At 73.4% G+C, this 110,989-nt stretch carries 107 protein-coding genes, 3 pseudogenes and 1 other annotated feature (1 of these 111 cut by a window edge); of the genes and pseudogenes, 65 read left to right on the top strand and 45 right to left on the bottom strand.

The genetic code is table 11. The features are described 5' to 3' along the window. The 3 genes from NJC10_RS08695 to NJC10_RS08685 form a co-directional block, all read right to left on the bottom strand. Window positions 1-414 carry the 5' portion of a response regulator transcription factor gene (locus NJC10_RS08695; protein WP_319075973.1) on the bottom strand. The gene continues 297 nt to the left of window position 1, outside the view, so the window shows 414 of its 711 coding nt (coding positions 1-414); its start codon is at window positions 412-414; the stop codon falls past the left edge of the window. Between the two features lie 165 nt (window positions 415-579). Then, window positions 580-1,941, bottom strand: coding sequence for a sensor histidine kinase (locus NJC10_RS08690; protein ID WP_319075971.1), 1,362 nt, complete (start codon window positions 1,939-1,941; stop codon window positions 580-582). Between the two features lie 94 nt (window positions 1,942-2,035). Beyond that, complete coding sequence (locus NJC10_RS08685) at window positions 2,036-3,187, bottom strand: nitronate monooxygenase (protein WP_319075970.1); 1,152 nt, start codon at window positions 3,185-3,187, stop codon at window positions 2,036-2,038. Window positions 3,188-3,244: 57 nt separating this feature from the next. Between NJC10_RS08685 and NJC10_RS08680 the strand changes: the two genes are divergently transcribed. The 3 genes from NJC10_RS08680 to NJC10_RS08670 all read left to right on the top strand — a co-directional run bounded on the left by NJC10_RS08680 (window position 3,245) and on the right by NJC10_RS08670 (window position 6,800). Continuing rightward, window positions 3,245-4,705: an L-lactate permease gene (locus NJC10_RS08680; protein ID WP_319075969.1), complete on the top strand. Its 1,461-nt coding sequence runs from the start codon at window positions 3,245-3,247 to the stop codon at window positions 4,703-4,705. A gap of 71 nt (window positions 4,706-4,776) precedes the next feature. Next, window positions 4,777-5,442, top strand: a complete 666-nt coding sequence (locus NJC10_RS08675) for a response regulator (RefSeq protein WP_248115751.1) — start codon at window positions 4,777-4,779, stop codon at window positions 5,440-5,442. Further along, a complete protein-coding gene (locus NJC10_RS08670; protein ID WP_319075965.1) occupies window positions 5,439-6,800 on the top strand; it encodes a sensor histidine kinase in 1,362 nt (453 codons plus the stop codon). Before NJC10_RS08675 ends, NJC10_RS08670 begins: the two co-directional genes overlap by 4 nt. A gap of 141 nt (window positions 6,801-6,941) precedes the next feature. Here NJC10_RS08670 and NJC10_RS08665 read toward each other — a convergent pair whose 3' ends face one another. From NJC10_RS08665 to NJC10_RS08655, 3 genes are all read right to left on the bottom strand, one after another. Next, window positions 6,942-10,322, bottom strand: coding sequence for an HAD-IA family hydrolase (locus NJC10_RS08665; RefSeq protein WP_319075963.1), 3,381 nt, complete (start codon window positions 10,320-10,322; stop codon window positions 6,942-6,944). 141 nt (window positions 10,323-10,463) lie between these two features. Continuing rightward, window positions 10,464-11,717: a methyltransferase domain-containing protein gene (locus tag NJC10_RS08660; protein ID WP_319075961.1), complete on the bottom strand. Its 1,254-nt coding sequence runs from the start codon at window positions 11,715-11,717 to the stop codon at window positions 10,464-10,466. A gap of 8 nt (window positions 11,718-11,725) precedes the next feature. Then, window positions 11,726-12,334, bottom strand: coding sequence for a hypothetical protein (locus NJC10_RS08655; RefSeq protein WP_319075959.1), 609 nt, complete (start codon window positions 12,332-12,334; stop codon window positions 11,726-11,728). A 44-nt stretch (window positions 12,335-12,378) separates the two neighbouring features. On the opposite strand from NJC10_RS08655, the gene NJC10_RS08650 reads away from it, so the two are divergent. The 7 genes from NJC10_RS08650 to NJC10_RS08620 all read left to right on the top strand — a co-directional run bounded on the left by NJC10_RS08650 (window position 12,379) and on the right by NJC10_RS08620 (window position 18,564). Then, window positions 12,379-13,338 (top strand): acyl-CoA thioesterase, encoded by a 960-nt coding sequence (locus tag NJC10_RS08650; RefSeq protein WP_319075957.1) that lies wholly within the window; start codon window positions 12,379-12,381, stop codon window positions 13,336-13,338. 9 nt (window positions 13,339-13,347) lie between these two features. Then, a complete protein-coding gene (locus NJC10_RS08645) occupies window positions 13,348-14,610 on the top strand; it encodes a phospholipase D-like domain-containing protein (RefSeq protein ID WP_319075955.1) in 1,263 nt (420 codons plus the stop codon). Window positions 14,611-14,905: 295 nt separating this feature from the next. After that, the gene (locus NJC10_RS08640; protein ID WP_319075954.1) at window positions 14,906-16,381 is read left to right on the top strand and encodes an MBL fold metallo-hydrolase; all 1,476 of its coding nucleotides are present in this window, start codon (window positions 14,906-14,908) and stop codon (window positions 16,379-16,381) included. Between the two features lie 52 nt (window positions 16,382-16,433). Then, the gene (locus NJC10_RS08635) at window positions 16,434-17,087 is read left to right on the top strand and encodes a rhodanese-like domain-containing protein (protein WP_319075952.1); all 654 of its coding nucleotides are present in this window, start codon (window positions 16,434-16,436) and stop codon (window positions 17,085-17,087) included. Window positions 17,088-17,090: 3 nt separating this feature from the next. Continuing rightward, window positions 17,091-17,849 (top strand): sulfite exporter TauE/SafE family protein, encoded by a 759-nt coding sequence (locus NJC10_RS08630; protein ID WP_319075950.1) that lies wholly within the window; start codon window positions 17,091-17,093, stop codon window positions 17,847-17,849. A 111-nt stretch (window positions 17,850-17,960) separates the two neighbouring features. Continuing rightward, window positions 17,961-18,239, top strand: a complete 279-nt coding sequence (locus NJC10_RS08625; RefSeq protein WP_319075949.1) for a metal-sensitive transcriptional regulator — start codon at window positions 17,961-17,963, stop codon at window positions 18,237-18,239. Between the two features lie 133 nt (window positions 18,240-18,372). Further along, window positions 18,373-18,564 carry a hypothetical protein gene (locus tag NJC10_RS08620; protein ID WP_319075947.1) on the top strand — a complete coding sequence of 64 codons (192 nt, stop codon included), beginning with the start codon at window positions 18,373-18,375 and terminating at the stop codon, window positions 18,562-18,564. 131 nt (window positions 18,565-18,695) lie between these two features. On the opposite strand, the gene NJC10_RS08615 is transcribed toward NJC10_RS08620, so the two are convergent. Further along, window positions 18,696-19,691 (bottom strand): acyl-CoA thioesterase, encoded by a 996-nt coding sequence (locus NJC10_RS08615; RefSeq protein WP_319075945.1) that lies wholly within the window; start codon window positions 19,689-19,691, stop codon window positions 18,696-18,698. A 439-nt stretch (window positions 19,692-20,130) separates the two neighbouring features. Between NJC10_RS08615 and NJC10_RS08610 the strand changes: the two genes are divergently transcribed. The 9 genes and pseudogenes from NJC10_RS08610 (at window position 20,131) to NJC10_RS08570 (ending at window position 31,326) form a co-directional block, all read left to right on the top strand. After that, the gene (locus NJC10_RS08610; RefSeq protein WP_319075943.1) at window positions 20,131-21,897 is read left to right on the top strand and encodes an ABC transporter ATP-binding protein; all 1,767 of its coding nucleotides are present in this window, start codon (window positions 20,131-20,133) and stop codon (window positions 21,895-21,897) included. Further along, complete coding sequence (locus tag NJC10_RS08605) at window positions 21,894-23,882, top strand: ABC transporter ATP-binding protein (protein ID WP_319075941.1); 1,989 nt, start codon at window positions 21,894-21,896, stop codon at window positions 23,880-23,882. The genes NJC10_RS08610 and NJC10_RS08605 overlap by 4 nt, the downstream gene beginning before the upstream one ends. A gap of 487 nt (window positions 23,883-24,369) precedes the next feature. Next, window positions 24,370-25,589, top strand: a pseudogene (locus tag NJC10_RS08600) (IS3 family transposase). Beyond that, window positions 24,642-24,773: a sequence feature (AL1L pseudoknot), on the top strand. It overlaps the preceding pseudogene by 132 nt. A 292-nt stretch (window positions 25,590-25,881) precedes the next feature. Further along, complete coding sequence (locus NJC10_RS08595; RefSeq protein ID WP_319075940.1) at window positions 25,882-26,208, top strand: hypothetical protein; 327 nt, start codon at window positions 25,882-25,884, stop codon at window positions 26,206-26,208. A 13-nt stretch (window positions 26,209-26,221) separates the two neighbouring features. Next, complete coding sequence (locus tag NJC10_RS08590) at window positions 26,222-26,950, top strand: hypothetical protein (RefSeq protein WP_135030879.1); 729 nt, start codon at window positions 26,222-26,224, stop codon at window positions 26,948-26,950. After that, the gene (locus NJC10_RS08585; RefSeq protein ID WP_135030878.1) at window positions 26,947-28,002 is read left to right on the top strand and encodes a hypothetical protein; all 1,056 of its coding nucleotides are present in this window, start codon (window positions 26,947-26,949) and stop codon (window positions 28,000-28,002) included. Before NJC10_RS08590 ends, NJC10_RS08585 begins: the two co-directional genes overlap by 4 nt. Continuing rightward, window positions 27,999-28,643 carry an ABC transporter ATP-binding protein gene (locus NJC10_RS08580; RefSeq protein ID WP_158493872.1) on the top strand — a complete coding sequence of 215 codons (645 nt, stop codon included), beginning with the start codon at window positions 27,999-28,001 and terminating at the stop codon, window positions 28,641-28,643. The genes NJC10_RS08585 and NJC10_RS08580 overlap by 4 nt, the downstream gene beginning before the upstream one ends. 16 nt (window positions 28,644-28,659) lie before the next feature. Next, window positions 28,660-29,754, top strand: a complete 1,095-nt coding sequence (locus NJC10_RS08575; protein WP_319075937.1) for a permease — start codon at window positions 28,660-28,662, stop codon at window positions 29,752-29,754. Between the two features lie 54 nt (window positions 29,755-29,808). Then, a complete protein-coding gene (locus tag NJC10_RS08570) occupies window positions 29,809-31,326 on the top strand; it encodes a SulP family inorganic anion transporter (protein ID WP_319075935.1) in 1,518 nt (505 codons plus the stop codon). Window positions 31,327-31,594: 268 nt separating this feature from the next. Here NJC10_RS08570 and NJC10_RS08565 read toward each other — a convergent pair whose 3' ends face one another. After that, window positions 31,595-32,692, bottom strand: coding sequence for a hypothetical protein (locus tag NJC10_RS08565; protein ID WP_319075934.1), 1,098 nt, complete (start codon window positions 32,690-32,692; stop codon window positions 31,595-31,597). 314 nt (window positions 32,693-33,006) lie between these two features. Continuing rightward, entirely contained in the window at window positions 33,007-33,420 is a 414-nt protein-coding gene (locus tag NJC10_RS08560; RefSeq protein WP_319075933.1) for a VOC family protein, read from the bottom strand. A 137-nt stretch (window positions 33,421-33,557) separates the two neighbouring features. Here NJC10_RS08560 and NJC10_RS08555 point away from each other — a divergent pair, with 137 nt between their 5' ends. The 4 genes from NJC10_RS08555 to NJC10_RS08540 all read left to right on the top strand — a co-directional run bounded on the left by NJC10_RS08555 (window position 33,558) and on the right by NJC10_RS08540 (window position 36,947). After that, window positions 33,558-34,415, top strand: coding sequence for a type II CAAX endopeptidase family protein (locus NJC10_RS08555; protein WP_319075931.1), 858 nt, complete (start codon window positions 33,558-33,560; stop codon window positions 34,413-34,415). Beyond that, window positions 34,412-35,752, top strand: coding sequence for an MATE family efflux transporter (locus NJC10_RS08550; RefSeq protein WP_319075930.1), 1,341 nt, complete (start codon window positions 34,412-34,414; stop codon window positions 35,750-35,752). Before NJC10_RS08555 ends, NJC10_RS08550 begins: the two co-directional genes overlap by 4 nt. A gap of 84 nt (window positions 35,753-35,836) precedes the next feature. Next, window positions 35,837-36,418, top strand: a complete 582-nt coding sequence (locus NJC10_RS08545; RefSeq protein WP_319075929.1) for a hypothetical protein — start codon at window positions 35,837-35,839, stop codon at window positions 36,416-36,418. 133 nt (window positions 36,419-36,551) lie between these two features. Then, entirely contained in the window at window positions 36,552-36,947 is a 396-nt protein-coding gene (locus tag NJC10_RS08540; protein WP_248115729.1) for a hypothetical protein, read from the top strand. A gap of 50 nt (window positions 36,948-36,997) precedes the next feature. On the opposite strand, the gene NJC10_RS08535 is transcribed toward NJC10_RS08540, so the two are convergent. Both NJC10_RS08535 and NJC10_RS08530 read right to left on the bottom strand, forming a co-directional pair. Beyond that, a complete protein-coding gene (locus NJC10_RS08535) occupies window positions 36,998-38,011 on the bottom strand; it encodes an L-lactate dehydrogenase (RefSeq protein ID WP_248115728.1) in 1,014 nt (337 codons plus the stop codon). A gap of 75 nt (window positions 38,012-38,086) precedes the next feature. Beyond that, window positions 38,087-38,920 carry a CGNR zinc finger domain-containing protein gene (locus NJC10_RS08530; RefSeq protein WP_319075927.1) on the bottom strand — a complete coding sequence of 278 codons (834 nt, stop codon included), beginning with the start codon at window positions 38,918-38,920 and terminating at the stop codon, window positions 38,087-38,089. 159 nt (window positions 38,921-39,079) lie between these two features. Between NJC10_RS08530 and NJC10_RS08525 the strand changes: the two genes are divergently transcribed. Then, a complete protein-coding gene (locus NJC10_RS08525) occupies window positions 39,080-40,735 on the top strand; it encodes a thiamine pyrophosphate-dependent enzyme (protein WP_319075925.1) in 1,656 nt (551 codons plus the stop codon). Here the strand turns inward: NJC10_RS08525 and NJC10_RS08520 are convergent. Next, entirely contained in the window at window positions 40,695-41,333 is a 639-nt protein-coding gene (locus tag NJC10_RS08520; protein WP_319075924.1) for a GNAT family N-acetyltransferase, read from the bottom strand. The two genes, NJC10_RS08525 and NJC10_RS08520, sit on opposite strands and share 41 nt — an antisense overlap. Window positions 41,334-41,646: 313 nt before the next feature. Here NJC10_RS08520 and NJC10_RS08515 point away from each other — a divergent pair, with 313 nt between their 5' ends. The 4 genes and pseudogenes from NJC10_RS08515 to adhP all read left to right on the top strand — a co-directional run. Further along, a complete protein-coding gene (locus NJC10_RS08515) occupies window positions 41,647-42,084 on the top strand; it encodes a DUF779 domain-containing protein (protein WP_319075923.1) in 438 nt (145 codons plus the stop codon). Continuing rightward, window positions 42,081-43,550 carry a helix-turn-helix domain-containing protein gene (locus NJC10_RS08510; protein WP_319075921.1) on the top strand — a complete coding sequence of 490 codons (1,470 nt, stop codon included), beginning with the start codon at window positions 42,081-42,083 and terminating at the stop codon, window positions 43,548-43,550. Before NJC10_RS08515 ends, NJC10_RS08510 begins: the two co-directional genes overlap by 4 nt. Before the next feature lie 122 nt (window positions 43,551-43,672). After that, window positions 43,673-45,196 (top strand): aldehyde dehydrogenase family protein, encoded by a 1,524-nt coding sequence (locus tag NJC10_RS08505; RefSeq protein ID WP_319075919.1) that lies wholly within the window; start codon window positions 43,673-43,675, stop codon window positions 45,194-45,196. Between the two features lie 53 nt (window positions 45,197-45,249). Continuing rightward, window positions 45,250-46,260: pseudogene (adhP, locus tag NJC10_RS08500) on the top strand (alcohol dehydrogenase AdhP); the annotation flags it as partial. Window positions 46,261-46,304: 44 nt separating this feature from the next. On the opposite strand, the gene NJC10_RS08495 reads toward adhP, so the two are convergent. Continuing rightward, entirely contained in the window at window positions 46,305-47,210 is a 906-nt protein-coding gene (locus NJC10_RS08495) for an alpha/beta fold hydrolase (protein ID WP_319075918.1), read from the bottom strand. Window positions 47,211-47,259: 49 nt separating this feature from the next. Between NJC10_RS08495 and NJC10_RS08490 the strand changes: the two genes are divergently transcribed. Beyond that, window positions 47,260-47,700 (top strand): hotdog fold thioesterase, encoded by a 441-nt coding sequence (locus tag NJC10_RS08490; RefSeq protein WP_319075917.1) that lies wholly within the window; start codon window positions 47,260-47,262, stop codon window positions 47,698-47,700. Continuing rightward, entirely contained in the window at window positions 47,697-48,026 is a 330-nt protein-coding gene (locus NJC10_RS08485; RefSeq protein ID WP_319075915.1) for a putative quinol monooxygenase, read from the top strand. The genes NJC10_RS08490 and NJC10_RS08485 overlap by 4 nt, the downstream gene beginning before the upstream one ends. Window positions 48,027-48,058: 32 nt before the next feature. Here NJC10_RS08485 and NJC10_RS08480 read toward each other — a convergent pair whose 3' ends face one another. After that, complete coding sequence (locus NJC10_RS08480; RefSeq protein ID WP_319075913.1) at window positions 48,059-48,640, bottom strand: SRPBCC family protein; 582 nt, start codon at window positions 48,638-48,640, stop codon at window positions 48,059-48,061. A gap of 74 nt (window positions 48,641-48,714) precedes the next feature. Between NJC10_RS08480 and NJC10_RS08475 the strand changes: the two genes are divergently transcribed. Then, entirely contained in the window at window positions 48,715-49,134 is a 420-nt protein-coding gene (locus tag NJC10_RS08475) for a DUF4259 domain-containing protein (protein WP_248115720.1), read from the top strand. 8 nt (window positions 49,135-49,142) lie between these two features. Here the strand turns inward: NJC10_RS08475 and NJC10_RS08470 are convergent, their stop codons facing one another. The 4 genes from NJC10_RS08470 to NJC10_RS08455 all read right to left on the bottom strand — a co-directional run bounded on the left by NJC10_RS08470 (window position 49,143) and on the right by NJC10_RS08455 (window position 53,262). Beyond that, window positions 49,143-51,674, bottom strand: a complete 2,532-nt coding sequence (locus tag NJC10_RS08470) for a heavy metal translocating P-type ATPase (RefSeq protein WP_413466421.1) — start codon at window positions 51,672-51,674, stop codon at window positions 49,143-49,145. 3 nt (window positions 51,675-51,677) lie between these two features. Continuing rightward, complete coding sequence (locus tag NJC10_RS08465) at window positions 51,678-51,896, bottom strand: heavy-metal-associated domain-containing protein (protein WP_248115719.1); 219 nt, start codon at window positions 51,894-51,896, stop codon at window positions 51,678-51,680. A gap of 83 nt (window positions 51,897-51,979) precedes the next feature. Beyond that, complete coding sequence (locus NJC10_RS08460) at window positions 51,980-52,339, bottom strand: metal-sensitive transcriptional regulator (RefSeq protein ID WP_248115718.1); 360 nt, start codon at window positions 52,337-52,339, stop codon at window positions 51,980-51,982. Window positions 52,340-52,536: 197 nt separating this feature from the next. After that, entirely contained in the window at window positions 52,537-53,262 is a 726-nt protein-coding gene (locus NJC10_RS08455; protein ID WP_319075909.1) for a low molecular weight phosphatase family protein, read from the bottom strand. A gap of 146 nt (window positions 53,263-53,408) precedes the next feature. On the opposite strand from NJC10_RS08455, the gene NJC10_RS08450 reads away from it, so the two are divergent. Further along, window positions 53,409-54,662: an isochorismate synthase MenF gene (locus NJC10_RS08450; RefSeq protein WP_319075907.1), complete on the top strand. Its 1,254-nt coding sequence runs from the start codon at window positions 53,409-53,411 to the stop codon at window positions 54,660-54,662. Window positions 54,663-54,683: 21 nt separating this feature from the next. Here NJC10_RS08450 and NJC10_RS08445 read toward each other — a convergent pair whose 3' ends face one another. After that, window positions 54,684-54,959 (bottom strand): three-helix bundle dimerization domain-containing protein, encoded by a 276-nt coding sequence (locus NJC10_RS08445; RefSeq protein ID WP_319075905.1) that lies wholly within the window; start codon window positions 54,957-54,959, stop codon window positions 54,684-54,686. Between the two features lie 411 nt (window positions 54,960-55,370). On the opposite strand from NJC10_RS08445, the gene rlmN reads away from it, so the two are divergent. Further along, entirely contained in the window at window positions 55,371-56,768 is a 1,398-nt protein-coding gene (gene rlmN, locus NJC10_RS08440; RefSeq protein WP_319075904.1) for a 23S rRNA (adenine(2503)-C(2))-methyltransferase RlmN, read from the top strand. A gap of 160 nt (window positions 56,769-56,928) precedes the next feature. Here rlmN and NJC10_RS08435 read toward each other — a convergent pair whose 3' ends face one another. Further along, a complete protein-coding gene (locus NJC10_RS08435; RefSeq protein WP_319075903.1) occupies window positions 56,929-57,411 on the bottom strand; it encodes a pyridoxamine 5'-phosphate oxidase family protein in 483 nt (160 codons plus the stop codon). A 123-nt stretch (window positions 57,412-57,534) separates the two neighbouring features. After that, window positions 57,535-57,990 (bottom strand): type II 3-dehydroquinate dehydratase, encoded by a 456-nt coding sequence (gene aroQ / locus NJC10_RS08430; protein ID WP_319075901.1) that lies wholly within the window; start codon window positions 57,988-57,990, stop codon window positions 57,535-57,537. Window positions 57,991-58,162: 172 nt separating this feature from the next. Here aroQ and NJC10_RS08425 point away from each other — a divergent pair, with 172 nt between their 5' ends. Next, complete coding sequence (locus NJC10_RS08425; RefSeq protein ID WP_319075899.1) at window positions 58,163-59,089, top strand: aldo/keto reductase; 927 nt, start codon at window positions 58,163-58,165, stop codon at window positions 59,087-59,089. A gap of 155 nt (window positions 59,090-59,244) precedes the next feature. Continuing rightward, complete coding sequence (trxA, locus tag NJC10_RS08420; RefSeq protein WP_248115710.1) at window positions 59,245-59,673, top strand: thioredoxin; 429 nt, start codon at window positions 59,245-59,247, stop codon at window positions 59,671-59,673. Between the two features lie 15 nt (window positions 59,674-59,688). Here trxA and idi read toward each other — a convergent pair whose 3' ends face one another. Continuing rightward, on the bottom strand, window positions 59,689-60,264 hold the full coding sequence (idi, locus tag NJC10_RS08415; protein WP_248115709.1) for an isopentenyl-diphosphate Delta-isomerase: 576 nt from the start codon (window positions 60,262-60,264) through the stop codon (window positions 59,689-59,691). Window positions 60,265-60,416: 152 nt separating this feature from the next. Between idi and NJC10_RS08410 the strand changes: the two genes are divergently transcribed. From NJC10_RS08410 to NJC10_RS08370, 9 genes are all read left to right on the top strand, one after another. Continuing rightward, window positions 60,417-60,980: a hypothetical protein gene (locus NJC10_RS08410; RefSeq protein ID WP_319075898.1), complete on the top strand. Its 564-nt coding sequence runs from the start codon at window positions 60,417-60,419 to the stop codon at window positions 60,978-60,980. 172 nt (window positions 60,981-61,152) lie between these two features. After that, window positions 61,153-62,214: a polyprenyl synthetase family protein gene (locus NJC10_RS08405; protein ID WP_319075896.1), complete on the top strand. Its 1,062-nt coding sequence runs from the start codon at window positions 61,153-61,155 to the stop codon at window positions 62,212-62,214. A gap of 2 nt (window positions 62,215-62,216) precedes the next feature. After that, window positions 62,217-63,146, top strand: a complete 930-nt coding sequence (locus tag NJC10_RS08400; RefSeq protein ID WP_319075894.1) for a phytoene/squalene synthase family protein — start codon at window positions 62,217-62,219, stop codon at window positions 63,144-63,146. After that, entirely contained in the window at window positions 63,143-64,834 is a 1,692-nt protein-coding gene (gene crtI, locus NJC10_RS08395; RefSeq protein ID WP_319075892.1) for a phytoene desaturase family protein, read from the top strand. Before NJC10_RS08400 ends, crtI begins: the two co-directional genes overlap by 4 nt. Continuing rightward, window positions 64,831-65,715 carry a prenyltransferase gene (locus tag NJC10_RS08390; RefSeq protein WP_319075890.1) on the top strand — a complete coding sequence of 295 codons (885 nt, stop codon included), beginning with the start codon at window positions 64,831-64,833 and terminating at the stop codon, window positions 65,713-65,715. The genes crtI and NJC10_RS08390 overlap by 4 nt, the downstream gene beginning before the upstream one ends. Beyond that, complete coding sequence (locus NJC10_RS08385; RefSeq protein WP_282442579.1) at window positions 65,712-66,035, top strand: lycopene cyclase domain-containing protein; 324 nt, start codon at window positions 65,712-65,714, stop codon at window positions 66,033-66,035. Before NJC10_RS08390 ends, NJC10_RS08385 begins: the two co-directional genes overlap by 4 nt. Then, window positions 66,032-66,373, top strand: a complete 342-nt coding sequence (locus tag NJC10_RS08380) for a lycopene cyclase domain-containing protein (RefSeq protein ID WP_248115703.1) — start codon at window positions 66,032-66,034, stop codon at window positions 66,371-66,373. Before NJC10_RS08385 ends, NJC10_RS08380 begins: the two co-directional genes overlap by 4 nt. Beyond that, a complete protein-coding gene (locus tag NJC10_RS08375; RefSeq protein WP_319075885.1) occupies window positions 66,357-66,962 on the top strand; it encodes a hypothetical protein in 606 nt (201 codons plus the stop codon). The genes NJC10_RS08380 and NJC10_RS08375 overlap by 17 nt, the downstream gene beginning before the upstream one ends. After that, on the top strand, window positions 66,959-67,768 hold the full coding sequence (locus NJC10_RS08370) for a glycosyltransferase family 2 protein (RefSeq protein ID WP_319075883.1): 810 nt from the start codon (window positions 66,959-66,961) through the stop codon (window positions 67,766-67,768). Before NJC10_RS08375 ends, NJC10_RS08370 begins: the two co-directional genes overlap by 4 nt. Here NJC10_RS08370 and NJC10_RS08365 read toward each other — a convergent pair. Further along, complete coding sequence (locus tag NJC10_RS08365) at window positions 67,701-69,362, bottom strand: SDR family oxidoreductase (RefSeq protein WP_319075881.1); 1,662 nt, start codon at window positions 69,360-69,362, stop codon at window positions 67,701-67,703. The genes NJC10_RS08370 and NJC10_RS08365 overlap by 68 nt on opposite strands. 105 nt (window positions 69,363-69,467) lie before the next feature. On the opposite strand from NJC10_RS08365, the gene NJC10_RS08360 reads away from it, so the two are divergent. From NJC10_RS08360 to NJC10_RS08345, 4 genes are all read left to right on the top strand, one after another. Then, on the top strand, window positions 69,468-72,869 hold the full coding sequence (locus NJC10_RS08360; RefSeq protein ID WP_319075879.1) for an SNF2-related protein: 3,402 nt from the start codon (window positions 69,468-69,470) through the stop codon (window positions 72,867-72,869). A 247-nt stretch (window positions 72,870-73,116) separates the two neighbouring features. Further along, complete coding sequence (locus NJC10_RS08355) at window positions 73,117-73,593, top strand: DUF2975 domain-containing protein (RefSeq protein WP_319075877.1); 477 nt, start codon at window positions 73,117-73,119, stop codon at window positions 73,591-73,593. 2 nt (window positions 73,594-73,595) lie between these two features. Then, window positions 73,596-73,835, top strand: coding sequence for a helix-turn-helix domain-containing protein (locus NJC10_RS08350; RefSeq protein WP_248115697.1), 240 nt, complete (start codon window positions 73,596-73,598; stop codon window positions 73,833-73,835). Window positions 73,836-73,960: 125 nt separating this feature from the next. After that, entirely contained in the window at window positions 73,961-74,584 is a 624-nt protein-coding gene (locus NJC10_RS08345; protein WP_319075875.1) for a hypothetical protein, read from the top strand. Window positions 74,585-74,594: 10 nt separating this feature from the next. On the opposite strand, the gene NJC10_RS08340 is transcribed toward NJC10_RS08345, so the two are convergent. After that, the gene (locus tag NJC10_RS08340) at window positions 74,595-75,209 is read right to left on the bottom strand and encodes a DUF421 domain-containing protein (protein WP_248115695.1); all 615 of its coding nucleotides are present in this window, start codon (window positions 75,207-75,209) and stop codon (window positions 74,595-74,597) included. Window positions 75,210-75,319: 110 nt separating this feature from the next. On the opposite strand from NJC10_RS08340, the gene NJC10_RS08335 reads away from it, so the two are divergent. Further along, entirely contained in the window at window positions 75,320-76,750 is a 1,431-nt protein-coding gene (locus NJC10_RS08335; RefSeq protein ID WP_319075873.1) for a PQQ-binding-like beta-propeller repeat protein, read from the top strand. A gap of 164 nt (window positions 76,751-76,914) precedes the next feature. On the opposite strand, the gene NJC10_RS08330 is transcribed toward NJC10_RS08335, so the two are convergent. From NJC10_RS08330 to NJC10_RS08315, 4 genes are all read right to left on the bottom strand, one after another. Beyond that, on the bottom strand, window positions 76,915-77,253 hold the full coding sequence (locus NJC10_RS08330; RefSeq protein ID WP_319075872.1) for a transcriptional regulator: 339 nt from the start codon (window positions 77,251-77,253) through the stop codon (window positions 76,915-76,917). Continuing rightward, complete coding sequence (locus NJC10_RS08325; protein ID WP_319075871.1) at window positions 77,250-77,774, bottom strand: hypothetical protein; 525 nt, start codon at window positions 77,772-77,774, stop codon at window positions 77,250-77,252. Before NJC10_RS08325 ends, NJC10_RS08330 begins: the two co-directional genes overlap by 4 nt. A gap of 85 nt (window positions 77,775-77,859) precedes the next feature. Continuing rightward, the gene (locus tag NJC10_RS08320; RefSeq protein WP_319075870.1) at window positions 77,860-78,885 is read right to left on the bottom strand and encodes a TIGR00730 family Rossman fold protein; all 1,026 of its coding nucleotides are present in this window, start codon (window positions 78,883-78,885) and stop codon (window positions 77,860-77,862) included. Between the two features lie 57 nt (window positions 78,886-78,942). Continuing rightward, window positions 78,943-79,623 (bottom strand): SGNH/GDSL hydrolase family protein, encoded by a 681-nt coding sequence (locus NJC10_RS08315; protein WP_319075869.1) that lies wholly within the window; start codon window positions 79,621-79,623, stop codon window positions 78,943-78,945. 83 nt (window positions 79,624-79,706) lie between these two features. Here NJC10_RS08315 and NJC10_RS08310 point away from each other — a divergent pair, with 83 nt between their 5' ends. Continuing rightward, on the top strand, window positions 79,707-80,168 hold the full coding sequence (locus NJC10_RS08310; protein WP_319075867.1) for a DUF805 domain-containing protein: 462 nt from the start codon (window positions 79,707-79,709) through the stop codon (window positions 80,166-80,168). Window positions 80,169-80,249: 81 nt separating this feature from the next. Here NJC10_RS08310 and NJC10_RS08305 read toward each other — a convergent pair whose 3' ends face one another. From NJC10_RS08305 to NJC10_RS08295, 3 genes are read right to left on the bottom strand one after another with little or no spacing between them, the layout of a single operon-like run. After that, entirely contained in the window at window positions 80,250-81,071 is an 822-nt protein-coding gene (locus NJC10_RS08305) for a cytochrome c oxidase assembly protein (protein WP_319075865.1), read from the bottom strand. Next, window positions 81,064-81,606, bottom strand: a complete 543-nt coding sequence (locus NJC10_RS08300) for a DUF2243 domain-containing protein (protein WP_319075863.1) — start codon at window positions 81,604-81,606, stop codon at window positions 81,064-81,066. Before NJC10_RS08300 ends, NJC10_RS08305 begins: the two co-directional genes overlap by 8 nt. Window positions 81,607-81,644: 38 nt before the next feature. Next, the gene (locus NJC10_RS08295; RefSeq protein ID WP_319075862.1) at window positions 81,645-82,556 is read right to left on the bottom strand and encodes a dihydrodipicolinate synthase family protein; all 912 of its coding nucleotides are present in this window, start codon (window positions 82,554-82,556) and stop codon (window positions 81,645-81,647) included. A 95-nt stretch (window positions 82,557-82,651) separates the two neighbouring features. Here NJC10_RS08295 and NJC10_RS08290 point away from each other — a divergent pair, with 95 nt between their 5' ends. The 3 genes from NJC10_RS08290 to NJC10_RS08280 are packed head-to-tail and all read left to right on the top strand — an operon-like array spanning window position 82,652 to window position 85,192. Further along, window positions 82,652-83,080, top strand: a complete 429-nt coding sequence (locus tag NJC10_RS08290) for a nuclear transport factor 2 family protein (protein ID WP_319075860.1) — start codon at window positions 82,652-82,654, stop codon at window positions 83,078-83,080. Beyond that, window positions 83,077-84,513: a purine-cytosine permease family protein gene (locus NJC10_RS08285; protein ID WP_319075858.1), complete on the top strand. Its 1,437-nt coding sequence runs from the start codon at window positions 83,077-83,079 to the stop codon at window positions 84,511-84,513. Before NJC10_RS08290 ends, NJC10_RS08285 begins: the two co-directional genes overlap by 4 nt. Before the next feature lie 4 nt (window positions 84,514-84,517). Next, complete coding sequence (locus tag NJC10_RS08280) at window positions 84,518-85,192, top strand: cyclase family protein (RefSeq protein ID WP_319075857.1); 675 nt, start codon at window positions 84,518-84,520, stop codon at window positions 85,190-85,192. A gap of 12 nt (window positions 85,193-85,204) precedes the next feature. Here the strand turns inward: NJC10_RS08280 and NJC10_RS08275 are convergent, their stop codons facing one another. From NJC10_RS08275 to NJC10_RS08240, 8 genes and pseudogenes are all read right to left on the bottom strand, one after another. Next, the gene (locus tag NJC10_RS08275) at window positions 85,205-86,110 is read right to left on the bottom strand and encodes a hypothetical protein (RefSeq protein ID WP_319075856.1); all 906 of its coding nucleotides are present in this window, start codon (window positions 86,108-86,110) and stop codon (window positions 85,205-85,207) included. Window positions 86,111-86,113: 3 nt separating this feature from the next. Next, window positions 86,114-86,506, bottom strand: coding sequence for a hypothetical protein (locus NJC10_RS08270; RefSeq protein WP_319075855.1), 393 nt, complete (start codon window positions 86,504-86,506; stop codon window positions 86,114-86,116). A 182-nt stretch (window positions 86,507-86,688) separates the two neighbouring features. Further along, entirely contained in the window at window positions 86,689-87,327 is a 639-nt protein-coding gene (locus NJC10_RS08265) for a hypothetical protein (RefSeq protein ID WP_319075852.1), read from the bottom strand. Window positions 87,328-87,526: 199 nt separating this feature from the next. Beyond that, window positions 87,527-88,873, bottom strand: coding sequence for a branched-chain amino acid transport system II carrier protein (gene brnQ, locus NJC10_RS08260; RefSeq protein ID WP_319075850.1), 1,347 nt, complete (start codon window positions 88,871-88,873; stop codon window positions 87,527-87,529). Between the two features lie 179 nt (window positions 88,874-89,052). Further along, window positions 89,053-90,129, bottom strand: coding sequence for a GNAT family N-acetyltransferase (locus tag NJC10_RS08255; protein WP_319075847.1), 1,077 nt, complete (start codon window positions 90,127-90,129; stop codon window positions 89,053-89,055). A gap of 240 nt (window positions 90,130-90,369) precedes the next feature. Continuing rightward, window positions 90,370-90,984, bottom strand: a complete 615-nt coding sequence (locus tag NJC10_RS08250) for a formylglycine-generating enzyme family protein (RefSeq protein ID WP_319076039.1) — start codon at window positions 90,982-90,984, stop codon at window positions 90,370-90,372. Next, window positions 90,981-92,162 (bottom strand): annotated as a pseudogene (locus NJC10_RS08245) (IS3 family transposase). Before NJC10_RS08245 ends, NJC10_RS08250 begins: the two are co-directional and overlap by 4 nt. Before the next feature lie 135 nt (window positions 92,163-92,297). Beyond that, window positions 92,298-93,299: an alpha/beta fold hydrolase gene (locus NJC10_RS08240; RefSeq protein ID WP_319075846.1), complete on the bottom strand. Its 1,002-nt coding sequence runs from the start codon at window positions 93,297-93,299 to the stop codon at window positions 92,298-92,300. Window positions 93,300-93,337: 38 nt separating this feature from the next. On the opposite strand from NJC10_RS08240, the gene NJC10_RS08235 reads away from it, so the two are divergent. Then, the gene (locus NJC10_RS08235) at window positions 93,338-93,889 is read left to right on the top strand and encodes a TetR/AcrR family transcriptional regulator (RefSeq protein ID WP_319075844.1); all 552 of its coding nucleotides are present in this window, start codon (window positions 93,338-93,340) and stop codon (window positions 93,887-93,889) included. A 273-nt stretch (window positions 93,890-94,162) separates the two neighbouring features. Here NJC10_RS08235 and NJC10_RS08230 read toward each other — a convergent pair whose 3' ends face one another. Both NJC10_RS08230 and NJC10_RS08225 read right to left on the bottom strand, forming a co-directional pair. After that, entirely contained in the window at window positions 94,163-94,879 is a 717-nt protein-coding gene (locus NJC10_RS08230; protein WP_319075843.1) for a chromosome condensation regulator, read from the bottom strand. A 122-nt stretch (window positions 94,880-95,001) separates the two neighbouring features. Continuing rightward, window positions 95,002-95,730, bottom strand: a complete 729-nt coding sequence (locus NJC10_RS08225; protein ID WP_413466418.1) for a formylglycine-generating enzyme family protein — start codon at window positions 95,728-95,730, stop codon at window positions 95,002-95,004. A 293-nt stretch (window positions 95,731-96,023) separates the two neighbouring features. Here NJC10_RS08225 and NJC10_RS08220 point away from each other — a divergent pair, with 293 nt between their 5' ends. Beyond that, window positions 96,024-96,665 carry a biotin transporter BioY gene (locus NJC10_RS08220; protein ID WP_319075841.1) on the top strand — a complete coding sequence of 214 codons (642 nt, stop codon included), beginning with the start codon at window positions 96,024-96,026 and terminating at the stop codon, window positions 96,663-96,665. 44 nt (window positions 96,666-96,709) lie between these two features. Here NJC10_RS08220 and NJC10_RS08215 read toward each other — a convergent pair whose 3' ends face one another. Next, entirely contained in the window at window positions 96,710-97,168 is a 459-nt protein-coding gene (locus NJC10_RS08215) for an acyl-CoA thioesterase (protein WP_248117279.1), read from the bottom strand. 39 nt (window positions 97,169-97,207) lie between these two features. On the opposite strand from NJC10_RS08215, the gene NJC10_RS08210 reads away from it, so the two are divergent. The 4 genes from NJC10_RS08210 to NJC10_RS08195 all read left to right on the top strand — a co-directional run bounded on the left by NJC10_RS08210 (window position 97,208) and on the right by NJC10_RS08195 (window position 99,832). Next, on the top strand, window positions 97,208-97,984 hold the full coding sequence (locus tag NJC10_RS08210) for an ABC transporter ATP-binding protein (protein WP_319075839.1): 777 nt from the start codon (window positions 97,208-97,210) through the stop codon (window positions 97,982-97,984). Further along, window positions 97,981-98,616, top strand: coding sequence for an energy-coupling factor transporter transmembrane component T (locus tag NJC10_RS08205; protein ID WP_319075838.1), 636 nt, complete (start codon window positions 97,981-97,983; stop codon window positions 98,614-98,616). The genes NJC10_RS08210 and NJC10_RS08205 overlap by 4 nt, the downstream gene beginning before the upstream one ends. A gap of 201 nt (window positions 98,617-98,817) precedes the next feature. Continuing rightward, the gene (locus NJC10_RS08200) at window positions 98,818-99,201 is read left to right on the top strand and encodes a hypothetical protein (RefSeq protein WP_248117282.1); all 384 of its coding nucleotides are present in this window, start codon (window positions 98,818-98,820) and stop codon (window positions 99,199-99,201) included. Then, on the top strand, window positions 99,185-99,832 hold the full coding sequence (locus tag NJC10_RS08195; protein ID WP_319075837.1) for a helix-turn-helix domain-containing protein: 648 nt from the start codon (window positions 99,185-99,187) through the stop codon (window positions 99,830-99,832). The genes NJC10_RS08200 and NJC10_RS08195 overlap by 17 nt, the downstream gene beginning before the upstream one ends. A 79-nt stretch (window positions 99,833-99,911) precedes the next feature. Here the strand turns inward: NJC10_RS08195 and NJC10_RS08190 are convergent, their stop codons facing one another. After that, window positions 99,912-100,367 carry a luciferase family protein gene (locus NJC10_RS08190; RefSeq protein ID WP_319075834.1) on the bottom strand — a complete coding sequence of 152 codons (456 nt, stop codon included), beginning with the start codon at window positions 100,365-100,367 and terminating at the stop codon, window positions 99,912-99,914. 76 nt (window positions 100,368-100,443) lie between these two features. After that, window positions 100,444-101,067, bottom strand: a complete 624-nt coding sequence (locus tag NJC10_RS08185) for a TetR/AcrR family transcriptional regulator (protein ID WP_319075833.1) — start codon at window positions 101,065-101,067, stop codon at window positions 100,444-100,446. A 111-nt stretch (window positions 101,068-101,178) separates the two neighbouring features. On the opposite strand from NJC10_RS08185, the gene NJC10_RS08180 reads away from it, so the two are divergent. The 6 genes from NJC10_RS08180 (at window position 101,179) to NJC10_RS08155 (ending at window position 110,249) form a co-directional block, all read left to right on the top strand. Further along, entirely contained in the window at window positions 101,179-102,882 is a 1,704-nt protein-coding gene (locus NJC10_RS08180) for a long-chain-fatty-acid--CoA ligase (RefSeq protein WP_319075832.1), read from the top strand. 93 nt (window positions 102,883-102,975) lie between these two features. Then, window positions 102,976-104,190, top strand: a complete 1,215-nt coding sequence (locus NJC10_RS08175; protein WP_248117288.1) for an acetyl-CoA C-acetyltransferase — start codon at window positions 102,976-102,978, stop codon at window positions 104,188-104,190. 49 nt (window positions 104,191-104,239) lie between these two features. After that, window positions 104,240-106,468, top strand: a complete 2,229-nt coding sequence (locus NJC10_RS08170) for a 3-hydroxyacyl-CoA dehydrogenase NAD-binding domain-containing protein (RefSeq protein ID WP_319075830.1) — start codon at window positions 104,240-104,242, stop codon at window positions 106,466-106,468. Continuing rightward, window positions 106,465-107,364 (top strand): CoA transferase, encoded by a 900-nt coding sequence (locus NJC10_RS08165; RefSeq protein WP_319075828.1) that lies wholly within the window; start codon window positions 106,465-106,467, stop codon window positions 107,362-107,364. Before NJC10_RS08170 ends, NJC10_RS08165 begins: the two co-directional genes overlap by 4 nt. A gap of 80 nt (window positions 107,365-107,444) precedes the next feature. Beyond that, window positions 107,445-108,626 (top strand): acyl-CoA dehydrogenase family protein, encoded by a 1,182-nt coding sequence (locus NJC10_RS08160; protein WP_319075825.1) that lies wholly within the window; start codon window positions 107,445-107,447, stop codon window positions 108,624-108,626. A gap of 39 nt (window positions 108,627-108,665) precedes the next feature. Next, the gene (locus tag NJC10_RS08155; protein WP_319075823.1) at window positions 108,666-110,249 is read left to right on the top strand and encodes a long-chain fatty acid--CoA ligase; all 1,584 of its coding nucleotides are present in this window, start codon (window positions 108,666-108,668) and stop codon (window positions 110,247-110,249) included. 40 nt (window positions 110,250-110,289) lie between these two features. Here the strand turns inward: NJC10_RS08155 and NJC10_RS08150 are convergent, their stop codons facing one another. Then, window positions 110,290-110,853, bottom strand: coding sequence for a DinB family protein (locus tag NJC10_RS08150; protein WP_319075821.1), 564 nt, complete (start codon window positions 110,851-110,853; stop codon window positions 110,290-110,292). Window positions 110,854-110,989: the final 136 nt, after the last annotated feature.

Here is a 110,989-nt window from a genome sequence, read left to right as displayed (position 1 = left end):
GATCACGGCGTCGCCGCGGTGCACGGTGCGGATCGCGGAGAGCAGCTGCTCGGGCGGGGCGTCCTTGAGGAGGAAGCCGCTCGCCCCGGCCTCGATCGCTTCGAGCGCGTACTCGTCGAGGTCGAAGGTGGTCAGCACGACGACGCGCGGCGCGTGGGGGAGGCGCAGGAGGGCGCGCGTGGCCTCGATCCCGTCCATCTCCGGCATGCGCACGTCCATGAGCACGACGTCGGCGCTCGCCACGGCGACCGAGCCAGCGGCCTCGCGCCCGCTGCCGGCCTCGGCCACGACCGTGAGGTCCGGCTGGGAGTCCACGAGCATGGCCAGCCCTCCGCGGATCAGGGCCTGATCGTCCACGAGGGCCACGCGGATCGGGGCGTCGGACGGGTCGGTGCGCTCGGGGGCAGTGCTCATGCTCGGATCCTCTCAGACGGACGGCTCTCCATGCCGCCGGGCGCAGTACTGCCACCTGACCCCCGTGGTTGCTTGGCAGTACTGCGCCCGGCAGAGACGCGGGCGGGTGTTCGACGGCGGGTGTCCGGGGGTGGGAGTTCGGCGGCGGGAGTTCGGCGGCGGGCTCTAGACCGCGGAGTAGGGCAGGTGCGCGCTCACGCGGAAGCCGGCCCCGACGCGCGGGCCGGTCTCCACGGTGCCCCCGAACAGGGTCACGCGCTCGGCGAGTCCGCGCAGCCCCTGGCCCGAGCCTGCCGTGGCGGGGTCGGCGCCGGCGCCCCGCCCGTCGTCGTCGGCCTGGATGTCCAGCCCGCGGGCGGTCCACGCGAGGGTCACGAAGGCGCGCGCCCGCGGGCCGCCGTGGCGCAGCGTGTTGGTGAGCGCCTCCTGCACGATCCGGTACGCCGTGAGCTCACCGCCCGCCGGGAGCGCACGGCGTGGGGTGCCCGTCTCCAGGAGCGAGATCTCGAGGCCGGAGAGGCGCATGGTGTCGACGAGCGAGGGCACGTCCGCCAGTCGGGGCTGCGGGCGGTGCTCCACGGGACGGGAGCCGAGGCCGCCGGGCGAGGCGGCGGGGCCGGGGGCGCGGGGCGTCGACGGCGCGGAGGGCTCCACGGCCCCCGCGCCCGTCCCGGACTCCGCGATGCCGGGCACCCCGGCCACGGTCTGGCCGGTCTCCCGGAGCACGCCGAGCAGCTGGCGCATGTCCGCCAGCGCCGCGCGGCCCGTCTGCCCGATGGTGCCGAGCGCCTGCACGGCGATCTCGGGCCTGGCGGCCGCGGCGTACCGGGCGCCGTCGGACTGGGAGATGATCACCTGCAGCGAGTGGGCCACAATGTCGTGCATCTCCCGGGCGATGTGGTTGCGCTCGTCCGCGGCGGCCAGCTGGCGCTCCTGGCGCGCCTGCGTCTCGAGCCGGCGGGCGCGGTCCTCGAGAGCGCGCAGGGCCAGCCGCCGGTGGCGCACGGTGTCCCCGAACGCCCACGCCGTCAGCACCACGGAGCCGCAGCCGATCGTCATGATGACGAACGCCTCGAGCGTGGGCGGGGACTGCACGCCCTCGGCGCCGGTGAACGCCGCGGGGAACAGCCATACGCGCAGGCCGTTGAGCAGGCCGCCCGCGAGCGCGGTCAGCAGGCCCGCGAACGAGACCCACCGCGGGGCGTTGGCCGCGAGGTTGTAGACCGTCATCGGCACGAGCACGAGCACCGCGCTGAACTCCGGGCCGACCAGCAGGTGGAGCACGGCGAACACCACGACGACGACGGCCGAGGCGACCGGCCGCGTGCGGCGGGCCGCCCACGGGAGGACCATCCCTGCGGAGAGCACGATGGCGATCGCGGCCTCGACCGGAGCCGGGCCCGCGAGCGTGCCCAGCATGACCCACGGCCCCGCGCCGAACACCAGGAGCAGCAGGACCGTGGTGATCACGTCGGTGCGCACCGGGTGGGCGCGCATCCACTGGTCGATCCGGTGCAGGGGGTTCACGCGGGCCAGCCTAGGGGCGTGGCCGCTCGCCGCGCGTCAGACCGGGGGATGACGCCCCCGGCACGACGGGTCTCGGAGCGGGCCCCGGGGGCGCTCAGCGGGGGTCGAGGGAGGCCAGCACGGCGGCGGCGTCCGCCTCCCGCACGCGGCCGGCGCCGGTGCCGGCCCACAGGTGCACGCGGCCCAGGTCCCCGCGCTGGGCGGCCGCGGCGCGCAGCCCCGTCGTGAGCACGTTGACCTCCGGGTACGCAGCCGGCGCGTCCGGGAACGCCGCCATGAAGGGGGTCCGCAGGGACCGTGCCCAGCGCCCCGTGTAGGCGCGGGTCACGGCGGTGTCGGCCGCGCCGTCGTCGCCGGTGAAGGCCACGCCCGCCGCGGCCTGCCGCAGGCCCTCGCGGTGCGCCGCCGAGGTGCCCGCCTCGGGCGTGAGCAGGAACGCGGTGCCCGCGGCCACGGCGGTGGCGCCCGTGCCGAGGAGGGTGCGGACCGGCGCCGCGGAGGCGACGCCGCCCGCCGCCACGAGCGGCATGCCCGGCCCGACGGCGGCGGACACCTCCGCCACAAGGGCGACGGCTCCCGTGGTCCCCGGGTCCGCGGCCGGGTCCAGCGTGCCGCGGTGGCCTCCCGCCTCCGGGCCCTGCACCACGAGGAACGCCGCCCCGTTCCGCACGGCCGCGCGCGCCTCGGCCGTGCTCGTCACGGTGACCCCGGCCACGATGCCCGCGGCGGCGAGCCGGCCGAAGACCTCTGCGGCGGGCAGTCCGAACGTGAAGGTCACCATCGGCCAGGCCTGCTCCTCGGCCGCGGCCAGCATCGCCTCGAAGGCGTCCCGCTCGGCGTCCGGGTCCGGGGTGGCGTCCTCGATCGTGGGCAGGGCCGCGCCGAGCTCCTCCGCCACCGGCGCGAGGCGCTCGCGGTAGGCGGCGACGTCGTCGCGCCGACGGGCGCGCGCGGCGGCGGTGCGCGCCCCCGCCGGGACGGCGGTGTTGACCGCGTCCGGGACGAAGAGGTTCACGCCCCAGTGCTCCTCCCCCCGGGATCCGGCGGTCAGGAGACGCCGCAGCTCGTCCACCTGCGCGCGGACCTCCTCCGGGGCTCGCATCCCGCCGGCCAGGACGCCGCCCCCGCCCGCGCGCAGCACGGCGGCGACGAGCGCGGGCGTCGAGGGCCCGCCGGCCATCGGGGCGGCGAACACGGGCACCGCGGGGGAGAGGACGTCATGCGGGGAGACGGGGGTCATGGCCATGCCGCCAGCCTAGGAGGAGGGGCCTACAGTGGGTGGGTCCGAGGCCCGGGAGAGGGGGTGCGTGTGCAGGTCCTGTGGTCGCTGGCCCCCATCCTCCTCACCCTCGCCCTGCTGCTGACGAAGCTGCCCGCGTGGGTGGCCCCGGCCGCCGGCGCGCTGCTGGCCGCCGTCCTGGCTCCCACCGTGTTCGGCGTGGACCCGGGGGCGCTCGGCGTCGCGCTCGCCGGCGGCGTGCCCACGGTCCTGGAGATCCTCGCGATCATCGCCGGTGGCATCACGCTCTCCCGCATCATGGAGCACACCGGTGCGCACCAGCGCCTCGGGCAGTGGCTCTCCGCGGGGGCGGGTCCCTCGATCGCCACGGGCCTGCTCATGGTGCACGGCGTGATCCCGTTCCTGGAGACGGTCACGGGCTTCGGGGTCTCGCTGATCGTCGGCGTGCCGCTGCTGATCGGCCTGGGGTACACGGCGTTCCGGTCCGCGGTGATGGCCGTGCTCGCCCTCACCATCGGGCCGTGGGGGTCCATGGCGCCGGGAACCCTGCTGGGCGCCCGGCTGGGGCACCTGGACTTCCAGCAGCTCGGCGTCACCACGGCGGTGTTCAACCTCCCCGCCTCGCTGCTCGCGGGCGTGGTCACGGTGCTGCTGCTCCGGGGGTCACGCGGCACGCGGTTCGATGCCGGCCCGGCCCGTCTCGCCCCGTGGATCGGGGTCGCCCTGCTCTCGGGCGTGGCCCAGTGGGCGCTCATCCTGGGGGCGAACCTGCTGGTCGGCACGGCGCCGGCGGGCGCCCTCGGCACGTTCGTGCTCACCGTGACCTGGCTGCTCGTGGTCCGTCGGGGCCGGCTCACGCCCGGACCGGGGCGCGACGTCGTCCCGTACCTCACGCTCATGGTGGGCACCGTCATCGGCACCACGGCGGAGTCCGCGCTCGCGCTGAGCGGGCCGCTGTCCGTCGTCGGGACCCCGGCGCTGTGGGCGTTCGTGGCGGTCGGCGTGGGGGTGCGCCTGCTGCACCTGGACGCCGCGGGGCGGCGCGCCGTGCCCGGGGAGGCCGCGCGCCTGTGGGTGGGCACCGCCATTCCCAACGCGCTGTACGTGGCGTTCGGCCTGACGCTCTCGGCGGGCGGGGTCTCCGGCGCGCTGGCGGGCGCGCTCAGCGGCATGGGGGAGTCCTATCTGGTGGCCGTCCCCGTCATCGCGGCCCTGGGCGGGTTCATCACGGCGTCCAACACGGGCGCGATGGCGCTCTTCGGCCCGCTGCAGATGGACACGGGGGCCGCGTTGGGCGTGCCGCCCGTATGGACCAACGGCCTCCACAACGCCGCCGCAGGCTGGGGCATCATCCCGGGCCCGGCACGCATCCAGGTGGCCCACGGCATGGCCGCCGGCTCCCAGACCTCGGAGATGCCCGGCTGGGCCGTGAGCCGCGGCGCCCTGTTCGCGGTGCTGTTCCCCACCATGCTGGCCGGCATCGTTCTCATGTCCGTGATGGGCTGGTTCCTGCTGCCGCGGTGAGCGGCAGGCGGGCCCACGTCCCGACCTTCGGCGGAGGCGCCCGCCCCGCTCGCGCGCCTAGGCTGAACGGCATGATCCGTGTAGTCGTGGCCGACGACCAGACCCTCATGCGCACCGCCCTGGAGCACTTCGTGGCGCAGGCCGACGACATGGAGGTGGTCGGCTCCGCCGAGGACGGCCTCCAGGCCCTGGCCCTGGCCCGCGCCCGGACCCCCGACGTCGTGCTGATGGACATGCAGATGCCCCGCATGGACGGGGTGGAGGCCACGGCGCACATCACCGCGGAGCTGCCGGACACCCGCGTCCTGGCGATCACCACGTTCTCGTCCGAGCAGTACCTCGTCCCCGCCCTGCGCGCCGGTGCCGCGGGCTACCTCGTGAAGGACGCCCCGCCCGCCGACGTCGTGGACGCGATCCGCCGCATCCACGCGGGCGACACGGTCTTCTCCGCGCGTGTGGCCCAGGACCTGGTGGCCGCCGTGGCGGCCGCGCCCCAGGAGGTCTCCGTCGGCCCCGCCGAGCCGCTCGCCGCGCACGAGCGGCTCACCGAGCGCGAACTCGACGTGGTCAGGGAGCTCGCCAAGGGCTCCTCCAACGCCGAGATCGCGCGGGCGCTGTTCCTCGCGGAGGCCACCGTGAAGTCCCACATCGGCAAGGTCCTGGAGAAGTGGCAGGTCCGCGACCGCGTGCAGGTCCTCATCCGTGCCGCCCGCGCCGGACTCGTGGAGCTCGGATGAGCACCGCCGCCCCGGAGCCCGCGGGGCTCGCGTCGGCGGCCACGTCCGCGCCGCCCCGCGCCGACGCTTCGGCGCCGCCCCGCGCCAACGCGTCGGCGGCGGACTCCCGCATGCCCCGCGTGCTGCAGGCCGAGGCGGTCTCCCGGCACACGCGGCTCATCCTCTATGCGCTGGCCGGGCTGCTGGTCGTGCTGGAGGTGACGTCCTCCCTCGTCGGGCCCCTCCTGGAAACATGGCTGTACGCGGACGGCGGCGCGCCGACGTCCGCCGGGGACGAGCCCAGCACCGCCGTGATCCTCGCGCTCGCCACGATCTCCGTGGTGCTGACCCTGCTGTTCGCGTGGCAGCCCAGCCTCGCGGCCGCGCTCGTCCTCGCGGGGACGGCCGTGAGCCTCCTGGGGCTGGTGGGCCCAGACCAGGCCCACCTCAACCCCTTGGCCTTCGTGGGCGGGATCATCCTGGGCGCCCCGCTGGTGGCCCGCTACTCCCGGGCGGGATTCGCGTGGGGCGCGCTCGCGGCGGTCGCGGTGCTCACGGTCGCCGGCGAGGTGCTCGCCGACCCCCCGTCCGCCGACGCAGAGGGCCTGCGCGGCACGATGATCTTCACGGTCGTCCTCGCAGCCCTGCCCACGATCCCCGCGATCTTCGTCCGCCGCACCCGGCACCGCGCCCGGGCGCGTGAGGCGGAGGCCGAGGCCCGGGAGCAGCAGGTCCTGCGCGCCGCGGAGCAGGAGCGCCAGCGGATCGCCGCGGAGCTGCACGACGTCGTCGCGCACGGCCTCACCGTGATCACCATGCAGGCGGCCATGCTGCCCACCCAGACCGACCCCGCGGCGCGCTCCGCCTCGGAGACGGCGATCGAGGAGGCCGCTCGCCAGTCCCTCGTGGACCTGCGGCGCATGCTCACGGCCCTGCGCGGCTCGGACCGCAACGCGCAGACCGCCGAGGGCGACATCGCCGTGGACCTGCCGGCCCGCTTCGACGAGTTCGAGTCGCGCCTGCACGCGGCCGGCTTCGCCGTGGAGCGCACCCTCGCGGACCTCGACCGCCTGCCCCGCTCCATGGAGCTCACGGTGCTGCGCGTGGTGCAGGAGTCCGTGACCAACATCCTCAAGCACACTCCGCGCCGCGGCACGGTGCACCTGTGCTCCCGGTTCGACGACGACGGCCACCTCGTCCTCGAGGTGACCAGCCCGCTCACCACGGGCGAGCCGCGGGCCAGCCGGGTGGTCTCGGCCATCCCCTCCGGCTTCGGCCTGGCGGGCATGCGCGAGCGCGTGGCCGTGTTCGGCGGCGCGCTCACCGCCGGCCCGATGGGCGACGGCTGGACCGTGCGGGCCGTCCTGCCGACCCGCTGACCTGCACCCCGCCCCGCCCCGCCCCGCCCGGCTCCCGCGCCCCTGCGTTTTCGCTAGGGAAATCGTCGTCTCCCTCCCAGCGGATCAGGATGGAGACGACGATTTCCCTAGCGAAAGTCCTGGCGCCCGGGGGAGGAGGACTCAGCCCAGCGGGACCGTGATCTCCTGGCCCGGGCAGAGCGTGTGCTCCTGGCCCGCGATGACCATGGGGACCTCATGCCACATGCCGTCGCCGGCCCGCACGGTCACCTCCGTCTGCGCCATGTGGATCTCCACCGGCTGCTGGTGCCACCGGATCGTGAAGCGCGCGCCGGGCAGCTGGGAGGGCAGGCGCGGGGAGAGGCGCACGACGCCGTCGCGCGTCTCCAGGCCCGCGTAGCAGCGGATGACAGTGTCCACGGTGCCGGCCATGAGGCCGAGGTGGATGCCCTCCTTCGTGGTGCCGCCCTGGGTGTCGGAGAGGTCTGACTCGAGCGCCTCCGTGAAGAGGTCCCACGAGCGGTCCGGGTCCGTGCGGGCCGCCACCCACGCGTGCACCAGACGGGAGAGCGTGGAGCCGTGCGTGGAGCGGGCCTCGTAGTAGGCCACCATCCGCTGGTAGGCCTCCTCCGGGAGCTCGTAGCCCATGCGGCGCAGGATCTCGTCCAGCTCCTCGGCGGAGAACAGGTAGCCGAGCATGAGGGTGTCGGCCTGCTTGGAGAGCTTGTACCGGTTGGTGGCGTCGCCCTCCGCCTGCAGGATCAGGTCCATGCGGCCGATGTTGCCGTACGTGGCGCGGTAGGCGTCCCAGTCGAACTCCTCCAGGTCCTGGTAGCCCTCGAACTGCGCCAGGATGCCGGCCTCCTCGCCCTCGGTGAAGAACGGGACCGTGAGCCTCGCGCTGATCTCCTCCCAGCGCTCGATCTCCTCCTCGGTGACCTCCATGACCTCGGTGAGGCCGTCGTCGAGGGTGTCCAGCCAGCGGACCAGGCGTGCGGTCTCGGCCAGGACCCATGAGGTCAGCACGTTGGTGTACGCGTTGTTGCGCAGGCCCGAGCCGGGGGTCTCCGGGTAGCCGTCGTGGAACTCGTCCGGGCCCATGACGCCGTGGATCTCGTAGCGGTCCGTCTCCGCGTTGTGCAGGGTCATGGACACGAAGAAGCGGGAGATCTCCACGAGCATCTCGGCGGCGTAGTCCGAGATGAACGCGGCGTCCTTGGTGATCTCGATGTACCGCAGCACCGAGTACGCGATGTCCAGGGAGACGTGGCGCTGGTTGTGGGAGTTGTCCGGCATCCACATGCGCGAGCGCGGGTTCCACAGCTCGGTGGGGGTCTCCTCGCCGCCGTCCGCGCCGGACTGCCACGGGAACATGGCGCCGGCCCAGCCCTCGGCCTGCGCGTTGGCGCGGGCCTCGCCGAGGCGGCGGAACCGGTACATCAGCAGGCCGCGGGTGATCTCCGGGCGGCGCAGCGTGAGCATCGGGTAGACGTAGATCTCGTCCCAGAAGATGTGCCCGCGGTAGCCCTCGCCGTGCAGGCCGCGGGCGCCCAGGGAGGCGTCCAGGTCCCGACGCCGGCCATAGGCCGTCTGCAGCACGTGGAAGGTGTGCAGGTTCAGGGCCAGCTGCTGGCGCAGGGAGGCACCGTCCTTGCCCACGGTGACGGCCGAGCCCACGGAGGCGGAACGGCCGGCCTCGAACACCGGGGTCTCGTACTCGGCGCCCTCGGCGAGCTGCGCCGTGGAGCGGCGCTGGTTGCGGTGCGCGTCCGCGAGGTCGATCCGCACGGCGAAGCGGTCCCAGTTCATCCCCCAGCGCTGCTCGTGCAGGGTCAGCAGGTTGCGGAAGTTCTGCGCGCGCTGCACGGTCTTGACCGCCGACTCCCACACGGAGGCGTTGGCGTGGTCGTGCGTGGTGGCCACGGCCGCGGTCTTCTCCAGCACGAGCGGCACGCCCTCCTCCACGTGGAGGCGGATGTCCTGGCCCGCGACGAGGGGCGAGTCGTCCACGGGGCGGCGGATCGGCTGGTGGTGGCCCACGGGGGCCACCTGCCGGGTGCGGGCGGCCACGGCCACGTGGATGCGGGACTGGCTCGTGACGGTCTCCAGCAGGACGGTCTCGCCGTCGATCTCGCGGGCCTGGGAGGGCTCGAGGTGGTGGTTGGCCAGCGTGCGGTCGTCCGAGACGTTGAGGTTGGCCACGCGGCCCTCGATCAGCGAGCGCACGGTGAGGTCGCCGGACCAGTTCTCGGCCACCACGGTGAGCTCGATGGCCGCGATGTGGCGGTTGGCGAGCGACTGGAACTGGCGGGTGTGCAGGGTGGTGCGGCGGCCCTGCCCGTCCTCGAACGTCATGGTGCGGGAGAGGACGCCGCGGCGCAGGTCCATCTCCTGGATGAACTCCACGAGGTTCTCGTCGCTCGGCAGCAGGGGGCGGCCGCCGCGGGGGATGACCACCAGCGGCGTCCAGTCCTGGATGTTCACCATGTGCTCGGTGACGACCTCGCGGCCCTGGACCATGGAGGTCAGGCGGTTGAACACGCCGGCCATGTAGGTGCCGGGGTAGTGCACGTCCGTGATGACGGTGCCGGGGATGGCGCCGCGCGTGCCCCAGTACCCGTTGGCCATCGTGCAGAGCACCTCGCGCGTGCCCTCGACGGCGGCGTCGAAGTCGGTCCAGCGCAGCACCCAGGCGGCGTCGAAGGGGGCGGCGGTGCGCTCGTCCAGCGCGAGCGTGCCGTAGTCCTCCACCACCAGGTGGGCGCCGGCGTCCTTGAGGCGGCCGCGGCCGAGGTCCGGCTCGCGGTCCACGCCGATCACCAGGCCGAAGCGGCCGTCCGCGGCGGCCTTGACGCCGGAGACGGCGTCCTCCAGCACCATCGCGTCCGCCACGTCCACGCCGAGCTCGCGCGCGGCCTCCCAGAACATGGCCGGGTCCGGCTTGCCGGGCAGGCCGCGCTCCACGGCGGTGTTGCCGTCCACGATCACGGGGAAGAAGTCCAGCACCCCGCCGGCACCGAGCACCGCGCGCGAGTTCTTGGAGCTGGTCACGAGGGCCACCGGAACGCCGCGGCGGCGCAGCTTCTCCAGCAGGTCGAGCGCCTCGGGGAAGACGCGCACGCCGTCGCGCTCGAGGACCGCCTCGAAGTAGCCCTGCTTGCGCTCGGCCAGGCCGAGGACGGTCAGCTCCGGGGCGGACTCGGCCTCGGGGGCGTCGGCCTCCGGCACGCGCAGGCCGCGGGAGGCGAAGAAGGCCCGCACGCCGTCCTCGCGGGGGCGCCCGTCCACGTGGTGCAGGTAGTCGCCCGCGGCGTCGAAGGGGCGCAGGCGCTCCGGGTCCGCGGCGACGGCGGCCTCGTTGGCCTCCAGGGCGCCGACGGCGGGCAGCGCCTCGTCGAAGAGCTCCTTCCACGCCGCGGCGTGCACGCCGGCCGTGTCGGTGATGACGCCGTCCATGTCGAAGATCACCGCGCGGTAGCGGCGCAGCCGGTGGCGGCGGGCGTTCAGGTCCTGCGAGGCAGCGGGCGTGAGGGTCTGCGTCATGAGCGGGAGGGGCCTTTGCGCTGGTCGGGGAGAGGCCGCGGGAGGCCTCGGGCACTGGGAGACAGCCTAGGGGGAGCGGTCGGCGCGCGTCCCGCCCTCGCGGGGCGAACTTCCGGTGAACCCGCTCACGGGGCGGAGCCGTCAGCGGCGCACGAGGTGCACGAGGGTCTCGGCGTGCCCGGTCTGCGGGAACATGTCGAACACCCGGGCGCGCTCCACGCGGTAGGCCGGCAGGGCCGCGAGGTCCTTCGCGAGGGAGGCCGCGTTGCAGCTGGAGTAGAGGACGTGCGGCACGCCCGAGGCCTGCAGCCCCGCCGCCAGCTCGGGGCCGATGCCCCGGCGCGGCGGGTTCACGACGACGGCGTCCGGCACCGGCGCACCGGCGACCCGGCTGGGGTCGGCGGCGGCGTGCGGGCCCTCGCCCCGTCCCGCCGAGGACAGCGCCTGGGTGGCGTCGCCGGCGTCGAGGTGCACGCGGTCGGCCAGGCCCAGCTCCACGGCGGTGAGCCGTGCCGCGGCGATCGCGTCCTCGCTCGTCTCCATCCCCCAGACCTCGGCCACGCCGGCGCCGCCGTCGGCCACGGGACGGGCCAGGTGGAACGCGAAGCCGCCCACGCCGCAGTACAGGTCCCACGCGCTCGCGGGGCGGGCCTCGGCGAGCCATGCCGCCGCCGTCGCGTAGAGGGCGCGGGTCACGGCGGTGTTGGTCTGGAAGAAGCCCTGCGGACGCAGGCGCAGCCCGATCCCGTTGAGCTCCATGCGCAGGGTGGCGTCCCCGGCGAGGTGGACCTCCTCGCGGCCCTCGGGCAGGGCCACGTGCTCGGGCAGCAGGTTCGCCGTCACCACCCTCGCCGGCGTGCCGGCCTCCTCGAGCGCCGTCCGCAGCGCGGGGACCGCGGCCCGCAGCGCGTCGAGTCGGTCACGGGAGCGCAGCACGAAGCGCACCATCGCCTCGCGGTCCGGGGAGAGCGTCACGATCACGTTCTTCAGCTCGCCGGTGCGCGCGGCCACGTCGTAGGGGGTCAGGTCCGCGGCGCGCACCGTGTCCGCCACGGCGGCGGCGATCCGTTCCATCCCGGGCTCGTACAGGGGGCAGTCGCGCAGGTCCCAGCCGGTGCCGTCGTGGTGCCTGGGGTGCTGGTTCGGGTCCAGGATGCCCAGGCGCGGGTCCTGGGCCGTGCCGGTCACCACGAGCTTGGCCTTGTTGCGGAATCCGGCCGCGGGGGAGGGCGCGGGGTCCAGCCACCGGGTCCCGGCGTCCGACACGTCCGCGAGGCGCTCGCGCACCGCCGCGGCCTTGTCCGCCAGCTGCACGGCGTAGGGCACGCCCAGGAGGGTGCAGGAGCGGCAGCGGCCGGCGTCGTAGTGGTGGCAGAGAAGGACGGGCGAGTCCACGGCGCGGCTCAGAAGTCCGTGCTCGCGCGCAGCTCGGGGCGGTCCAGGCGCTCGGCGAGGTGGTCCAGGGCGAGCTCCGCCGCGGCAGCGATGTCCGCATCCACGTCCATCACCAGGGCGGAGAGCACGGGCACGGCGGCCTCGAGGTCGTTCGGGCCGGCCAGGGCGCCCAGGGCAGAGGCCGCCGACGCGCGGACCTCAGGGTCCGGGTCGCAGCACCCTGCGCCGACGCGGTCCACGAGCGCGTGGTCCACCGCGGCATCGGCGCGCAGGGCGTCGGCCCGTGCGGCCAGCACGAGGTGCACCGCGGAGCGCACCTCGGGCTCGGGGGCGTCGAGGGCGGCCACCAGGGCGGGCAGGGCCCGGCGGTGCCAGGCGCGCGTGAGCGCCAGGGCGCCGGCCGCGGGGGGGGTGAGGGCGTCGTCGTCGCCCAGGATGGCCTGGGCCGCCCCCGAGGTGACGTCCTCCGGGGTGCTGGAACCGGCCAGCAGGCGCGTGGCCACACCCACGACGGCGGCCTCGCCGCGCTCCTCCACGGCGCGCGCCACGCGGCGGGAGAGGCGGTTCAGGGGAGTCTGCGGTTCCGCGGGCAGCGGCAGGGGTTCGCGGGGGGTCATGCGCCCATTCTCCCGCTGTCCGGGGCGGTGATACGTTCGGTGACATGAAGCACATCGGAGCCCTGTCCCTCGACTTCCGGGCGGACAGCTTCGACCATCCCTCCGGGATCGTGGACGCCGGCACCGCGATCTCCTGGATCGACAAGGTCTGCTATGCCGTCGCCGCGAGCTGGTCCGGCTCCTTCGTGCGCGCCCGCTACATGGGGAACATGCAGTTCCGCCACGCCGTGCCCGTGGACACGCAGGCCACGGTGCAGGCGCGCGTCGTGCACACGGACGGCTCCGACGTGCACGTGCAGACGCGCCTGATGCTGCCGGAGATCCCCGACGCCGCCGGCGACCCCACGGTCTGCACCTCCTCCATCGCGGTGTACTCGGCCGAGGAGGGCGGCGCCCGCCTCACCGTCCCCCAGTGGGTCCCCGCCACCCCGAACCAGGTCGAGCGCGACGAGCAGGCCCGGCGCTCCACCGTGGCCCGGCGCGAGGTGGAGCGGGGGATGGCCGAGCTGCCCTTCCCCGCCTCCGCCGCGGACCTCGAGGAGATGACCACTCTCTCCTTCCTCGCCCCCACGTCCGAGGCCACCGTGGGCGGCACCGTGAACGCCGGCGCGGTCATGCGCTGGGTGGACGAGGCCGCGGGCGTGTGTGCGGCACGCTGGACGGGCCACGAGAACGTGGTGGCCGTGTTCGCCGGCGGCGTGCGGTTCGTGCGCAACGTGCGGGTCGGCGACCTCGTGCGGGTGGACGCCCTCCTGGTGCACACCACGGACCGCTCCATGCACGTGGCTCTGCGCGTGTACGCCGGGCGTCGCACGAGCCGGCGCCCCCGGCTCGTGGCCCACTCGATCTCGGTGATGGTGGACGTCTCGGACGAGGGCCGCGCCGGCGTCGTGCGGCGCTACGTGCCCGTGAGCGAGGCCGCCCGGCGGCTCGAGGAGTCCGCGGTCGAGCTCGTGCGCCTGCGCTCCGAGATGGGGGCGGCCTGGACGTACGCCCGTCCGTAGAATGCGCGGATGAACGAGATCCCCGTCCCCGGACGCCCCGCCCTCCGCCGGCTCGTGGTCCGCGGCCTCACCGCCGGGGCCGCCGCCCTCGTCGTCCTCCCCGCCGTGACCGCGGTCGCGCTCACCGGGATCGACCTCGTCAAGCGCCGCGGACGAAAGCAGCGTCCCGCCCAGCGGCCGGGCACGTTCCACGTCGAGGCCGGGGAGTCCTCCGTGAGCATCTTCACCTCCGGCGAGGAGCTCTTCGAGGCGATGATCGCCGCGATCGACGACGCCCGCGAGTCCGTCAAGCTCGAGACGTACATCTGGAAGGGCGACGAGACCGGCCAGCGGTTCATGGACGCGGTCAACCGGGCGGCCGAGCGCGGCGTGCGGGTGTGGATCTCCTACGACGGCTTCGCCAACCTCGTGGTGAGCCCCCGGTTCTACCGGCAGTTCCATCCCGCCGTGCAGGTGTACCGGATGCCGGCCTTCACCCGCCCGTACTGGCGGGGGATCGTGCGGCACACCGGCTTCAACCACTCCAAGATCCTCGTGGTGGACCACGAGGTGGGGTTCGTGGGCGGCTACAACATCGGCGACGACTACGCCCACCACTGGCGGGACACGCACGTGCGCCAGGTGGGGCCGGCGGTCTGGGGGCTGGACCACTCGATCGCCACCGTGTGGAACGCGGGCCACGCGCCCGAGGAGCGCATGGAGTGGCACACGCCGGACTCCTGGAACCAGGCCGTCACCGTGGCCTCCAACCTGCCGATCCAGCTGGTCTACCCGGTCCGCCGCGTGTACCTCGAGGCGATCGAGCGGGCGCGGGACCACATCTACATCAACACCCCGTACTTCATCCCGGACCAGCAGATCCTCGAGGCGCTCAAGGACGCCGCACGCCGGGGGGTGGACGTGCAGGTCATGCTGCCCAAGGACTCCAACCACGTGGTGGCCGACTGGGTCTCTCGCGGGTTCTACGCCGAGATGCTCGAGGCCGGCATCACGGTCCTGCTCTACAGGGCGAGCATGATCCACGCCAAGACCGCCACCGTGGACGGTGAGTGGGGCACCGTGGGCACCGCCAACATCGACCGCCTCTCCCTGGGCTACAACTACGAGACGAACCTCTCCGTGGTGGGTGCCGAGTTCGCCGCCCGCATGGAGGAGATCTTCCGCGCCGACGCCGCCCACTGCGACGTGGTCACCTCGCCGCGCTGGGAGGACCGCCACGGCATCGCCCGCGTGGTGGAGACCCTGCTCGTGCCGCTGCGCCCGCTGCTCTGACGGGGCAGGGCCTCCGGGGCGCCGAACGTCTGAGGCACTGAGGCACTGAGGCGCCGAGCATCCGGGGCACCGACCCGGGGCGTCGGCCGCCGGCTCTCCGTCGCAGTCCTTCCCACCCCAGCCCGGCGCCCCCGCCCCCCTGCGCGACCCCTCCGTTTCGACCGCTGCGAGTCCCTCGCGCTGTGGGGCGCCCTCCTGCTTGCATACCCCCAGGGGTATGTCCTACGCTGATCTCCGCTATACCCCAGGGGGTATCGCGCCGTCGTCGCCCCAGCCCCGATCCCAGGAGGACCCCATGCTGCTCGAGCGCATCTACGACGAGGACCTGGCCCAGGCCAGCTACGTGATCGGCTGCCAGGCGAAGAAGGAGGCCATGGTGGTGGACCCCCGCCGCGACGTGCAGGTCTACCTGGACTTCGCCGCGCACCACGGCATGACCATCACGCACGTGACCGAGACCCACATCCACGCCGACTTCCTCTCCGGCACCCGGGAGCTGGCCGCGCGCACCGGCGCCCAGATCCACCTCTCCTGCGAGGGCGGCGAGGACTGGACCTACGGGTTCGAGGGGAACCTCCTCCGCGACGGCGACGAGATCCGCCTGGGCAACATCACCGTCACCGCCCAGCACACCCCGGGGCACACCCCCGAGCACCTGAGCTACCTCGTGCAGGACGGCGCGTTCGCGGACGGCCCCGGCTACTACCTCACCGGCGACTTCGTCTTCTCCGGCGACCTCGGCCGCCCCGACCTCCTGGACGAGGCCGCCGGCGGACAGGACACCCGCTTCCTCGGCGCGAAGCAGCTCTTCGCCTCGTTGAAAGCGAAGTTCGTGGGCCTGCCGGACCATGTCCAGGTCTTCCCCGGCCACGGCGCCGGCTCCGCCTGCGGCAAGGCGCTCGGCGCGCTGCCCTCGACGACGGTGGGCTACGAGCGCGCCTACGCCTGGTGGGCGCCCTACGTCGAGAAGGACGACGAGCAGGGCTTCGTCGACGAGCTGCTCGACGGCCAGCCGGACGCCCACGCCTACTTCGCCCGCATGAAGCGCCAGAACAAGCAGGGCCCGGCCGTCCTCGGCGAGCTCGCCCCGCTCACGGAGCTCAGCGGCGAGGCGGCCGCGGCCCGCGTCGCGGACGGGGACGTCCTCGCCGACACGCGCCCGGTCGACCAGATCCACGCCGGCACCGTGCCCGGCTCCCTCGCCCTCCCGGCCAAGGACAAGGCCGCCACCCACGGCGGCTGGGCCTTCGACCCCGAGGCCGAGCAGAACGCCGGCGTCGCCATCATCCTGCTGGCGGACGACGCCGACGACGCCGGCCGGATCCGCGACCACCTGATCCGCGTCGGGGTGGACACCGCGGACGCCTTCGTCACCAGCCTGGAGGGCTTCGACCTCGAGGCCCCGGCCACCATTACGGCGGAGGAGCTCGAGCGCAGGATCGCCGCCGGCGACGTCGTCGCCGCGGCCCCCGGTGCCGCGCCCGGCCAGGACGGCCTCGCCCTGCTCGACGTCCGCAACCGCTCCGAGCACGCCGCCGGCACCATCCCGGTCAGCGCGGGCGCGGACGGTGACGACGCGGGGGCCGCCCAGCTCTCCGCCGGCAAGGTCGCCTTCCACGAGGACGAGCTGCCGAAGGACGCCACGCTCGTGACGTTCTGCCAGTCGGGGCTGCGCAACGTCGTCGCCGCCCAGGCGCTGCGCCGCGACGGCTTCCGCGTCGTCGAGCTCGAGGGCTCGTACAACGCCTGGCAGCAGCGCGTCCGCGGCTGAGCCGCCCGCGCTGCCCCGCCTGAACCTGACACGCCCCAGAATGGAGACCACCATGACCGTCACGACCCTGACCCCCGTGAGCCCCGAGGCCCTGCGCGAGCGCATTGCCGCCGGCGAGGTGTTCGTGCTCGACGTGCGCACCCCCGGCGAGTTCGAGGCCGAGCACATCGCCGGCTCCTACAACGTCCCCCTGGACACCCTGAAGGAGCACGCCCGCGACGTCGCCGAGCGCCTCGACGGGCATGTCGTGCTCGTGTGCGCCTCCGGCGTCCGCGCCTCTGACGCCCAGCAGCGCCTCGCCGCGACCGGCTTCCGGGAAGCCGCCGTGCTCTCCGGCGGCATCAGCGCCTACGCCCAGGCCGGCGGCGACGTCGTCCGCCGCGGCTCCGGCTGGGCCATGGAGCGCCAGGTGCGCATGACCGCCGGCACCATCGCGCTCACCGGCGCCGTCGCGTCCCAGCTCGGCTCGCGGCGCTTCGGCCTCATCCCCGCGGCCATTGGCGCGGGCCTCACCTGGTCGGCCGCGTCCAACACCTGCGCCATGGCCTCGGTGCTGTCGAAGATGCCGTGGAACCGGCCCGCCGTCGAGCGCTCCGCCGCGGACGTCCTGGGCGGCCTCCCGACGACATCGGGCGCCTCCGGTGCCGGCCGTGCCGCCGCCGTCGCCCCGGGGACCGCCGTCCCCTCGGTCACCGGGCGGGCCTGACCGATGACCGGGCTCGCAATCGCCCTGGCGCTCGTCGTGGGCATGCTCGTGGGCATGCTCGGCGGGGGCGGATCCATCCTCATGGTGCCGCTGCTGACGTATGTGGCCGGGCTGGAGCCGCACGCGGCGATCGCGAGCTCGCTCTTCGCGGTGGGCATCGCCTCGCTCGTCTCCGTGGGCCTGCACGCCCGTCGGGGCACCGTGCGATGGCGCACGGGCGGCCTCTTTGCGGCCGGTGGCATGGTCGGCGCGGTGCTGGGCGGCGCGCTGGGCTCGCTCCTGCCGGGGCCGGTCCTGATGATCGGCTTCGCGGTGATGATGCTCCTGACCGCGCGGGGCATGATCCGGGGCCGGCGCGGCGGCGGGGAGCCCGAGGGTGAGAGGAAGGTCCGGGTGGGCCGGCTGCTGGCCACGGGGCTGGGGGTCGGGCTGATCACCGGCCTCGTGGGCGCCGGGGGCGGGTTCCTCATCGTGCCCGCGCTGGTGCTGCTGGCGGGGCTGCCGATGAGCGCCGCCGTCGGGACCTCGCTCATGGTGATCGCGGCGCAGACCCTCGCCGGGTTCGCCGGCAAGCTGCCCGGCGTGAGCCTGGACTGGGGGCTGCTGCTGGCCCTGACGGGCATGGCGGTCCTCGGCGCGCTGATCGGTGTGGCGCTCGGGAAGCGGGTGCCGGACCGGGCCCTGCGGATCGGCTTCGGCTGGTTCGTGCTCCTGATGGGCGTCGGAGTGCTGGCGGCGGAGATCGCCGGCCTCGTGGCCTGACACGTCGCCCGAGACACCCCCGGGGGTATCCTGGCCGCCGACCTGCGTGGGCCTGGCCAAGCCCCGACTCACCGTTCTCCTGTTCTCTGACCGTCCCCGAAAGGACACGCCATGCGCTCCGCCGACGCCGAGACCCAGCGCAAGATCCTCAACCGCCTCAAGCGCGCCCGCGGGCAGCTCGACGCCGTCATCCGCGAGGTCGAGGGGGAGGGCAGCTGCCGCGACGTGGTCACCCAGCTCTCCGCCGTCTCCACCGCGCTGGACCGGGCCGGCTTCGCGATCGTCTCTTCCGCCATGAAGTACTGCGTGAGCGATCCCGAGGGCGCCGCCGAGTCCGAGGAGAAGCTGACCGTGGCGGAGCTCGAGAAGCTCTTCCTCAGCCTGGCCTGACGGCCCCCTCTTCCGGCCCCTGCCTTCCGGCCGAGTCGTACCTGGAGACCGTTATCCGGCCTGGATAGCGGTCTCCGGATACAACTCGCCGACTGCTGAACCCCTGACATCCCCGATCGAGAGGAACCTCATCATGTGCCGTCCTGCGAAGTGCGACGTCTGCGGCAAGACCACCTGGGCCGGCTGCGGCCAGCACATCGACTCCGTGAAGGCCACCGTGCCCGCCGGCCAGTGGTGCGGAGGCTGTCACACCGACGCCGAGCGTGCGGCCGCCCGCGCCGGCGGCCAGGGGCCCGGCTTCCTGGCGCGCCTCTTCCGGCGCTGACGCCGACCGGAAGCTGTGCCCGGGCCAGCTCGGCCCGGGCACAGCCTCACCTTCCACCGACCCATACTTTCGAGCCGCAACGTCACCCCTGTCGCGGCTTGAAACTATGGGTCACGCGCCAGCTGTGCCGGTCACGCGCTGCCTGCCTCCCCTGCGCCGGACCCGCCCGCGCCCAGCAGGTGGTCGGGCAGGCGGTTGCCCGGGGCCTTCGCGCGGATCTCGAGCAGGTCGCGGGCGTGCTGCCACAGGGCCCGGTCCTCCTCGGACACCGGCTCCCAGGACGGGACGGGGACGGCGTCGCCCTGTTCGTCGCGGGCCACCATGACCGTGAGGCAGTAGGTCGTGAGCTCGAGCTCGGCGCCCTTGGGATCGCCCGAGCGGACGTGGACCGCCACATGCATGCCCTTGTTGCCGGTGTAGATCAGCCGGGCCTCCACCTCCACCAGGTCGCCGATGTGCAGCGGGCGGTAGAAGCGCACGCCGCCGGAGAACACCGCCACGGTGTCCCGCCCGGCCCAGCGCGTCGCGCAGAGGTAGGCGGCGGTGTCGATCCACTCCATGACGATGCCGCCGTGCACTTTGCCGCCCCAGTTCACGTCCGTCGGCGCGGCGAGGAAGCGCAGGACCACGCGCTCGGCCGTGCCGGCGTCGGAGTAGACCTGCTCCTTCATGGCGGCGGTGATCTCGTCCCGCACGGCGATGCGGGAGATCGCGTACTCGCGCGCCAGCTCCTGCTCCAGGCTGCGGGGCACGAACTCGGGCACCTTGACGGGCTTGCCGTCCTCGACGGCGACGAACACCACGAGGCACCGCGTCGCCTCGCTCAGCTCACCGGTCTTCGGGTCGCCGGAGCGCACCGTCGTGTTGATGTGCATCGAGCTGGACCCGGTGTAGAGGACGCTCGCGGTGACCTCCACCATCTGCCCGACGGTCACGGGCTCGCGGAAGTGGATGTTGCCCACGTACGCGGTGACGCAGTAGGTCCCCGCCCAGGCGGTGGCGGCGGCGAACGCGGCCTTGTCCACCCACTCGAGCACGCGGCCGGCGTCGACGGTGCCGGAGTGGCCCTGGTCGGTGGGGGCGGCGAGGAAGCGGAGGGTCACTTCGTGGCGAGGGGTCTCGGTCATGGACGAGATTCTCGCAGGGCCCGGCCGGGGGATCTCGACCGACCGACTCCTCTTCACTCGACCGAGCCCTATGGGGGCGTTTCCGTGAACAAGAGTCGGTCCGACGGGATGCAGGACCCCGACCCGCGCTTCGCCCGTGCCTTTCAGCCGCTTCGGACCGTGCGTCGCGGTCCGGAAGCGCGGGTCGTCGCAGGTGAGCGGCGAGGCCTGGACGAGGTGAGTCCCGAAGCCTGCGCGAGGCGAGGAACGGGGTGGTGCACGGACGACGGCGGCACGTCCTCGCGCGTCCGGGGCCGGGTGCAGAATGGGGATCGGCAGGGCCCGACGACGCGCCCCGCCGCGCGGACCGCGGCGCCTTCGTCAAGGCCTCACCAGGCGCGCCGCCGCCGCCACCCGATCCGCCCCGATCCGCCCCGCACCAGCCACCCCTAGGACCCCCATGCTCTGGACCCTCCTGCGCCGCCACGGCCGCCCGTACCTCGGGGCGATCCTCGCTGTGCTCGTGCTGCAGCTCGTCAGCACGCTGGCCATGCTCTACCTGCCCAGCCTCAACGCCCGCATCATCGACGAGGGCATCGCGAAGGGCGACACCGGCCGCATCTGGGACCTCGGCCTCGGGATGCTCGGCGTCGCGCTGGTGCAGGTGATCGCCGCGATCGCCGCCGTGTGGTTCGGCGCGAAGGCCGCCATGGGCATCGGCCGGGACCTGCGCCGCGCCGTCTACACCCGCGTGGACGGGTTCTCCGCCGAGGAGCTGGGCCGCTTCGGCGCCGCCACGCTCATCACGCGCGGGACCAACGACGTCAACCAGGTCCAGATGCTCACGCTCATGGCCCTGAACTTCATGGTCGCGGTGCCGATCATGGCCATCGGCGGCATCGTCATGGCCATCCGCGAGGACGCCGGGCTCTCCTGGCTCGTGTGGGTCTCCGTGCCCGTGCTGCTCGTCATCGTGGCGTGGATCGTCAGCCGCCTCATGCCACTCTTCCAGCGCATGCAGGACAACATCGACGACGTCAACGGCGTCATGCGCGAGCAGGTCATGGGCATCCGCGTGGTCCGCGCCTTCGTGCGCGAGCGCCACGAGGCGCAGCGGTTCAGCGACGCCAACGCCGTCCTCACGGACACCTCCGTGCGCATCGGCCGGCTGTTCGTGCTGCTCGGCCCCGTGATCACGATGATCCTGCACCTGGCCACCGCCGCCGTGCTGTGGTTCGGCGGCCACCGCGTGGACCAGGACCTCGTGCAGATCGGCTCCCTCACCGCCTTCATGCAGTACCTGTTGCAGATCCTCATGGCGGTCATGATGGGCACCTTCATGATGATGATGCTCCCGCGCGCCGTGATCTCCGCCCGCCGCATCGGCGAGGTCCTGGACACGGTCCCGACCGTCGTCGAGCCCGCGAACCCCGTGACCCCGGCGCGCCGCGCCGGCGCGGTCGAGTTCCGCGACGTCACCTTCGCCTACCCTGGCGCCGAGGCCCCCGTGCTCGACGGCGTGAGCTTCGCCGTCGCCCCCGGCACCACGACGGCGATCATCGGCCCCACGGGCTCCGGCAAGTCCACGCTCATCAGCCTCGTCCCGCGCCTCTACGACGCGACGTCCGGGCAGGTCCTGGTCGACGGCGTCCCCGTCACCGACCTCGCTCGCGCCGAGCTGACCGACGCCGTCGCGCTCGTCCCGCAGCGGCCGTACCTGTTCTCGGGCACGGTCGCGGAGAACATGCGCTTCGGCGCCCCGGACGCCACGGACGAGGAGATCTGGGCCGCGCTGGAGACCGCGCAGGCCGCGGACTTCGTGCGGGCCCGCACCACCCCGGCGCCCGCCCCCGAGGAGGGCGAGGTGTCCGGCCTGGAGTCGCGCATCTCCCAGGGCGGCACGGACGTCTCCGGCGGCCAGCGCCAGCGCCTCTCCATCGCGCGCGCGCTCGTGGCGAAGCCGCGCGTCCTCGTCTTCGACGACTCCTTCTCCGCGCTCGACGTCACCACGGACGCGCGCCTGCGCGCCGCCCTGGACGACGCCGCCGCGGACACGACCCGCATCGTGGTCGCCCAGCGCGTGGCCACCATCACCGACGCGGACCAGATCATCGTGCTGGACGAGGGGCGCGTCGTCGGACGCGGCACCCACGCCGAGCTGCTGGCCTCGAACCGGACCTATCAGGAGATCGTGGACTCCCAGATCCGCGAGGAGGAGCTGGCATGAGCGCCGAACTGACCGACGCCGAGATCGCCGACATCCACGAGTCGGGCGCCACCGACGAATGGGGCGGCGGCCCCGGCCGCAAGGCGAAGGCGTTCTGGCCCTCGGCCAAGCGCCTCCTGGGCCTCTTCGGCGCCGAGCGCGCGGGCGTGGTGCTCGTGGCGCTGATGGTGCTGGTCGCCGTCGTGTTCAACGTGTGGGCGCCCCACGTGCTCGGCCAGGCCATGGACGTGATCTTCGGGGGCGTGGTCTCGAAGGACATGCCCGCCGGGGTGTCCCGCGAGCAGGTGATCGAGGGATTGCGCGCGCAGGGTCAGGGCCAGGCCGCGGACATGCTCTCCGGCATGGCGTTCACGCCCGGCGCGGGGATCGACTTCGCGGAGCTGGGGCGGCTGATCCTCATCGTCCTGGGCATGTACCTGGTGGCGCAGACCTTCATGTGGCTCCAGGGCCGTGTGCTCAATGACATCGTCATGCGCATCGTCTTCCGCCTCCGCGAGGAGATCGAGGCCAAGATCAACCGCCTCCCGCTGAGCTACTTCGACACCCGCCAGCGCGGTGACCTGCTCTCCCGCACCACCAACGACGTGGACAACGTCCAGCAGGCCATGCAGCAGGCGTTCGCCACGCTCGTGTACTCGGTGCTGACCATCATCGGCATCGTCGGCATGATGTTCTGGCTCTCCTGGCAGCTGGCGCTCATCGCGCTCATCGCGCTGCCGGTGGCCGGCGTCGTCGTCGGCGTGATCGGCAAGAAGTCCCAGGCGCTGTTCACCGCGCAGTGGCGCGAGACGGGTCAGCTCAACGGCCACATCGAGGAGTCCTTCACGGGCCACGAGCTGGTCACCGTCTTCGGCCGCCAGGCGGACATGGCCGAGCGCTTCGACGAGCGCAACGACGCCCTCTACGAGTCCGCGTTCAAGGCGCAGTTCTTCTCCGGGATGATCATGCCGATCATGCAGTGGGTGAACTGGCTGGGGTACGTCGGCATCGCTGTCGTGGGCGGCCTGCGCGTGGCCAGCGGCCAGATGACCCTGGGCGCCGTGACCGCGTTCATCCAGTACTCGCGCGAGTTCAACCAGCCGCTGGGGCAGGTGGCGGGCATGTCCAACATGCTCATCTCCGGCGTCGCCTCGGCGGAGCGCATCTTCGAGCTGCTGGACGAGGACGAGGAGGACCGCGACGCGGCCCCCGCGCACCTGCCGCAGCCGGTGCGCGGGCGGGTGGAGTTCGAGCACGTGCGGTTCTCCTACTCGGAGGCCAAGCCCCTCATCACGGACCTCAACCTGGTGGCGGAGCCGGGCCAGACGGTCGCCATCGTCGGCCCGACCGGCGCCGGCAAGACCACCCTGGTCAACCTGCTCATGCGCTTCTACGAGGTCGACGGCGGCCGCATCCTGGTGGACGGTGTCGACACCCGCACCGTGAGCCGGGAGGAGCTGCGCTCCCACACGGGAATGGTGCTCCAGGACGCCGTGCTCTTCGGCGGGACCATCCGGGAGAACATCCGCTACGGCCGGCAGGACGCCACGGACGAAGAGGTCGTCGCCGCGGCGAAGGCCACGTTCGTGGACCGCCTCGTGCACACCCTGCCCGAGGGCTACGACACCGTCATCGAGCAGGACGCCTCCAACGTGTCCGCGGGCGAGCGCCAGCTCATCACGATCGCCCGCGCGTTCCTGGCGCAGCCCTCGCTGCTGATCCTGGACGAGGCGACCTCCTCCGTGGACACCCGCACCGAGGTGCTGGTCCAGGGGGCGATGGCGGCGCTGCGCTCGGACCGCACGAGCTTCGTGATCGCCCACCGCCTCAGCACCATCCGCGACGCCGACGTGATCCTCGTGATGGAGCACGGCGACATCGTGGAGCAGGGCAGCCACGCCGAGCTCCTCGCGGCCAGGGGCGCCTACCACCGGCTCTACATGAGCCAGTTCAAGGGCGGGGAGGACGACGGCGGCGGTGCGGCCTCACGAGACGACGCCCGGTGATGGCTGCAGCCAGCGCAAAGGGAATCGGGACGGCCTGAGGAGGCCAGGAGAATCCCTTGCGGTGGGGGGTAGCGCCTACTATGTGACGTAGCTCATATCAGGCTGGAATCCTGAGGAGGATCGTCATGGGACCGAGGGCTTCTGGTCATGAGCGGGCCTGACATCACAGGGAGACGTGGCCGGGGTCTGGCAGTCGGGCTTGCGCTCACTGTCGTTCTCACCGCGTGCGGGAACGAAGGCGGATCCGCAGGACAGGACGTCGCTGACTCCGCAGGCGCGACAGCGCCGGAGGAATGGAGTCCATCTCGGTGGACGCCGCCAGTCGCGATTCAACCGGTCCTGACGGCGGAGGCCGAGAAGGAAGCGGCCTACCGCTCCGGTCTCGAACGGCGGGCCCAGACGCTCCGCATCACGGATCCTCCTCGCGTGCAGCGGAGAGTGAAGCGCCCTGGGTTTCGTTCCGATCCCAACGAAGGAGAATCGGAACATGCCCAAGAAGTTCAGCCCCGAGCTGCGTGAGCGCGCGGTCAAGATGGTCCTGGAACGCCAAGCCACGCAAGGAGGGCCTCGTTCGCATTCCATCCGGGCGGTAGCCCCGCAGCTCGATGTCAGCGAAGAGACCTTGGGGATGTGGTGCCAACGCCACGGCCACGAGATCGCCCAGGTGCCGGCGGGAGAAGATCTCCAGCAGGAGAACAAGCGCCTCAAGCGCGAGCTGGCCGAGGCGCGGCGGGCGAACGAGATCCTCAAGGCCGCCTCGGCTTTTTTCGCAGCGGAGCTCGACCGCCCCACGACGAGATGATCGCGTTCATCGACGAACACCGCGATCAGTTCGGGGTCGAGGCCATCTGCCGCACCCTTCGTGCGACGGAATGTGGGTTCATCACCTCGACGTGAGCTACCGCGCCGCGAAGACACGACCGGCCTCCGTGCGGGCCCTGCGAGACGTCCTGCTGCTCGAGGAACTCCGCCGGATTCACATGGAGAACTACAGCGTCTACGGCGTCCGCAAGATGCACCATGCGATGGCCCGCGCCGGGTGGGAGATCGGCCGGGACCAGGTCGCCCGTCTCATGCGTACCGCCGGCCTGCAGGGAATCCGCCGTGGCCGCAAGCCGATCACGACCCGCCCTGCAGGAGAGACAGACGCCCGCCCTGATCTCGTGGAACGTTGCTTCACCGCCGAGCGGCCGAACCAGCTGTGGGTCGCTGACATCACCTACGTCAGGATCCTGGGCGGGTTCTGCTACGTCGCGTTCATCACCGACGTCTACTCCCGGCGCATCGTGGGATGGGCTGTCTCGGGCACCCTTCACACCGTGGGGCTGCCGCTGCTGGCCTTGGAGCACGCGCTGCTGAGCACTGGCGCCAGCCGTGGCCGCCAGGGCCTGGTGCACCACTCGGGTCGCGGTAGCCAGCTTGGCCTGCTCGGATGCGCTCATCACCGCCGGGGTGAGCGCCTCAGTGGGCACCGTGGGCGACTCTTACGACAACGCCCTGGCCGAGAGCGTGAACGGGCTCTACAAGGCCGATCTCATCCACGCCAAGCGGATCTGGGAGTCCGTCGAGGCGGTCGAGCTGGCCACCATGGGGTGGGTGCACTGGTGGAACACCACCCGCCTCCACGAGGCCCTGGACTACCTCACCCCCGCGGAGGTCGAGGCGGCCTACACTCACGACCAGGACTCAGCGCCCGTTGCGTCTTGACCTCGGAACGAAACCCAGGGCGCTTCAACGCCGAGATCATGGAGGCCTGCCCCGAGGTGCCCTCTGACTCCGTCCTCTACGGGTTCGACGGATGAACCGCCCCGTCCGCTGGGCCACCTCACCCCGCGCCCTTTGTTACGAGCGCGCGGCGGAACGGCCGTGCCGGGGCGCATTCCGGTGCAAGGTCGAACGTGGGTGTGTGAAGCATCTGAGAAAACTCTTGACGCTGAGCGGGCCACGCCATAGCATGTGACGCACCTCACACGGGGCTTTAGGTCGGAGGAGGAACATCATGGGTGTGAAGCAGTGGGCCAGCAGGGTAGGCGCTGGCGTGGCTGTCGCTGGATCGCTGGCGGTCTCTGGAGCGGCGCCAGCGCAAGCGTTGTCAGAGACTGGCAGGAAGGACTGCAGTGCCGGAGGCGGGTATGTCGGCCTGCAGGTGGAGCAGCAGCGGTATACGGACACGATGTATTACAACGTCGGCGGAAAGACCACCAAGAAGCCTGGGCTATACAAATATGGATGGGATTCCGGACTCCGCATGACGCAGACCTGGACGGGGTCATCGACCTCGCTTCTGCTGTCGGGCACCTACGGCTACTGCTATTACCCCTACTGAGGTTGAGCCCAAGATGAAGACGAAGTTCGCAGCGGTCACCGCCGCGGCGGTGACCGCTGTTCTGACTCTGTCTGGATGTGCGACCACTGCTCCGTCCACGAGCGCCGCGGCGACCGGTTCCCCTACAGAGAAGGTGTGGGATCCCGAGACCTGGACGCCCACCGAGAAGATCGAGCGGCGGATGACCGAGGCTGACGAGCGGGAGCGCTGGTATGAGTCACAGCTCGCACGAAACGCCGCCTTCTTGGGCATCAGCAACCCCCCGGCCGTCACCCGTCGCGGGTGGGCCACCTCCAGGCAAGAGCAGGCGAGATGGTCCGCGCAGTGCATGACCGAGCGAGGGGTTCCCGCCACGTACAACGAGGTTATGGTGGGGGTGACGTATGACACTCCGCCGCCCTCGCAGGAGGCGGCCGTGAAACTGGTCTCATGGACCTGCGATGCCCTGTTCCCCATCGATCCGAGCCTGGACCAGGAGTTCTCTGACGCTCAGTTGCGCCTGCTCTACGACTATTGGGACCAGTACGCCATCCCGTGTCTTGAGGACCATGGCATCACCGTGGACACATCCCAGCGGCCCTCGAAGGAAACATGGCTGGCGGCCTTCAACACGCCGGAGCGGATCAGCTGGTGGCCCGTGCAAGACTCCATCATGGGCCTCACGGACGCGCGCTCCGCCGAGGTCTCGGAAGCCTGTCCGGTTCAGCCCCCGGACTCGATGCTCTTCGGATACTCCGAATGAGCAAGGTCACCCGCTGGGCCGCTCTCGTCCTCACGCTCGTGCTCGTCGCCGCCCTCGCCTTCTGGGCCGGCCGGGCCACGCTCACCCCTCCGGCCCAGGCCGATCAGCGTCCGTCCGAGGACGCCGTCGTCACCGTCGCCGAGCAGGAGCTCGGCCGCGTCATCACCCTCGGCGTGTCCGTGGCCCGCGAGCAGGCGCCGGCCGCCGTGAACGCGCTGTCCGGCGTCGTCACCCGGGCCGGGGAGTCCGGTGAGGTGGCCGCCGGGGACGTGCTGTACGCCGTCGCGCAGCAGCCCGTGATCGCCGTGCAGGGCGAGCTGCCCCAGTGGCGGGCGCTCGACGAGGGCGCCACCGGCAGCGATGTCGCCGCGTTCCAGCGAATGCTCGCCGCCACGGGGGCGAAGGTGGAGGTCACCGGCACCTGGGACGAGGCCACCGCTGTCGCCTGGAACGGCTGGCTCACCGAGCGCGACTACCCGGCCGCGGGCACCGTGGAGCTGGGCCAGCTCGTGGTGCTGGAATCACTCCCCGCCGCACTCAGCGTGGACGCGAAGGCAACGGCCGTCGGCGGCGCGCTCGCGGGAGGCGAGACCATCGTCGCCCGCCCCGGCGACGAGCCCACGTTCGCCATCGAGGTCAACCAGGACCAGGCCGCCATGATCCCGGCCGGCACCGCGGTGACCGTGCCCCACGGCGAGCACGAGTGGGAGGCCGTGGCCGGCGAGTCCACCGCGGACGACCAAGGGCTGATCCGCATCCCCCTGACCGCCCCCGACGGCGGCGCGGTGTGCGGCGCGGACTGCGACTCCCTGCCAGCCGAGGCCTCCACCTCCCTGCTCTCGAAGGTCAACGTGGTCCCGCCCGTCACCGGGCCCGTGGTCCCCGTGTCCGCGCTGCGCACCCAGCCCGGCGGCGCCGTCGTGGTCACCGTGGTGCAGGACGGCGTCGAGGAAGAGCGCACCGTCACCGTCCGCGGCTCCGCGGACGGCCTGGCCGTGGTGGACGGCGTGGACGCCGGGGAGACCGTGCGCGTGCTGAACGGCGCGCCGTGAACGCGGAGCTGTCCGTGGCGGACCTGCGCTTCGCGTACACGCGCGGCGCGGAGGAGCTGTTCGACGGCCTGACCCACCGCTTCACCCCTGGCGCCGTCACCGCGCTCACCGGCCCGTCCGGGCGCGGCAAGTCCACGCTGCTGTACGTGCTGGGGCTTATGCTCACGCCCTCGGCGGGCGTGGTGCGCCTGGGCGACGTCGAGGCCTCCGCCCTGCCGGACCGGCGCCGGGCGCGGTTGCGGGCCACGTCCGTGGGGTTCGTGTTCCAGGACGCCGAGCTGGACCCGTCCCGGCCCATCCTGGACTCGGTGGTGGAGCCCGGTCTGTACGCAGGGCTGGAGCGTCGGGTGCTGGAGGAGCGGGCCCGGGCGCTGCTGGAGCGCTTCGGCCTGGGACACCGGGCCGAGCACCGGCCGGGCCAGGTCTCGGGCGGCCAGGCCCAGCGCGTGGCGGTGTGCCGGGCGCTCGTGAACACTCCCGCGGTGGTGCTGGCCGATGAGCCCACGGGCAACCTGGATCCGGACAACGCCTCCCTCGTGCTCGACGCACTGGCCGAGACGGCCGCCGAGGGGCGCACCGTGGTGGTGGCCACGCACGACCCGGCCGTCGTCGCGCGGGCGGACGAGGTGGTGCGGCTATGACCCTCGAGGCCCGCCCATGAATCTGCGAACCCTGCTGCGCGAGGCCCTCACCGCCGCCCGCACCTCGCCCGTGCCCTCCGCTCTCGTGCTGCTGGTGGTGGCCGCCATGTGCTTCGCCGCCGTCGCCACGGTGGGCCGTCAGGCCGCCACGGAGGCCGCCGTCGCCGCGGAGCTCTCCGGGCCCGCGGCGCGCGTGCTCACCGTCACGGACTCGGGCGGCACCGGCTTCCTCACCGGCGCCACCGTCACCACCCTCGCCGGTCTCGACGCCGCCGAGGCCGCCCTGGCCCGCGACATGCCCGTGGACACGGTGAACGCCGCGATCGGTGCGGGCGGGACGCGCGTGGCGGTGACCCACGTGGTGGGCACCCTGGACCGCGGCGTCGAGCTCACGCGCGGCCGCCTGCCTGGCCCCGGGGAGGTGGTGGTGCCCGAGGCGAAGCTGGCCGAGCTGGGCCTGGCCCAGCCCTCCGGGGCGCTCGAGTCCGGAGACGGACGCCAGTGGGCCGTGGTGGGCGCGTTCGAGGCGCGCACGCCGTTCGAGGACCTCGACGGGTACGCGCTCGCCGTGCCCGCCGTCCCGGCCTCCCTCGTGGTCCAGCAGGTCCGTGTCCTGGCCCCGGACACCGCCGGCACCCGCGCCATGCAGGACTCTGCCCTGGCCGTGATCGACCCCGACCCTCGCTCCTCGCAGGTGCAGACCGCGCGGGCGCTGGCCGCCGGGAACGAGACGATCACCGGGGAGCTGGCCGGACTGGGCCGGTCCCTGCTGCTGCTCATCCTCGGGGCGGGCGCGTTCTTCGTGGCGATCGTGGTGCTCGCCGACGTGCTCATCCGTCGCCGCGACCTCGGGCGCCGCCGCACCCTGGGCATCGGCCGCGCGGACCTCGTGCTGCTCGTGGCGGTCCGCACCGCCGCCCCGGCGGTGCTCGGGGCGGTGGTGGGCGCGGGGACGGGCTACGGGCTCGTCGTGGGGCAGGGCGGGGCGCTGGGGCTGGACTTCGTGGCGGGGGTGGCCGTGCTCGCCGCGCTCACCGCGGTGGCGGCCAGCCTGCTCCCGGCCGCGTTCGCCGCGTTCCGGGACCCCGTCCGTGTGATGCGCACCGCATGAGCCCGTCGGGTGGCCTCAACGCGCGCCCACCCCACGCGCCGCTACCCTCGACGCATGCCCTCCTCCGCCTCCGTGGCCGCGCCCGACCGCGCGCCCACGCCCCTGGAACGCCAGTCCGTCCTGCGCGCGCTCCGCACCCCGCGCTGGCTGCGCACCGAGGTCCTCGCGGGCCTCGTGGTGGCGCTGGCGCTCATCCCGGAGGCCATCGCGTTCTCGGTGATCGCGGGCGTGGACCCGCGCGTGGGGCTGTTCGCCTCGTTCACGATGGCGGTGACCATCGCGATCGTGGGCGGGCGCCCGGCCATGGTCTCGGCGGCCACGGGCGCGGTGGCGCTCGTCGTCGCCCCGCTCTCCCGCTCGCACGACGTGGACCACCTGATCGCCGCCGTCATCCTGGGCGGGGCCCTGCAGATCCTGCTGGGCGTGTTCGGGGTGGCCCGGCTCATGCGGTTCGTGCCGCGCTCGGTGATGGTCGGCTTCGTGAACGCGCTGGCCATCCTGGTGCTCACGTCCCAGCTGCCCGAGCTGATCGGCGTGCCGTGGCTCGTCTACCCGCTCACGGCGCTCTCGCTGGCGGTGGTGCTCGCCCTGCCCCGCCTCACGACCGCGGTGCCGTCCACACTCGTGGCGATCGTCGTCGTGACCGTGCTGGCCGTGGCCGCCGCCCTGGATGTGCCCCGCGTGGGCGACCGCGGCGCCCTGCCCGACGCCCCGCCGGTGTTCGCGCCCCCGCACGTGCCCCTCACGTGGGAGACCCTCCAGGCGATCCTGCCCTTCGCCGTCGGGGTGGCGTTCGTGGGTCTGCTGGAGTCCCTGCTCACCGCCAAGCTCGTGGACGACATCACGGACACCCCCTCGGACAAGTCCCGCGAGTCCTGGGGGCAGGGCGTGGCCAACGTGGTCTCGGGGCTGTTCGGCGGCATGGGCGGCTGCGCCGTGGTGGGCCAGACCATGATGAACGTGAAGGCCAACGGCGCCCGCACGCGCCTGTCCACGTTCCTCGCGGGCGTCTTCCTGCTGCTGCTCGTGGTGGTGCTCGGCGACGTCGTCGCGCAGATCCCCATGGCCGCGCTCGTGGGCGTGATGATCTTCGTGGCCGCCTCCGCCTTCGACTGGCACTCGGTGCGCCCCTCCACGCTGCGGGCCATGCCCCGCTCGGAGACGGCGGTCATGCTCGTGACCGTCATCGCGACCGTGGCCACCCACAACCTCGCGGTCGGCGTGGGCGTGGGCGTGCTGACCGCGCTCGTGCTGTTCGCCCAGCGCGTGTCGCGGCTCGTCACGGTGGAGCGGGAGCTCGACGACGACGGCGGCACCGCCGTCTACCGCGTGCGGGGTGCGCTGTTCTTCGCCTCCTCGGACGACCTGTACTCGCAGTTCCAGTACGCGCTCGACCCCGCGCGGGTGGTGGTGGACCTGAGCGAGGCCCACGTGTGGGACGCCTCCACGGTGGCGGCCCTCGACGCGGTGCAGACCAAGTACGCGCGGCACGGGGTGCAGGTGAAGGTGCGGGGGCTGAACCAGGCCAGCGCCGACATGCACGGCCGGCTGACGGGCCGCCTCGGGGCGTGAGCGGGGGGGGGCTGGCTCGGTCCCGCTCGGGTCGGCTCGGGCTGGCTCGGTCCCGCTCGGGTTTTTGGGCGTGTCTTGCCGACAGACACGCCCACAACTCGATTCTGGGCGGGCTGTTCGCCCAGAATCCTGAGGGCTGAAGGGGAAGATCGTCCAGAATCCTGAGGGCTGAAGGGGAAGATCGCCCAGAACAGCCGGCGCGGACGCAGACGAGGCGAGGCCCCGCCGTCGTGGTTCCGACGACAGGGCCTCACGCGTACGTCACACCTCAGAAGGTGTAGGGCACGCGCTCCCAGGTGAGCAGCTCCTGTGCGGCGTTCTTGCCCTTGCCGGCGCTGTTCGGGGCCACGGTGAAGCGGGTCCACTCGTTGGAGGTGGCGTCGCCCTCGACGGTCACGCGCTGCAGGTTCTCGACGGCGCCCACGCCGTAGGCGTCGACCCAGGGGGAGCCGGCGGCGAGGGGCTCGTCGGCGTTGTAGCGGTGGGAGTCGCCGTTGATCAGGTAGACCGGGCCGTCGAAGGCGCGGGCCTGCTCGGCGATGGCGCCGACGATCGGGCGGAACGCGGCCACGTCCGTCTCGGTGATGCCGGCGGCGGCGAGGCGGGGCTCGAACATGTCCGCCTGGGTGAAGATCACGACGCCGCGGGCGTTCGTGCGGCGGGCGTCGTCGAAGGCCTCGCGGACCTGGGCGATGTTCGCGGCGTCGCGGTGGGCGACCTCGGCGAGCTGCTCGGGGGTGGGGGCGGTCAGGCCGAGACCGGCCCACGGATCGGTGGAGTTGTGGGAGCCCTGCACGTCGATCGCGACGAACTCCACGCGCTGCTCGCGGAAGCGCTGGTTCTCCGGCAGTCCGATCTCGTCCTGGGAGTCCACCTTCATCGGGACGCCGAGGGTGCGGTCGGCGACGGGGAAGAAGATCTCGCGGACCGTGTCGAGGCGCTCGAGCGGGTTGTAGGCGCCGTTGTTGGGGCGGTGGCAGTCCACCCAGTCGTTGTCGCCGGGGGTGAAGACCAGCGGGAGGGTGAGGCGGTCGAACTCGCCGCGGATCATCTGGAAGTACTCGTCCGAGCAGACGGCGGAGCCGGCCTTCACGTCGCCCACGTGGGCGAGGAACTCGAGCTCGTCGCTGTGGGAGGAGAGCTCGTCGATCATGGCGGGGAAGCGGTCGACCTGGGCCTGGCCGTAGGGGACGTCGCCGATGACGCCGAATTCGAAGGCGTGCTTGGCGGTGGCGGTGGCGGAGTGGGCAGGCTTGCCGGTGCCGGTGCCGGTGCCGTGGTCGGAGGCGGCCTGGGCGGGGGCGGCTGCGCCGGAGGCGAGGCTCACGGCGGCGAGCAGGGCGAGCGTGCGGTGCGAAGTGCGCATGGGGGTGCTCCTGGATCCGGTGGCCGCGCCGGGGAGGGCGGGGCCGGGGTGACGGCGCCGACGGCTGTCGGCCGCGTCAGGGTAGGAGCCGTGGGTGACGGCGTCCCGCGTCCCGGGTGACGTGCGGGCGAGCGGTGCGTGTCGTCGTCGTGAACGGGGAGCGGGGAGGCGGCTCGGGGGTGGCTGGCCGCGGTTTCTGGGCGAGTCCTCCGGGCAGACACGCCCCCAACTCGATTCTGGGCGTGATGTTCGCCCAAAACCCGCGGTGGGCAGGGAGAGTTCGCCCAAAACCCGCCGCCCGCAACCCACCCCGCTCAGGCGGTGATGAACTCCCACTGGTGGCCGTCCGGGTCCACGATCTCGCGGGAGTGCATGCCGGAGCCGGCCATCTCGTCGCGCAGGTCCGCGGGGAGCGGGACCTCCTCGGCGCCGGCCTCCACCGCGCGGTCGGCCAGGGCGTCGACGGCGGCGGCGTCGCCCACGGTGAGCGCCATCAGGGCCGCGTTGGTCGTCATGCAGTCGGCGATCTCGCGGTCGCCGATGAAGTCCGTGTAGTAGCCGGGGCTCAGGTACATCGCGTAGGTGGACTCCGTGAGCTCGATGCACACGGAGTTCTCGTCGGAGTAGTCGTCCATCGCGGTCGCGCCGAGGGACGTCCAGAAGTCGCGGATGCGCTCCACGTCCGTCGTGGGGAGGTTGATGAACACCGGCTGGGAGAACAGGGCCATGACGTGCACCGTAGACCCTCCGCCTCGCCCCCCGCCAACCGGCCGCCCACCGGTCCCCGTCGGCCGGGGCTGCGTGCGCTCCGGTGGCCGCTCGAGTATCCGTCCCCGCGTCCGCCCCCGTTGGTAGCGTGGCCGCCATGAGCCTTCCCCCCGCCCCGCCCGCCGGCTGGCCGCCCTCGGGCTGGCCCGGCCGCCCCGCCCCCGCGGCCCGGACCACCCCCGACTGGACCCCCGGCCGCTTCCACTGGGGCGATCTCGCGGTGGTGCTCGCCTACGGGGTGCTCATGATCCTGGGTCTCGGCCTCTTCGCGGCCATCGCGCTGGACCTCGTCCCGGCCAACCAGGAGGACTTCCAGGTCCTGGACGCCTTCCGGGTGAACCTGCTCAGCTACGCCGTGCTGGTCCTGCTCGTGGTCGCCGTCGCGTGGCGCCCGCTCGTCACCTCGCTGCGCGTGTTCCGCACGGGCACGTGGTGGAAGATCCTGCTGCTGCCGGCCACCTGGTTCGCGTGCATCGTCGTGAACGTGCTGGTCCTCAGCCTGCTCGGCCAGGCCCAGACGAGCGCCAACCAGGCCGCCCTCGAGGAGATGACCACGCAGGCCCCGCCGCTGCTCATGGTCCTGATGACGGTGGTCGCCGCCCCGCTCGTGGAGGAGTACCTCTTCCGCCACCTCCTGGTGGGCAAGCTGTCGCGCTACGTGAACGTGTGGGTGTGCGCCGTGGTGTCCATCCTGGCGTTCACGCTGCTGCACTTCCTCGGCACGGGCGGGGACTTCGACCTCGTGGAGACCATCCCGTACGTGACCCTCGCGGTCGCCATCACGGTGTCCTACATCCTCATGGGGAAGTCGTTCGGGTACGCGGTGCTCCTGCACATGACCAACAACGGCATCGCGATCGCCATGCTCTACCTCGTGGCCCCCCTCCTGCCCGAGGTCCCCCAGCCCGTGGCGCCCACCGCGTTCCTGCCGTTCCTCACCGCGCTCGTCGGATGAGGGATTCCCGCCCCCTCGCCCGCCGCATCCTCGCGCTCGCGGTCCCCGCGTTCGGCGCGCTCATCGCGGAGCCGCTGTTCCTCCTCGCGGACACCGCGATCGTCGGACACCTCGGCACGACGCAGCTCGCGGGCGCGGGCATCGGCACCACCGTCCTGCACACCGCCGCCGGGCTGCTCATCTTCCTCGCCTACGCCACCACACCCGCCGTCGCCCGCCTGGTCGGGGCGGGGGACCTCGCCTCGGCCATGTCCCGCGGCCGCGACGGCGTCGGGCTCGGCCTCCTGCTCGGCGCGGTCCTCGGGGTGCTCGGCTGGGCCGCCGCCCCCGCCCTGACCGGAGCGCTCGGCGCCACAGGCGAGGTGCAGGCCCACGCCGTCGCCTACCTGCGCTGGTCCATGCCCGGACTGCCCGCGCTCCTGGCGGTCCTGGCCGCCACGGGGATCCTGCGGGGACTGCAGGACACGCTCACCCCGCTCGTCGTCGCCGGCGTGGGGTTCGCCGCGAACATCGGCCTCAACCTGGCGCTCGTCTACGGGGCCGGGATGGGCGTCGCCGGCTCCGCGCTCGGCACCTCGATCGTCCAGTGGGCCATGCTCGCCGCCTACCTCGCCGTGCTCGCGCCCCGCTTCCGGCGGGCCGGCACCGGCTGGCTCCCGACGGCGGCCGGCATGCGGGCCACGGCGCAGGTCGGCTCGTGGCTGCTGCTGCGCACCGCCAGCCTGCGCGCCGCGATCCTGCTGACCGTCGTCGCGGCCACCGGCGCGGGGGAGACCGTGCTCGCCGCGCACCAGCTCGTCTTCACGCTGTTCTCCACGCTCGCGTTCGCCCTCGACGCCCTGGCCATCGCGGCGCAGTCCCTCATCGGCGCGGAGCTCGGCGCCTCCCGTCCCGACGCCGCCCGCCGCCTCACCGCGGTCATGGTCCGCTGGTCGCTGGGCTTCGGCCTGCTCACCGGCGTGGCGCTGGCCGCCGTCGCGCCGTGGCTGCCCTCCCTCTTCACCGCCGACCCCGCGGTCCAGGCCGCCGCGACCGCCGGCCTCTGGGTCCTCGCGATCACGCAGCCGCTCGCCGGGTTCGTGTTCGTCCTGGACGGCGTGCTCATCGGCGCCGGGGACGCGCGCTACCTCGCGCTCGCGGGGCTGGTGAACCTCGCCGTCTACGCGCCCGTGCTGTGGCTCCTGGCCCGCTCCGGACCCCTGCTCTCCGCCCCCGACGCCGGCACGCGGGTCGTGGCGCTGTGGGTCGGCTTCGGCGTCGTGTACCTCGGCATGCGCGCGCTCACCCTGGGCCTGCGCGCCCGGGGCGGCGCGTGGATGCGCCTCGGGACGGGCTGAGCCCCGACAGCGGCACGGTCGCCCGCGCCCCCTCCCCGTGCCCCGTCCCCGCGCCCCCGGGACGACCGCGCCTAGACTGATGCGGTGCCTGCCGTGACCACCCCCCTCGAGATCTCCTCCGTGGTGTTCAAGCCGATCCTCGTCCGCGCCGCCGTCGCGCTCGTGTTCGGCCTGTCCACCGTGTTCGTGCCGAACCCCGGCGTCACCTGGATGAAGGTGGCCTTCGCGCTCTACCTGGTGTTCTCCGGCTCCGCGATGTGGGAGTATCTGCGCCGCGAACCCGTGCCCGTGGCCATGCGCTCCCCGCTCTCCCTCGCCGCCGCGGCGTGGATGCTGGGGACCATCGTCATGCTCTTCCTGGGCTCTCCCTCGCCCATCGGCGTCACCGTCGCGGTCGCACTCGTGGCCGGCGGCGCGGCCGAGCTCGTGGCGTGGGCCCGGCACCGCCGGGAGTTCATCCCCGCCCGGGACCAGCTCTGGACGGGCGCCGTGGGCCTGCTATCCGGTCTGGGCCTCGCGGTCGGCGCCCTTCAGGGGCTCAACCCCCACGGCCAGCTCGGCATCGTGGGCGGCGGCGCCATCATCATCGGCGTCCTCCTGCTCATCTCCGGACTCGGCTTCCACCACGAGGTGCGCCGGGATCGCGGTAGCGCCCGCGGCCTCTGAGCCGGCTCGGCCACCCGGCGTAGACTGAGGGCGGCCCGTCGTCGTGCCCGCGGGGAGGATCCCGCCCGGGCCGACATTGCCGTCACCCCCGTGCGCCCGCGCGCACGCCACCCGAGCCCGTAGGAGGCGCACCGTGAGCGCACCGTCCCCCCGTCCGTCCCACGACCGCGCCGGCACCGGTGCCGGCCGTCCGGCACGCGGCGGGCTGCGCACCACGGTCAAGGGCCCGCTGATCTTCTCCGCCGTGCTCGGCCTCGTCGGCGGCGTCATCGCCGCCCTCACCGCCTCGGGGGGCACTTCGAACCCGCTGCGCGTGGACATCGGCCTCATCGCCTTCGGCGTGTTCTTCATGACCTCGCTCGTGGTGGTCGCCATGCTGCAGCTCTCCACCCGCGAGAATCCGCCGCGCCTCTCCCATGGCTCCGGCGTGAACCTCTCCTCCGAGGAGACCTTCCGCAAGGCGGCCGCCGAGCGCCGCGCCAAGGCGGCCGCCGAGCGCGCCGCCAAGGAGCGTGGGCCGCAGGGCTGAGCTCGCCGGCTGGAGGACCCCCGCCCGCGCCTCACAAGCCGGACCGCCCCTCAGAAGCCGAACCGCGCCGCCGTCGCCCGCAGCGCGGCGGCCGAGGCCTGCAGCTTCGCGGTCTCGGCCGCGTCCAGTTCGAGCGGGATGACCCGCTCCACCCCCGCCCGCCCGACGACGGCCGGCAGCGAGAGCGCGACGTCGTGCAGCCCGTGGGGGCCGTCGAGCACCGTGGAGACCGGCAGGATGGCGTGCTGGTCCCGCAGGACCGCCTCGAGCAGGCGCGTCGTCGCGACGCCCACCGCGTAGGTGGTGGCGCCCTTGCCCTGGATCACCTCGTAGGCCGCGTTCGTGACGGTGTGGGCGATGGCGTCCAGGTCCGCGAGCGAGAAGAGCGGCGCGGCGGCGTCGGGCCACTCGAGGATGGGCATCGGCCCGATCCGCGCGGAGCTCCACGCCGGGAACTCCGTGTCCCCGTGCTCGCCCAGGATGGACGCGTGCACCGACGACGTGTGCACCCCCGCCCGACCCGCCAGCAGCCAGCGCAGGCGTGAGGTGTCCAGGAGGGTGCCGGAGCCGATCACCCGTCCGGCGGGCAGCCCCGTGATCCGCTGCGCCACGAGGGTGAGGACGTCCACGGGGTTGGTCACCAGCACGATGAGCGCGTCCGGCGCCGCGGCCTGCACCCGGGGGAGCAGGTCGTGCAGGATCGCCACGTTGCGCTCGGCCAGGTCCAGGCGGGTCTGGCCCGGCTTCTGCTTCGCGCCGGCCGTGACCACCACGATCTCCGCCTCCGCCAGCACCGCGGGGTCCGCCCCGCCGGTCATCGCGTCCGCGGAGGTGAAGGGCGTGCCATGGGCGAGGTCGAGGACCTCGGCGCGCACCTTGGGCTCGTCGATGTCGTAGAGCGCGACCTCGCGGGCCACGCCGCGGATCAGGGTGGCGTACGCGATCGCCGTCCCGACGCCGCCGGCTCCCACCACGCCGACCTTGCGGTGGGCGGGGACGCCGGGGTCGCTGACCGCCCACGGGGACGGGGCGGGGGAGGGGGCCGGGTCGCGCTGGTCGCTCATGGGCGCCAGCGTAGGGGCGACCCGCGCCGCGCAGAAGGGGGCCGCGCGCCCCGTCACCGGGAGTTCAGACGGGCGTCAGTCGTCGGACTTCTCCGTGTCCTTCTTCGCCTTCTTGTCCTTCTTGCCCTTCTTGGCGGCCTTCTCGGCCTCCTTGGCCGCCTTCTTCTCCGCCTTCTTGCGGGCCTTCTTCTCGGCCTCCTTGGCCGCCTTCTTCTCGGCCTTGGCGGCGTCCTCGGCCTTGCCCTCCTCGGCCTTGCCCTCCTCGGCCTTCACGGGCTCTTCGACCGGGGCGTCCTCCTTCACGGGCTCCGCCTTCCCGCCCGCCTCGGGCGCCGGGGTCTCCGCCGTCTCCTCGGCCAGGCGCGCGCGGTAGCTGCGCACGTGCGTGCGGTTGGCGCAGTTGGCGGCGTCGCAGAAGCGCTTGGAGCGGTTGCGGCTGGCGTCCACGAGCGCGTTCTCGCAGTCCTCGCCCGCGCACACGCGCAGGCGGGAGAGCTCGCCGTCGACGGCGGCCTCGGCCATCGCGAGGGCGGCCAGCGCGGTGAGGCGCTCGACGGCGTCGGACGGGGTGTCCGCGGGCGCGAAGTCCACGGCCTCCTCCCCGGCCACGAGGCGCAGGGGGCCGACCGTGGCCAGCAGCTCGTTGACGCCCTCGGTGGCGGCGGCCTCGTTCGTGGCGGCCAGCGCCCAGGCGGAGGTGAGGCGCTCGCGCAGGTCCTTCGCGCGCACGACGGCGGCCGCGGCCACGCGCAGGCGGGCGTCGCCCTCCTGCAGGGCCGGGACGAGGTCGGCGAGCTGGGCGCCGGCGGTCAGGCGTTCGGGCTGCTCGGCACCGCCTCGCGGGCCGGGCGCGGTGTTGAGGAACGCGGCGATCGAGGAGAGCAGGGTGAGGGTGCGGGCGGAGAGCATGGGCCAACTGTACGGGGGAGTGCCACGTCACACCGCGTGGCACGCCTCCCCGGCCCGCGCGTCGTCAACTACTGTGACCGCAGGCCCCTCGATCCCAGTGCCGGGGCCGGACCGACCGGGGTGCGAGGGCGCTCCCGGAGCATGCCGACAGGAGCCCCCATGACGCAGAACCCCGAGGCCGCCGAGCGACTGAGCGCCGGCCACGTGATCGTGAAGACCCTGGAGTCGCACGGCGTGAAGCGCGTGTTCACCGTGCCCGGTGAGTCCTACCTCGACGTCCTCGACGGCCTGCACGACTCGGGGATCGAGAACGTGGTGTGCCGCCATGAGGGCGGGGCCACCTACATGGCCGAGGCCGAGGGCAAGATGAACGAGGTGCCCGGCGTCGCCATGGTGACCCGCGGTCCCGGCGCCGCGAACGCCCACGTCGGTCTGCACACCGCGTGGCAGGACTCCACCGCCATGGTGCTGTTCGTGGGCCTCATCCCGTTCGAGCACCGAGACCGCGAGGCCTTCCAGGAGTTCGACCCGCACGCCTGGTTCGGCAGCGGAGCCAAGCGCGTCATGGTCCTGGACCACCCCGAGCGCGCCTCCGAGATCGTGGCCGAGGCGATGTTCGCCGCGTCCTCCGGGCGCCCTGGGCCCGTCGTCGTCGGCCTGCCGGAGGACGTCATCCGCGTCGAGGTCGAGGATCACGTGCACCCGCAGATCCCCGTGGCCCCGGGCGGCATGCCGGTGGAGGACTGGAAGTCCCTGCACGCGGCGCTGAAGGAGTCGAAGAAGCCCCTGTTCATCACCGGCGGCAACGACTTCACGGACGAGGGCGCCCAGCAGCTCACCCAGTGGCTCGAGGACCACAAGATCCCGGCCGCCGCCGAGTGGCGCACCGAGGGCACCGTGCCGTTCTCCTCGCCCTCCTACGTGGGGCCCATCGGCTACGGCCGCCCCAAGCCCACCTACGACCTGCTCGAGGAGACCGACCTCATCGTCTTCGTGGGCACCGTGCCCGGCGACGTCGTGACCAACGGCTTCACGATCCGCCAGAACTGGGACAAGAAGAACTTCCTCGTCACCATCGACCCCTCGCTGCGCGGCCGCTCCGGTCCCGTGTCCCACCAGATCGTCGCGAAGCCGGACGTGTTCGTCCGCGACCTCGTCCGCATGGAGCTCGAGGTCAAGCCGGAGTGGGAGGAGTGGACCGCCCGCATGCGCGGCGAGCAGGAGAAGTTCGCGGCCCTGCCCCCGGCCGAGCCGTCCGAGGGTCAGGCGAGGATGGCCACGCTCATGGCCAACCTGGTGCCGAAGCTGCCGAAGGACTCGATGGTCTCCCTCGGCGCGGGTGAGCACACCAACTGGGCGCACCGGTACTTCCCGACCGAGGGCTACCGCGCCATGATCTCGGCCCGCAACGGCTCCATGGGCTACTCGGTGCCGGGCGCCGTGGCTGCGTCCCTGAACTTCCCGGACCGCACCGTGGTGACCATCGCCGGCGACGGCGAGTTCCTCATGAACGGCCAGGAGCTGGCGACCGCCGCGCAGTACGGCGCCACGCCCCTCGTGATCGTCATGGACAACCAGGAGTACGGCACCATCCGCACCCACCAGGAGAAGCAGTACCCCGAGCGCATCTCCGGCACGCAGCTGAAGAACCCAGACTTCGCGCAGATGGCGCAGGCGTTCGGCGGGTTCGGCGTGCGCGTGGAGGAGGACGCGGACGTGCCCGCGGCCGTCGAGGCCGCCCTGAAGGCCGTGCAGGTGGAGGGCCGCTTCGCCCTCATCCACCTGATCGTGGAGCAGCGCGTCCGGGCCTACTGAGGCCGACGCCCCCGCCCGGTCCGCGCCGTCCCTCCGGTCGGGCCGCCGTCGTGGGGACGTCGAAGCGCAGCGTCGGGACGGCGAAGGGCGCACCGTCGAGGCCCGTCTCGACCCGGTCCCGCAGCACGCCCCCGCACGCGCGGATCGTGGCCACGGAGGCGGTGTTCGTCTCGTCGCACGTGAGCAGGGCGGCGGGCACCCCGCGCGCGGCCAGCAGCATCAGCGCGCCGCGCAGCAGGCGCGCGGCGTGGCCCCGCCGTCGGAACGCGGGGCGCACCGCGTAGCCCACGTGTCCGTTGACGTGGCGCAGCGCCTCGTTCAGCTCCCACCGCACGGACACCCGGCCCACCAGCTCGCCTGCCTCGTCCACGCCCACGTAGAAGGAGGCGGGCACCCGGCCGGGTTCGACGTCGCCGCGCGCCTCGGCGGCGAACGCGCGGCGGATCGCGGGGAAGGAGCGGGTGCCGGCCATCAGGAAGTCGAACCCCTCCCGATGCAGCTCGGCGTCCGCCTCGCGCGCCGCGATCTCGTCCGCGGCGCGCAGCGGGCGCAGCAGGAGGCCGTCCACGGTGACGGTGGGGCTGGGGTCCGGGAGCATGTGCCGAGTGTACGAGGGTGGACGCCGGGCGCGGCCGTGTGAGCCGCCCGCCGCCCCACCCCTCCTCCCCTCCCCACCCCCGCGCCGTGAGCCAGACGTTTCCGTCGTGACCAGCCCCTGATTGCAGCCGAGACGTCTGGCTCGCGGCGGAGCACGTGGCCCCGCGCGACCCAGCCCGCGGCTCAGCCCGCGGCACAGCTCTCGGTGCACCCTCCGGGCCGCCGCGCCCCCCACCACGACAACGGGGGTGACGTGGGTCACGTTGGGGGCTAGGGTGAGGGGACCGACGATCGCCCATCCCCAGGAGGCCGCGATGACCGTGCCGTCCTCGTCGGCGGAGCACGCGCCCGCGCTCGAGGCTCGCCCCGAGCTGCCGGGCGAGACCGTGTCCCGCGTCGCCATGACGCCCGCGGCGCTCGAGCTGCTCCGTCGACTCCTCCCGATCCATGGCCCGCTCATGTTCCACCAGTCCGGCGGCTGCTGCGACGGCTCCGCGCCCATGTGCTATCCCGCCGGCGACTTCACGACCGGCGCCGCCGACGTCCTGCTGGGCACCTTCGCCCTGCCGGCCGAGGGGGACCAGGCGGCCGGGGAGATCCCGTTCTGGATGTCCGCCGCCCAGTTCGAGTACTGGAAGCACACCCACCTCACCCTGGACGTGGTGGACGGGCGCGGCTCCGGCTTCTCCGTCGAGGCCCCCGAGGGCAAGCGGTTCCTGATCCGTTCGCGGTTGATGGCCGGCTCGGGATGAGCTCGACCCTCGCGACCGGCGCCTACCGACGCGCCGTGGACCGGGCCCACGAGTCCCTCGACTCGGTCCGCCTGTCGCTCGCGCCGTCGTCGCCCACCGCTCCGACCGGCGCGGACCAGGGCCTGCGCGCCGCCCTCCAGGGGCTGCGCCGGGAGGTCCGTGAGTCCTGGCTGCGCTCCCTCGGTGCCCTCACCCCCGCGGGGTCGGCCCTCGACGCAGGGGCGTCCGCGACCGCCCCCGCGGTGCCCGGCCAGACCGACCCGGCCACCCTCTCCGACGACGACCTCGCCACCGCCCGCCGCGAGCAGCGCCTCGCCGTGGCCCTGCCGGTGGTCCGCCGCATGCTCATCCAGCCTGCGGCCGAGGCCGGGATGCTCGCCGCGATCGGCAACGCGCGCGGCCACCTGCTGTGGGTCGAGGGCGACCGGACCGCGGTGCGCCACGCCGAGACCATGGGCTTCGTGGCCGGCGCCGACTGGTCCGAGGCGTCCATGGGCACCTCCGCCCCCGGCATCGTCCTCGCGACCGGCGCCCCCACACAGGTCAGCCGCGGCGAGCACCTGAGCCCGCGCGTGCACCCGTGGAGCTGTTCGGCCGTCCCGCTCACAGACCCGGCCACCGGGCGGCTCGTCGGGGTCCTGGACCTCACCGGGGGCGAGGACGCCGTCAGCCACCTCGCCCTGCCGCTGCTCCAGGCCACCGTGGACGCCGTGCACGCCGCCTGGCGGGACCTGCCCGCCCCGTCCCGGGGCCGTCCCCGCGGCACCGTCCCGACGCCGGGCCCCTCGGCCCCGCCGTCCGCCTCGCCGGAGCCGAGCCCCGCCGCCGCGCCGCACCGCCACGACGACGTAGCGGGCCTGCTGCGCGTCACCGGCCATCTGCCGCCCACGCTGGACGGGGTCGAGCTCACCGGCCGGCACGCCGAGATCCTCACCCTCCTCGCGTGGCACGGCCCGGGCCTGACCGGCGCCGAGCTCGAGATCGCGCTGTATCCGGAGGAGACCGCCGGGCACCGGCCCGCGCCGGGCGACGCCCCCGCCCGCGCCATCTCGCTGCGCGCCGAGGTGCATCGACTCCGCCGGGCGCTACAGGACGTGGGGGCGCCGGTGGCGCTGCTGTCCCGGCCGTACCGGCTCGTGGGGGAGGTGCACGCGGACCTGCTGTGCGCGCGGGAGGCGCTGCGCGCCGGGGATCTGGACCGTGCGCTGCACGCGGCGGCCGGGCCGGTGCTGCCGCGGTCGGTGTCCCCCGGTGTCGCCTCGATCCGGGCGGAGCTGGGGGAGGCGCTGCGCGAGGCCGTCGCCCAGGACGCGGATGTCGAACAGCTCTGGGCCTACCTGGGCCGCCCTGAGGCCCGCGACGACGTCGAGCTCTGGGGCGCCGCCCTGCGTCTGCTGCCGACGGACTCGCCGCGGCGCGCGCTCGCCGTGGCCACGCTCGAGCGGATCGAGCGGGACCTGGCCTGACCCGGCCCGCCCCTCACCCGCGCCCGGCTGCAACCTTCGTGCAACCTCCTTGTGACTAGGGTCACAGCCACGGCAGGGCGCCACCCGGCGCCGAGGCAACCGCAGGCAAAGGAGCCAGCACCATGACCGTCTACGCATTCCCGGGCACCGAGGGAGCCAAGGTCGAGTTCAAGTCCCGCTACGAGCACTTCATCGGCGGAGAGTGGACACCCCCGGTCAAGGGCCAGTACTTCGAGAACGTCACGCCCGTGACGGGCAAGGTGTTCTGCGAGGTCGCCCGCGGCACGGCCGAGGACATCGAGGTCGCCCTCGACGCCGCCTGGAAGGCCGCCCCGGCCTGGGGCGCCACCTCGGCGGCTGAGCGGGCGCTCGTGCTGCACCGCATCGCGGACCGCATGGAGGAGAACCTCGAGATGCTGGCGGTCGCGGAGACCTGGGACAACGGCAAGGCCGTCCGTGAGACCCTCAACGCGGACGTCCCGCTGGCCATCGACCACTTCCGGTACTTCGCCGGCGCGATCCGCGCGCAGGAGGGCGGCCTGTCCCAGGTGGACGAGGACACCGTCGCCTACCACTTCCACGAGCCGCTCGGGGTGGTCGGCCAGATCATCCCGTGGAACTTCCCGCTGCTGATGGGGGTGTGGAAGCTGGCACCCGCGCTGGCCGCGGGCAACGCCGTCGTGATCAAGCCCGCCGAGCAGACCCCGGCCTCGATCATGGTGTTCATCGAGCTGATCGCGGACCTGCTGCCGCCGGGCGTCGTCAACGTGGTCAACGGCTTCGGCCTCGAGGCCGGCAAGCCGCTCGCGCAGTCGCCGCGCATCCGCAAGATCGCGTTCACGGGCGAGACGACGACGGGCCGGCTGATCATGCAGTACGCCTCGGAGAACATCATCCCGGTGACCCTGGAGCTGGGCGGGAAGTCGCCCAACATCTTCTTCGAGGACGTCATGGCGGCCGACGACGCCTACTGGGACAAGGCGCAGGAGGGCTTCACCCTGTTCGCGCTGAACCAGGGCGAGGTCTGCACGTGCCCGTCGCGTGCGCTCGTGCAGGAGTCGATCGCGGAGAAGTTCCTCGACGCCGTCGTGGAGCGGACCTCGCGCATCGTGACCGGAAACCCCCTGGACACGGACGTGATGATGGGCGCCCAGGCCTCCAACGACCAGCTCGAGAAGATCACGTCCTACCTGGACATCGGCCGTCAGGAGGGCGCTGAGGTGCTGATCGGCGGCGCCCGCGCCGAGATGGAGGGCGAACTGGCCGGCGGCTACTACGTGCAGCCCACGATCTTCCGCGGGGACAACTCGATGCGCATCTTCCAGGAGGAGATCTTCGGGCCGGTGGTCTCGACGACCACGTTCACCGACTTCGACGACGCCATGCGGATCGCCAACGACACGCTCTACGGGCTCGGCGCCGGCGTGTGGTCCCGGAACGGCAACACCGCCTACCGCGCGGGCCGGGCGATCCAGGCCGGCCGCGTGTGGGTGAACAACTACCACGCCTACCCGGCCCACGCCGCGTTCGGCGGGTACAAGTCCTCCGGCATCGGCCGTGAGAACCACCTGATGATGCTCGACCACTACCAGCAGACCAAGAACCTGCTCGTCTCCTACTCCGAGGACAAGCTCGGGTTCTTCTGAGCCGACGCCGGCACCGCACAACCCCTCTCCCCACCCCACGAAACGTGATCCCCATGACCACGATGAAGGCAGCCGTCGTCACCCAGTTCGGCACAGAGGCCGACGTCAAGGAGGTCGAGCGCCCGACGCCCGGCCAGCACCAAGCGCTCGTGAAGCTCATCTCCTCGGGCGTCTGTCACACGGACCTGCACGCGATGGAGGGCGACTGGCCGGTGAAGCCGACCCCGCCGTTCATCCCGGGCCACGAGGGCGTGGGCATCGTCGAGGCGGTGGGACCCGATGTGGAGAACCTCAAGGTCGGGGACATGGTCGGCAACGCGTGGCTGTGGGGCGCGTGCGGCCACTGCCAGTACTGCCGCACCGGGTGGGAGACCCTGTGCGAGGAACAGGTCAACGGCGGCTACTCCGTGGACGGGTCCTTCGGCGAGTACATGCTCGTGGACGCCCGCTACGCGCCCGTGATCCCGGAGGGCGCGGACCCGATGGAGGTCGGCCCGATCCTGTGCGCCGGCGTCACGGTGTACAAGGGGCTGAAGCAGACCGAGGTGCGGCCCGGGCAGTGGGTGGTGATCTCCGGCATCGGCGGCCTGGGGCACATCGCGGTGCAGTACGCCGTGGCGATGGGCATGCGCGTGGTGGCCGTGGACGTCGCGGACGACAAGCTGGCGCTCGCCACTCGGCACGGTGCGGAGCTGTCCGTGAACGCGAACGTCGCGGACCCCTCTGTGGAGATCCAGGAGAAGATCGGCGGCGCCCACGGCGTGCTCGTCACGGCCGTGCACCCGCAGGCGTTCGGCCAGGCCATCGCGATGACCCGCCGCGGCGGCACCATCGTGTTCAACGGCCTGCCCCCGGGCGACTTCCCCGCGCCGATCTTCGACATCGTCCTCAAGGGCCTGACCATCCGCGGCTCGATCGTGGGCACCCGGCAGGACATGGTCGAGGCGCTCGAGTTCTATGCGGCCGGGAAGATCCACCCGACGTTCCACACCCGTCCGCTCACCGAGATCAACGACGTGTTCGAGGAGATGCGGCACGGCAAGATCGAGGGCCGCGCCGTCGTCGTCGTGGGGACGGGGCGGGCGGCCGCGCGCCCGACGCCCGGTCCTCAGCGGGCCGCGGCCGGGACGACGCCGTCGCGCAGCCACTCCAGCGTGGCCGGCCAGAAGGTCGGCGCGAACCGCGCGTGGAACAGCCCGAAGTGCCCGATCTCCGCGACACCGAGCTCCTCCGGCCGCACCCGCCAGCGCACCGTCCGCCGACCCGGCGAGTAGGAGTCCGCGCGGTCGAGGGCGGCGTCGGTGCCGAAGTCGTCGTCCACGGGCGCCACGATCAGCGCGTCCGCCGTGAACGCGGCCAGACGACGGCGCAGCTCGTCCCGGCCGGCGGCGGTGCGGGCGCTCGCGGTGAAGTCGCGGCGGCTGCGCGCCCAGTCCAGGGCGACCCCGCGCGGCAGGTCCTCGAGCCAGCCGAGCCGCCGCCCCGGGAAGTGACCGCGGGCCAGCGTGATCGCCGGCATCGCCGCATGCCAGCGACCCCACATCCGCGCCCGTCCCGGCCGCGCCCGGTAGTCCCGCCAGTGGGCGTGCTGCCCGCCCACGGCCACGTGCCGGGCCACATGCCGCGCCTCGTCCGCGAGCCCGATGCCGAACCCGCCGTAGCTGTGGCCCACCGTCAGGAGGGGGCCGGGCAGGTGCGTCCGGGCCCAGCCGAGCACGGCGTCCGCGTCGAGGGCGCCCCAGTCCGCCCAGCGCGCCCGCCGGGCCACGGCGAACGGCTCGCGGGACTCCCCGACGCCCCGGTAGTCGAACGTGACCGCGTGGAATCCGTGGCCGGCGAGGAACTCGGCGTAGCGCCGGTAGTACGTGGCCTTTACCCCGGTCGCCGAGGCGATCACCACGGTGCCGGCAGGCGAAGCCGGGGGCGTCGTCGTCGTGGGGGTGAAGTGGCGGGCCGCGAGCACGAAGCCGTCGGGGGCGCGGAGGCGCACGGGGGTGGAGGTGGTCTGTGTCACACCGCCACCCTAGGCGCGGGGGCGGCGCGACCTGCGACACAATGGGCCCATGACTGAGACCCCCCAGAGCTCTTCCGGCCAGAGCCGGGACGAGATCCTCGCCCGCCTCGAGGAGATCTACGCGAACGACCCCGCGGTGCGCGAGCACGGCGTCACCCTCGGCGAGGTGGCCGAGGGGCGCGCGGTGCTGCACCGCGACGTCACCGCGGACATGGTGAACTCCCACGAGATCTGCCACGGCGGCTTCCTGTTCCACCTCGCGGACTCGGCGCTGGCGTACTGCGTGGCGACCTTCGGCGCCGCCCCCGTCACCCGGCGCGCGGAGATCACCTATGTGGCGCCCGCCAGGCTCGGCGCGCACCTCGTGGCGACCGCCCGCCAGTCGGTGGAGTTCGGTCGCGACCGCATGATCGAGGTCGGCATCGAGGCGGACGGCCAGCTCGTCGCCTGGTTCACCGGCCACTCCACGAGCCCGCGGGTGCGCGCATGAGCGCCGGGCAGGGCACGACGACGGCCGGGCCGGTCGTCGAGTCGGTGGAGCTGCACGTGGCCGCGGGGGCGGAGGAGGCATTCGAGACCGCCGTCGCCGAGGCCGCCGCGCTGTTCCGGGACAGGGACGCCACGTCCTTCGAGCTGGTCCGACAGGTGGAGGACCCCCTGTGCTACCGGCTGATCATCGGGTGGCGCCGCCTCGAGGACCACACCGTGGGCTTCCGCGAGTCGGACGCGTTCCCGGCCTGGCGTGCCCTCGTCACACCGCACCTGGCGGAGCCGCCGGCGGCCACGCACTGGACGACGGCGCACGGCGCCTACTGAGCACCTCCCCCTTCGACGACGACGGGGGCCCCTCAGAGGTGGCGGGCCCCCAGCCGCGTGAGGCTGGCCTGGATGCCGCGGGCGTTGTCCTTGGTGAGCCGCAGCGTCTCGAGCGCCTTCCCCACGGCGGGGCGCGTCCATGAGTAGTCGAAGATCTCGGTGACCTCCGTGGTGCCGTCCCCGTTGTCCAGGAACTCCCAGCGCCAGCGGTGCCCGCCCGGGTGCGCCCACTCGATCAGGCGGTCCGGCTCGGAGGCCGTGGTGGTCAGCGTCATCCGGTACGGCACCCCGTACTTCTTCATGGCGACGGTGAACCGGTCGCCCACGGCCAGCCGGTGCGGCCCGCTGACCTTCGGCTTCACGGTCCCCGAACCGTCCACCTCGTGGTGCCGGTGCGGGTCGGCCAGCGCAGCCCACAGCTCCTCGGCGGGGGCGTCCACGGTGAGCCGGTAGGCCACCTGGCGCTCGCCGACCTCGACGCGCGTGGGCCACGCCGCCTGCGCTGCGGCACGGGGCAGGGCGGCGGACGACGACGGTGCGCCCGGCTCGCTCTGTTCGGACGGGGAGGTCGTGGGGGTCTCGGGGCTCGCGGAGGGGGTCGGCTCGGTGCTCATGCGGCCAGTCTAGGAACCCCTGGGAACCGGCCGGAGTCCTGGCCCCGGCGGCGCGGCGGGCCTAGTGTTGCTCCATGAGCACCTGGGGAATCCACGTCTTCGAGAACGACGCCGCGCAGGAGCTGGTGGACGAGGTCCTGGACGGGACCTTCCGGCTCGACGAGTACCGCGGCACCTTCCGCTCGGAGGAGGATGAGGACTTCATCCCCGCGGACCCCGGCGCCCGGCTCCTCGCCATGGGTGCGATCCTGCGGGTGGCGGACGACTCCGAGGCCCCCGCGGCAGCCGCCCTCGAGGAGATCGCCGGCACGGACGAGCTGGACCTCTCCACCTTCCGGGCCCAGTTCTCCGACGAGGACGTCCTGACCCTGCACGAGCTGATCGGCGTCGTGCTGCGCGAGCCGGCCTCCTCCGAGCTGTTCGAGCGCTGGGAGGAGTCCGGCGAGCACGAGGAGTGGCTCGCGGTCTCCCGCGCGGCCGCCGTCCCGAACTGAGCCGGTGCTCAGCGCCCGTAGCGCGTGAGCCGCAGGGAGTTCAGCACCACGAGCACGCTCGAGGCCGCCATCGCGCCGCCGGCGATCATCGGGTTCAGCAGGCCCGATGCCGCAATCGGGATGCCGAGCACGTTGTACGCGAACGCCCAGAACAGGTTCATCCGGATGATGGCGAGAGTCCTCCGGCTCAGCTCGAGCGCCTGCACCACCTGGTCCAGGTCGTCGCCGAGCACGGTGATCTGCGCGGCCTCGCGGGCCACGTCCGTCCCCGAGCCCATCGCGATCCCCATGTCCGCGGCGGCGAGCGCGGGGGCGTCGTTGACGCCGTCGCCCACCATGGCGACCACGCGGCCCTCGGCCTGCAGGCGGCGGACCACGTTCACCTTGTCCTCGGGGCGGACGCCGGCCACCACGTCCTCGGGTGCGATCCCGACGGCGGCGCCCACCTGGGCGGCCACCGCGGCGTTGTCACCGGTCACCAGCAGCGGGCGCAGGCCCAGGTCCTTGAGCCGGGCGATCGCGGCCGCGGAGGAGGGCTTCACGGTGTCCGTCACGGAGACGATCCCGGCGAGCCGGCCGTCCACGGCCACCCACACGGCGGTGGCGCCGGCGGACTCGGCGGCCGCGAAGGCCTCCGCGTGCTCGGCGGGGATCGGGCCGCCGAGGGCGTCGTCGACCACGGATCCACGTCCCACGGCCACGCGGCGGCCCTCGACCACGCCGGTCACGCCGCCGCCCGGGGTGGAGGCGAAGTCCTGCACGGCGGCGAGATCGAGGCCGCGCTCGCGGGCGCCGTCGACGATCGCACGGGCGATCGGGTGCTCGGAGCCGGTCTCCACGGCCGCGGCGAGCGCGAGGACGCGGTCCTCGGCCGGGTGCGCAGCGGCGCCGGGGGCTCCCGTCCCGCGCACGGAGGCGTCTGGAGAGGCTTCCGCTTCGCCCACGGAGACGGGGCGGACGGCGGCCAGGCGCATGCGGCCCTCGGTCACGGTGCCGGTCTTGTCCAGCACGAGGGTGTCCACCGTGCGGGTGTCCTCGAGGACTTCGGGGCCGCGGATGAGGATGCCCAGCTGGGAGGCGCGGCCGGTGCCGGCCAGCAGTCCCACGGGGGTGGCGAGGCCGAGCGCGCACGGGCACGCGATCACCAGCACAGCGACGCCGGCACGCAGGGCGGGGGCCACGTCGCCGCCGGTGACGAGCAGCCACACGGCGAACGTGAGCACGGCCAGCGCCAGGACGACGGGCACGAACACGGCCGAGATGCGGTCCGCCAGGCGGGCGACGCGGGCCTTGCCGGTCTGTGCGTCCGAGACGAGGCGGCCCATCTGGGCGAGCGTCGTGTCCGCGCCGGTGCGGGTGACGCGTGCGATCAGGCGGCCGGAGGTGTTCAGGGTGGCGCCCGTGACCTCGTCCCCGGGGCCGACCTCCACGGGCACGGACTCGCCGGTGAGCAGGGAGGCGTCCACGGCGGAGGCGCCCTCGAGCACCACCGCGTCGGAGGGGACCTTCTCGCCCGGGCGGACCACGACGACGTCGCCGGGGTTCACCTGCTCTGCGGGGACCACGCGCTCGGCGAGGCGGTCGCCGGAGGGGCCGTCGCCGTCGTCGGCGCTGTCCCAGCCGGGGAGCAGGGTGGCCTGGGCCGCGCCGAGGTCCAGGAGGGCGCGCAGGGCGGCGCCGGCCTCCCGCTTGGCGCGGGCCTCGAGCCAGCGGCCCAGCAGCAGGAAGGTGGTGATGACCGCCGCGGTCTCGAAGTAGAGGCTGTGGTGCATCATCGCGGCCATGCCGCCGCCCACGTGGGCGGTCATGCCCGGGTCGAGCAGCAGCTCGATCGCGGAGTAGCCCCACGAGACGAGCACGCCCACGGACACGAGGGTGTCCATGGTGGAGCTGCCGTGGCGGCCCGCGCGGACGGCGGCGGAGTGGAACGGCCAGGCCGCCCAGAACACCACCGGCGCGGAGAGTGCGAGCGCCGCCCAGCCCCAGTGCGGGAACTGCAGCGCCGGGACCATGGAGATCAGCAGGACGGGCAGGCTCAGCAGGGCCGCCCCGATCAGCCGTGGGCGCAGCACGTCCTCCCGCGGGCCGTGCTCCAGGTGGTTCACGTGGTCGTGGTCCGCGTGGCCGGGGCGATCGCCGCGAGCGGCGTGGTGGCCGGTGCTGGAACCCGCGGGGCCTCCGGCGTGCCCCGCGTCCTCCATGGCGCCGGCGTCCGCGGTCGGCTCCGCGCCCGGGGTGGGGGCCGTGGTGACGGCGGGCCGCGCGTGCGGGTCCTCGCGCACCCGCGCCGTGTATCCGGCCTTCTCGACGGCGGCGATCAGCTCGGCGTCGCTCACGCCCTCGGGCGCGGTGACGGTGGCCCGCTCGAGGGGCAGGTTCACCGAGGCCTCGACGCCGTCGATCTTCCCGAGCTTGCGCTCCACCCGGCCGACGCACGAGGCGCACGTCATGCCGGAGACGTCGAGGTCCACGCGGCGCCCGCCGGTGCTGAGCACCTCGGAGGCGGCCTGCGCGGGCGTACGGGTGCGATTCTCCGTCACGGGTCAGCCCTCCACGATCTGGTAGCCGGCCTCCTCGACGGCGGCGCGCACGGCGGCGGGGTCGAGGTCGGACTCGGAGGTCACGGTGGCGGTGGACGCGCCGCCCTTGACGAGGTCCACGTCCACGGCGGTCACGCCGGGGAGCTCGCCGAGCTCCTCCGTCACGGACGCGACGCAGTGGCCGCAGGTCATGCCGGTGATCTTCAGGTCGGTGGTGGTCATGGGGTGCTCCTTCGGGTGGGCGGTTCCGGTGGTTCCGGTGGTGTCTGAGGTCTGGGCGGTGAGGGCGCGGACGGGGGTGCGCGTCAGCGCAGCAGCCGCCCGATGGCGGCCGTGGCCTCCGCGACCTTCTCGTCGATGAGGTCGGTGCGGCCCTGCGCCTCCGCCTGCACGGCGGCCTCCGCCACGCAGTGGCGCAGGTGCTCCGAGGTGAGGTTGAGGCTCAGGGCCTGCAGGGCCTTGGTGACGGCGGCGACCTGCGTGAGGACGTCGATGCAGTACACGTCCTCCTCCACCATGCGGTGGATGCCGCGGACCTGCCCCTCGATGCGGCGCAGCCGCTTCAGGTGCGCGTCCCTGTCACGGTGGACGGCGTGGGGCGGCTCGGGGCCCTCGCACGGGTCGACGGCGTGGCACGCGGAGGTGCCGGCTGATTCGCTGTTCACCCCTGGACCATATACCCCATGGGGGTATGCCGTCCATGGGCCGATCCCGCCGCGCGCGGTGTGTCCTTGCGCGGCGCCGCCGTGGCCGCGCGACCCCGTCGCGCCTTCGCGCCGGCTCGTGCGACGGCAACGGCCGCCCGGCGAGCGGCCGGGCGGCCGGGCGGCCGGGCGGCCGTGGGGGAGGGCAGGGGCGACGCTCAGGCGGCGGCCCGCTCCTCCAGGTCGGCGATCAGCTCGCGCACCTGGAGGTCGAGGGCGTCGCGCACGCTCCGCACCTGCTCGATTCCGAGGCCGCGGATGGAGGGGACGGACCAGCGGCGGACCTCCGCGCCCGCGGGGATCTCGAACGGGTCCGCACCGTCGAAGAGCACCACCAGCTCGGTCGTCCGCAGGACGTCCGCGTCCAGCCCCTTGGGGTAAGCGTGGTGCAGGGGGATGCCTGCCTCGGTCATGGCGTCCAGCGCGGTGGGGATGATCTCGCCCGCGGGGGAGGTGCCGGCGGAGCGGGCCTTCACCGCGCCGGCGGAGCGGTTCTCCAGCAGGGCCGCGGCCATCTGCGAGCGGCCGGCGTTGCCGTGGCACACGAAGAGCACGCGGGGGTGGCGCGACTCGATGCTGCCCTGCGCGATCGCCATGGCGCGCAGCCGGTCGGCCGCGTGGCGCACCGAGGTGGTCGCGAGCATCTCCGGGTGACGGCTCGTGGCGGACAGCGTGGCGTAGGACTCGGCCAGCACGGTGCGCGCCGTCGCCACGTCGCCCACCTCCGGGTACCGCGCGTGCAGGCGCACGGCCTCGCGCTCCAGCACGCGGGCGGGCATCCCGTGCGGCGCCGCCTCCGAGGGCTGGTCGGCGACGGCGTCGAGCGGGACGCCGTCCTCGGGGGTGCGGGGAGCGGCGTCGGGATCCGGGGGGATGGGGCACATGGGAAGGACCTCGGGTGGGCGGGCGTTCGAGGTGAACGCGGGGCTAACGAACCCCTCCACGCTAGTGCATCGCGTCTGCGAGAAGGCGGCGGTGCGGCCGGGCGGGGCCGTTCGCGACGGCCCGGCCGTGGGAGAGAATGGACGCCATGTGTGCCCGATCCGCCCTCCCGGACGTCGGCCCGGCCGTGGCCGGCGTGCTCGACGCCGCCGCCTCGCCGTTCGCAGACGCGGTGGTCTGGGCGCAGGGGGACGTCGCATGGCGCGGCACCGGCGGGTGGACGGTGCTCCTGACGGGGCGGGATCGGCTGCGCCGGCTCTCCGCGCTGTGGCAGGCCGCCGTCGCGGGACGGCCGGACCCCGCGGCGCCCGTGCGCGGCTGGATCTCCTCGACCTTCGCCGACGACTCCGCCGAGCCCGCCGTCCTCCGCGTGCCCGAGCGGCTCGCCCGGGCGGATGCGGACGGGGTGCGCGGCATCGCACAGCACGCGGACGGCGCCGCGCTCGCCGCGGCCGCCGCCGCCGATCCGGACGCGCGCCTGCTGACAGGCGAGGATTTCCCCCTGCCCGCGGACACCGCGGAGCGCGCGTGGGACGACGTCGGCTACGCCGCCGGGGTGCGGGAGGTCCTGGAACGCCTGGCACGCCCCGGGGACGGGGCCGGGCGGGAGCCGCTCGAGAAGGTCGTCATCAGCCGCACGTTGACGGTGCCGGCCGAGGACGCAGACCTGTGGCGCGCGGTCGAGGCGCTGCGGGCGGACTACCCGCAGACGTGGGTGTTCGCCGTCGGCGGGCTCGTGGGGGCCACCCCGGAGATCCTCGCGACGCGCCACGCGGGCGAGGTCTCCTCGCGCGTGCTGGCCGGCTCCCTGCCGCGGGGTGCGACGGCGGCCGAGGACGCCGCGCTGCGGGCCCGCCTCGCCGCGGACGAGCGCCTCGGCCATGAGCACCGCTGGGCTGCTCGATCGGTGGTGGACGCCCTCGCACCGGTGGTGGAGCTGGAGGACGCGGATCCGGCGCCCACCGTGCTGACCCTGCCCAACGTGCACCACCTGGCCACGGCCGTGCGCGGGCGGCTTCGGGACGGGGGCGGCACCGTCCTGGACGTCGTGGCGGCCCTGCACCCGACGGCGGCGGTCGGCGGCACGCCGCGAGAGGCGGCCGTGCGGCTGATCGCCGAGGTCGAGCCCGTGGACCGCGGCCGCTACGCCGGGCCCGTGGGGTGGATGGACGAGACCGGCGACGGCGTGATCGCGCTCGCGCTGCGCTGCGGCCAGCAGGTGCCCGGCGGGATCCGGCTGCACGCCGGCGGCGGCATGGTGCCCGGGGCGGTGCCCGAGGAGGAGGTCGTGGAGGTCGGCGTGAAGCTCCAGCCGATGCGGCGGGCGCTCGGGCTCCGCTGACCCCGAGGCGGCTCAGGCGGCTCAGGCGGCCTGGGCGACCCCGGGGGCCGCAGCATGCGCGGCCTCGCGCAGGCGGCGGCCGGCCTCGTGCTCGGCGATGGCCGGCAGGAACGTGGTCAGGCGGGCCTCGGCCTTGAGGTCGGCGACGACCGCGCGGACGGTGGCGCGCACGGCGTCGGCGGGGACCTCGTCCGCGAAGCGCTGGGCGAGCTTGTTCTCGACGCGGGCCAGCACGTGGCGCTGCATCAGGGGGCTGGGGGCGGTGGGCAGGTGGTGGTCGGTGTTCGGGGTGGTCATGGGGATGACTCCTCTCTGAGCCGGGCGTGACACTCGGCGGCTGATGCGGGGCGGGCCCCGCCGGATGGATCGATGTGTCCCACCCTTCCGAAGTGAACGAAAGGTGAACAACTTGTTAACCAGCCTACTCGGACGGCGGGATTTGGCAAGTCTTCGCCGGTGGTCCGGAGCGTCCGTCGAACCCTCGGAAGGTCCCTCAAAGGTCCGGAAGATGCCGGAATCGTGCGGATCCGGGCGATGGGTCCCTGGTCGGCGAGACCTCGGGCGCAAGGTAAACGAAAGGTGAACGCAGCCATGGTGCCCCTGTCCTGGCCGGCGGGGCGCGGTGGCGCGCCGGATCCTGCGGGGGCTGCCGACGTCGTCGTGAACCGACCCGCCGGGACCGCCGCCCCGTCTGGGAGAATGGACGGGATGTCTGACTACCAGCCCCGCCGCCCCGGCTCGAAGCCCGCCCCCGCCCATCGCACGGACCGCACCGGCAAGCCCGCGTTCAAACGGCCCGAGCGCGGCATGATCGACGAGTCCGAGGCCCGCCAGCTCGCCGAGGACCGCGAGCGCATGCACCGCGCCGGGGTCGGCCACCAGCTCTCCGCGCCGAAGCGCCGCGAGGCCGCGGCCGCCGAGCGCCCCCAGGTGATGCCCAAGACCGAGGGCTGGGCCCAGCCCATGGGACCGGACGGACGCCCGCAGCTGCAGTTCAAGCAGCCGCGGGTCTCCCAGCCGCCGCAGCACCTCGCCGACCTCACCCTGGCCGAGCGCCAGGAGAAGGCGAAGGAGATCGGCCTGCCCGCGTTCCGCGCGAAGCAGCTCTCCGTGCACTACTTCGAGCACTTCACCACGGACCCCGAGCAGATGACCGACCTGCCCAAGGACAAGCGCGAGGCGATCGCCGAGGCGTTCTTCCCGCCGCTGCTCACCGAGGTCCGCCGCATGGAGACCGACCGCGGCGACACGGTGAAGTTCCTCTGGCGGCTCTTCGACGGCGCGCTCGTGGAGTCCGTGCTCATGCGGTACCCGGGGCGTGTGACGCTGTGCGTGTCCAGCCAGGCCGGCTGCGGCATGAACTGCCCGTTCTGCGCCACCGGCCAGGCGGGGCTCACCCGCAACATGTCGACGGCCGAGATTGTGGAGCAGATCGTGCGCGCCAACCAGGTGATCGCCGCGGGCGGCCTCGGCGGCAAGCGCAAGGACGGCGGGCACGACGCCGACCGCGTCACCAACGTCGTCTTCATGGGCATGGGCGAGCCGCTGGCCAACTACAAGCGCGTGATCGCCTCCGTGCGACGCATGGTGGACCCGGCACCGGAGGGCCTGGGCATGTCCGCGCGGCACGTCACGCTCTCCACGGTCGGCCTGGTGCCGGCCATCCGCAAGCTCACGGAGGAGGGCATCCCGCTCACCTTCGCGCTCTCCCTCCACGCGCCGGACGACGAGCTGCGCGACGAGCTCATCCCCGTGAACTCCCGGTGGAAGGCGGACGAGGCGATCGACGCCGCGTACGACTACTTCGTGAAGACGGGCCGCCGCGTGTCCATCGAGTACGCCCTCATCAAGGACATGAACGACCACGCGTGGCGCGCCGACCTGCTCGCCAAGAAGCTCAACGCGCGCGGCAAGGGCTGGGTGCACGTGAACCCCATCCCGCTGAATCCGACGCCGGGCTCCATCTGGACCGCCTCGGAGAAGGACGTGACGCGCGAGTTCGTGGACCGGCTCAACGCCGCCGGGATCCCCACCACCCTGCGCGACACCCGTGGCAAGGAGATCGACGGCGCATGCGGCCAGCTGGCGGCCGAGGACGTCGACTGACCCCGGCGCTTTCGCTGACGGAACCGGGTTTCCCGGTCACTCGCACTCGTGGAACGGGGGCACCCGCACCCGACGGCGCCCGGCACCTCTTCTCCCAGAGGTGCGGGGCGCCGTCGTCGGTCTCCAGCTCGGGGCCTTGCCGAATCCGCCCCTCAGCGGATCAGAACTCCACGGTCGTCGAGTCGCCCGGCTCGGCGGTGCCGCCGGTGACCTTGGCCTTCACGACCTCGACCGCGGTGGCCACCGCGCCCGCGGATTCCCAGTACTGCGCGGACTCGGCGTCCACGCGCACGAGCACGATCTGCGGATCCTCGGGCGTCGAGCCCTCACCGAAGAAGGACTCGTTGACGGCGCTCCAGTACGTCCTCTTGCGCTCGTCGTCACGGACCACCTGGCCGTGGCCGGAGACGGACGCCCAGAAGGACTTCTCCTGGACCGCCACGTTCACGGGACGCTGGGCGGCCTCGTCGGCGACGTCGGAGCTCGCGCGGGTCATGAACCACAGGGTGCCGTCCTGCTCGGCCTCCTGCAGGCCCATGGGGCGGGTCACGAGGCGGCCGTCGGCCTCAGAGGTGGTGAGCATGGCGACACGGACGTCGGCCAGCCTCTCGAGCAGGTGGGTGCGGGGGTCCTTCTCAGCCATGACGGCTCTCCTTCGGTCTCACGGTCAGTGCGTGACGCCGACGCTAGGCCCCTGCGCCGGGGCTCGGCCAGGCTCGGGCGCCGGAGGCGCCGCGCGCCGGACGACGGCGGCCGGCGTCGTGCCTCAGTCCTCGGACGCGAGGTGCGCGATCTGCTCCACGGCGTACGCGTAGCCGTGCACGCCCGCACCGGCGATGACCGCCTCGACCACGGGGGAGAGGTAGGAGTGGTGCCGGAACGGCTCGCGGGCGTGCACGTTGCTCAGGTGCACCTCCACGGCCGGGATCTGGACGGCGGACAGCGCGTCCCGGATCGCGACGGACGTGTGGGTGAAGCCGCCCGGGTTCAGCACGATCCCGACGGCGGCCTCCCGCGCCTCGTGGATCCAGTCGATCAGCACGCCCTCGTGGTTGGACTGGCGGAACTCCACGGCGAGGCCGTGCTGCGCCGCGCGTGCCTCGGTGAGGGCGCGGACGTCGTCGAGGGTGGCCGTCCCGTAGACCTCCGGCTCGCGCGTGCCGAGCAGGTTCAGGTTCGGGCCGTTGAGGACGAACACGGTGCGGGCGCTCTGGTCGGTCATGGCGTCTCCTGGGGGTGTCGGAGGGGAGGGGAGGGCGGGGCGGGCGGACGGGGCCGGACGGCGACGGCGGCGTCCCCTGCGAGCGTACGTCGCCGGCGTCGTCCGCGACTCGCGCGCGGCCCGGTCTGCCTGCTTCCCTGGAGGCGGCCCCACCAGAGAGATAGGACGACCAGTGACGACTGACCCGCACGCCACAACCCCCGACCTCACCGCGCCCGACCTCACCGCCCCCGACCTCGGCGCCGACGTCCCCGCCACCGTCACGCTGACGGGCACGGGCGTGGCCGGCGTCGAGATGCCCCGGACCGGGCTGGGCACGTGGCGCCTGGCCGGGGAGGAGGGCGCCGACGCGGTGCACGCGGCTCTCGCGGCCGGCTACCGCCACGTCGACACGGCGGAGAACTACGGGAACGAGGACGCGGTGGGCCTCGCCGTCGCCCGGGCCCTCGCCGAGGGCGTGCTCACCCGCGACGAGCTGTTCCTCACCACGAAGTTCAACAGGGAGCACCACGGCGGCCCGGAGCGGGTGCGGCCCGCCGTCGAGGCCTCCCTGCGCCGCCTGGGCGTGGACCATGCCGACCTCGTGCTCATCCACTGGCCCAATCCCGAGCAGGACCGGTACGTGGAGACGGCGGCCGCGCTCGCGGGCCTCGTGGAGACGGGCCTGATCCGCGCGTGGGGCGTCTCCAACTTCACGGCCGAGCACCTCGACCGCCTCGCGGAGGCCGGACTGCGGGCCCCGGTCGACCAGATCCAGGTGGACCCCGTGGCCGCGATCCCCGGCTGGCAGGCCGCCGTCCGCGCGCACGGCGCCGTGGTCACGGCCTACTCGCCCATCGGCCGCGCCGAGCTCGGCATCGAGACCCGCGAGGCGATCACGGCCGCCATCGCCCGGACGGGGCGCACCGTGCAGCAGGTGGTGTTGCGCTGGCACCTGCAGCACGGGCGCGTCGTCATCCCCAAGTCGGCGGATCCGGCGCGCCAGGCCGAGAACCTGGACCTCCTCTCCTTCTCCCTCACGCCCGCGGAGATGGCCGGGGTCGACGCGCTCGACGACGGCTCCGGCCCCCGGCAGCACCCGGAGACGTTCGGGCACTGAGCGCGCCGGAACCGGCGCGGTGCCGGGGGTCCCGCGCGCGGGGACAGAGGCGCGGGGGCGGAATAGCCGCGCTCCACGGCCTGTTCCACCCCGTGAACCACTGACGACGCCGCCCCGCTCGGGCGCCGACGTCGCCACCGATGAAAGGACCTCCCATGGCCACCACCGATCTCACCCTTGACGCCTTCGGCTCGACCGTCTCCGAGAACGACACCGTCCTGGTGGACTTCTGGGCCTCGTGGTGTGGCCCGTGCCGACAGTTCGCCCCCGTCTTCGAGGCCGCCTCGGAGAAGCATGAGGACGTCGTGTTCGCCAAGGTGGACACCGAGGCCGAGCAGCAGCTCGCCGCGATGGCCGGGATCACCTCGATCCCCACGCTGATGGCGTTCCGCGGCGGCGTGCTCGTGTTCTCCCAGGCCGGTGCCCTTCCCGGCTCGGCGCTCGATCAGCTCCTCGAGCAGGTCAAGGGCCTGGACGTGGACGAGGTGCGGCGCATGGCGCAGGAGTCCGACGCCGCCGAGCCCGCCCCGGAAGAGGCCGTGGAGTCGGCTGCCGCGCAGCTCGACGAGGTCAACGGCCGCTGACGCTCCGCCCCCGTCTCACCCGGCGTCGAACGCGCCCTGCTCCCACTGCGCCACGAGCCACGGGCTGAACGCCCGCGGCACGGCGGCCAGGGCGGCGGTCAGCTCGGCGACGCCCACCCAGCACCACTCGGCGACCTCGTCCTCCTCAGGGGCGGGGTCGCCGTGCAGTGTCGCGCGGAACACCGGGCAGACCTCGTGCTCCTCCACGCCGGCCGCGTCGGCCGCGCGGTACCGGAACCCCGGCAGCAGGGGAGCCACGTCCGCCACCTCCACCCCCAACTCCTGGGGCGCCCGGCGGCTCACGGCCTCCTCGGGGGTCTCGCCGACGGCGGGATGGCCGCAGAACCCGTTGGTCCACACGCCCCCGAAGGCCTTCTTGCCCAGGGCCCGGCGCGTCAGCAGGAAGCGGCCGTCGGGGCTGTAGACGTGGCACGAGAACGCCAGGTGCAGCGGCGTGCCGCCCTCCGCGACGTTCCGGTGCACGGTCGCCTTCGGCTCGGCGCCGACGGGAGTGCCGTCCGCGTCCAGGAGCACCACCCGCTCCACGTCGGAGGCGGTGGCGTCGGAGGCATGCGGGCCGGCGGTGTCCATGCGCACCAGTGTGACAGGGCGCGCCCGGGGGTCGCCCCTTCGGTGTGCGCCATCTCACTCTGCCCTGTGATACGCGTCTGACCGGGGGCGATAGAATCCCCCGCGAGCGTCCCGTTCCGTGGGCCGCACCACCGTCGTCCAGGAGGACCTCCATGACCCTCGCCCTGCCGCGCCCCGCCCGCCTCACCGCGCTCTCCGCCGCCGCCCTGCTCGCCCTCACCGCGTGCGGCGGCCAGGACGCGGCCGAGTCCTCGGCCTCGTCCCCGGAGGCCGGCGCCCCGACGTCGGCCGCGGCCTCGCCGACGGAGTCCGCCTCGGCCTCGCAGGCCGGATCCTCCTCCGCCGCCCCGGTGGAGCACGGGCCGGGCACGTGCTTCACCGCCCCTCTGGGCGCGCGCGACCTCTCCAACTTCGAGGAGACCGACTGCGCGGAGGAGCACACGGCGGAGTACCTGTGGCCCGTCCCCGCGGTCGCCGAGGGCGAGGAGGCCTCCTCCACGTCCGCCGCGGTCTGCCAGGCCGCAGGAGAGCGGCTCTCCGAGCGTGAGGAGATCGGCGCGGGCACGGTGCTCTCCGCGGCGGAGCTCAGCTCCTTCGGCACGGAGGGCACCCACTGCGTGGTCTACGCGGTCTCCGGCCAGTGGAAGGGCCAGATCGTGGACCCGGCGACCACGCTGGAGAAGGCGGCGCAGGAGGCGCCCGCCGCCACGTCCTGACGCTCGCTCCGCCGGTCCACTCCCGTGCGCGGGACCGCGGCGTCCGGGAGTGGACCGGCGGAGCAGAGGCGCGCTAGCGTGGCGTGGAGATTCGACCGTCGAACTATTTTCGGCACGCCGCGTTCCCCGCACCGGCCCCATCCTCACTCGCACCGCCAGCCCAGGAGGCCCCATGCCGGATCCCGACGCCTGCTCCCGCATGTCCGGCATCCTGGACGAGGCGCTCACCCACGCGGCCTCGCGGGCTCCTGACTCCGCCGCCTTCGCGGGCCTGGTCGAGACGCTGCGCGCCCCGGTCGCCGGGGGCAAGCTCGTCCGACCGCAGCTCGTGGACCTCGGCTACCGCGCGGCAGCCGGCGGCCCGGTCCCGCCCGCGGACCGGGCCGCGGTGGACCGTCTCGGCGCGGCGTTCGAGCTGCTGCACACCGCGCTGATCGTGCACGACGACGTGATCGACCGCGACACCGTCCGCCGCGGCCGCCCCACGGTGGCGGAGGAGCACCGTGTGCGCCTCGCCGCGGCGGGCGTGCCCGCGGGAGAGGACGCCCACGCGGGGCTCTCCATGGCCGTGATCGCGGGGGACGCGCTCCTCGCCGAGGCCCTGCACCTGGCCGTGACCTGCACCCCGGACCCGGTCCGCGCGGTGCCGGTGGCCGTCGTCGTGATGGACGCCGCCACCGCGACCGCCGCCGGCGAGCTCGAGGACGTGCTCCTGGGCCTGTCCCGCCACACCGGGGACGAGCCGGACCTCGCGCGCATCCTGGCGATGCAGCGCCTCAAGACGGCGCGCTACTCGTTCGAGGCGCCCCTGCGCGCCGGCGCGCTCCTCGCAGGGTCGTCCGAGGAGTTCGCCGCGGCCCTGGCCGACGTCGGCGCGGACCTGGGCGTGGCCTACCAGGTGGTGGACGATGTCCTCGGCGTCTTCGGCTCGCCCGCGGCCACCGGCAAGTCGGCCGCGGGGGACCTGCGCGAGGGCAAGGCCACCGTGGTCACCGCGCACGGCCGGCGGGACCCGGCCGTGCGCGCCCTGCTGGACCGCGCCGCGGCCTCCCCGGGCGCCGTCGACGCCGCCCGGCGCGGCCTCGAGGGCGCCGGCGCGCGCGAGCACGCCCGCTCCGTGGCCGCCGAGCTCGTGGAGCGCGGGCGCGCCCGCCTGGCCGCGCTGCCGCTCGGCACCGCGGAGCGGTCGGAGCTCGAGGCCGCGTGCCGCGCCGTCCTGGAACGGGAGGCGTGAGCGTGGGCGCGCCCGTCTCCGACCCCGTCTCCACCCCCGCCTCCGACCTGGACCGCTACACCCGCACCGCCCTCGTGGCGTCCGGGAGGGTCATCGGCCGCTACTCCACCTCCTTCTCCTGGGCCTGCCGCACCCTTCCGGCCGCCCAGCGTCGGGACATCGCCGCGATCTACGCGATGGTGCGCGTGGCGGACGAGATCGTGGACGGCACCGCCGCGGCCGCCGGCGCGGACCCGGCCGAGGTGCGGGCCGCCCTGGACGGCTACGAGGCCGCGTGCGAGCGCGCCATGGCGAGCGGGTTCTCCACGGACCTCGTGCTGCACGCGTTCGCCGACGTGGCCCGCCGCCACGGGATCACCCCCGCGCTGACGGCCCCCTTCTTCGCCTCGATGCGCGCGGACCTGTCCACGAGCGAGCACGGCGAGGAGTCCCTGGCCCGGTACATCCACGGCTCCGCCGAGGTGGTGGGCCTGATGTGCCTGCGGGTGTTCTTCTCCCTGCCCGGCACCCGCGCGGACACCCCGGCCGGGCGGGAGCTGCTGACGTCGGCGGCGTGCCGGCTGGGAGCGGCGTTCCAGAAGGTCAACTTCCTGCGGGACCTGGCGGCGGACCACGACGGCCTGGGCCGCACCTACCTGCCCGGCGCCGCCCCGGAGGTCCTCACGGAGGAGCGCAAGGCCGAGCTCGTGGCGGACCTGCGCGCCGACCTCGACGCCGCCCTGCCCGGCATCCGCGCCCTCGACCCGCGGGCCGGCCGGGCGGTGCTGCTCGCGCACGGCCTCTTCGCGGAGCTGGCCCGCCGGATCGACGCCGCCCCCGCCGCCGAGCTGGCCTCCCGCCGCGTGCGCGTGCCGGACGCCGTGAAGGCCCGCATCGCCGCGCGCGTCCTGGGGGCGAGCGCCCTGTCCCGTGTCCGAGGAGGAACCCGATGAGCACCCGTCCGCGCCGCGTCGTCGTGATCGGCGGCGGCTTCGCCGGCCTGGCCACCGCGGGGCTGCTGGCCCGCGACGGGCACGCCGTCACCCTGCTGGAGCGCAACGCCGAGCTGGGCGGCCGCGCCGGGCGGTGGAGCGCCGCGGGCTTCGCGTTCGACACCGGACCCTCGTGGTACCTCATGCCCGAGGTGATCGACCGCTGGTTCCGGCTCATGGGCTCCTCCGCCGCCGAGCAGCTGGACCTGCGCCGCCTCGACCCGGCCTACCGCGTGTACTTCGAGGGGCAGGACGCCCCCGTGGACGTGGTCACGGGGGGCGCCGAGTCCGCCGCGCTCTTCGAGGGGATCGAGCCCGGCGCGGGGGCCCGGCTGGGGGAGTACCTCGACTCCGCCGCGCGCGTCTACGCCCTCGCCAAGCGCCACTTCCTCTACACCGACTTCCGCCAGCCGCTCGCCCTCGCGCACCCCGAGGTCCTGCGCGCCCTGCCGACGCTCGGCCCCCAGCTGCTCGGCGGGCTGCGCGAGCACGTCGCGGCCCGGTTCCAGGACCGGCGCCTGCGCCAGATCCTCGGCTACCCCGCGGTCTTCCTGGGCACCTCCCCGCGCCGCGCCCCGGCCATGTACCACCTCATGAGCCACCTGGACCTGGTCGACGGGGTCCAGTACCCGATCGGCGGATTCGCCGCCCTTGTCGACGCCATGGCGGACCTGGCACGGCAGGCCGGCGTCGAGATCCGCACCGAGGCGGAGGTCACCCGCATCGAGGTGGAGGACGCCCCGGCGCCCCGCACCCGCGCCGCGCGCGTGCGCGCCCGCCTGGCCTCCCCACGGCGACGCCGGCGCACGGGCCGGGCGACCGGCGTCGTCTGCCGGGACGCCGCGGGCACCGAGCGCCGCCTGGACGCCGACGCCGTGGTGGCCGCCGCGGACCTGCACCATGTGCAGACCGCGCTGCTGCCGCCGGCTCAGCGGGTGCCCGAGTCCGCATGGGACCGCCGCGACCCCGGCCCCTCCGGGGTGCTCGTGTGCGTGGGCGTGCGCGGCGCCCTGCCGCAGCTGCTGCACCACACGCTGCTGTTCACCGCGGACTGGGACGACAACTTCGGGCGCATCGAGTCCGGGCGCATGCTCGCGGACGACACCTCGATCTACGTCTCCCGCACCTCGGCCACCGATCCCGGCGTCGCGCCGGAGGGGGACGAGAACCTCTTCGTGCTCGTCCCCGCGCCCGCCGAGGTGGGCTGGGGCCGCGGCGGCATCCGCGTCCGCGACGGTGAGGGGTGGCGCGTGGAGGAGCCCGGCGACCCCGTGGTGGAGGCCGTGGCCGACCGCGCCCTCAACCAGCTCGCGCGCTGGGCGCAGATCCCGGACCTCGCCGAGCGGATCGAGGTGCGCCGCACCTACGGGCCCGGGGACTTCGCAGCGAACGTGAATGCGTGGCGCGGCTCCCTGCTGGGTCCGGGGCACACGCTGGCGCAGTCGGCCATGTTCCGCCCGCCCGTGCGGGACGCGGGCGTGGCCGGGCTCCTCCACGTCGGCTCCTCCGTGCGGCCGGGCATCGGGGTGCCCATGTGCCTCATCTCGGCGGAGATCGCGCGGGAGGCCGTGGGGGAGCACCTGGGCGTCCCCGCGCCCCGGCCCGGTGTCCCGCTGCCGGGGGAGTCCGCGCGGGAGGACCGCGCGTGATCCGCACCCTCTTCTGGGCCTCGCGCCCCGTCAGCTGGATCAACACGGCGTTCCCCTTCGCGGCCGCCGTGATCCTCACCGGCGGGCTGCCGGCGTGGCTCGTGGTGCTGGGCGCGGTGTTCTTCCTCGTGCCGTACAACCTCGCGATGTACGGCATCAACGACGTCTTCGACTACGCCTCGGACCTGCGCAACCCGCGCAAGGGCGGGGTCGAGGGATCAGTGCTCGCCGATCCCGCCGTGCGCCGGTCCGTCCTCGCGTGGTCCTCGCTGCTGCCCGTGCCGTTCGCGGCCGTGCTCGCGGGCTGGTCGATCGCGCGGGGCGAGTGGGCCGCCGTCGGGGTGCTCGTGGTGAGCCTGTTCGCGGTGGTCGCCTACTCGTGGGAGGGCCTGCGGTTCAAGGAGCACCCGTTCCTGGACGCGGCGACGTCGGCGACGCACTTCGTCTCCCCGGCCGTCTACGGGCTCGTGCTGGCCGGTGCCGCGTTCACCCCCGCCCTGGGGGCGCTGCTGGGCGCGTTCTTCCTGTGGGGGATGGCCTCGCAGATGTTCGGCGCGGTGCAGGACGTGGTCCCGGACCGCGAGGGCGGCCTGGCGTCCGTGGCCACCGTGCTCGGCGCCCGCCCCACGGTCTGGCTCTCGGCGGCGCTGTACGCGGCCGCGGGGCTGCTGATGCTGGGCACCGAGTGGCCGGGCCCGCTCGCCGGGCTGTTGGCGGTGCCGTACCTGCTCAACGTGCTGCGCTTCCGGGGCGTCACCGATGCGACGTCCGGTGAGGCCAACCGCGGCTGGAGGCTCTTCCTGCCGCTCAACTACGGCGTGGGGTTCGGCGTGACCATGCTGCTGATCGGCTGGGCGTTCGCGCGGGAGGGGGCGGCATGATCTACCTGCTGATCCTGCTGGGCGTGATCGGGTGCATGGCGCTGCTCGACCGCCGCTTCCGTCTCCTCCTGTGGCACCGCCCGGCGGCCGGCGCCGCGGTGCTCGCCGTGGGGCTGGCCTACTTCCTGGCGTGGGACGTGTGGGGGATCGCCGAGGGCGTGTTCCTGCACCGCGAGTCCCCGTACATGACGGGCGTGATGGTGGTGCCCCAGCTGCCCCTGGAGGAGTGCTTCTTCCTGCTCTTCCTGAGCTACATCACCATGGTCCTGTTCACGGGGGCCCTGCGGATCCTCGAGCACGTCAGGGGGAGGGGCGCATGACGTTCTGGGAGCTCAACGCGGTGTTCGTGGGCGCGGCGCTGGCCGCCGTCGCGGCGGCCGCGCTCACGGGGCGCCTGCGCCGCGCGCACGCCGCGGCCATGGCGGCGAGCGTGGTGGTGCTCTGGATCCTCACCGCGGTGTTCGACAACGTGATGATCGCCTCCGGCCTGTTCGACTACGGCCACGACCTGCTCTCCGGGCTCTACGTGGGCCTGGCCCCCATCGAGGACTTCGCGTACCCGCTGGGCTCCGCCCTGCTGCTCCCCGCGGTCTGGCTGCTGCTGACGGGCCGGCGCAGTGAGCACCGGGATGACCGGCACCGTGAGGACGGCCGCTGACGTGCTCCCCCTGCTGCCGGCCGACCTGCTGCGCGCCCTCGGCCTCGCCCTGATTCCGCTCGCGGGCGCCGAGGCCGGCTGGCCGTCCGCGGCCGTGATGTTCCTGGTGTTCGGCGCGCAGTGGCAGCTGCGCTGGCTCGCCGGCGGGAGCCTGCTGGACTGGGCCGGCCAGGCCGTGCTGCTGGCCGCGGGGTGGTTCAGCGTGATCGGGCTGTACCACCGCGTGGGATGGCTGGACGTGCTCACCCATGCGGCCGCCTCCGCCGTGATCGCCGCCCTCGTGGCGGTCACGCTGCGCTCGTGGCTGCGGCGCCGCGGCGTGGACGCGGGGGAGCTCGCGCGGCACGTCGGCCTCGGGCTGGCCCTGCTCGTGCTCACCGCCCTGACCGTGGCGCTCGGCGTGCTGTGGGAGATCGCCGAGTGGTGGGGCCACCACGCGGTCAGCGAGGAGATCGGCGTGGGCTACGACGACACCCTGGGCGACCTCACCGCGGACCTGGTCGGCGCACTGGCCGGCTCGGCCCTCGTGGTGCGGGCGGCGGCGCCGGCACCGGCGGCGGCTCCCGTGCGCTCGGCGGACGGCCCGTGAGCGCCTCCTCTGCCGCGGACGGCCACACCGTCAGCGTGGTCATCCCCGTCCTCGACGATGCGGCCCACCTGCGCGTGTGCCTCGCCCACCTCGCCCGGCAGACGCGGCCGGCGGACGAGGTCGTGGTGGTCGACAACGGAAGCCGCGACGACTCTGCGGCCGTCGCCCGGTCCTTCGGAGCGCGCGTGGTGGCCGAGCCCGAGCGCGGGATCCCGGCCGCGTCGGCCGCCGGGCTGGACGCCGCCGTCGGGAGCCTGCTGCTGCGCTGCGACGCAGACACCCGCGCCCCCGCGGACTGGATCGAGCGGATCGTGGCGCGCTTCGCCGCCGAGCCCGCGCTGGACGCCCTGACCGGGCCGGGCGTGTTCTACGACCAGCCGGGACGGCGCGGGCGCGTGCGATCGCGAGCCTACGCGGCCGCGTACCGGTGGGCGGCGGGCGCGGCGCTCGCGGGCACCCCGGTGTGGGGGTCGAACCTCGCGCTGCGGGCGGCGGCGTGGCGGGAGGTGAGCGGCCGCGTCCACCGGCGCCGCCCGGACGTGCACGACGACCTCGACCTCTCCTTCCACCTCGCCCTCGCCGGCCGCACGGTGCGGTTCGACCCGCAGCTGCGCGTGGGCGCGGCGGGGCGGATCTTCCACTCCCTCGGCGAGCGGGTGCGGCAGGGCCGCATGGCCGCCGCCACCCTGCGCGTCAACTGGGCGATCCTCCCGCCCGGTCTGCGGTGGGTGCGGCGGCTCAGCCCCGATCGCCCTCGCTCTCCTCGTTCTCCTCGCGGGTGGAGCGGTCCAGCGGGTTCTTCCTGATCGGCAGCCGGTCGGCGAGCACGCGCACGAAGCTGCGCGTGCGGGTCCGCTCGCCCCCGGTCTTGCGCCGCTGCGCCTCGGCCAGGATGTTGGCCGCCATCTCCGGGAAGACCACGGCGTGGAACGGGAGGATGGCCGTCCAGTAGGCGCGGCCCAGCAGGCCGTCCGGCATGAAGACGGCCCGCTGCCGGTACACGCAGCCGCCGCCCTCGCGGGGCTGCGTGGACAGCTGCAGCCAGGCCCGCCCGCCCGCGCGCATCTCCGCGCGCAGGGTGAGGCGGCGGCCGGGCTCGATGTCCTCCACGCGCCACCAGTCCACGACGTCCCCGCGACGCAGGTGGTCTGCGTCGCGGCGTCCGCGGGCCAGGCCGGGGCCGCCCAGGGCCTTGTCCATGACGCCGCGGATCCGCCACAGGTAGGGCGTGGAATACCAGCCGTTGGCCCCGCCCACGGACTCGATGACGGGCCAGACGTCCTCGGCGGCCAGGTCGGACTCGCGCTCGCGGTCGTCCGTGTAGACCGTGTGGCCGGTCCACTCGGGGTCGGAGGGCAGCGGCGCGGCCGGGTCGGCCACCGAGAACTCGTCCGCGTCCCAGATGACGTCCAGCGGGCCGGACTTCTCCCGGGCCAGCGCGCGGCGCACCGCCTCCCGGTAGTCCGTCAGGCCGCCCGGCGGGTCCGGGATGATCTCCGCCACCCGGTGGTCCGAGGTGACGGCGTCCTCCTGCAGGGAGGCCGCCAGCGGCATCGCCACGCCCACGGGGATCGGGGTGACCAGGCCGATCCACACGCCGGAGAGGTGCGCGGCGGGGATGGGCAGGGGGATCACGGTGCGCTTGGACAGGCCCGCCACTTCGGCGTACTCGGTCAGCAGCGAGGCGAACGCCTGGGGGGTGCCGTCTCCGATCTGGGCGCGGGCCTGCACGGGCTCGGGCAGGGCGCACGCCTGGGCGAGGTAGTAGAGGACGTCGCGGATGGCGATGGGCTCCACCATGTTCGTCAGCCACGTGGGGCCGGGCATCACGGGGAGGCGGTCCGAGAGGTGGCGGATCATCTCGTAGGACGTGGAGCCGGAGCCGATGATCACGCCGGCCTCGAACACGAGCGCGGGGGTCGCTGCCTCATCCAGGCGGCGGGCCACGAGCTCGCGCGAGCGCATGTGGTCCGAGAGCTCCTCCACCGGCTTCTCATCCGGGTGCAGGCCGGAGAGGTAGACGAGCTGGGCGACGCCGGCCTCGTCCGCCGCGGTGGCGACGACGTCGGCGATCCTCTGCTCGCGGGCCACGAAGTCGCCCTTGCCGCCCATCGAGTGCACGAGATAGAGCGCGGTGTGCACGTCCTCCATGGCGGCACGGACCTGCTCGGGCTCCGAGAGGTCCGACTGGACGACCTCCACCGCGTCCGACCACGGACGCCCCTGGAGGTCATCCGGACGGCGGGCGGCGGCGCGCACCGTGAAGCCCGCGGCGACGAGCTCGGGGATGAGGCGGCCGCCCACGTAGCCGGTGGCACCGGTGACGAGCACGCGGCGGCCGGCCCCCTCGGGGAGGGCGAGGCCGAGGAGGGAGTCGGGGCGGTCGGCGGAGGAGGTCATGGGATCACCCTAGAGAGCCCCCCGGACCCGAGACGAGAGCCCACGGGCGCGGTGTGGCCCACAGGCGTTCGCGACGGGGGAGTCCGCCGTGGGAAACTGTTCGCTATGGCCATCGCAGACTCCGGAGACGTCCTGCCGCACCTGCGCACCGAGGCCATCCGGGCCGTCGTCGGCTCCACGATGGCCGACCGCGGGTTCGAGATCGCGGCGCGCGGCGCCGTCGGCCGCCTGCGCTACGACGCCGGCCAGGGGCTCCTCACCGCGTCCGTCCAGGGCTCGGCGCCCAGCCCCTACCGCGTGCGGGTGCACGTGCAGGAGGCGTTCGCCCCCGGCGAGGACGCCCCGGCCCAGGCGGAGCCCGTCGGCGGGCAGTGCACGTGCCCGGTGGGGACGGACTGCAAGCACGTGGCCGCCGTCCTCTACCAGGTGGTCCGCCTCGACGCCGGCGGGGCCCTCGACGACGCGCGCCGCAAGCTCGCGGACATGGTCACCACGGCCGACGCCCTGCCCGTGCCGCCCTCCTCGGACCCCGACGCCGTGGCTGCCGCGGCCCGGGAGCGCTCGGCCGCCCGCGGCACGGGCCTCGACTGGCGCCGCGTCATGGAGCCCCTGGCCGGGCTCGACGCCCCGCGCCGGCTCGGGGCGGCCCCGCCGCTGGGGATCGGCGTGGAGCTCGTGGCCGAGTCCTCCCGCAACGTCTACGCCCAATGGGGCCCCGCGCCCGCGGGCGAGGAGCACCTGCGGGAGGGCCGCCCGCTGTACGTGATCGTCCGCCCCCTCAGGCGCGGTGCGAAGGGCACGTGGATCAAGGGCGGACTGACCTGGCGGAACTTCCAGTTCGGCCGCGCCGAGTTCGCCCCCGCCCAGGAGCGCGCGCTGCGCCTGATCTGGCGCCAGCTGCAGGCCGAGGACTCCTACCCCACGGACGCGTGGTTCGGCCTGCACGCCTTCGACTCCCCGCGCATCTGGCAGCTGCTCGCCGAGGCGCAGGAGGCCGGCGTCGAGCTGGTGCCCCAGGGCCTGCTGGACGAGGTGGTGCTGGAGGCGCCCGCCGCCGTCGGGCTGGACGTCACGCGCGGCCCGGACGGCGGGCTGGAGGTGACGCCCGCGCTGGGCGGGCTCGCGGGCGGCATGGCCGGGGTGCACACCGTGGGCGGGGTGGGCTTCTACCGCGTCACCCACGACGACGGCGCCTACACGCTGCACCTGATCCCCGTCGAGGCCCCGGTGCCGGACGCGGTGCAGCAGCTCGTGCTCGCGGGCGAGCCCGTGCGCGTGCCCGCCGCCGACCGGGACGAGTTCCTCACCCGCGTGTACCCGCGGCTGCGTGCCGCCCTCGAGGTGGCCAGCCCCGACGCGTCCGTGGAGCTGCCCGAGTTCGAGCCCCCCGTGCTGCGCCTGCGCGCCGACTTCCAGAAGGACCACCGCCTCGTGCTGCGCTGGTCCTGGCTGTACTTCGACCCGCCCCGCGAGCTCGGGATGAACCCGGCGGGGGACACCCTGCGGGACGTCCGCCATGAGGACGCGGTCCTGCGCGCCGCCGCCGAGGCCTGGCCCCGGGCGGGCCGGGCCGAGGAGCAGGTGCTCGAGGGCGTGGCCGCGGCGCGCTTCTCCGAGACCGTGCTGCCGCAGCTGCAGCAGCTGGACCACGTGCGCGTGGACGTGCGCGGCGAGCGCCCCGAGTACCGCGAGCTGACGTCGGCGCCGCGGATCGAGGCGAGCACCACCGCCGCCCGCAACGACTGGTTCGACCTGGGCGTGCAGGTCTCCGTGGACGGGCACGTGCTGCCGTTCGCGCAGCTGTTCACCGCCCTCGTGCAGGGGCAGAGCTCGCTGATCCTCTTCGACGGCTCCTACCTCTCCCTCGACCATCCGGCGTTCGAGCGGCTGCGCGCGCTGCTCTCCGAGGCCGCCACGCTGCAGGAGTGGACCCCGGAGAACCCGTCCGTGTCCCGGCATCAGGTGGGGTTCTGGGAGGAGCTCAAGGAGCTCGCCGACGAGACGACGGAGGATCCCGCGTGGACCGCCGCCGTCGGCCGCCTCGCCGCCATGGAGCGCCTGCCCGAGGCGCCTGAGCCCGCGGGGCTGCAGGCGGACCTGCGCCCGTACCAGCAGGAGGGGCTGCGCTGGCTGCACTTCCTGTACGAGCAGGACCTCGGGGGGATCCTGGCCGACGACATGGGCCTCGGCAAGACCGTGCAGACTCTCGCGCTCATGGCGCACGCCCGCGCCGCGCACCCCGGCCGCGCGCCGTTCCTGGTGGTGGCGCCGAGCTCGGTGGTGTCCGTGTGGGCCGCGGAGGCGGCCAAGTTCACCCCCGGCCTGGACGTGCGCGTGCTGGACACCACCACGCGCAAGCGGGGAGCGGACGTGGAGACGGCGGTGGCCGGCGCCGACGTCGTGGTGACGAGCTACACCCTGCTGCGGATCGACGCCGCCCAGTACGGGAGGGTGACGTGGGGCGGCGTGGTCTACGACGAGGCGCAGTTCCTCAAGAACCGCGCCTCCAAGGTGCACACCGTGGCCCGGGACCTGCCCGCCCCGTTCCGGCTGGCCATCACGGGCACGCCCATGGAGAACTCGCTCAGCGACCTCTGGGCGCTGCTCGCCGTCGTCGTGCCGGGGCTGTTCCCGAGCCACCGCCGGTTCCGCGAGGCGTACGTGACGCCCATCGAGTCCGGGGAGCACCCGGAGCGGATGGCGGCCCTGCGCCGCCGCGTGCGCCCGTTCATGCTGCGCCGCTCCAAGGAGCTCGTGGCCAAGGACCTGCCGCCCAAGCAGGAGCAGGTGCTGCGCGTGGAGCTCGAGCCGAGCCATCGCAAGGTGTACGACCGCGTGCTGCAGCGCGAGCGCCGCAAGGTGCTGGGGCTGCTGGGCGACGTGGACGGCAACCGCTTCACCATCTTCAAGTCGCTCACGCTGCTGCGCATGCTCGCGCTCGCGCCGCAGATCGTGGAGGGGGAGTACGCCTCCATCCCCTCCTCGAAGCTGGAGTGGTTCCTGGACGACCTCACGGAGATCCTCGCCGAGGGCCACCGCGTGATCGTGTTCAGCCAGTTCACGAGCTTCCTGAAGGTGATCGCCGAGGAGCTGGACGCCATGGAGGTGGAGCACGCCTACCTCGACGGCGGCACGCGCGGCCGCGCCGAGGTGATCCGCGGCTTCCGGGAGGGCGAGGCGCCGGTGTTCCTCATCTCCCTCAAGGCCGGCGGCTTCGGCCTGACCCTGACCGAGGCCGACTACGTGTTCCTCATGGACCCGTGGTGGAACCCCGCCGCCGAGGCACAGGCGGTGGACCGCGCACACCGCATCGGCCAGGAGCGCACCGTGATGGTCTACCGCATGGTCTCCGAGGGGACGATCGAGGAGAAGGTCCTCGAGCTGCAGCGACGCAAGGCCGAGCTGTTCGGGGCGCTCGTGGACGAGTCCGACGACTCCGGCGCCGGCGCGTTCACGGACTCGTTGACGGCCGACGACATCCGGGAGCTGCTCGGCGCGGACGACTGACCCCCGCCGACGAGACGCTTTCGTTCGGGAAACGGCACGTGCCGGGACGCTTTCGTTCGGGAAACGGCGCTCCCGGCCGCGGGCGGTGCGGACCCATCGCGAATCCGCTGCGGTTCTGACCCTTCTGGGAGCCGAATCGGCGGTCAGAAGGGTCACAACTGCAGTGGATTCTCTTTGGGTCTCGTCTATGGTCGCCCTGCGATGGAAATCTGTTGACTCTCGATAGATGATCATCGAGACTCAAGCCATGAACCGCACTCTTGCCCTGGCCCTCCAAGTCCTGTCCGTCGTCGGGATCCTCGGGATCCTGGCCCTCCAGGTGTGGGCGATCCCCGCCGTCGCCGCCTCGATGGCCGCGGAGTACCCCGAGTTCGCCTTCGCGCAGTGGCCGCTGACCGTGGCGCTGATCGCCGCCCTCGTGGCGATCCAGGTGGCCCTGGCCGCCGTCGTGCGCCTCCTCGGCCTGGTCCGGGCCCACGAGATCTTCCGCGGGGCGGGGCTGCGGTGGACGGCCGTGATGATCGGCGCGCTCGCCGCGGCGTGGGGGATCGTGGCCGTCACGACGGTCTGGCAGACCGCCGCCGGCGCGTCCAACCCGGGCCTTCTTCTCCTGGAGCTGCTCGCCCTGCTCGTCGGCGGCGCGGTGATCCTGCTGCTCGTGGTCATGCGCGGCCTGCTCGCGGACGCGACCGCGCTGCGCGTCGAGATGGACGAGGTGGTCTGAGCGTGCCGATCGTGGTGAGGATCGACGTCGAGCTGGCCCGCCGCAAGATGGGGGTCGCCGAGTTCGCGGAGCGGGTGGGCATCACCCCGGCCAACGTGGCCGTGCTGAAGAACGGGCGCGCCAAGGCCGTGCGGCTGGCCACGCTCGACGCGATGTGCCGGGTCCTGGAGTGCCAGCCCGGCGACCTGCTGGAGTGGGTGCCGGACGAGGACCACGACGACGACGGCGCCGACGACCACTGACCCCTCCTCACGAATCCACTGCGGTTCTGACCCTTCTGGAGCCCTGAATGGAGCTCAGAAGGGTCAGAACTGCAGTGGATTCCCGGTGGGTGGATGTTTCGCCGCCCTGCCCCACAATGGAGCCCATGATCCGCGTCGAGCAGGCCCCCGCCGCCCACGAGCGCGACTGGCGCTGGCTCGACGAACCGGCCCCCGCCGTCGTCAGCGGCCTGGCGCTCGCCGCGCTGCACGTGACCAGCGGCGCCGGCGGCGGGCTCCTGACCGCGGTGCCCGGGGCGACGACGGCGGCCGGGCTCCTCGCGCTGCTGGCGGTGCTCCTGGTGGTCGAGTCGGCGGAGCGGGCGCGTCCGTCCGGGCCGACGCTGCCCCGGCGGTCCCTCCTGTGGCTCGCCGCGGTGCCGGGGGTGGCGTCCGCGGGCGCGCTGCTGGCGCCGAACCCCTCCCTGACCCCGCTGCTGGCGCTGCCGGCCGCGGTGGTGGGGGCCGGCGTCGCGGACCGGCTGGACGCCCGCTGGCCGCTGGTGCTGTCCGCCCTGGCCGGCGCCGCCGCCCAGCCCACGCTCCTGCGGGCGGTGGATCCCGCGCCGGCCGGGGTCCTGGTCCTCAACGGGCTGATCATGTCGGTGGTGGTGCTGATCCTGCTGACGGTGATGACGTGGCTGCGGGCGCGCTCGCCCGGGGGCCGGCTGCACCGGCGGGGGGAGTTCGAGGACGGCCACGACGACGACGGCGGCCCCGGCCGGGCGTGAAGGCCGCGGCTCAGTCCGCGTCGTCGTGGAGGTGCTCCGAGCCGATGGCATCCCCCAGGAGGTCGAGGTCGATCGGCTCCCCGGCGCGGATCACGCTGAGGCGGCCGCTGGCCTCGAGGATGACCGCCTGGACCTCGCCGAGGTGGCGCACCCCGGCTGCGCGGAGGGCCGTGTTGAGGTGGCCGCGGGTGACGCGCCCGCGGCGCGCCTGGTCGGCGAGGACTCGGCCGCGGGCCACGATCACGCGGGCGCGGCCGCCCATCGTACGGGCGCCGCGCACGGTGCCGGTGAGGGTGCCGAAGACCGCCTCGAGCACGGCGAGCGTGGTCAGCCCCACGACGCCCGCGGCCAGCGTGGGCGGGTGTCCCAGGATGACGCGGCCTGCCACAGCGCCGAACATCAGGGCCACCACCGTGTCGAACACCGAGAGCCCCGTGATCAGCCGCGCGCCGAACACCCGGAGCAGCAGGAGTGCCGTGAGGTAGATCCCGAGTGCGCTGAGCACCACCACCGGGACCCGCCACAGCTCCATCCCCAGGTGCTCCGTCAGCGCGGCGGGCCACCCCTGGGGCGGTGTCCAGCCCAGCACGGGGGCGACGGCGGAGGCGGGGTGGGCGGCGGACATGCGCCCATCCTCCCAGGGGATGTCGCAGGGGCACGTGTTGAGAATGGATCGCAACAGCGTTTAGTGTGAACGGGTCGCAACAAGCCTGAGCCGCACCGACTGGAGACCCCATGACCCCGCACCCGCAGCGCCGTTCCCGCCGCGCCGCCTCCACGTTCACCGCCACCCTCGCGGCCGCCGCCGTCGCGCTCACCGCGTGCTCGGACGGCACCGGGTCCGCCGGCCCGACGCCGTCCCCCGCCCCTGCCCTCGCCTCCGGATCCACCTCCGGATCCGACGCCGCCTCGTCCGTGCCCGAGTCCGACTGGGTGGACCCGACCGAGTCCACCGAGGTGACCACCGTGACCCCGCGCATCCTGCTCTCCCACCAGGACGGCCTCACCCTGCTGGACGCCGAGTCCGGCGAGGTGGTGACGGAGCAGGCCGTCCCCGGGTTCAAGCGCCTGGCCAACGCCGGCAACGGCAAGGACGTCATGGTCGTTACCGGCCACGGCTGGGAGGTGTTCAACGCCGGCATCCAGGCGAAGGCCCACGGCGACCACGTCCACACCTACGAGTCTGAGCCGGGCATGACCGGCGTGACGTTCCCCGGCGACCACGCCGGGCACGTGGTCACGCACAACGGCCAGACCACGCTCTTCGCGGACGGCACCGGCAGGATCCAGACCTTCGAGTCCGCCCACCTGGACAAGGCCACGTGGGACCTCATGCCCGTGATGGAAGAGACCACGACGACGGCCCCGCACCACGGCGTGGCGCTCGAGCTGGCCGACGGGTCGCTGCTGACGACGCAGGGCACCGCGGACTCCCGGGACACCGTGCAGGTGATCGACCGCGCGTCCGGTGAGGTCATGGCCGAGACCGACGACTGTCCCGGGGTCCACGGAGAGGCCGCCGCACAGCCGACGGAGGCGGGCGACGTCGTCGTGCTGGGCTGCGAGAACGGGCCAGTGGTGTATCGCGACGGCGAGTTCCACAAGGTGCCGGCCGAGGGGTACGTGCGCAACGGCAACCTCGCCGGGCTGGAGTCCTCACCCGTGGTGCTGGCCGACCGGAAGGTCGAGGGGACGAAGGTCGACGGCGAGGAGACCGAGCGGCCCACCGCCGTCGACCTGATCGACGCCCACACCGGTCGGGTGACCACCGTCGAGCTCGGCTCCTCCTACTGGTTCCGGTCTCTGGGCCGCGCCGAGAACGGCTCCGGTGTGGTGCTCACCTACGACGGCGAGCTCACCGTGATCGACGAGGAGACCGGCGAGATCACCGCCGAGCACCCCGTGATCGCGCCGTGGCGGGAGAAGGACGAGTGGCAGGAGCCCGGCCCGATCCTGAAGGTCGCCGGGCACACCGCCTACGTCACCGACGCCGAGAACCGGAAGCTCGTGGCCGTGGACCTGGAGACCGGCGAGAAGGTCCTCGAGGAGGACCTGGAGTTCGCGCCCGTCGAGATGGCCGTGGTCACCGGCGAGCCCGAGTCCATGACGCCGGGGCAGGGCGCGGGGCATGCCTCCGACGCCGCGCATGAGGGGCACGATCACTGATCGTGCCGAACAGGCGGGCGTGACCGTGGGTCACCTCGCCTCATCTGGCCCGGGGCCGGCGTCGTGCGGGTGCCGCTCGAGGAGCCGGCCCCGTGCCGGCGGACCTGCCCGGTGCACGCCGCCGGGCATGCGCGAGCGGCGGCCTGGGCTGCGGGCGCGGCGGGTCAGCTGGGGTCTGGGCCCGGCGGCGGCGGGGTGAGCTCGTGGCCGGTGTGCGCCACGATCTCCTGGAGCGCGGCGAGGTGACCGAGGAACGCGGCCCGGCCGGCGTCGGTGAGGCCGACCCAGGTGCGGGGGCGCCCGATCGCCTGACGCTGCTTGCGCGTGGTGAGGTACCCGGCCTCGGCGAGCGCCTTGAGCTGCTTGGAGAGCAGCGACTCGGAGATGTCCACGACCTCGCGGAGCAGGGCGAACTCCATCTCCACGCTCGAGTCCAGTGCCGCGCAGATGCGGAAGCGCGTGGGCTGGTGGATCAGGTCGTCGAAGCGGGCGGCGGGGGTCACGAGAGGGATCGTGCCATGCCCTGCGTCTCGGTGAGGCGGCGGGCGGTCCGGTGTGCGCTCCAGCGCAGGAACACGAACCCGACCACGAACAGCAGGGCGGCGACGCCGACGACGGCGGCGGTGCCGGGCCGCTCGGGGATAAGCCGATCGGCCCCGAATGCGATGGCGATGATGCCTCCCAGCACGAGAACCGTGCCCCAAATCGACTGGATGTCCCTGACGATGCCGCGGCGGCGCTGGCGGGCCTCGAACATGAGGGAGAGGACCGTGAAGAGGGCCGCGCCGACAAGAGTGCCCCACAGCGTCCGGCTGGTGAGGCCCACGACCATCACGGCCATGCCGGCGGCGGCCAGGGCGTCGATCCACCAGGGCTCGACGCCGGCGTACGCGGCACGGCGGTGCGTCTCGCGTGCGTCGTCGAGCGCGGCGGAGGCGTCGTCGGGCGTCGGGCGACGTGCAGGCTCCTGGGCAGGGTCGGCGGGAGGGGTGCGGTGCGGGTCGCGGGGGACGTTGCTTTCCATGTGTTCAAGTATATGACTTGAACACATGGAAAGCAATGGTCCGGCCGAGGTCATGCGTCGGCACGCGGGCGCAGCGGCGTCGAGGTCACCGCCACTTCGGCGCGGGCGGCGTCCAGGCCCGGAGTCCGGCCAGTGCCTCCGCGGGGGAGTCCGCCACCACGAGCGCGTCCCGGTCCTCGGTGCGCACGAACCCGGCGGCCGCCATGTGGTCCAGCATGGCCAGCAGGGGCGCCCAGTAGTCGCGCCCGACCAGGCCGATCGGCTTGGCATGGAGGCCCAGCTGCTGCCACGTCCACGCCTCGAACAGCTCGTCCAGGGTGCCCGCGCCGCCCGGCAGCGCCAGGAAGCCGTCGGCCAGCTCCGCCATGCGCGCCTTGCGCTCGTGCATCGAGTCCACCACGTGCAGCTCGGTGAGCCCCGCGTGGCCGATCTCCCGGTCCACCAGGTCCTGGGGCATCACCCCGACGACGTCGCCGCCCGCCTCGAGCGCACCGTCCGCCACGGCGCCCATCAGCCCGACCTTCCCGCCCCCGTACACGAGGGCGACGCCGGCGCCCGCCAGCTCCGCCCCGAGCGCGCGGGCCAGGCGGGCGTGGGCGGGGTCGACGCCGTCGCGGGCCCCGGTGAACACGGCGACCGCGCGCAGGGGATGCGGGCGCCGGCCGTCGGGGTGGGTGAGCGCGGGGAGGATCGCCTCAGAGAGCAGCGGGGCCAGGTCGCCGGGCAGGGGAGCGTCGAGGTCGAGCCAGCGCAGCTCCGCGATCTCCGCCGCGGGGGAGATCCGGGAGAGGAGGTCTGCGTCGGCGGGCCGGGCCGTCGCGCTGTGGCCCGCGGCGGGCCCGTGCCGGAACACCGTGGCACGCACGAGGTGGCCGGGCTCGTTGGCGGCGGCCGTCTCGAAGACACCGAGCTCGGTCAGGGCCGCCGGGTCCAGGCGCAGGCCGATCTCCTCGTGCGCCTCGCGGACGGCCGCGTCGAGGGCGGACTCGCCGGGCTCGGGCTTGCCGCCCGGGAGCATGAAGCGGTCCGTGCCGCGCTTGCGCACGGTGAGCAGGCGGCCGGCGGTGTCGAAGAGCAGGACGGCGCTGACGGTGATGATCGGCTGGGGCACGCGGCCACTGTAGTGCGGGGCGGTGGGGGCTGGGCGCTGTCACAGCCCGGCCGTCGCTCAGCCGGCGGGGACGGTCGGGGCCTCGCCGCGCACCTGCCGCAGCACCTCGGGCGCGACGGCGGCGGCCCAGTCCTCGTAGCCGGCGCCGTTCGGATGGAACAGATCCCGGGCCAGGCGGCTGACCTGGTGCTTCAGGTTCCGCCGCCACGTGGCCGCGTGCACGTCCGCCACGCCGAGCCCGTGCCGCGCGGCCACTCGCCGCACCACCGTGTTCGCCCGCCGCACGCGGGATTCGAACGGCGGGATCCGGAACGTCGGCACGAGGCCGAGCGTGGCGCCGGCGGGCAGGGCGCGGGCGATCTGCTCGAGCGGCTCCTCGAACGCCGCCTCGCGGAACCGCCAGGCCCACGTGACGTCGTTGCCGCCGACGACGCACGTGACCGCCTCCGCGCCGCTCACCGGCATCTGCGGGAGCTGGTCCGCGAGGACGTCCTTCGCCATGGCCCCGCTGACGGCGAGGTTCACCACGCGCACGGGCCGGCCGATCTCGGCCGCCACGCGCTCGGCCACCTGCGCCACGTAGGTGCGCTCCACGCTCTCGGCCCCGATCCCGACGGCGGCCGAGTCGCCCAGCACCACCCACGTGAGTGCGTCGGGGTCCTCGCGCGCGGCGAGGGTGCGCCAGTGGGCGCGGTAGTCGGCATCGTGCACGGCCTGCCAGCCGGAGGGGGAGGGCATGGGCGCCAGGCTACCGGCGGGCGCGGGGCGGACACGCGCAGGAGGGGCTCGACGCAGCGGCCGCCGTGCGCCAGGGTTCGGGCATGACGTTCCTGCGGGCCGTGGGCCGCTTCTACGGGCGCTACGCGCAGTTCGGCGGCCGAGCCGGACGCGCGGAGTTCTGGTGGGCCGTGCTGCACCTGTTCCTGCTGAGCATCGTGGTCACCGTGCTGTTCGGTGCCCTCGGGGCGGAGACGTCGGCGCCCGGCGCCCCGTCGTTCGCGTTGCCCGCCGTCGGGGTCACCGGCCTCACCTTCCCGCCCCTGGATTGGATGACCGCGATCTACCACGACGTCTCCGGTGTCCTCGGCCTGCTGCACATCGTCCCCATGCTGTCCCTCACGGCCCGCCGCCTGGGCGACGCCGGCCTCACCCCCGTCTGGATGCTCCTGGGCCTGATCCCGGGGCTCGGCGCGATCGCGCTGTTCGTGATGGTGCTGCAGCCGTCCTTCCCGGGCAGGGACAGGGCGGACGTGGCGCCGGGGGATCCGGTGCTGCGCCGGTGAGACCGCCCGCTCTGCCCAGGACCGCATCCAGAGGACGCGGCCCTGCCCACCGGGTGAGGTCTGGTCGAGCGGTCCGACCCGTCAGGCCGCCCGCGCGGCGGCGTCCACCCCACTGACCTGCCCCGGGCCCGCCGGCGCGGTGCGGCGGTACCAGTCGAGGCAGAGCAGCGCGATCAGCACCAGGTCGATATAGTCGCCCCCGTAGTACATGAGCTGGGCGCCCTCCTGGGCCTCCGCCGCCCCGACGCCCGCCGGCGGGTGCGCGTAGACGTGCTTCGAGAGGATCGCGTGCAGGGCGAGGAAGCCCACCAGCACGCCCGCTCGCAGCGGATGCCCGTGGGGGTGCGGCGCCGGATCCACCTGCAGCATCGCGGCGGTGAACACCCACCCGGCCAGGAGCACGTGCCCGTGCACCACCAGGTGCCCCACCGCGGAGGCGTGCATCCACCCGTGCAGGGGCGTGGTGTAGAGCAGCCACAGTCCGCCGATGTTCAGCACCGCCGCCACCACCGGATGCGAGACCGCCCGCACGTACGGCGTGGACAGCACGCGGGAGAGCCGCCGCGCCCACACCACGGGCAGGCCCCGCAGGGCGACGGTCACCGGCGCGGACAGCACCAGCAGCACCGGGGCCAGCATGCCCAGCAGCAGGTGCCCCCACATGTGCGCCACGAAGTCGTGATGGCCGGCCACCCCCAGCGGCCCCACCGCGACGACGCCGGCCACCACGCCCGCCGCCGCGCTCAGGGTGCGCGCGTCGGACCAGGTGCGGCCCCGGCGCCGTCCGGCGCGGACGAGCAGCACGTACAGGATCAGGAAGAGCAGCAGGGCGCCGCCGATGACGACGCCGGCCAGCGGGAACGGCGCGTTCGCCGCCTCGGCGCCGAGGCCGTGCTCATGCACGGGCGGCCGCCGCGGCCTTTCGGGAGCCCCGCCGCCACGCCAGGACGCCGATCACCAGGAAGGCGAGGGCGATGGCCATCCACACGAGGTCGTACACGAGGATGTCCTCCACGGGCGGGTACGGGCCGGTGCCGCGCAGCTCGGTGGGGATAACCTCGTACCGGATCTGGTGGATCCGCAGGAGCTTGTGCTGCACCGTCCCGTCCCAGGCCTGGAAGGCGCCGGCGCCGATCAGCACGGCAGGCCACCACCGTCCCACGCCGGGCCCGCCCTGACGGCGCACGTCCGCGAAGAGGAACAGCCCGGCCACGGCGGCGAACCACCCGAAGGCATGGAAGAGCCCGTCCGAGACGAGTCCGACGGCCGTGGTGGAGCGGTCGTAGAAGTGGTGCCAGTGCAGGAGCTGGTGCAGCACGGTCTCGTCGACGAAGGCGGCCACGCCCACCCCGAAGAGGAGCCCGGACACCAGCAGTCGGCGGTGGAGGTCGGGGGCGGAACGGCCGACGGGGCGAGCCGTGGCGGAGAGGGAGGCCATGGGGCCCACGGTAGCGCCAGGCCGCGGGGATGCGCAGATCAGGGGCGCGTTGCGGGCTCGCCGTCCAGCACGCGGTCGACGACGCCGGCCACCTCCGCCCGATCCGCGGCCCCCAGCCCGAGCAGGGGGCGGGGCAGGCACCCGGGCGCGGTGAGCCGGAGGTGCTCGGCGGCCGCGGCGGTCACGCGCAGGCTCCCGTGCCGGGCGAACAGGTCCCACAGCGGGGCCAGCCGCTCCGACTCGGTGAGGGCGTCCTCGACCCGGCCCTCCCGGACCGCGCGCGTGATCTGGACGGCGGGCTCCGGCAGCGTCCCGGCGATCACGGAGAACCACGTGTCGCAGCCGGCGATCAGCCCTGTGGCGCCGAACGCGTCCCCGGAGACGCCCACGCCCACGTGCGCCGGCACCGCGGCGCGGATCTCCGCCACCCGCTCCGCCGCGGCCCGCGGGTCCACGGGCACGCCCGGGATCTTCAGGGACACGACGCCGGGCAGCGCCGCCACGCGCCCGTACAGGGCCGTGCTGAACGTGAAGCGCGTGGTGCCCGGGTTGTCGTAGACGACCACGGGCAGCTCCGTGGCGGCGGTGACGTCCGCGTAGAGGTGCGCGACGTCGTCGTCGGTGAGGGGCTGGTAGGACTGCGGCGCGAGCAGCAGCCCCCGCGCCCCGGCCGCGGCGGCGTCCTCCGCGAAGGCGAGGGCGTGGGCGGTGCGCAGTGCGCTCACCCCGGCGTGCACGGGCACGTCCCCGGCGGCGTCGACGGCGAGGCGCACCACGCGTGACCGCTCCGCGCGGTCCAGGTAGGCGCCGGAGCCGGTGGAGCCGAGGACGGTGATGGCGTCGACGCCGGCGGCGGCCAGGCGCTGGACGATCCGGACGAGGGCGGGCTCGTCGAGGCGGTCGTCCCGCAGGGGAGTCAGGGGGAAGGCGTCGAGCGCGGCGGTGGGCATGGGGGAAGGCTAGTGGGGCGGGCCGGGCCGTTGACGTGCGGGGGCGCCCGCGGGTGGACTGTTGCCTTCATCCCCGTGTGCCCCAGGAGGCCCCCATGTCAGATCAGCTCGAGCAGGAGATCGACGACGCCGCGGCGGCGATCGTCGACGCGTTCCGGTCCAACGACGAGGAACGCTACTTCTCCGGGTTCGCCCCGGAGTGCAGCTTCGCCTTCCACACGGACCGGGAGATGCTCTTCGGTCGGGATGCATGGCGCTCGGCGTGGCGGGAGCTGCGCGAGTCGGGGTGGCGCGTCGTCGACTGCCGCTCCCTCCGCACCCACGTCCAGCCGATCGGCCGGGACGGCGGGGTCTTCCTGCACGAGCTGGAGACCACCGCCGAGCAGGACGGCCGCCGCGAGACGTACCGTGAGCGCGAGACGATCGTCTTCGAACGCCGGAACGGGCGCCTGACCGCCGTGCACGAGCACCTCTCCCCGGTGCCCGTCGAGGCCGATGCGACCGACGGGGAGGGCGCCCGATGAGCACCGCGGCGGGCGCGACCGGCGCCGTTGCCTCTGCCGACGCGATGGCCGACCCGCCGGTGCGGGGCACCCTGGGTGGTCTTCGCATCGGACTGATCTGGCTGGCGGCCAACCTGGTGGTCACCACCCTCCTGACCGGCACGCTCTTCGTGCCGGGCGTCCCGTTCGCCGAGGCCCTGGGGTGGATCGTCCTCGGCACGGTCCTGGGCGCGATCGTCCTCACCCTGGTCGCGGTCATGGGCGTGCGCACGGGGCTGCCCACCATGGCGCTGACCCGGGGGTCCTTCGGCCTGCGCGGCTCGATCGTCCCCGCCGTGGCCAATGTGGTCCTCCTGATGGGGTGGTCCTGGGTGCAGGCCATGCTGGCCGGCATCTCCCTGAATGCCCTCGTGGAGCAGTGGACCGGATTCTCCAACCCGGCGCTCTTCTCCGCGCTCTGCCAGGCGCTGGTGGTGGGCCTGGCGATCTTCGGGCACGAGGGGATCGCGAAGGTGGAGCCGTGGTTCGCCGTGGTCATCCTCGGGATCATGGCGTGGATCTTCGCCACCGCCTTCGGCGCCCACGCGCCCGCGGAGTACCTCGCCATCCCCGCCGACCCGGAGGGGTACGACGGCATCACCGTGTTCGACATCGTCCTCTCCACGGCCGTCTCCTGGACCGTGCTCTCCGCCGACCTGACACGGTCCGCCCGCACCCAGGCCGGTGGCGCGATCGGGGCGGGCGTGGGCTACACGCTGTCCACCGTCGTCGCCATGACCCTCGGTCTCACCGCGGCGTCGTTCGTCCTCCTCGAGGGCGGCGAGGTGCTGCCCTTCGACCCGACCCTGCTCATCGGCTCGTTCGGCGCTCCGGTGGCGATCGCCATGTTCCTCTCGGTGATGGCCACCAACACGATGGTCATGTACGGGATGACGGAGTCCGTGCGCCACGCGCTGCCGCGCACCCGGCCGCTGCCGTTCATGCCGACCGCCCTGGGCCTGGGCGTGGTGGGCGTGATCGGGGCGACCTGGCTGGGTCTGCTGGAGCGGTTCACGGCCTTCCTGTCCCTGATCGGGGCCCTGTTCATCCCCGTGTTCGCGATCATGATCGTGGACTACTACGTGGCGCGTCGCGGCGTGTACCGGGCCGACATCCTGCGGCACTCCGGGGGCGCCTACTGGTTCCGCGGCGGGTGGAACCCGGGCGCTCTGGCCGTGTGGGTCCTGGGTGCGGTGGCCTACCTGCTGTTCTACTTCGTGATCCCGACCCCGGTGGGCGCGGCGCTGCCCACGTTCGCCGTGGCCGCGCTCCTGTACTGGGCGTGGACGCGGGTCGCCGGCATCCGGGAGGCCCCGGACGCGCGGTCCCAGCACCTCGCGGACGCCGTCCGCTCCCCGGCCGCGGCGGACGAGCAGGCGGTCGTCGAGGGCGGGGCCGGCCATGGGCGCGCCTGACGGGGTGAGGCTGGTCGATCTCAGCCATCGACTGACCTCGGGCGGGACGGTGTTCCCGGGGGACCCGGAGATCCGGCTCGCCCCGGCCGCACAGATCGACGCCGACGGGTTCGCCGTCACCTCGGTGACGATGGGGTCCCATTCGGGCACGCACGTGGACGCGCCCAGCCACACCGTTCCCGGCGGGCGGACGATGGACGGCGTCGACGTGGCCCGCCTGATCGGCCGGGCGCACCTGCTGCGCGTGCCGGACGCGACCCCCCGGCAACGGATCGGCATGGAGCTGCTGGAGGGCCAGCTGGCCGCGCTGCCCGACGACGCCCGGATCGTCCTCCTGGTCACCGGCTGGGACCGGTTCTGGGGCGGCGCCGCCTACCTCGACCATCCGTTCCTCGACGCCGCCGTGGGGGAGCACCTGCGGGATCGAGGCGTGGACGTGCTGGGCGTGGACACCCTCAACCCGGACGAGACCGCCCCCGACGGGTCCGCACCGCTGCCGGTGCACGAGGCGCTGCTCGGGGCCGACCGACTCATCATCGAGAACCTCCGCGGGCTCGCCGACCTGCCGGCGTCGGTCACGAGCCTCGAGCTCACGGCCCTGCCCCTCCCGCTCGGCGGCGCGGACGGGGCGCCGGTGCGGGCGATCGCCACGATCCCCGCGGAGGCGTCCACGGACTGAGCCCGTCCCTGACTATGAGCGACTGGTGCTCGAGGGCTGACCGACGCGGGCCTCGCCGGCGGCCGCCCGCTCCGCCGCCCAGGCGGCCTTCTGCCGTTCCGAGCGTCGGTGGTTGCGCACCGCGACCACGCCGAGCACCAGGCCGAGGAGTACGGGCTTCCAGACCTCGTCGTACTCCAGCACCGTCCGCAGCCAGCCGGGCAGCGGGGGGACGTCGATCTCCCACGCGGGAAGCCGGGGCGCCGGCAGGTGGATCTGCGGCATGGTCGGCACGGGCAGGTGGATCCGGGGGAGGCGGAACTCCGGCAGGTCCACCTGCCAGTCCGGCAGCAGCCGCGCCAGGAGAGGGAAGAGCACCAGGAAGAGGATGGCCCCGCCGGCCTTCCCGAGTCCGCCCATCAGCGGATAGAGGATCCGCTTCACGCTGCTGGACTCCATGGCGGCCTGCCGGCGGGCGCCCCGCGAACCGGGCGGCGGGTCGAACTCCACCACGGACGAGCCCTCGCGGAACTGCACGGAGAGGATGTCGCCCAGGGCGTTCGCCTGGACCCTCAGGCGCCGCAGGTTCGACGCCGGGTTCGACTCCAGCGTGGAGAAGCCGTCCTTCTCCGTCTTCGGGTTCTTCAGTCGGACCTCTCCCACACCGGTGCGCGGGTAGCGGCCGGTGACCTCGCCGTCGATGCGCACCTGCAGCCGCAGCGGCGGGTTCTTCATCCGGGCCCGCACGCGGTCACGGAGCGGAGCGTCCAGGGGAGCCCGCTCGCCGGCGCGCACAGGGGCCGACTCGGCGGACCCGTCGACGGCGTCGTCCCCCTCCGGCTGCGGCCAGCCCGGGTCGTCGGCGAGGAACTCGGCGTCGAACCCCTGCCGCAGCTCGAGTCGGCCGTGCTGCGGGTGGTCGAGGGTCCAGATCTCCACGGCTCAGCGCCTCCGCCGGAGCCGGCCGCCGAGCGCGCCGCCGAGGCGGCTCAGGGCCAGCACGCCGAGCGCGTAGATCCAGGTGCCGTCGTGGGTGTACATCCCCAGTCCGAGCAGGGCGAGGATCGCCGTGAGCACGGGGAACGCCCACGTGCCGCGGAACACGACGCCGTCGATCGCCCCGAGCGTCAGCGCGCCGACGGTCAGGAGGGCGAGCAGGGCCGCCGTGGCGGTCTCGGCCGGCAGTACGACGCCGAGGGCGAACGGGGCCGCCAGGTAGGCGACCGCCGCGAGGGCGTAGGGCCACGCCTGCGCAGCGGTGCGGTCCGGCGGAGCGCTCGCGGCGGAGACGGGCGTCACCTCTGCCGGGGCCGGTGCGGGGGTGGTCTCGGTCATGCCCCGAGGTTAGGTGCTGTACAGGGAAGCCGAGGACCGTCGGAAGGTGGGGACTGTCCCGGCGGACCCGCGACTTTCGGTGGAGGCGGGGGCGTCGACTCGACGAGGCGACCAGCCGGCGTCGTGCGCCCCGTGGGGTCCTGCGGTCGGCCCTCCCACGACGTCGATCAGCGCCGGCCGCCTCAGCGGTGCGCCTCCGTGCGGGTCGCGTCGCGGCCGGGCGCCCCCTGCCGCAGCGCCTGTCCCGCCACGATCAGCAGCATGGCCGCGCCGGCGGCCGCGGCCCCGGCCGGCCCCGCGGCGGGGGTGCCGAGGATCGCCAGCAGCGCTCCGATCAGCCCCAGGGCCAGCATCGACCCGCCGATCCACAGGAACACCGGGGCGCTGAACGCACGCGCGAACGGCAGGAAGTGCCCGCCCACCACGGCCGCCACCAGAGCGATCTGCGCCGTCGGCGCGTCTGCGGCCCGGGCCAGCAGGGGCGTCACGGGGAACAGCAGCAGCATCACGACGACGGCTGTCCCGTACACGCGCATCGCACCGGGCGCCGGGTGTGGCAGGGCGGGCAGGATCCGACGGCGGAACAGGACCGCCACGAGGGTGAAGCCGATGAGGGAGATCCCCAGCCCGCGAAGCGTGCCCTGCCATCCGGAGGGCAGACCCGCGATTCCGGCGAACAGGAACGCCGCCCCGCCGACCACCCCGATCAGCCCACCGGACACCACCGGATGCCGCAGATGCCCGATCCCACGGACACACTGCGCATCCCACCGCGCGCCTCCGTCGTCGATGACGTGCTCGCCGGATCCCACCTGTGCCATGACTCCCCCTCGCGCTGCGCGTGGTCCAGGTCATTGTGTCACGGCCGATCCCCTCGGCCCATGCCCTCCGCCTCCCTCGACGACGTCCGGGAATCCACTGCCGAAGTGACCCTTCTGAGGGCGGCTTCGGGCGCCAGAAGGGTCACTTCTGCAGTCGATTCGGCGTGGAGCCCGGCCCGGCCGCACCGCCACGCGCCGCTCAGGCGAGGGTGGGCGACCGGCGTCGTGCGGCCGCGAGCCCCACCCCGACGGCGAGGCCCGCCAGGGCCGGGACGACCCACCCGAACCCGACCTCGTACCCCGGCAGCACCCGCGCGGCGAGGCCGGTGAGACCGGTGACCGCGGGCGTGGTGGCGAGGGGCTCCGGCAGGGCGCCGAGGAGATCGAACACCGCGGCCGCCGCGGTGAAGGCCACCACGCAGCGGGCCACCACCAGGTGGTGGCGCACCCGGCTCCATGCGAGGCCGAGCAGGATCACGACGACGGCGATCGGGTAGAGCAGCATCAGCACGGGCACGGACCACGCCACGATCGCGTCGAGGCCGAGGTTGGCCACCGCGAACGAGACGAGGAGGAACGCGCTCGCCCACCCGCGGTAGGAGCCCGGGAACATGTCGGCGAACATCCGCGCGCAGGCCACGATCAGGCCGATGCAGGTCTTCAGGCAGGCCACGAACACGATGGCGGCGATCAGGTACAGGCCCGCGGCGCCGAAGTAGTGCTGCGAGGCGCCGGCGAGGATGTCCCCGCCGTTCTCTGCCTGCCCGATCGCGCCGACGCTCGTCGCTCCGATGTACGCGAGCGCAGCGTAGACGGCGGCCATGCCGAGACCGCCGACCGCGCCGGCCTTGCCGAGCTCGACGGCCATGCGGCGGGGGCTGTCGACGCCGAGGCGCCGGGCGGCGTCGACGATCACCACCGCGAAGGCCAGGGACGCGAGGGCGTCCATCGTGTTGTAGCCGTCCAGGAAGCCCTGCACCAGCGGCGCCTCGGCGTACGCGGGGGCGGGTGCCGGCAGGGGGTCCGCGGTCATGGGGGAGACGGCGGCGGCCACGGCGAGCGTGCCCAGCAGGACCAGGAACACCGGGGTCAGGTATCGGCCGATCCAGTCCATGAGGCGGCCGGGGCGGAACGCGGCGACCGCGGCGAGGGCGAAGAACAGCAGGGAGAAGAGGACGCGCCCCACGGTGCTGTCCCCGGTGAAGGGGGTCACGCCGATCTCGTAGGAGACCATCGCCGTGCGCGGGATCGCGAAGAGCGGGCCGATGGTCAGGTACAGCAGGCACGTGAAGACGACGGCGAAGCGCCCCGAGATCGGGGCCGTCATGTCCCGGACGGAGCGGGATCCGGTCAGGGCCGAGGCCACGATGCCGAGGACGGGCAGGCCGACGGCCGTGACGAGGAAGCCGAGCGTGGCCGCGGTGACGGACGATCCGGCGTCGCGGCCCAGGCCGGCGGGGAAGATCAGGTTCCCCGCGCCGAAGAACAGGCCGAAGACGAGGGAGGCCAGCAGCAGGGTCTGACTGGGGCGCAGGCGCGCGGGCATGGGTGCCTCTCGAGGGGGGAGCGGGGAGCGGCCCCGATCCTATGCCGCGCCGCGCGTCGGTGGGCCGCGACGTCTCGGCGCACCGGTGATCGACCGGCACCTGTCACGGCTCTCGGCGCGAGGACCGTGACAGATGCCGGACGCACCCCCTGCCCCTCCCGGGAGCCGGGCCCGTCTGCTCAGTCGACCGCCCGCCGCAGCGGTGCCGTCGCCTCCATCGCCGCCTCCACCAGGATCGGTCGGAAGCCGAGCGCCTCGTTGACGTTGAGCATGGGCCGGTTCTCCTCGGCGTTCCAGGTGATGATCGCGCGGGCCTCGGGCATGGCCTCGCGCAGCGCGACCACGTTCGCGGCCTTCACGCGCATCCCCAGCCGGTGCCCGCGGTGCTCGGGCAGCACGATGGTGTCCCACTGGTCGACGACGCCGCTCGCCCGGGAGCGCGGCGCCACCAGCTCGTTCAGCCCCACGATCCGGCCCGTGCCGCGGTGTCGCGCCACCGCCCGGAAGAGGCGCCCGGTCAGGAGGATCTGCTCCTCCGTGCGGCGGACGCGCTCCGCGTCCCAGGTCTGCTCGGCCACGGTCAGGTCGCCGGCGGGGACGTCCGTGGACATGCGCGCCTTGAGCACGGCGAGGTCTGCCCGTGCGGACGCGTCGCCGGGCCCCTCCCAGGCGTGCACCTCGTAGTCGGCCGAGAAGCGTTCAGCCTCCGCGAGGGCGGCGGCCGGGTCGACGGCGGGGGCGGCGATGTCGTACCGGCTCACCCGTTCGATCTGGGCGAGCGCGAAGCCGTACGACTGGGCGAGCCGTACCCCGGGGTGATCGGCGGGAACCGCGCCGGCCCCGCTCGAGGGCATGAGAACCTGCTCGCCGGGGGCGGGCGGGGCGGCCATGGGCCACGTCTCGAAGCGGGTGAATCCGGCCGTGTCCTGCACGAGCCGGTCGGCCAGCGCGCGGCCGACGCCTCGGCCGCGGTGGTCGGGGTGGACGTCGACGTGCAGGGCGGCGGCGTCGGGGTCGTCCACGTGGTTGACCAGGATGCGCGCTCGGCCGACAGCCTCGCCGTCCACATGCGCGAGGTAGCGGCGCTGGGTGTAGTCGGTCTCGGCGGCGGCCTGGAGGAGGGCGTCCTCGGGGGACTCGTCCCACTCGGCGGTGCCGAGCAGTTCGTGGTCGTACTCACGGCCGAGGCGGCAGTAGTCCTGCCACTGAGGGTCGGCGGCGGAGGTGGGCAGGGGGAACTCGATGATGTCAGGCATGGGGTGACTGCTTTCCACAGGGAGGAGGGCGCCGCCGAGCGCCGAGCGGGGCTCGGGCGGGGGCGCTGAGGGGACCTGGGTGCGGGGGCGTGGTGCGCCCCCGGCGTCACTGCTGCTGCATCATGCTGTGAAGCGTGTCACAGGTGGGGTGGAGGGGGCAAGGCGGTGCCACGACGGCCTGTTCATGCCTTGCACCTGCTGCGTCGGCGGCTGGTCAGCGAGGATGGGGCGGGCTCCCTCTCAGGTGTGGATGGTCCGCAGGGGAGTCCACCCCATGGGACGTGGCCCTCGGAGGGAGGCCCGTTCCCGGTCTGCCGCATGGGACCACCCTTGCGTTGCCCCGTCGGCCCCCACTGGGCCGCGCGCCACACGCAGCCCCACATCCTCGAGGACGGCGTCGGGGGCGCTGCCGCGGCGGACGGAGGCCCGCACGCTCCAGGGCTTGTCGGCCCAGCCGCCGCCGCGCACAGTGCGGTGGTCCCCGTCGCGGGCGGGGTCGGCATAGTCCCAGCACCATTCCCACACGTTGCCGAGCATGTCCTGCAGGCCCCAGGCGTTGGGCTCCTTCATGCCGACGTGCTGCGGCCCCTGGAGGTCATCGAGGCTGGTCCAGGCGACGTCCTCGAGTGGCCCGTAGGTGGGTGAGGTCGTTCCGGCGCGGCAGGCGTACTCCCACTCGGCCTCGGTGGGCAGCCGGTAGCCGTCCGCTGAGGTGTCCCAGGTGACAACGCGTCCGTCCTCTCCGAGGGAGTAGGCCGGCTGCAGGCCCTCCCGGTGGGAGAGGTCGTTGCAGGCCTCGATCGCCTGGAACCAGGTGAGGGGTCTGCCGTGAGTTTGGTTGACACGAGTTGTCAGGCGGCGGCAGCCGCCTGGACTGATTGAACCATCTCGAACTCGACGGGGGTGAGTCTCCCGAGACGGGCCTGCCTACGACGCCGGTGATAGGTCCGCTCGATCCAGCTCACGATCGAGAGCCGGAGCTGGGCAAAGGACTGCCAGCGACGCCGGTTCAGCACGTTCTTCTGCAACAGCGCGAAGAAGGATTCCATTGCCGCGTTGTCCCCAGCAGCACCGACCCGGCCCATCGACCCGACCAAGCCGTTGACCCGCAGCGTCTCCACGAATCGCCTGGATCGAAATTGCGACCCACGATCCGAATGCACACGGCAACCCTGCACCTCGGCCTTGCCTCCACGCCGGGCCAGAGCCATCTGCAGGGCATCCACGGCCAGCTGCGAGCTCATCCGCCGATTGATCGAGTAGCCCACGATCCGGTTCGAGAACACGTCCTTGACCGCGCAGAGATAGAGCTTGGAATCCCCGGCCCCATGCTCTGAGATGTCCGTGAGCCACAACTGGTTCGGCTTCTCAGCGCGGAACTGACGACGAACCAGATCATCATGAACGGCAGGGCCAGGACGCTTGCCCGAGCCGCGGCGGAACCAGTGGCAGCAGCGGACACGCACGAGCCGGCAGGCCTTCAACGTCTGGTGGTCCGACACGGACAAGCCACGGCCGCGGAGCTTCTCAGCCAGGAACCGGTATCCGAACTCCGGGTCATCAGCATGGGCATCGAGGACGGCATTGGCGGCATGCGCGTCGGACCATTCCCGCGCGCTGACAGGTTCGGCCAGCCACTGGTAGTAGGCCTGACGGGTGAACCCGAGGACCCGGCAGGAGAGTTTCACGGGGATCCCGTCGCGGGCCAGGTCCTTCACGACGGGATAGGTCATTTCGGGGACTGGCCCAATTTCAGGTTCGCCTGCGACAGATACGCGGCGGCGCGGCGTAGGACCTCGTTCTCCATCTCCAACTCGCGGTTGCGGCGCTTGAGAGCCTTCAGCTCCTCGTTCTCAGCCTTGGTGATGCCCGGCCGGATCCCGGCCTCGACATCATCCTGGGCCAGCCAGCCAGCGACGCAGGCAGGACTCGGCGATGCCGAAGTCCTTCGCGACCTGCGCGATCGGCATCTGACCCTTACGGGCGATCGCGACCACGTCCTGGCGGAACTCTCGGGGGTATGCAGCGGGCATGAGGACATCCTTCCAGCAGTCCCTCCCGGGACCACAGATCAGATGTCAACCAAAGTCAGGGCAGACCCGTCTGTGGGTATCCGCCCGCGGCGCGAAGGCGCTACGTAAAAAATCCCCATGAGGCCCTACTCCGGCTCACCGCCCCTCACTGGCGGCCCAGAAGTCGAGCAGCTCTCGTCCTAGCGCGTTTGCCTCGTCCATAGGCAGCGAACGCGTGCCCCCAGGCCAGACGGTGACCTCGGATTGTGGAACAAGCCTGGCGACGCGTTCCGCGGCACCCGGCCCGCCGGCGAGTGCTGAATCGCCGCCGATGTCGAGCCTCGCTGGCATCGTCAAGGAGCGCCACTGATCGTCCGTCAAGGTGCGCGGCATGGGCAGCGCAGCCGTATACCCCTGCGTTGCCTCGCTGATCATCATCGACATCGGAGAGCGTTCGGCGACGTCGTCCGTTGTGGTGCCCCCGATCTCCGCCAGCGCACGGTCCTGCCAGGACTGCGGGGTGGGGAGCGCTGCGATGGTCGACCAGAAGTAAATCGAAGCCGGCATGCCACTGGCGGCCATGATCGGCTCGACCAGGGTGAGGGAAGCGACCTGCTCCGGGTGGGCCAGGGCCAGCTCGGTCGCGGTGGCGCCACCGAAGCTATGACCGACCACGTGGACCGCCCTCAGGCCCAATCCGTCGATGGCCTGGGACACCCAAGTGCCCTGATCTGCGGGCTCTCCCAGGGGCATCGATTGTGCACTCAGGCCGGCATCCCCGATCGGATCGAGTGCGATGACAGTGCGCTGCCCGATCCACGACGGCAGATTTTCAGCCCACATCGGTGCGCCGCTGGATCGGCCAGGCATCAATAGAACTGGTGCTCCGGCGTCGTCGGGGCCGTTCCACACGAGGGCATGGACGATGCCGTAGTCCGTCTTCACCTCGCGCGTGACGTCAGGTGCCGGCAGACCGGCGAGGACATCGCGATAGGCCGCCTCATAGGCGGACCGGGCCTCTGCCGTGCGCCAGTGACCGACTCGAGGTTCGGCGGTGAAGAGATCCACTACCTTGCCGGCGGCGAGTCCCAGGATGACCACGAGGACCAAAACCTTCATGACGCGCCCCATCCAGGAAGCGATACGTTTGTATTGCATGGTGATGACGATACGTTCGTATCAGTAGGATGGTCAACATGGATCAGGGTAGAAGAGAAGAGATCCTGGCCGGTGTCTGGCAGGTAATCGCCACCGGGGGACTTGCCGCTGTCAGCGTGCGTTCCGTGGCGAAGGCGGCCGGTGTCTCGCCCGGCCGGGTCCAGCACTACTTCACCGTGAAGACGGAGCTCGTGCGAGCTAGTGCGGAGCTGATGCTGCGTGGTGCGACTGATCGCCACCCTGAAGCACTGGGACCCAGTGATGATCCGGCCACGCTGAAGTCCCTGCTGATGCACACCTTCGGGCCGGCGGTGTCGTCTCGGGCCGGGATGTCCGTCTACTACTCCTATGTGGCTGCGGGGGTGTCCGACCCTTGGATCGCCGACCTCCTCGCCGAGGCGAAGAAGGGCCTGGTCGACGCGGTGGCCGCCTGTCTTGCCGCTCAGTGCCCCCAGGTGGCAGACCCGGACTCGGCGGCTCGGGAACTCGTGCTGTTGTCCGACGGTGTTGCGCAGGCCGTGTTCCTGGGCGCACTTAAAGAGGGCGACGGGCGTGCCGTTGTCGAGGAGGCGCTGCATCGTCTGGGATGACGCGCTTGTTGGCTGAGGCGGCGCGGTCAGGGAGGGTCCCTGGTGGAGTAGCGGCGACCGCGGACCCGCCGACCGCTGGGCAGACTAAGACCTGTAGTTTGCTCGCCGTTCCAAGCGGTCACGGGGCCATCGTGCTGCGGGCCACAGGGGGGTGGGTGTCGAGATGCGGCGATGGCTGCACGGGACACGCGCTGTTCCTTGCCCAGGGGGTTAGAAACCCGGGCCCGCTCCTCAAACCGAACTCCGCAGCAGTACGCCTCACATGTGCTCGCATCATGACTCGCCTGCCACCGCCCAGCGGCACTGCCCATCGCCGTCGAAGCCCGCCGTAAGAATGAGCCCGTCGCTACGGAGGCCGAGCGAATGGCGTGACCCCGCGGCGATGGCCACGATCTCGCGCCAGGCCTGCGTGCGGCACTGTCCGTGGCTGTCGTCCCCGGCCGCGAGGACGCGCCCGTCCTCGGTCAGCCCGAGCACGTGATGGCTGCCGGCAGAGACGGCCGTGACGTCTCGCCAGCTGCGGGTCTCAGCAAGGCCAGCGGCGGCGTATCCGCAGGCCACCACGGTGCCGCCGTTCCTGACCCCCAGGGTGTGGAGGTAGCCGGCCGCGATGCCCACGATGTCGGTCCATCCGGCCACGTCGCTCTGGCCACGCGTGTTCAGGCCCGCCGCCACCACGGTCCCGTCTGATCGGAGCCCCACGGAGTGCCAGTCCCCGGCGGAGACAGCGATGATTTCGGACCAGCCCTCCACATCGCACGCCCCCTCGTCCCTCCGGCCTATGGCCGTCGTGGTGCCGCCGGCGTGTACACCCAGGGTGCGGCGCCAGCCGGCGGCGATGCCGACCATCTCAGTCCAGTCGGTGACCTCGCACTGCCCGTGCGTGTTCCAGCCCGCGGCGAGGACCGTACCGTCGGCACGCAACCCGACCGAGTGGGAACGGCCCGTGTTCCGCGCCGTGTGGACATTGCCGACGGCGACTGCGACCACGTCGGTCCAGGTGCTGACGGCGCACTCGTCTGCGCCCGGTGGGCCTGCGGCCAGGACGCGACCGCCGTTGACGACGGCCAGCGAGTGTCGCCGGCCGGCGACGAGGGGGACCCGCCGGAGGATCATCGGGCGATCTCTCGCAGGGGAGTCCAGCCCACCGGGAGCGGGCCGCGGATGGCGGCCCGTTCCCGGTCTGCCTCGTGGGACCATCCCTGTGCCGCCCCGGAGGTCCCGGCTGGGCCGCGGGCCACACGGAGGCCGACGTCCTCGAGGACGGCGTCGGGGGCGCTGCCGCGGCGGACGGAGGCGCGCACGCTCCAGGGCTGATCGTCCCAGCCGCCGCCGCGCAGGGTGCGGTAGTCCCCGTATCGGGCGGGGTCGGCGTAGTCCCAGCACCATTCCCAGACGTTGCCGAGCGTGTCGTGCAGGCCCCAGGGGTTGGCCTTCTTCTGGCCGACGGGCTGGGGGCCGGCAAGGTGATCGAGGCTGGTCCAGGCGATGTCCATCAGCGGCCCGTAGGTGGGCGAGGTGGCGCCGGCGCGGCAGGCGTACTCCCATTCAGCCTCGGTGGGCAGTCGGTAGCCGTCGGCGGTGGGGTCCCAGGTGACCGTGCGCCCGTCCGCGCCACGCGTGTAGGCCGGCCGCAGGCTCTCGGCCGCGGAGAGCGCGTTGCAGAGGGCGATGGCGTCGAACCAGGTCAGTGGCGCGGACGGCTGCCCGGTGTCCGGGTCGTGGAGGGGGTGGACGGCGATCTCGAAGGGGTCCAGCTCGACGTCCCGTGTGGTTCCGCGGCGGGCGTCGCGAAGGGTGATTTTTCCCGAGGGTAGGGGAGTCATTGCGGGCTGGGGCATAGGGCCAGCGTGGCACATCGGTTTCCCGGCAAGTCGGGCGGCGAGAGGGAGTCACGCGGCCCGAGCTGTCAAGATCTGGGGCGTTCTTCGGCGTATGAATCAAATTGGCGCGTTTTTGAAATCTTCGTTGCATCTCGACATCAGATTGGCGAGTTTGTTAAATCTTCGTTGCATCTCGACACCTGCAGCTCAAGGATCCGGCCCGGCCCGCTACACTCTTGAACACCGTTCAGGACGCGTCTCACGCGCCCCACGGCCCCCCGTCACCCGCACCACCCTCGAGGAGCCGCCCCATGGCCACCCCTGTCTCGTCCACGGCGCACACCGCCCGGGGCACCAGCCCCGCCGTCGACCGCCCCACCCGCGGCTCCTCCGGCGGCGGCCTCGCCCGCATCGCCGTGCTGGCCGCGCTCATGGCGGTCCTCGGCATGGTCCCGCCGATCCCGGTGGCCGGCATCCCGGCGCCGATCATCGCCCAGAACATCGCCGTCATGCTGGCCGGCGTGATCCTCGGCCCGTGGCGCGGCGCGGCAGCCATGATCCTCTTCAACGCGCTCGTGGCGCTCGGCCTGCCCCTGCTCTCGGGTGGCCGCGGCGGCCTCGGCGTCATGGTCGGCCCGACGGCCGGATTCATCTGGGGCTGGATCCCCGCGGCGTTCGTCGTCGGCCTGATCTTCTGGGCCATGACCGGCCGCGCCCGCCGCGGCATCGGCACCGGCCGCGTGGGTGTCGCGGCGTTCGTCGCCAGCCTCATCGGCACCATGGGGGTGCTCTACGCCTGCGGCGCGCTGGGCTTCATCCTCATCGCCGGCACCGAGCCGGCCGCGGCGTTCGCCATGCTCCCGGCCTTCGTCCCCGGCGACCTCGTGAAGGTCGTCGTGACCGCGCTCCTCGCCGCCGGCCTCTGGAAGGCCTACCCGCGCGCGTTCCGCTGAGCGGGCGCCGGGCGTGCCCGGCGCCCTGCGACTGCGGCCCCGCCTCAGCGGTTCATGCCGTACGGCAGCCGGTCCCGGTCGAGCGTGATGTCGGTGTAGCCGTGCGGCTCGGGGCGGCCCTCCTCGTCGAGAGAGACGAACACGATCTTGTCGATCGTGAGGATCACCTCGCCGGTGATGATGTTGCGGACCTTGGCGCGCATGGTCAGCGAGGTGCGCCCGAACTCCACGGCGCGCAGGCCCATCTCGATCATGTCGCCCTGCTCCGCGGAGGAGCGGAAGTTGATCTCGGAGATCAGCTTCGTCACGGAGCGCGGGTTGCCGAGCTGGATGATGGCGTAGATCGCGGCCTCCTCGTCGATCCAGCGCAGCAGCGATCCGCCGAAGAGCGTCCCGTTGGCGTTCAGGTCCTCAGGCTTGACCCACTTGCGGGTGCGGTAGGTGACGTCGTCGGAGTGCGCGGCATGGTCGGCGGAGGGGGTGGTGGCGTCAGTGGTGTCCATTCGCCCACGTTAGGGCGTGGGAGGAGTCAGGAGAAGAGCATGCGGCAGATGACACGGCACTCGGCCGGCGCTCCGGAGCGCATCCTCGCCCTGGACGGCGTCCGTGCCGAGGCGGACGGGCCCGACGGCGTCGTCACGCTCCTCGAGGACGTGACGCTCACGCTCCGCGCCCCGCGCGTCGCCGTGGTGGGGGAGAACGGATCCGGCAAGTCCACGCTGGCCCGGGCGATCGCGGGCCTGGCCGACGTCGCGGCGGGAGAGGTCACCGTGCACGGCGTGGACGCCGTCCGGGACGTGAAGGGGCTGCGGCGCACCGTGGGCATGGTGTTCGCCAATCCGGCCGCGCAGGCCATCATGCCCACCGTCCGCGAGGACGTGGAGCTCACCGTGAAGTCCCTGCGGCACGACGACGGCGCCCGCCTCGGCAGGGCCGAGGTCACCGCGCGCGTGGACGCGGCGCTGGCCGAGCACCGGCTCGCCGAGATCGCGGACCGGCCCTGCCTCGCGCTCTCGAGCGGCCAGGCGCAGCGGCTTGCGATGTGCTCCGTGATGGCGGCGTCGCCGTCGCTGGTGATCGCGGACGAGCCGACCTCCCTGCTCGACGGCCGGCACCGGCGGATCATCGCCGAGCGCCTGCTCGCGGCACGGGACTTCCAGCTGCTGCTCGTCACCCATGATCTCGAGCTGGCCCGCCGGTGCGACGAGGCCGTGTGGATCCACGACGGCCGCGTGCGTGAGGTCGGCCCGGCCGGTGACGTGATCGGCGCGTACGAGGCCTTCCTCGACGAGGCCGTGGCCGCGGAGTTCGGCGCGTGATCTCGCTCTACGTCGCCGGCGACTCGCCCCTGCACCGCTGCCCGGCCGGCCTCAAGGTCGCGCTGCTCGCGGTGTGGGTCCTGGCGCTCACGCTCCTGCCGCCGACCGTGTGGACGGCGGGCGCCGCCGTCGTCGGGGCCGGGCTGGCCTACACCGTGGGCTTCGGTGCGCGCCGCGGGCTGGGGATGCTCGGCCGCGATCTGCGCGGGCTCTGGATCTTCTACGCGTTCCTCTTCGCCGCGCAGTGGATCTTCGGGGACCTCCTCTCCGCCGCCCTCATGGTGACCCGCGTGCTCGGCGTGGTGCTGACGGCGCAGATCCTCACCCGCACCACGCGGATCGCGGACATGGTGGGGGTGGCCGAGGCCGCGCTGGGGCCCGTGAGCCGCATTCCGTGGCTCGGCCCGAAGCTCGCGCTGGCGGGGTTCCGGCCGGAGCGCGTGGGGCTGGCGATGGGCCTGGTGCTCAGCTCGATCGGTCACTTGCGCGGATTGGCCGGGCAGGTGCGCCACGCGCAGGCCAGCCGCGGCGTGAGGATGGCCCCGTGGGCGTGGATCCTGCCGCTGCTGGTGCTCTCCCTCAAGCACGCCGACGACGTCGGGGATGCGCTCGCGGCCCGCGGGGTGGAGTAGGGGCGCGCCAGCCTGGTCGCAACACGCCGTGTCGAACTTCGGCAGACGGCGTGTTGCGACCACTCTGGGAGGAGTCCGGCGAGTCCGGCGAGTCAGGCGAGTCCGGCGAGTCAGGCGTCTGGCGCGGAGGGGCTCGGTGCGCCAGGCCCGATGTGTCAGCACGGCATTGACACGTGCGTTCCCATGCCCGACGCTGAATCCGTGAGCAAGTCCCTGATCTCCTCCGCGGTCGTCGTCCTCCTGATCCTCCTCGTCACCGTGCTGACGGACGCCAGCACATGGCTCGTGGGCCTGATCTCCGGGCTGGTCTGCCTCGTCGGCGCGTGGTGTGCCCCCCTGTTCCAGTCCGGCAGTCCCTACGGTGGCACCCTCTTCGGCGGCTGGCAGTCCCGGTGGGACGGCCCGAAGGCGGTCCAGCTCCTCGTGGCGGGGGCGGCGGTCGCCGTGAGCCTCCTGCTGGACCTGTTCGACGGCGGGGTGCCCGCGATCATCGGCATCATCGCGGCGTGCCTCGTCGGTGCGCTCGTCCCGGTGCCGGGCGACGGCGCCGATGGGGCATCATCGGAGGATGTCCGACCCGCATGACCGGATCGCCGCAGCGCTGCGTGACCAGGCCGCCGCCGAGCGCCGTCTGCACGCCGCCGTCCAGGCCGCGCGGTCGGACGGGTGGAGCTGGACGCAGGTCGCCGAGGCGCTCGGCGTCACGCGTCAGGCCGCCCACCGTCGCTTCCACTCCGCGCCCGCCCTGGCCGACGACGACGTCGGCACGGGCCCCGGCCGCGGCTGCCGCACCTCCCCGGGTGACCCGTGGGCCGAGGCCCGCGCCACCGCGATGGGGGCCGTGGCCGCGTGGCTGCGCGGCGACGTCGCGGCCGTCCACGCGCACATGACCAGCACCGCGCGCGCGGGCCTGCCGCAGTCCGCGCTGCGCCGGGTCATGCTCGAGGTGGAGGACCTCGCCGGCCCCCTGGGGGACGCGCGGGTCACGGGCGTGCACGACCTCGCGGGCGAGCTGCTGAGTGCGGCCGGGTCGCTGGACGACGCATCGGCACCCGGCGGCGAGGTCCGCGCGGGGCGGCGCCGGGCTGTCGTCGTGCGCGGTGTGGTGTCCGGGGAGGACACGGACCCCGTGGTGCACGTGCTCATCGGTCCGAGGGGCCGCGTGTCCGGACTGAGCGTCCGGATCTCCGACGAGCTCGAGCAGTGGCCCCTGTGATGCACTGGCAGCAGAGGAAGGCGCACCTCGCTGAGCATCGACGCCGCCGTCCGGGAGGGCGCGGAACGGGGTGAGCCGGTCAGGCGCCCCGCGCGAACGCCAGCGCCTCCTCCACGATCCCGACGACGACGGCCAGCTCCACCTCGTCCCGCGGCCCGTAGACCATGAACTCCGTGCCGTGGTCGGCGTACTGATGCGGCTCCGCCCAGCCGAGCTCCACGAGCCGCCTTCCGCGCTCGGCCGGAAGCACGAGGTGCACGGAGGTGTCGGCCACGCCGTGCAGGTGCACCGGCTCGAGGCGACGGCCGGGGGCGAGGTTCGTCTCGGGTGCCCGCTCCACGTCGATGTCGGCGAGGAACACCCCGCGCGACGACGCCGGCGAGACCTGGCTGTGGCCCTCGACCACGCCGTCGAGCGCGAACACGCGGGCCGTCAGCTCACCCCACAGTGCCGGCGAGGCCCGCTGGTCGAGCTGGCGGTGGGGTCCGTCGTCGGAGGTGGTGGGGCGGACGCCGGGCCGCGGGGTGCTGATCATGCGGTCAGGCTACGCGGCCGCTCGGGCGCTCCTCAGCCCGGAGGCCGCTCCGCACACGCAGCGGGAGGCACCCGCCTCAGCGTGCGTCCTGATCCCGGGCGGCGTCGACGACGACGCGCACGGCCGGCATCGCGGCGTCGGCGGACGCCCCCTCCAGCGTGCCGCCGAGCCGTTCCCACACCCGTTCGGCCGCGGGGACCACCACGAACAGCGTGACCTGCCGGACCACTGTGGTGAACACCGAGGCGCGCAGCCCGCGGCGAGGGTCCAGGCCGCGGTCGATCAGCTGGCGCGTCTGCTCCACGGAGAGGTCCACCAGCCGGTCCAGGAGGCTCTCGCCCGAGGCGCGCGGCGCCGTGAGGGCCTGCGCCAGGTAGCCGCCGATGAGGGGGCGTTCACGGAGCAGCTCCTGGAACGCCGCGTCGCGGGCCGCGGAGATCTCGAGCGGCGTGCCCTCCAGGGGGACCGCCTCGAGGGTCGCGCGGACGAGGTCGATGATGTCGTCGTCCACCGCGCGGGTCAGGCCGTCCTTGCTGCCGAAGTGGTGCCGGACAAGCCCGGGCGCCACGCCCGCGTTCTTGCCGACGTCCCGGACGCTCGTCGCGTGCTCGCCCCGCTCCGCGTACAGCTCGAGGGCGCTCAGGCGGAGGCGGGCGGCGGAGGAGAGGTCCTCGCGGGTGAGGGGTCTGGCCGTGGTCACCGCGCAAGGCTAGCGGATCGAGGAGGGTGTTGTGCGATCGTGCAATGAATGATTCACTGATGCCAGAACGTGTGACGACGAGCACACACGCCACGGATCGTGAGGATCACCATGAACGCCACTCCCGCCACCTCACCCGTCATGGGAACCGCCTCCACCATGGGCGACGTCGAGCAGCTGACGACGACGCGCCTCATCCGGGACGCGGCCCGCACCTACCGGGACCAGGAGATCGTCCACCGGACCCTCGCCGGCGAGTGGGAGGTCACAGACTATGCGACCTCCTGGGGCCGGACGCAGCGCGTGGCCGCCGGCCTCGCGGCGCAGGGCATCGGCCCGGGCGACCGCGTCGGCCTGCTCCTCTGGAACGACCTGCGGCACTTCGAGTGCTACTTCGCCGTGCCGTTGACGGGCGCCACCATGGTCCAGCTCAACCTCCGCCTCGCCCCGCAGGACCTGGCCTACGTCATCCGGCACAGCGGCGCCCGCACGCTGATCGTGGACGCCACGCTCCTGCCGCTGGCCGAGGGGCTGGCCCCGCACCTGCCGGAGGACACCCGGTGGATCGTGGCCTCGGACGGCGATCTCCCTGAGGCCTGGGCCGGCCGGGCGGACGCGGTCTCGTACGAGGACCTGGTGGCCGGGCACGAGCCGATCGAGGACGCCCCGGACATGGACGAGCGGTCCGCCTCCGGCGCGTGCTACACCACGGGGACCACCGGTCGGCCCAAGGGCGTGTACTACTCGCACCGGTCCACGTGGCTGCACTCCTTTGCGGTGGCCGCGAGCACCGGCATGACCATGGACGACACCGTCATGCTCCTGACCCCCATGTTCCACGCCCAGTGCTGGGGCCTGCCCTACGCGGCTGTGGCGGTCGGCGCCCGCATCGTGCTGCCGGGCCGCTTCACGCTGCAGGACACCCCCCTGCTGACGGACGCGCTGGTGGAGCACGGCGTCACCCTGGCTCCGGCCGCTCCGGCCATCCTGCTGCCGATGCTCCATCACCTCGAGCAGATGGCGCAGACGCCGCACCTGCCCGGCCTCCGGTTCCTCTGCGGCGCCTCGGAGCCCCCCGTGGCCCTGATGCAGGGCTTCGACCGCCTCATGGGGGCCGAGATCATCCACGCCTACGGGGCCACGGAGACCTCGCCCATCGTGTCGGTGAACCGCCTGCGCCCGGCCCTCAAGGCGGGTCTGACCGAGGACGAGCAGTGGGACCTGAAGCGGTACCAGGGCCTCGTCGTCACCGGCGTCGACGTCAAGATCGTGGACCCCCTGGGCCAGCCGCTGCCGCCCGGCGAGCAGAACGTCGGTGAGATCCGGGTCCGCGGCCCGTGGGTCACCAGCTCCTACGGGGACGATCCCGAGGCCACGGAGAAGGGCTTCGACGACGAGGGCTACTGGCGCTCCGGCGATGTCGGCTACCTCTCCGAGGACGGCTACCTGAAGGTCTCCGACCGGATGAAGGACGTCATCAAGTCCGGCGGCGAGTGGATCTCCACCATCGACCTGGAGAACCACATGCTCACGGTCCCCGGCGTGTCCGAGGCCGCCGTCGTCGGCGTCCCCCATCCCAAGTGGCAGGAGCGCCCCCTCGCCCTCGCGGTGCGCGCCCCCGGCGCCGACGTCACCGAGGAGCAGGTCAAGGACGCCCTCCGCGCCCGCTTCGCCTCCTGGCAGGTGCCCGACCGCGTCCTCTTCGTGGACGAGCTGGACCGCACCTCCGTGGGCAAGCTGGACAAGAAGCGCCTCCGGCAGGCCTACGCCGACGCGCTCGCCGAGGGCGACGGCCCGTCCGCGCCGCAGGGCTGACGCGCGGCCCCGCCGGCCCCGCCGAGACCGCCCCAGACCCGCAGCCCCCCGAACATCCGAACCCACTGACCCCCCACACCGAAGGAGATCCCCGTGACCCGGGACGCCTACCTCTTCGACGCCGTCCGCACCCCCCGCGGACTCGGCAAGCCCACCGGCTCCCTCCACGAGGTCAAGCCGATCGACCTCCTGGGCGGCCTCTTCGACGCGCTCCGCGAGCGCCACCCCGAGTGGGACCCCGCCACCGTCGAGGACGTCGTGCTCGGCGTCGTCAGCCCGGTGGGGGACCAGGGCGCGGACATCGCCCGCGTGGCCGCCCTCAAGGCCGGCATGCCGGAGAACGTGGCCGGCGTGCAGCTCAACCGCTTCTGCGGCTCCGGCCTCGAGGCCGTCAACCAGGCGGCGGCCCGCATCCGCTCCGGCTGGGAGGAGATGCTGATCGCCGGCGGCGTGGAGTCCATGTCCCGCGTCCCCATGGGCTCCGACGGCGGCGCGTGGGCCACGGACCCGGCCACCGCGCTGGCGCTGCACTTCGTGCCGCAGGGCATCTCGGCGGACCTCATCGCCACCCGCCAGGGCTTCACCCGGGAGGACCTGGACCGCTTCGCCGTCCAGAGCCACCACCGCGCCGCCCAGGCGTGGGCCGAGGGCCGCTTCGACAAGTCCGTCATCCCCGTGAAGGACATCAACGGGCTGACCGTCCTGGACCGGGACGAGACCATCCGACCGAACTCCTCGCTCGAGATCCTGGCCGGGCTGAAGCCCTCCTTCGCCGCGATGGGGGAGCAGGCCGGCTTCGACGCCGTCGCGCTCGACCGCTACACGGACGTGGACCAGATCCACCACGTCCACCACCCGGGCAACGCCTCCGGCATCGTGGACGGCGCCGCGCTGACCCTCGTGGGCAGCGAGGAGTCGGGCCGCCGTGCCGGCCTGACGCCGCGCGCCCGCATCGTCTCGGCCGCCGTCGTCGGCTCCGAGCCCACCATCATGCTCACCGGTCCGACGCCGGCCTGCCGCAAGGCCCTCGACGTCGCCGGGATGACCGCGGGCGACATCGACCTCGTGGAGATCAACGAGGCGTTCGCGGCCGTGCCCCTCCAGCTGATGCGGGACCTGGGCTGGAGCGAGGAGCAGACCAACGTCAACGGCGGCGCGATCGCCATGGGCCACCCGCTCGGCGCCACCGGCGCCATGATCCTGGGCACCCTGGTGGACGAGCTCGAGCGCCGCGACCTGCAGACCGGCATCGCCACCCTCTGCATCGGCGCAGGCATGGGCGTCGCCACCATCGTCGAGCGCGTCTGAGCGCCTCCGACCCCGACTTCCGCCCGACGGCAGAGAGAGCACAGCAGCCATGACTGAGAACATGATCACCTGGGACCAGGACGCCGACGGCGTCGTCACCCTGACCATGGATGACCCCAACGCCAAGGTCAACACCATGAACGACCTCTGGCGGGACTCCATGGAGGCCACCGTGGAGCGGCTCGAGCAGGAGCGCGAGTCGATCGCCGGCGTCATCCTCACCAGCGCGAAGAGCACCTTCTTCGCCGGCGGCAACCTGGACCAGCTGGGCCCCACCGGCCCGGACGAGGCCGCGGACGTCTTCGCGATGACCGAGCACGTGAAGTCCGTCCTGCGCCGACTCGAGAAGCTCGGCCGGCCCGTGGTCGCCGCCATCAACGGCGCCGCCCTCGGCGGCGGCCTGGAGATCGCCCTCGCGTGCCACCGCCGCGTGGCCGTGGACGACGCCCGCATCAAGGTGGGCCTGCCCGAGGTCACCCTCGGCCTGCTCCCCGGCGGCGGCGGCATCACGCGCCTCGTGCGGATGCTGGGCCTGGAGAAGGCCCTGATGGACTGGCTGCTCCAGGGCACCCAGTACCGCCCCGCGCAGGCGAAGGAGAAGGGCGTCATCGACGAGCTCGTCTCCTCGCAGGACGAGCTGCTGCCCGCGGCGCGGCGCTGGATCCTCGAGCAGGGGGCCGCGGCGGCGAAGGCCCAGGAGGGCGGCCCGGAAGAGACCGACGAGGCGCTCGGCGCCCCCTCCTACGCCGTCAAGCCGTGGGACCAGAAGGGCTTCCGCCTGCCCGGCGGCTCCCCGCAGCAGCCGGCGATGGCCTCCCGCCTGCCCGCGTTCCCCGCCACGCTGCACAAGACGCTGCACGGCGCGGACCTGCCGGCGCCGAAGGCGATCCTCGCCGCGGCCGTCGAGGGCGCGCAGGTGGACTTCGACACCGCCCTGCGGATCGAGACCCGCTACTTCGTGAGCCTCGTGACCGGCCGGGTCTCCACGGCGATGGTGCAGGCGTTCCACACAGACATGGGCGACATCCGCTCCGGCGCGGCCCTCGGCGAGCGCGCCACGGAGCGCCACACCGTCGGCTCCGTGGCCGTGCTCGGCGCGGGCATGATGGGCGCCGGGATCGCCCACGCCCTCGCCGTCAACGGCATCGAGGTGGTCCTCAAGGACGTCTCGGTGGAGAACGCCGAGCGCGGCAAGTCCCACTGCGCGGACCTGCTGGGCAAGGCCGTGGCCAAGGGCCGGATGGACCAGGCCGCCGCGGACGAGGTGCTGGGCCGCATCCGCACCACGGAGGACTACGCGGACCTCGCCGGCGTGGACGCCGTCATCGAGGCCGTCTTCGAGGACTTCGAGCTCAAGACGGGCGTGTTCGCGGAGGTCGAGAAGGTGGTGGGGAAGGACACGCTGCTGTGCAGCAACACCTCCACCCTCCCGATCACGCTGCTGCAGGAGCCGCGGGAGCGCGCCGCCGACGTCATCGGCCTGCACTTCTTCTCCCCCGTGGACCGCATGCAGCTCGTGGAGATCATCCGTGGCGAGCAGACCTCCCAGGAGGCCGTGGAGCGCGCCTACGACCTGGTCCAGCAGATCCGCAAGGTCCCGATCCTCGTGAACGACGGCCGCGGCTTCTACACCTCCCGCGTGTTCGGCACCCTCGTGCTGGAGGCCGCCGCCATGGTGGAGGAGGGCGTGGACCCGCAGCGCGTCGAGCGCGCCGCGCGCCAGGCCGGCTTCCCGGGTGCGCCGCTGGCCATGCTGGACGAGGTCTCGCTGACCCTCACGCAGCACGTGCGCCGAGAGGAGGAGAAGGCCGCCGCGGCCGCCGGCACCGAGCGCGTCGTGCAGCCGGGCGAGCAGATCGTGGACCGCATGGTGGAGGAGTTCGAGCGCCCGGGCCGTGCCCGCGGGGCAGGTTTCTACGAGTACCCGGCCGAGGGCTCCAAGCACCTGTGGCCCGGTCTGCGTGAGCACTTCACCTCGGACGTGGACGTGCCGGAGCAGGATCTCCAGGACCGCTTCCTCTACCGCATGGCGATCGAGACGGCCGGCTGCTTCGAGGACGGCGTCCTGACCGACACCGCGTCCGCGAACATCGGCGGCGTCCTGGGCATCGGCTACCCGCCGCACACCGGCGGCCCGGCCACGTTCATGACCAACCGTGAGAACGGGCTGGCGGACTTCGTGGCGCGCGCGGACGAGCTCGCAGAGGCCTACGGCGAGCGCTTCCGCCCGTCCGAGTGGCTGCGCGAGCGCGCCGCCTCGGGGAAGGGCCTCGTGTGAGCGCGCAGGACACCGTCTCGCAGACCGCCGCCGGGGGCGCCGCCGTCGCCTCCGGCCCCCTGGCCGGCGTGCGGGTGGTGACGATCGCGCTGAACCTGCCCGGGCCCGTCGCAGCGGCCCGCCTGCAGGAGCTGGGCGCCGACGTCGTCACCGTGCTCCCGCCCGGCGGGGACCCCGTGGCCACGCTGGTGCCCGCCCTCTACGCGGAGCTGCATCGCGGCCAGCAGGTGCGCACCGTGGACATGAAGTCCCCGGACGGGGCCGCCGAGATGGAGGGGATCCTCGCCGCGGCGGACGTGTTCCTCACGTCCCACCGCTCGGGGGCCCTGCGCCGCCTCGGCCTGGACGCCGACGCCGTCCGCGCCCGTCACCCGCGGATCTGCCAGGTGGACGTCACGGGCTTCGCCGGGGACCGGACGGACGTCCCCGGTCATGACATCAACTACCAGGCCGAGGCGGGCCTGCTGGAGCCGGGGCCGCCGCCTCGGATCCTGGCGGCGGACCTGCACGGGGCCGAGCGCGCCGTCTCCGCGGCCCTGGCCCTCCTGTGGGCTCGCGGCGCGGACGGGGCGGGCGGGCACGCCGTCGTGGCACTGGCCGACGCCGCCCACGCCCTGGCCCTGCCGAACCGTCACCGCATGACGGACCGCCGCAGCCCCCTGGGCGGGGCCTCGCCCCACTACGGCGTGTACCCGGCCGCCGACGGCCATGTGGCCGTCGGCGCGCTCGAGCCGCACTTCGCGGCCGCGCTCCTCGAGGGCCTCGGGCTGGACCCGGACGGGGACGTCCGCGCTCAGCTCGCGGGCGCCCTCCTGGAGCACGACGCCGCCCACTGGCAGGCCTGGGGCGAGGAGCGGGGCCTCCCGCTGACCGCCCTCGCCGCGGCGACCGCCTGAGCCGCTCATCCGACACCCCGCGCCCACCCCGGCGCTGCGCCCCCTGACGCAGACGCCCCCTGATCCCGAGGAGAACCCCCATGACCGCCGCTGACACCCGGAGCCGTCCGCTGATCGACGTCGACGTCCTCGAGTACCACCGCCTCCTGACGCCCGAGCAGCAGGAGAAGCTCACGGAGATCCGCGCCGCCCTGGCCGAGATCGTCACCCCACACGTGGCGGAGGCCTGGAGCCGGGACGAGTTCCCGCACGAGATCGCCCGCCAGGTGGGCGAGCTCGGCTTCAACCACCTGAACGGCATGACCACCGACCCGCTGTTCCGCGGCTGCCTGATGGCCGAGCTGTCCCGCGCGGACATCTCCCTCAGCGTCTACTTCGCCCTGCACAACGACCTCGTGGGCGCGACCCTGGAGCACCTGGGCTCCGAGGAGCAGAAGCAGAAGTGGCTCCCGGGGCTCTACGCCATGGAGTACACCGGCTGCTTCGGGCTGACCGAGCCGGAGCACGGCTCCGACGTCGCCGGCGGCATGGCGACCACCGCCCGCCGCGAGGGCGACGAGTGGGTGATCAACGGGGCCAAGCGCTGGATCGGCAACGGCACCATGTCCCGGATCGCGATCGTGTGGGCCCGCGACGAGGCGGACGACCAGGTCAAGGGCTTCATCGTGGAGACCGACACCCCCGGCTACGAGGCCACCAAGATCGAGCACAAGACCGCCGTGAAGATCGTGCAGAACGCGGACATCACCTTCACGGACGTGCGGATCCCGGCGGAGAACAAGCTGGAGAAGGCGAACTCGTTCGCGGACACCAACGTGATCCTGCTCGGCTCCCGCAACGGGCTGGGCTGGCAGGCCGTGGGCGCGCAGCAGGCCGTCCTGGACATCGCCCGGAACTACGCCCTGGAGCGCACGCAGTTCGGCCGTCCGATCGCCGCCCACCAGCTCGTGCAGTCCCTGCTCGTGCAGATCGCCGGCAACCTGGCCGCCACGCTCGGCATGGCCCACCGCGCCGTCCAGCTCGAGGCCGAGGGCGCGGTGTCCATGACGCAGGCCTCCCTGGTGAAGCTGAAGACCTCCCAGATGTGCCGCGAGTCGGCCGCGCTGGGCCGGCAGATGATGGGCGGCAACGGCATCCTCGCCGACGTCGGGCTCGGACGCTTCTTCTGCGACGTCGAGGCGATCTTCACGTACGAGGGCACCTACGAGGTGAACTCGCTGATCGTGGGCCGCGGCCTCACCGGCCACTCCGCCTTCCTCTGACCCCCCTCCGACGACCGCCCCACCAGATCAGGAGCCACCGTGACCACCTCCGAGACCCCCCACACCTCCGCGACCACCCACGGCCGGCCCACCGAGCGGCGCGGCCACGTCGCCGAGCTGCTCGCCGCCACGGTGGCCCGCCAGCCGGACACCGTTGCCCTGCGGATCGGCGAGGCCAGCATGACCTACCGCGAACTGGATCAGGTCACGGCCGCGACGGCCGGCTGGCTGCGCCACCGCGGGGTGGGCCCGGGGGACCGGGTGGCCGTGATGCTGCCCAATGCCCCGGCCTTCGTGGCGGTCTACGAGGCGCTCATGCGCCTGGGTGCCGTGATGGTGCCCCTGAATCCGCTGTTCACCGCCCGGGAGCTGCGGTACTTCCTCGAGGACTCCGGGGCCCGCCTGCTCTGGACCATGCCCGGGCTGCCGGCCGTGGACGAGGTGACCGGGGACCCCGCCGTCGAGGTGGAGGCGGTCACCGCGGACCTGCAGGCGGTGGCGCAGCAGTGCGCGGCGGAGGGGATCGCCCCGGTCGCGGAGATCACCCCGCGGGACCCGGACGACGACGCCGTGCTGCTCTACACGTCCGGCACCACGGGACGGCCCAAGGGCGCGCGGCTGACGCACACGAACCTGCGTTCCAACGCCATGGCGACGGCGACCGGCCTGGGCCGGCTCGGCCCGGACGACGTCGTGTTCGCGGCGCTGCCGATGTTCCACGTGTTCGGGCTCTCGGTGGTGCTCAACGGCGCGGTGTTCGCCGGCGCCGCCCTGTCCCTCCTGCCGCGCTTCGTTCCGGACGGGGCCTTCCAGCAGCTGCAGGACCACGGTGTGACGTTCCTGCCCGGCGTGCCCACCATGCACGGCGCGTTCCTCGCCGTCGCCCGGGCCCGCCGCGAGGCCGGGGCCGAGCCCGCGGACTTCTCCCGCCTGCGCCTGCCCCTCTCCGGCGGGGCGAGCATGCCCGTGGAGACCCTGCGCGCGGCGGAGAAGCTGTACGGCGTTCCCGTGTTGGAGGGCTACGGGCTGTCCGAGAACGCGGGTGCGTGCTTCTTCAACCCCGTGGACGCCCCGATCCGCCCGGGCACCGTGGGCCGGCCCGTGGACGGCTTCGAGGCCCGGATCGTCACCGTGGACGGGACCGTGGTGCCCGAGGAGGACCTCGAGACCGCCGGCGAGCTGCGCATCCGCGGCGAGGGCGTCATGGCGGGCTATTGGGGCCGGCCGGAGGACTCGGCGGCGGCGTTCGACGACGAGGGCTGGTTCCGCACCGGCGACCTCGCCCGCCGGGACGAGGCCGGGTACGTGCTGATCGTGGACCGGCTGAAGGACGTGGTCATCCGCGGCGGCATGAACGTCTACCCGCGCGAGGTGGAGGAGGTCCTTTACGAGCACCCGGACGTCGTCGAGGCGGCCGTGGTGGGCGTGACCGACGAGCGCCTCGGCGAGGAGGTGGCGGCCTTCGTGTCCGTGGCGCCGGGCAGCGCCGTCACGGAGGACGAGCTGCAGGCCTTCGCCGCGGAGCGGCTGGCCCGCTACAAGCAGCCCCGGACGGTGACCATCATGGACGGGCTGCCCAAGAACGCCACGGGCAAGATCCTGCGCCGCGAGCTGAGGGGCTGACGCCGGAGGGCGCCGCGGTGCCATCGGGGCGTCGGGCCCGCTACTCCCCGGTCTGGCCGTCGATCTGCTCGCGCAGCAGGTCCGCGTGGCCGTTGTGGCGCGCGTACTCCTCGATCATGTGCGTGAGGATCCACCGCAGGGAGACCTGGGCGCGGCCGCCCCAGGCGTCGTGGGTGGCGGCGACCGCGTCGTCGTCGTCCTCCGCCTCGGCCATCAGCCTGACCACGATCTGCCGCGAACGGTCCACCGCGCGCTCCCACAGGGCGTGCAGCTCCTCCGAGGTGTCCTGGGCCGCGCTGTGCCAGTCCCAGTCCTCGTCCTCGCTCCAGTCCACGCAGACCCACGGCTCGGAGGTCGGCTCGGCCAGGGCGCACTCCTCGAACCAGTGGAACTCCACGTAGGCCAGGTGCTTGAGCAGCCCGCCGAGCGTCATCTCGGAGGGATGGCCGTCGAGCCGGCGGCGCAGCGCTCCCGTGTCGAGGCCGCTCGTTCGCCACTGCAGCGTGGCCCGCTGGAAGTCGAGGAACCCGAGGAGGGTCTGCACCTCGCTCGCGGACAGCGGCGGCTCGGGCCGGCCCTGGTCGTCGTAGAACACGGTGGTCATGGGCCGAGCCTAGGGCGTGTCTGAGAATGGATCCAGGGGGCCAGCTGACACCCTGGAAGGCATGTCCCGCTTCCAGATGCTCTCCGATGCCCAATGGGAGTTGATCGCCCCGATGCTCCCGACCCGGACCGGCAGG

The organism is Micrococcus sp. M4NT, assembly GCF_033790745.1.
Classification (GTDB): domain Bacteria; phylum Actinomycetota; class Actinomycetes; order Actinomycetales; family Micrococcaceae; genus Micrococcus.
The sequence above is the reverse complement of the archived record's forward strand: the minus strand, read 5'-3'. Positions and strand labels throughout refer to the sequence as shown.

Excerpts from the sequence above, each read along its gene's own strand:
- NJC10_RS08685 (WP_319075970.1), bottom strand. The coding sequence starts at position 3,187 with ATGGCCATGACCCCCGTCTCCCCGCATGACGTCCTCTCCCCCGCGGTG.
- NJC10_RS08675 (WP_248115751.1), top strand. The coding sequence starts at position 4,777 with ATGATCCGTGTAGTCGTGGCCGACGACCAGACCCTCATGCGCACCGCC.
- NJC10_RS08670 (WP_319075965.1), top strand. The coding sequence starts at position 5,439 with ATGAGCACCGCCGCCCCGGAGCCCGCGGGGCTCGCGTCGGCGGCCACG.
- NJC10_RS08665 (WP_319075963.1), bottom strand. The coding sequence starts at position 10,322 with ATGACGCAGACCCTCACGCCCGCTGCCTCGCAGGACCTGAACGCCCGC.
- NJC10_RS08655 (WP_319075959.1), bottom strand. The coding sequence starts at position 12,334 with ATGACCCCCCGCGAACCCCTGCCGCTGCCCGCGGAACCGCAGACTCCC.
- NJC10_RS08650 (WP_319075957.1), top strand. The coding sequence starts at position 12,379 with ATGAAGCACATCGGAGCCCTGTCCCTCGACTTCCGGGCGGACAGCTTC.
- NJC10_RS08645 (WP_319075955.1), top strand. The coding sequence starts at position 13,348 with ATGAACGAGATCCCCGTCCCCGGACGCCCCGCCCTCCGCCGGCTCGTG.
- NJC10_RS08640 (WP_319075954.1), top strand. The coding sequence starts at position 14,906 with ATGCTGCTCGAGCGCATCTACGACGAGGACCTGGCCCAGGCCAGCTAC.
- NJC10_RS08635 (WP_319075952.1), top strand. The coding sequence starts at position 16,434 with ATGACCGTCACGACCCTGACCCCCGTGAGCCCCGAGGCCCTGCGCGAG.
- NJC10_RS08630 (WP_319075950.1), top strand. The coding sequence starts at position 17,091 with ATGACCGGGCTCGCAATCGCCCTGGCGCTCGTCGTGGGCATGCTCGTG.
- NJC10_RS08625 (WP_319075949.1), top strand. The coding sequence starts at position 17,961 with ATGCGCTCCGCCGACGCCGAGACCCAGCGCAAGATCCTCAACCGCCTC.
- NJC10_RS08620 (WP_319075947.1), top strand. The coding sequence starts at position 18,373 with ATGTGCCGTCCTGCGAAGTGCGACGTCTGCGGCAAGACCACCTGGGCC.
- NJC10_RS08615 (WP_319075945.1), bottom strand. The coding sequence starts at position 19,691 with ATGACCGAGACCCCTCGCCACGAAGTGACCCTCCGCTTCCTCGCCGCC.
- NJC10_RS08610 (WP_319075943.1), top strand. The coding sequence starts at position 20,131 with ATGCTCTGGACCCTCCTGCGCCGCCACGGCCGCCCGTACCTCGGGGCG.
- NJC10_RS08605 (WP_319075941.1), top strand. The coding sequence starts at position 21,894 with ATGAGCGCCGAACTGACCGACGCCGAGATCGCCGACATCCACGAGTCG.
- NJC10_RS08595 (WP_319075940.1), top strand. The coding sequence starts at position 25,882 with ATGGGTGTGAAGCAGTGGGCCAGCAGGGTAGGCGCTGGCGTGGCTGTC.
- NJC10_RS08590 (WP_135030879.1), top strand. The coding sequence starts at position 26,222 with ATGAAGACGAAGTTCGCAGCGGTCACCGCCGCGGCGGTGACCGCTGTT.
- NJC10_RS08585 (WP_135030878.1), top strand. The coding sequence starts at position 26,947 with ATGAGCAAGGTCACCCGCTGGGCCGCTCTCGTCCTCACGCTCGTGCTC.
- NJC10_RS08575 (WP_319075937.1), top strand. The coding sequence starts at position 28,660 with ATGAATCTGCGAACCCTGCTGCGCGAGGCCCTCACCGCCGCCCGCACC.
- NJC10_RS08570 (WP_319075935.1), top strand. The coding sequence starts at position 29,809 with ATGCCCTCCTCCGCCTCCGTGGCCGCGCCCGACCGCGCGCCCACGCCC.
- NJC10_RS08565 (WP_319075934.1), bottom strand. The coding sequence starts at position 32,692 with ATGCGCACTTCGCACCGCACGCTCGCCCTGCTCGCCGCCGTGAGCCTC.
- NJC10_RS08560 (WP_319075933.1), bottom strand. The coding sequence starts at position 33,420 with ATGGCCCTGTTCTCCCAGCCGGTGTTCATCAACCTCCCCACGACGGAC.
- NJC10_RS08555 (WP_319075931.1), top strand. The coding sequence starts at position 33,558 with ATGAGCCTTCCCCCCGCCCCGCCCGCCGGCTGGCCGCCCTCGGGCTGG.
- NJC10_RS08550 (WP_319075930.1), top strand. The coding sequence starts at position 34,412 with ATGAGGGATTCCCGCCCCCTCGCCCGCCGCATCCTCGCGCTCGCGGTC.
- NJC10_RS08535 (WP_248115728.1), bottom strand. The coding sequence starts at position 38,011 with ATGAGCGACCAGCGCGACCCGGCCCCCTCCCCCGCCCCGTCCCCGTGG.
- NJC10_RS08530 (WP_319075927.1), bottom strand. The coding sequence starts at position 38,920 with ATGCTCTCCGCCCGCACCCTCACCCTGCTCTCCTCGATCGCCGCGTTC.
- NJC10_RS08525 (WP_319075925.1), top strand. The coding sequence starts at position 39,080 with ATGACGCAGAACCCCGAGGCCGCCGAGCGACTGAGCGCCGGCCACGTG.
- NJC10_RS08520 (WP_319075924.1), bottom strand. The coding sequence starts at position 41,333 with ATGCTCCCGGACCCCAGCCCCACCGTCACCGTGGACGGCCTCCTGCTG.
- NJC10_RS08515 (WP_319075923.1), top strand. The coding sequence starts at position 41,647 with ATGACCGTGCCGTCCTCGTCGGCGGAGCACGCGCCCGCGCTCGAGGCT.
- NJC10_RS08510 (WP_319075921.1), top strand. The coding sequence starts at position 42,081 with ATGAGCTCGACCCTCGCGACCGGCGCCTACCGACGCGCCGTGGACCGG.
- NJC10_RS08505 (WP_319075919.1), top strand. The coding sequence starts at position 43,673 with ATGACCGTCTACGCATTCCCGGGCACCGAGGGAGCCAAGGTCGAGTTC.
- NJC10_RS08490 (WP_319075917.1), top strand. The coding sequence starts at position 47,260 with ATGACTGAGACCCCCCAGAGCTCTTCCGGCCAGAGCCGGGACGAGATC.
- NJC10_RS08485 (WP_319075915.1), top strand. The coding sequence starts at position 47,697 with ATGAGCGCCGGGCAGGGCACGACGACGGCCGGGCCGGTCGTCGAGTCG.
- NJC10_RS08480 (WP_319075913.1), bottom strand. The coding sequence starts at position 48,640 with ATGAGCACCGAGCCGACCCCCTCCGCGAGCCCCGAGACCCCCACGACC.
- NJC10_RS08475 (WP_248115720.1), top strand. The coding sequence starts at position 48,715 with ATGAGCACCTGGGGAATCCACGTCTTCGAGAACGACGCCGCGCAGGAG.
- NJC10_RS08465 (WP_248115719.1), bottom strand. The coding sequence starts at position 51,896 with ATGACCACCACCGACCTGAAGATCACCGGCATGACCTGCGGCCACTGC.
- NJC10_RS08455 (WP_319075909.1), bottom strand. The coding sequence starts at position 53,262 with ATGTGCCCCATCCCCCCGGATCCCGACGCCGCTCCCCGCACCCCCGAG.
- NJC10_RS08450 (WP_319075907.1), top strand. The coding sequence starts at position 53,409 with ATGTGTGCCCGATCCGCCCTCCCGGACGTCGGCCCGGCCGTGGCCGGC.
- NJC10_RS08445 (WP_319075905.1), bottom strand. The coding sequence starts at position 54,959 with ATGACCACCCCGAACACCGACCACCACCTGCCCACCGCCCCCAGCCCC.
- rlmN (WP_319075904.1), top strand. The coding sequence starts at position 55,371 with ATGTCTGACTACCAGCCCCGCCGCCCCGGCTCGAAGCCCGCCCCCGCC.
- NJC10_RS08435 (WP_319075903.1), bottom strand. The coding sequence starts at position 57,411 with ATGGCTGAGAAGGACCCCCGCACCCACCTGCTCGAGAGGCTGGCCGAC.
- aroQ (WP_319075901.1), bottom strand. The coding sequence starts at position 57,990 with ATGACCGACCAGAGCGCCCGCACCGTGTTCGTCCTCAACGGCCCGAAC.
- trxA (WP_248115710.1), top strand. The coding sequence starts at position 59,245 with ATGGCCACCACCGATCTCACCCTTGACGCCTTCGGCTCGACCGTCTCC.
- idi (WP_248115709.1), bottom strand. The coding sequence starts at position 60,264 with ATGGACACCGCCGGCCCGCATGCCTCCGACGCCACCGCCTCCGACGTG.
- NJC10_RS08410 (WP_319075898.1), top strand. The coding sequence starts at position 60,417 with ATGACCCTCGCCCTGCCGCGCCCCGCCCGCCTCACCGCGCTCTCCGCC.
- NJC10_RS08405 (WP_319075896.1), top strand. The coding sequence starts at position 61,153 with ATGCCGGATCCCGACGCCTGCTCCCGCATGTCCGGCATCCTGGACGAG.
- crtI (WP_319075892.1), top strand. The coding sequence starts at position 63,143 with ATGAGCACCCGTCCGCGCCGCGTCGTCGTGATCGGCGGCGGCTTCGCC.
- NJC10_RS08385 (WP_282442579.1), top strand. The coding sequence starts at position 65,712 with ATGATCTACCTGCTGATCCTGCTGGGCGTGATCGGGTGCATGGCGCTG.
- NJC10_RS08380 (WP_248115703.1), top strand. The coding sequence starts at position 66,032 with ATGACGTTCTGGGAGCTCAACGCGGTGTTCGTGGGCGCGGCGCTGGCC.
- NJC10_RS08365 (WP_319075881.1), bottom strand. The coding sequence starts at position 69,362 with ATGACCTCCTCCGCCGACCGCCCCGACTCCCTCCTCGGCCTCGCCCTC.
- NJC10_RS08360 (WP_319075879.1), top strand. The coding sequence starts at position 69,468 with ATGGCCATCGCAGACTCCGGAGACGTCCTGCCGCACCTGCGCACCGAG.
- NJC10_RS08355 (WP_319075877.1), top strand. The coding sequence starts at position 73,117 with ATGAACCGCACTCTTGCCCTGGCCCTCCAAGTCCTGTCCGTCGTCGGG.
- NJC10_RS08345 (WP_319075875.1), top strand. The coding sequence starts at position 73,961 with ATGATCCGCGTCGAGCAGGCCCCCGCCGCCCACGAGCGCGACTGGCGC.
- NJC10_RS08340 (WP_248115695.1), bottom strand. The coding sequence starts at position 75,209 with ATGTCCGCCGCCCACCCCGCCTCCGCCGTCGCCCCCGTGCTGGGCTGG.
- NJC10_RS08335 (WP_319075873.1), top strand. The coding sequence starts at position 75,320 with ATGACCCCGCACCCGCAGCGCCGTTCCCGCCGCGCCGCCTCCACGTTC.
- NJC10_RS08325 (WP_319075871.1), bottom strand. The coding sequence starts at position 77,774 with ATGGAAAGCAACGTCCCCCGCGACCCGCACCGCACCCCTCCCGCCGAC.
- NJC10_RS08315 (WP_319075869.1), bottom strand. The coding sequence starts at position 79,623 with ATGCCCTCCCCCTCCGGCTGGCAGGCCGTGCACGATGCCGACTACCGC.
- NJC10_RS08310 (WP_319075867.1), top strand. The coding sequence starts at position 79,707 with ATGACGTTCCTGCGGGCCGTGGGCCGCTTCTACGGGCGCTACGCGCAG.
- NJC10_RS08300 (WP_319075863.1), bottom strand. The coding sequence starts at position 81,606 with ATGGCCTCCCTCTCCGCCACGGCTCGCCCCGTCGGCCGTTCCGCCCCC.
- NJC10_RS08295 (WP_319075862.1), bottom strand. The coding sequence starts at position 82,556 with ATGCCCACCGCCGCGCTCGACGCCTTCCCCCTGACTCCCCTGCGGGAC.
- NJC10_RS08290 (WP_319075860.1), top strand. The coding sequence starts at position 82,652 with ATGTCAGATCAGCTCGAGCAGGAGATCGACGACGCCGCGGCGGCGATC.
- NJC10_RS08285 (WP_319075858.1), top strand. The coding sequence starts at position 83,077 with ATGAGCACCGCGGCGGGCGCGACCGGCGCCGTTGCCTCTGCCGACGCG.
- NJC10_RS08270 (WP_319075855.1), bottom strand. The coding sequence starts at position 86,506 with ATGACCGAGACCACCCCCGCACCGGCCCCGGCAGAGGTGACGCCCGTC.
- NJC10_RS08265 (WP_319075852.1), bottom strand. The coding sequence starts at position 87,327 with ATGGCACAGGTGGGATCCGGCGAGCACGTCATCGACGACGGAGGCGCG.
- brnQ (WP_319075850.1), bottom strand. The coding sequence starts at position 88,873 with ATGCCCGCGCGCCTGCGCCCCAGTCAGACCCTGCTGCTGGCCTCCCTC.
- NJC10_RS08255 (WP_319075847.1), bottom strand. The coding sequence starts at position 90,129 with ATGCCTGACATCATCGAGTTCCCCCTGCCCACCTCCGCCGCCGACCCT.
- NJC10_RS08240 (WP_319075846.1), bottom strand. The coding sequence starts at position 93,299 with ATGCAATACAAACGTATCGCTTCCTGGATGGGGCGCGTCATGAAGGTT.
- NJC10_RS08235 (WP_319075844.1), top strand. The coding sequence starts at position 93,338 with ATGGATCAGGGTAGAAGAGAAGAGATCCTGGCCGGTGTCTGGCAGGTA.
- NJC10_RS08225 (WP_413466418.1), bottom strand. The coding sequence starts at position 95,730 with ATGCCCCAGCCCGCAATGACTCCCCTACCCTCGGGAAAAATCACCCTT.
- NJC10_RS08220 (WP_319075841.1), top strand. The coding sequence starts at position 96,024 with ATGGCCACCCCTGTCTCGTCCACGGCGCACACCGCCCGGGGCACCAGC.
- NJC10_RS08215 (WP_248117279.1), bottom strand. The coding sequence starts at position 97,168 with ATGGACACCACTGACGCCACCACCCCCTCCGCCGACCATGCCGCGCAC.
- NJC10_RS08210 (WP_319075839.1), top strand. The coding sequence starts at position 97,208 with ATGCGGCAGATGACACGGCACTCGGCCGGCGCTCCGGAGCGCATCCTC.
- NJC10_RS08195 (WP_319075837.1), top strand. The coding sequence starts at position 99,185 with ATGTCCGACCCGCATGACCGGATCGCCGCAGCGCTGCGTGACCAGGCC.
- NJC10_RS08190 (WP_319075834.1), bottom strand. The coding sequence starts at position 100,367 with ATGATCAGCACCCCGCGGCCCGGCGTCCGCCCCACCACCTCCGACGAC.
- NJC10_RS08180 (WP_319075832.1), top strand. The coding sequence starts at position 101,179 with ATGAACGCCACTCCCGCCACCTCACCCGTCATGGGAACCGCCTCCACC.
- NJC10_RS08170 (WP_319075830.1), top strand. The coding sequence starts at position 104,240 with ATGACTGAGAACATGATCACCTGGGACCAGGACGCCGACGGCGTCGTC.
- NJC10_RS08160 (WP_319075825.1), top strand. The coding sequence starts at position 107,445 with ATGACCGCCGCTGACACCCGGAGCCGTCCGCTGATCGACGTCGACGTC.
- NJC10_RS08150 (WP_319075821.1), bottom strand. The coding sequence starts at position 110,853 with ATGACCACCGTGTTCTACGACGACCAGGGCCGGCCCGAGCCGCCGCTG.